General features: G+C 60.6%; 104 protein-coding genes and 1 pseudogene (1 of these 105 only partly in view). 39 read left to right on the forward strand and 66 right to left on the reverse strand.

What is annotated here, in order from left to right; all coding sequences use genetic code 11:
* The 3 genes in view from BLR13_RS09835 to BLR13_RS09845 are tightly spaced (at most 49 nt apart) and all read right to left on the reverse strand, a layout consistent with a single transcriptional unit that may run on beyond the window.
* Positions 1 to 852, reverse strand: partial view of a Bug family tripartite tricarboxylate transporter substrate binding protein gene (locus BLR13_RS09835; RefSeq protein ID WP_074825026.1) — the 5' portion only. 120 nt of this gene lie to the left of the window's left edge; only the first 852 of its 972 coding nucleotides appear in the window; the start codon lies at positions 850 to 852; the stop codon falls past the left edge of the window.
* 49 nt (positions 853 to 901) lie between these two features.
* A complete protein-coding gene (locus BLR13_RS09840) occupies positions 902 to 1372 on the reverse strand; it encodes a MaoC/PaaZ C-terminal domain-containing protein (RefSeq protein WP_074825023.1) in 471 nt (156 codons plus the stop codon).
* Between the two features lie 26 nt (positions 1373 to 1398).
* Positions 1399 to 2556 (reverse strand): acyl-CoA dehydrogenase family protein, encoded by a 1158-nt coding sequence (locus BLR13_RS09845; RefSeq protein WP_074825020.1) that lies wholly within the window; start codon positions 2554 to 2556, stop codon positions 1399 to 1401.
* Between the two features lie 202 nt (positions 2557 to 2758).
* On the opposite strand from BLR13_RS09845, the gene BLR13_RS09850 reads away from it, so the two are divergent.
* Positions 2759 to 3184 carry a hypothetical protein gene (locus BLR13_RS09850; protein ID WP_143039766.1) on the forward strand — a complete coding sequence of 142 codons (426 nt, stop codon included), beginning with the start codon at positions 2759 to 2761 and terminating at the stop codon, positions 3182 to 3184.
* A gap of 29 nt (positions 3185 to 3213) precedes the next feature.
* On the forward strand, positions 3214 to 3582 hold the full coding sequence (locus BLR13_RS09855) for a MaoC family dehydratase (RefSeq protein ID WP_157793690.1): 369 nt from the start codon (positions 3214 to 3216) through the stop codon (positions 3580 to 3582).
* Between the two features lie 58 nt (positions 3583 to 3640).
* Here BLR13_RS09855 and BLR13_RS09860 read toward each other — a convergent pair whose 3' ends face one another.
* From BLR13_RS09860 to BLR13_RS09890, 7 genes are all read right to left on the reverse strand, one after another.
* Positions 3641 to 5155, reverse strand: a complete 1515-nt coding sequence (locus BLR13_RS09860) for an MmgE/PrpD family protein (protein ID WP_074825011.1) — start codon at positions 5153 to 5155, stop codon at positions 3641 to 3643.
* Positions 5156 to 5178: 23 nt separating this feature from the next.
* Positions 5179 to 6663, reverse strand: a complete 1485-nt coding sequence (gene tcuA / locus BLR13_RS09865) for an FAD-dependent tricarballylate dehydrogenase TcuA (protein WP_074825008.1) — start codon at positions 6661 to 6663, stop codon at positions 5179 to 5181.
* Between the two features lie 22 nt (positions 6664 to 6685).
* Positions 6686 to 8095, reverse strand: a complete 1410-nt coding sequence (locus BLR13_RS09870) for an MmgE/PrpD family protein (RefSeq protein ID WP_074825006.1) — start codon at positions 8093 to 8095, stop codon at positions 6686 to 6688.
* Entirely contained in the window at positions 8085 to 9179 is a 1095-nt protein-coding gene (locus BLR13_RS09875; RefSeq protein ID WP_074825002.1) for an ABC transporter ATP-binding protein, read from the reverse strand. The genes BLR13_RS09870 and BLR13_RS09875 overlap by 11 nt, the downstream gene beginning before the upstream one ends.
* Before the next feature lie 19 nt (positions 9180 to 9198).
* A complete protein-coding gene (locus tag BLR13_RS09880; RefSeq protein WP_074824995.1) occupies positions 9199 to 10941 on the reverse strand; it encodes an ABC transporter permease in 1743 nt (580 codons plus the stop codon).
* 39 nt (positions 10942 to 10980) lie between these two features.
* Positions 10981 to 12048 carry an ABC transporter substrate-binding protein gene (locus BLR13_RS09885; protein WP_074824990.1) on the reverse strand — a complete coding sequence of 356 codons (1068 nt, stop codon included), beginning with the start codon at positions 12046 to 12048 and terminating at the stop codon, positions 10981 to 10983.
* A gap of 63 nt (positions 12049 to 12111) precedes the next feature.
* A complete protein-coding gene (locus BLR13_RS09890; RefSeq protein ID WP_171944980.1) occupies positions 12112 to 12789 on the reverse strand; it encodes a GntR family transcriptional regulator in 678 nt (225 codons plus the stop codon).
* 161 nt (positions 12790 to 12950) lie between these two features.
* On the opposite strand from BLR13_RS09890, the gene BLR13_RS09895 reads away from it, so the two are divergent.
* Positions 12951 to 14369: an MmgE/PrpD family protein gene (locus tag BLR13_RS09895; protein WP_074824988.1), complete on the forward strand. Its 1419-nt coding sequence runs from the start codon at positions 12951 to 12953 to the stop codon at positions 14367 to 14369.
* Between the two features lie 147 nt (positions 14370 to 14516).
* Entirely contained in the window at positions 14517 to 14864 is a 348-nt protein-coding gene (locus BLR13_RS09900; protein WP_079586464.1) for a hypothetical protein, read from the forward strand.
* 139 nt (positions 14865 to 15003) lie between these two features.
* Here the strand turns inward: BLR13_RS09900 and BLR13_RS09905 are convergent, their stop codons facing one another.
* The 5 genes from BLR13_RS09905 to BLR13_RS09925 all read right to left on the reverse strand — a co-directional run bounded on the left by BLR13_RS09905 (position 15004) and on the right by BLR13_RS09925 (position 19781).
* On the reverse strand, positions 15004 to 15195 hold the full coding sequence (locus BLR13_RS09905) for a hypothetical protein (protein WP_074824985.1): 192 nt from the start codon (positions 15193 to 15195) through the stop codon (positions 15004 to 15006).
* 442 nt (positions 15196 to 15637) lie between these two features.
* Positions 15638 to 15859 carry a biotin/lipoyl-binding carrier protein gene (locus tag BLR13_RS09910; protein ID WP_074824984.1) on the reverse strand — a complete coding sequence of 74 codons (222 nt, stop codon included), beginning with the start codon at positions 15857 to 15859 and terminating at the stop codon, positions 15638 to 15640.
* Between the two features lie 109 nt (positions 15860 to 15968).
* Positions 15969 to 17486: an acyl-CoA carboxylase subunit beta gene (locus tag BLR13_RS09915; RefSeq protein ID WP_074824978.1), complete on the reverse strand. Its 1518-nt coding sequence runs from the start codon at positions 17484 to 17486 to the stop codon at positions 15969 to 15971.
* Entirely contained in the window at positions 17483 to 19114 is a 1632-nt protein-coding gene (locus BLR13_RS09920) for an AMP-binding protein (RefSeq protein WP_074831700.1), read from the reverse strand. The genes BLR13_RS09915 and BLR13_RS09920 overlap by 4 nt, the downstream gene beginning before the upstream one ends.
* 58 nt (positions 19115 to 19172) lie before the next feature.
* Entirely contained in the window at positions 19173 to 19781 is a 609-nt protein-coding gene (locus BLR13_RS09925) for a TetR/AcrR family transcriptional regulator (protein ID WP_171944979.1), read from the reverse strand.
* Positions 19782 to 19955: 174 nt separating this feature from the next.
* Between BLR13_RS09925 and BLR13_RS09930 the strand changes: the two genes are divergently transcribed.
* From BLR13_RS09930 to BLR13_RS09965, 8 genes are all read left to right on the forward strand, one after another.
* Positions 19956 to 21194, forward strand: a complete 1239-nt coding sequence (locus tag BLR13_RS09930) for an ABC transporter substrate-binding protein (RefSeq protein WP_074824971.1) — start codon at positions 19956 to 19958, stop codon at positions 21192 to 21194.
* A 10-nt stretch (positions 21195 to 21204) separates the two neighbouring features.
* Positions 21205 to 22083 (forward strand): branched-chain amino acid ABC transporter permease, encoded by an 879-nt coding sequence (locus BLR13_RS09935; RefSeq protein ID WP_074824969.1) that lies wholly within the window; start codon positions 21205 to 21207, stop codon positions 22081 to 22083.
* A gap of 2 nt (positions 22084 to 22085) precedes the next feature.
* On the forward strand, positions 22086 to 23876 hold the full coding sequence (locus BLR13_RS09940) for a branched-chain amino acid ABC transporter ATP-binding protein/permease (RefSeq protein ID WP_079586461.1): 1791 nt from the start codon (positions 22086 to 22088) through the stop codon (positions 23874 to 23876).
* A complete protein-coding gene (locus tag BLR13_RS09945) occupies positions 23873 to 24646 on the forward strand; it encodes an ABC transporter ATP-binding protein (RefSeq protein ID WP_074824963.1) in 774 nt (257 codons plus the stop codon). The genes BLR13_RS09940 and BLR13_RS09945 overlap by 4 nt, the downstream gene beginning before the upstream one ends.
* Entirely contained in the window at positions 24643 to 26223 is a 1581-nt protein-coding gene (locus BLR13_RS09950; protein WP_074824959.1) for an acyl-CoA carboxylase subunit beta, read from the forward strand. The genes BLR13_RS09945 and BLR13_RS09950 overlap by 4 nt, the downstream gene beginning before the upstream one ends.
* A gap of 68 nt (positions 26224 to 26291) precedes the next feature.
* Positions 26292 to 27494 (forward strand): ABC transporter substrate-binding protein, encoded by a 1203-nt coding sequence (locus BLR13_RS09955; protein ID WP_157793691.1) that lies wholly within the window; start codon positions 26292 to 26294, stop codon positions 27492 to 27494.
* A gap of 27 nt (positions 27495 to 27521) precedes the next feature.
* Entirely contained in the window at positions 27522 to 29186 is a 1665-nt protein-coding gene (locus tag BLR13_RS09960) for an AMP-binding protein (protein WP_074824954.1), read from the forward strand.
* Positions 29183 to 30307: a CaiB/BaiF CoA transferase family protein gene (locus tag BLR13_RS09965; RefSeq protein ID WP_074824952.1), complete on the forward strand. Its 1125-nt coding sequence runs from the start codon at positions 29183 to 29185 to the stop codon at positions 30305 to 30307. Before BLR13_RS09960 ends, BLR13_RS09965 begins: the two co-directional genes overlap by 4 nt.
* 134 nt (positions 30308 to 30441) lie before the next feature.
* Here the strand turns inward: BLR13_RS09965 and BLR13_RS09970 are convergent, their stop codons facing one another.
* From BLR13_RS09970 to BLR13_RS09990, 5 genes are read right to left on the reverse strand one after another with little or no spacing between them, the layout of a single operon-like run.
* Entirely contained in the window at positions 30442 to 31227 is a 786-nt protein-coding gene (locus BLR13_RS09970) for an ABC transporter permease (protein ID WP_074831699.1), read from the reverse strand.
* Positions 31224 to 31985, reverse strand: coding sequence for an ABC transporter permease (locus tag BLR13_RS09975; protein WP_074824949.1), 762 nt, complete (start codon positions 31983 to 31985; stop codon positions 31224 to 31226). Before BLR13_RS09975 ends, BLR13_RS09970 begins: the two co-directional genes overlap by 4 nt.
* Positions 31982 to 32788, reverse strand: coding sequence for an ABC transporter ATP-binding protein (locus tag BLR13_RS09980; protein ID WP_074824947.1), 807 nt, complete (start codon positions 32786 to 32788; stop codon positions 31982 to 31984). The genes BLR13_RS09975 and BLR13_RS09980 overlap by 4 nt, the downstream gene beginning before the upstream one ends.
* On the reverse strand, positions 32785 to 33780 hold the full coding sequence (locus BLR13_RS09985; RefSeq protein ID WP_074824945.1) for an ABC transporter substrate-binding protein: 996 nt from the start codon (positions 33778 to 33780) through the stop codon (positions 32785 to 32787). The genes BLR13_RS09980 and BLR13_RS09985 overlap by 4 nt, the downstream gene beginning before the upstream one ends.
* A gap of 53 nt (positions 33781 to 33833) precedes the next feature.
* Complete coding sequence (locus BLR13_RS09990; RefSeq protein ID WP_074831697.1) at positions 33834 to 34718, reverse strand: isocitrate lyase/PEP mutase family protein; 885 nt, start codon at positions 34716 to 34718, stop codon at positions 33834 to 33836.
* 791 nt (positions 34719 to 35509) lie between these two features.
* Between BLR13_RS09990 and BLR13_RS40030 the strand changes: the two genes are divergently transcribed.
* A complete protein-coding gene (locus BLR13_RS40030) occupies positions 35510 to 35680 on the forward strand; it encodes a hypothetical protein (protein WP_154070846.1) in 171 nt (56 codons plus the stop codon).
* Positions 35681 to 35883: 203 nt separating this feature from the next.
* Here BLR13_RS40030 and BLR13_RS10000 read toward each other — a convergent pair whose 3' ends face one another.
* The 9 genes from BLR13_RS10000 to BLR13_RS10040 form a co-directional block, all read right to left on the reverse strand.
* Complete coding sequence (locus tag BLR13_RS10000; RefSeq protein ID WP_074824940.1) at positions 35884 to 36837, reverse strand: carbohydrate kinase family protein; 954 nt, start codon at positions 36835 to 36837, stop codon at positions 35884 to 35886.
* Between the two features lie 4 nt (positions 36838 to 36841).
* On the reverse strand, positions 36842 to 38506 hold the full coding sequence (locus tag BLR13_RS10005; RefSeq protein WP_074824937.1) for an FGGY-family carbohydrate kinase: 1665 nt from the start codon (positions 38504 to 38506) through the stop codon (positions 36842 to 36844).
* A 28-nt stretch (positions 38507 to 38534) separates the two neighbouring features.
* Positions 38535 to 39308 (reverse strand): SDR family NAD(P)-dependent oxidoreductase, encoded by a 774-nt coding sequence (locus tag BLR13_RS10010; RefSeq protein ID WP_074824935.1) that lies wholly within the window; start codon positions 39306 to 39308, stop codon positions 38535 to 38537.
* Positions 39309 to 39356: 48 nt separating this feature from the next.
* Complete coding sequence (locus BLR13_RS10015; RefSeq protein WP_074824933.1) at positions 39357 to 40361, reverse strand: ABC transporter ATP-binding protein; 1005 nt, start codon at positions 40359 to 40361, stop codon at positions 39357 to 39359.
* Between the two features lie 15 nt (positions 40362 to 40376).
* Positions 40377 to 41207, reverse strand: a complete 831-nt coding sequence (locus BLR13_RS10020) for a carbohydrate ABC transporter permease (RefSeq protein ID WP_074824931.1) — start codon at positions 41205 to 41207, stop codon at positions 40377 to 40379.
* Between the two features lie 3 nt (positions 41208 to 41210).
* Complete coding sequence (locus BLR13_RS10025; RefSeq protein ID WP_074824927.1) at positions 41211 to 42083, reverse strand: carbohydrate ABC transporter permease; 873 nt, start codon at positions 42081 to 42083, stop codon at positions 41211 to 41213.
* Positions 42084 to 42161: 78 nt separating this feature from the next.
* On the reverse strand, positions 42162 to 43475 hold the full coding sequence (locus tag BLR13_RS10030) for an ABC transporter substrate-binding protein (RefSeq protein ID WP_074824924.1): 1314 nt from the start codon (positions 43473 to 43475) through the stop codon (positions 42162 to 42164).
* Between the two features lie 177 nt (positions 43476 to 43652).
* Positions 43653 to 44606, reverse strand: a complete 954-nt coding sequence (locus BLR13_RS10035; protein ID WP_074824922.1) for a sugar-binding transcriptional regulator — start codon at positions 44604 to 44606, stop codon at positions 43653 to 43655.
* The gene (locus BLR13_RS10040; protein WP_074824919.1) at positions 44606 to 45274 is read right to left on the reverse strand and encodes an HAD family hydrolase; all 669 of its coding nucleotides are present in this window, start codon (positions 45272 to 45274) and stop codon (positions 44606 to 44608) included. Before BLR13_RS10040 ends, BLR13_RS10035 begins: the two co-directional genes overlap by 1 nt.
* A gap of 256 nt (positions 45275 to 45530) precedes the next feature.
* On the opposite strand from BLR13_RS10040, the gene BLR13_RS10045 reads away from it, so the two are divergent.
* Entirely contained in the window at positions 45531 to 45692 is a 162-nt protein-coding gene (locus tag BLR13_RS10045) for a hypothetical protein (RefSeq protein WP_433994261.1), read from the forward strand.
* A 413-nt stretch (positions 45693 to 46105) separates the two neighbouring features.
* Here BLR13_RS10045 and BLR13_RS10050 read toward each other — a convergent pair whose 3' ends face one another.
* Positions 46106 to 47317 carry a CaiB/BaiF CoA transferase family protein gene (locus BLR13_RS10050; protein ID WP_074824917.1) on the reverse strand — a complete coding sequence of 404 codons (1212 nt, stop codon included), beginning with the start codon at positions 47315 to 47317 and terminating at the stop codon, positions 46106 to 46108.
* A 2-nt stretch (positions 47318 to 47319) separates the two neighbouring features.
* Complete coding sequence (locus BLR13_RS10055) at positions 47320 to 48087, reverse strand: enoyl-CoA hydratase/isomerase family protein (protein ID WP_074824914.1); 768 nt, start codon at positions 48085 to 48087, stop codon at positions 47320 to 47322.
* Between the two features lie 233 nt (positions 48088 to 48320).
* Between BLR13_RS10055 and BLR13_RS10060 the strand changes: the two genes are divergently transcribed.
* Complete coding sequence (locus BLR13_RS10060; protein ID WP_074831696.1) at positions 48321 to 49373, forward strand: AraC family transcriptional regulator; 1053 nt, start codon at positions 48321 to 48323, stop codon at positions 49371 to 49373.
* Here the strand turns inward: BLR13_RS10060 and BLR13_RS40035 are convergent.
* The 5 genes from BLR13_RS40035 to BLR13_RS10080 all read right to left on the reverse strand — a co-directional run bounded on the left by BLR13_RS40035 (position 49370) and on the right by BLR13_RS10080 (position 53502).
* Entirely contained in the window at positions 49370 to 49522 is a 153-nt protein-coding gene (locus BLR13_RS40035) for a hypothetical protein (RefSeq protein WP_154070844.1), read from the reverse strand. The genes BLR13_RS10060 and BLR13_RS40035 overlap by 4 nt on opposite strands.
* A gap of 39 nt (positions 49523 to 49561) precedes the next feature.
* Positions 49562 to 50887, reverse strand: coding sequence for a fumarylacetoacetase (gene fahA, locus BLR13_RS10065; RefSeq protein ID WP_074824911.1), 1326 nt, complete (start codon positions 50885 to 50887; stop codon positions 49562 to 49564).
* 4 nt (positions 50888 to 50891) lie between these two features.
* Positions 50892 to 51431, reverse strand: a complete 540-nt coding sequence (locus BLR13_RS10070; RefSeq protein ID WP_074824907.1) for a DUF302 domain-containing protein — start codon at positions 51429 to 51431, stop codon at positions 50892 to 50894.
* A gap of 68 nt (positions 51432 to 51499) precedes the next feature.
* On the reverse strand, positions 51500 to 53188 hold the full coding sequence (actP, locus tag BLR13_RS10075) for a cation/acetate symporter ActP (protein WP_074824905.1): 1689 nt from the start codon (positions 53186 to 53188) through the stop codon (positions 51500 to 51502).
* Entirely contained in the window at positions 53185 to 53502 is a 318-nt protein-coding gene (locus BLR13_RS10080) for a DUF485 domain-containing protein (RefSeq protein ID WP_074824902.1), read from the reverse strand. The genes actP and BLR13_RS10080 overlap by 4 nt, the downstream gene beginning before the upstream one ends.
* A gap of 335 nt (positions 53503 to 53837) precedes the next feature.
* On the opposite strand from BLR13_RS10080, the gene BLR13_RS10085 reads away from it, so the two are divergent.
* From BLR13_RS10085 to BLR13_RS10120, 7 genes are all read left to right on the forward strand, one after another.
* On the forward strand, positions 53838 to 54158 hold the full coding sequence (locus BLR13_RS10085; protein WP_074824900.1) for a hypothetical protein: 321 nt from the start codon (positions 53838 to 53840) through the stop codon (positions 54156 to 54158).
* Between the two features lie 1044 nt (positions 54159 to 55202).
* The gene (locus BLR13_RS10090; protein WP_074824897.1) at positions 55203 to 56186 is read left to right on the forward strand and encodes a zinc-dependent alcohol dehydrogenase family protein; all 984 of its coding nucleotides are present in this window, start codon (positions 55203 to 55205) and stop codon (positions 56184 to 56186) included.
* A gap of 69 nt (positions 56187 to 56255) precedes the next feature.
* Complete coding sequence (locus BLR13_RS10095; RefSeq protein WP_074831694.1) at positions 56256 to 56534, forward strand: DUF1330 domain-containing protein; 279 nt, start codon at positions 56256 to 56258, stop codon at positions 56532 to 56534.
* Positions 56534 to 57466 carry an SMP-30/gluconolactonase/LRE family protein gene (locus tag BLR13_RS10100; RefSeq protein ID WP_083387619.1) on the forward strand — a complete coding sequence of 311 codons (933 nt, stop codon included), beginning with the start codon at positions 56534 to 56536 and terminating at the stop codon, positions 57464 to 57466. The genes BLR13_RS10095 and BLR13_RS10100 overlap by 1 nt, the downstream gene beginning before the upstream one ends.
* Positions 57467 to 57515: 49 nt before the next feature.
* On the forward strand, positions 57516 to 58274 hold the full coding sequence (locus tag BLR13_RS10105; RefSeq protein ID WP_074824893.1) for an SDR family NAD(P)-dependent oxidoreductase: 759 nt from the start codon (positions 57516 to 57518) through the stop codon (positions 58272 to 58274).
* A 95-nt stretch (positions 58275 to 58369) separates the two neighbouring features.
* A complete protein-coding gene (locus BLR13_RS10110) occupies positions 58370 to 59134 on the forward strand; it encodes an SDR family NAD(P)-dependent oxidoreductase (protein ID WP_074831693.1) in 765 nt (254 codons plus the stop codon).
* 635 nt (positions 59135 to 59769) lie between these two features.
* On the forward strand, positions 59770 to 60420 hold the full coding sequence (locus BLR13_RS10120; protein WP_074824890.1) for a TetR/AcrR family transcriptional regulator: 651 nt from the start codon (positions 59770 to 59772) through the stop codon (positions 60418 to 60420).
* Positions 60421 to 60754: 334 nt separating this feature from the next.
* Here BLR13_RS10120 and BLR13_RS10125 read toward each other — a convergent pair whose 3' ends face one another.
* On the reverse strand, positions 60755 to 61549 hold the full coding sequence (locus tag BLR13_RS10125) for an enoyl-CoA hydratase-related protein (protein ID WP_074824887.1): 795 nt from the start codon (positions 61547 to 61549) through the stop codon (positions 60755 to 60757).
* Entirely contained in the window at positions 61546 to 61785 is a 240-nt protein-coding gene (locus BLR13_RS40040) for a hypothetical protein (protein ID WP_143039764.1), read from the reverse strand. The genes BLR13_RS10125 and BLR13_RS40040 overlap by 4 nt, the downstream gene beginning before the upstream one ends.
* A gap of 41 nt (positions 61786 to 61826) precedes the next feature.
* On the opposite strand from BLR13_RS40040, the gene BLR13_RS10130 reads away from it, so the two are divergent.
* Positions 61827 to 63041 (forward strand): acyl-CoA dehydrogenase, encoded by a 1215-nt coding sequence (locus tag BLR13_RS10130; RefSeq protein WP_074824886.1) that lies wholly within the window; start codon positions 61827 to 61829, stop codon positions 63039 to 63041.
* A 370-nt stretch (positions 63042 to 63411) separates the two neighbouring features.
* Here BLR13_RS10130 and BLR13_RS10140 read toward each other — a convergent pair whose 3' ends face one another.
* The 7 genes from BLR13_RS10140 to BLR13_RS10170 form a co-directional block, all read right to left on the reverse strand.
* Entirely contained in the window at positions 63412 to 64284 is an 873-nt protein-coding gene (locus BLR13_RS10140; RefSeq protein WP_074824880.1) for an SDR family oxidoreductase, read from the reverse strand.
* A 149-nt stretch (positions 64285 to 64433) separates the two neighbouring features.
* The gene (locus tag BLR13_RS10145; RefSeq protein WP_074824877.1) at positions 64434 to 65225 is read right to left on the reverse strand and encodes an SDR family oxidoreductase; all 792 of its coding nucleotides are present in this window, start codon (positions 65223 to 65225) and stop codon (positions 64434 to 64436) included.
* 497 nt (positions 65226 to 65722) lie between these two features.
* Positions 65723 to 67072: a CaiB/BaiF CoA transferase family protein gene (locus tag BLR13_RS10150; protein ID WP_349532615.1), complete on the reverse strand. Its 1350-nt coding sequence runs from the start codon at positions 67070 to 67072 to the stop codon at positions 65723 to 65725.
* 312 nt (positions 67073 to 67384) lie between these two features.
* On the reverse strand, positions 67385 to 68464 hold the full coding sequence (locus BLR13_RS10155) for an ABC transporter ATP-binding protein (protein ID WP_079587924.1): 1080 nt from the start codon (positions 68462 to 68464) through the stop codon (positions 67385 to 67387).
* A 17-nt stretch (positions 68465 to 68481) separates the two neighbouring features.
* Positions 68482 to 70260 carry an ABC transporter permease gene (locus BLR13_RS10160; protein ID WP_074824869.1) on the reverse strand — a complete coding sequence of 593 codons (1779 nt, stop codon included), beginning with the start codon at positions 70258 to 70260 and terminating at the stop codon, positions 68482 to 68484.
* Entirely contained in the window at positions 70260 to 71318 is a 1059-nt protein-coding gene (locus BLR13_RS10165) for an ABC transporter substrate-binding protein (protein WP_074824864.1), read from the reverse strand. The genes BLR13_RS10160 and BLR13_RS10165 overlap by 1 nt, the downstream gene beginning before the upstream one ends.
* Before the next feature lies 1 nt (position 71319).
* Entirely contained in the window at positions 71320 to 72258 is a 939-nt protein-coding gene (locus BLR13_RS10170; RefSeq protein WP_074824860.1) for an alpha/beta hydrolase, read from the reverse strand.
* A 480-nt stretch (positions 72259 to 72738) separates the two neighbouring features.
* Between BLR13_RS10170 and BLR13_RS10175 the strand changes: the two genes are divergently transcribed.
* Together BLR13_RS10175 and BLR13_RS10180 are read left to right on the forward strand one after the other, a co-directional pair.
* Complete coding sequence (locus BLR13_RS10175) at positions 72739 to 74577, forward strand: acyclic terpene utilization AtuA family protein (RefSeq protein ID WP_074824856.1); 1839 nt, start codon at positions 72739 to 72741, stop codon at positions 74575 to 74577.
* Positions 74578 to 74584: 7 nt separating this feature from the next.
* Entirely contained in the window at positions 74585 to 75250 is a 666-nt protein-coding gene (locus tag BLR13_RS10180; RefSeq protein WP_244525135.1) for a TetR/AcrR family transcriptional regulator, read from the forward strand.
* A gap of 125 nt (positions 75251 to 75375) precedes the next feature.
* Here the strand turns inward: BLR13_RS10180 and BLR13_RS10185 are convergent, their stop codons facing one another.
* Complete coding sequence (locus BLR13_RS10185) at positions 75376 to 76095, reverse strand: hypothetical protein (RefSeq protein WP_074824851.1); 720 nt, start codon at positions 76093 to 76095, stop codon at positions 75376 to 75378.
* A gap of 236 nt (positions 76096 to 76331) precedes the next feature.
* Here BLR13_RS10185 and BLR13_RS40045 point away from each other — a divergent pair, with 236 nt between their 5' ends.
* The gene (locus BLR13_RS40045) at positions 76332 to 76478 is read left to right on the forward strand and encodes a hypothetical protein (protein ID WP_154070843.1); all 147 of its coding nucleotides are present in this window, start codon (positions 76332 to 76334) and stop codon (positions 76476 to 76478) included.
* Between the two features lie 174 nt (positions 76479 to 76652).
* On the opposite strand, the gene BLR13_RS10190 is transcribed toward BLR13_RS40045, so the two are convergent.
* The 7 genes from BLR13_RS10190 to BLR13_RS10220 form a co-directional block, all read right to left on the reverse strand.
* Complete coding sequence (locus BLR13_RS10190) at positions 76653 to 77657, reverse strand: alpha/beta fold hydrolase (RefSeq protein ID WP_197679532.1); 1005 nt, start codon at positions 77655 to 77657, stop codon at positions 76653 to 76655.
* A 337-nt stretch (positions 77658 to 77994) separates the two neighbouring features.
* Positions 77995 to 78276, reverse strand: coding sequence for a DUF1330 domain-containing protein (locus BLR13_RS10195; protein WP_074831690.1), 282 nt, complete (start codon positions 78274 to 78276; stop codon positions 77995 to 77997).
* Positions 78277 to 78348: 72 nt separating this feature from the next.
* Positions 78349 to 79332 (reverse strand): zinc-dependent alcohol dehydrogenase family protein, encoded by a 984-nt coding sequence (locus BLR13_RS10200; protein WP_074824846.1) that lies wholly within the window; start codon positions 79330 to 79332, stop codon positions 78349 to 78351.
* A 69-nt stretch (positions 79333 to 79401) separates the two neighbouring features.
* Positions 79402 to 80211, reverse strand: coding sequence for an SDR family oxidoreductase (locus tag BLR13_RS10205; protein WP_079586451.1), 810 nt, complete (start codon positions 80209 to 80211; stop codon positions 79402 to 79404).
* Between the two features lie 46 nt (positions 80212 to 80257).
* Positions 80258 to 80659, reverse strand: a complete 402-nt coding sequence (locus tag BLR13_RS10210; RefSeq protein ID WP_074824843.1) for a nuclear transport factor 2 family protein — start codon at positions 80657 to 80659, stop codon at positions 80258 to 80260.
* Between the two features lie 29 nt (positions 80660 to 80688).
* The gene (locus tag BLR13_RS10215) at positions 80689 to 81798 is read right to left on the reverse strand and encodes an alkene reductase (RefSeq protein WP_074824841.1); all 1110 of its coding nucleotides are present in this window, start codon (positions 81796 to 81798) and stop codon (positions 80689 to 80691) included.
* A 140-nt stretch (positions 81799 to 81938) separates the two neighbouring features.
* Positions 81939 to 82844, reverse strand: coding sequence for a LysR family transcriptional regulator (locus tag BLR13_RS10220; protein WP_197679533.1), 906 nt, complete (start codon positions 82842 to 82844; stop codon positions 81939 to 81941).
* A gap of 722 nt (positions 82845 to 83566) precedes the next feature.
* On the opposite strand from BLR13_RS10220, the gene BLR13_RS10225 reads away from it, so the two are divergent.
* The 3 genes from BLR13_RS10225 (at position 83567) to BLR13_RS10235 (ending at position 85427) form a co-directional block, all read left to right on the forward strand.
* Positions 83567 to 84352 (forward strand): hypothetical protein, encoded by a 786-nt coding sequence (locus tag BLR13_RS10225; protein ID WP_083387618.1) that lies wholly within the window; start codon positions 83567 to 83569, stop codon positions 84350 to 84352.
* A gap of 246 nt (positions 84353 to 84598) precedes the next feature.
* Positions 84599 to 84718 carry an SDR family oxidoreductase gene (locus tag BLR13_RS10230; RefSeq protein ID WP_197679534.1) on the forward strand — a complete coding sequence of 40 codons (120 nt, stop codon included), beginning with the start codon at positions 84599 to 84601 and terminating at the stop codon, positions 84716 to 84718.
* Between the two features lie 67 nt (positions 84719 to 84785).
* A complete protein-coding gene (locus tag BLR13_RS10235; RefSeq protein ID WP_074824837.1) occupies positions 84786 to 85427 on the forward strand; it encodes a glutathione S-transferase family protein in 642 nt (213 codons plus the stop codon).
* Between the two features lie 470 nt (positions 85428 to 85897).
* Here the strand turns inward: BLR13_RS10235 and BLR13_RS10240 are convergent, their stop codons facing one another.
* A complete protein-coding gene (locus BLR13_RS10240; RefSeq protein WP_074824834.1) occupies positions 85898 to 87220 on the reverse strand; it encodes an MATE family efflux transporter in 1323 nt (440 codons plus the stop codon).
* Positions 87221 to 87461: 241 nt separating this feature from the next.
* Between BLR13_RS10240 and gcvA the strand changes: the two genes are divergently transcribed.
* Positions 87462 to 88370 (forward strand): transcriptional regulator GcvA, encoded by a 909-nt coding sequence (gene gcvA / locus BLR13_RS10245; RefSeq protein ID WP_074824831.1) that lies wholly within the window; start codon positions 87462 to 87464, stop codon positions 88368 to 88370.
* Positions 88371 to 88815: 445 nt separating this feature from the next.
* Here the strand turns inward: gcvA and BLR13_RS10250 are convergent, their stop codons facing one another.
* A complete protein-coding gene (locus BLR13_RS10250) occupies positions 88816 to 89835 on the reverse strand; it encodes an MBL fold metallo-hydrolase (protein ID WP_083387617.1) in 1020 nt (339 codons plus the stop codon).
* Positions 89836 to 90028: 193 nt separating this feature from the next.
* Between BLR13_RS10250 and BLR13_RS10255 the strand changes: the two genes are divergently transcribed.
* Positions 90029 to 90688, forward strand: a complete 660-nt coding sequence (locus tag BLR13_RS10255; RefSeq protein ID WP_074824825.1) for a TetR/AcrR family transcriptional regulator — start codon at positions 90029 to 90031, stop codon at positions 90686 to 90688.
* Between the two features lie 650 nt (positions 90689 to 91338).
* On the opposite strand, the gene BLR13_RS10260 is transcribed toward BLR13_RS10255, so the two are convergent.
* The gene (locus tag BLR13_RS10260; protein WP_244525136.1) at positions 91339 to 91608 is read right to left on the reverse strand and encodes a DUF6356 family protein; all 270 of its coding nucleotides are present in this window, start codon (positions 91606 to 91608) and stop codon (positions 91339 to 91341) included.
* Between the two features lie 374 nt (positions 91609 to 91982).
* Between BLR13_RS10260 and BLR13_RS10265 the strand changes: the two genes are divergently transcribed.
* The 3 genes from BLR13_RS10265 (at position 91983) to BLR13_RS10275 (ending at position 95937) form a co-directional block, all read left to right on the forward strand.
* On the forward strand, positions 91983 to 92975 hold the full coding sequence (locus BLR13_RS10265; protein ID WP_074824822.1) for a zinc-dependent alcohol dehydrogenase family protein: 993 nt from the start codon (positions 91983 to 91985) through the stop codon (positions 92973 to 92975).
* 281 nt (positions 92976 to 93256) lie between these two features.
* Positions 93257 to 93736 (forward strand): (2Fe-2S)-binding protein, encoded by a 480-nt coding sequence (locus BLR13_RS10270; RefSeq protein ID WP_074831685.1) that lies wholly within the window; start codon positions 93257 to 93259, stop codon positions 93734 to 93736.
* Between the two features lie 77 nt (positions 93737 to 93813).
* Positions 93814 to 95937, forward strand: coding sequence for a xanthine dehydrogenase family protein molybdopterin-binding subunit (locus tag BLR13_RS10275; RefSeq protein ID WP_197679535.1), 2124 nt, complete (start codon positions 93814 to 93816; stop codon positions 95935 to 95937).
* A gap of 384 nt (positions 95938 to 96321) precedes the next feature.
* On the opposite strand, the pseudogene BLR13_RS10280 reads toward BLR13_RS10275, so the two are convergent.
* Positions 96322 to 97254: pseudogene (locus BLR13_RS10280) on the reverse strand (GlxA family transcriptional regulator); the annotation flags it as partial.
* A gap of 203 nt (positions 97255 to 97457) precedes the next feature.
* Between BLR13_RS10280 and BLR13_RS10285 the strand changes: the two are divergent.
* Positions 97458 to 98033 (forward strand): TetR/AcrR family transcriptional regulator, encoded by a 576-nt coding sequence (locus BLR13_RS10285; protein WP_074824816.1) that lies wholly within the window; start codon positions 97458 to 97460, stop codon positions 98031 to 98033.
* A gap of 86 nt (positions 98034 to 98119) precedes the next feature.
* On the opposite strand, the gene BLR13_RS10290 is transcribed toward BLR13_RS10285, so the two are convergent.
* From BLR13_RS10290 to BLR13_RS10315, 5 genes are all read right to left on the reverse strand, one after another.
* Entirely contained in the window at positions 98120 to 99307 is a 1188-nt protein-coding gene (locus BLR13_RS10290) for an MFS transporter (protein WP_157793692.1), read from the reverse strand.
* 498 nt (positions 99308 to 99805) lie between these two features.
* Positions 99806 to 100822, reverse strand: coding sequence for an NADP-dependent oxidoreductase (locus BLR13_RS10300; protein ID WP_074824808.1), 1017 nt, complete (start codon positions 100820 to 100822; stop codon positions 99806 to 99808).
* Positions 100823 to 101126: 304 nt separating this feature from the next.
* The gene (locus BLR13_RS10305; protein ID WP_074824805.1) at positions 101127 to 101453 is read right to left on the reverse strand and encodes a hypothetical protein; all 327 of its coding nucleotides are present in this window, start codon (positions 101451 to 101453) and stop codon (positions 101127 to 101129) included.
* Between the two features lie 445 nt (positions 101454 to 101898).
* Complete coding sequence (locus BLR13_RS10310; RefSeq protein WP_074824804.1) at positions 101899 to 103137, reverse strand: hypothetical protein; 1239 nt, start codon at positions 103135 to 103137, stop codon at positions 101899 to 101901.
* Between the two features lie 534 nt (positions 103138 to 103671).
* Positions 103672 to 104550 carry an alpha/beta fold hydrolase gene (locus BLR13_RS10315; protein ID WP_074824800.1) on the reverse strand — a complete coding sequence of 293 codons (879 nt, stop codon included), beginning with the start codon at positions 104548 to 104550 and terminating at the stop codon, positions 103672 to 103674.
* 684 nt (positions 104551 to 105234) lie between these two features.
* Here BLR13_RS10315 and BLR13_RS10320 point away from each other — a divergent pair.
* On the forward strand, positions 105235 to 105984 hold the full coding sequence (locus BLR13_RS10320; protein WP_143039763.1) for a hypothetical protein: 750 nt from the start codon (positions 105235 to 105237) through the stop codon (positions 105982 to 105984).
* Positions 105985 to 106195: 211 nt separating this feature from the next.
* On the opposite strand, the gene BLR13_RS10325 is transcribed toward BLR13_RS10320, so the two are convergent.
* Positions 106196 to 107362 carry an acyl-CoA dehydrogenase family protein gene (locus BLR13_RS10325; protein ID WP_074824794.1) on the reverse strand — a complete coding sequence of 389 codons (1167 nt, stop codon included), beginning with the start codon at positions 107360 to 107362 and terminating at the stop codon, positions 106196 to 106198.
* A gap of 221 nt (positions 107363 to 107583) precedes the next feature.
* Between BLR13_RS10325 and BLR13_RS10330 the strand changes: the two genes are divergently transcribed.
* The 3 genes from BLR13_RS10330 (at position 107584) to BLR13_RS10340 (ending at position 110486) form a co-directional block, all read left to right on the forward strand.
* Positions 107584 to 108642 carry a MaoC family dehydratase gene (locus tag BLR13_RS10330; RefSeq protein WP_074824791.1) on the forward strand — a complete coding sequence of 353 codons (1059 nt, stop codon included), beginning with the start codon at positions 107584 to 107586 and terminating at the stop codon, positions 108640 to 108642.
* Positions 108643 to 108657: 15 nt separating this feature from the next.
* The gene (locus BLR13_RS10335; protein WP_197679536.1) at positions 108658 to 109653 is read left to right on the forward strand and encodes an HpcH/HpaI aldolase/citrate lyase family protein; all 996 of its coding nucleotides are present in this window, start codon (positions 108658 to 108660) and stop codon (positions 109651 to 109653) included.
* A 65-nt stretch (positions 109654 to 109718) separates the two neighbouring features.
* Complete coding sequence (locus tag BLR13_RS10340) at positions 109719 to 110486, forward strand: GntR family transcriptional regulator (RefSeq protein ID WP_074824790.1); 768 nt, start codon at positions 109719 to 109721, stop codon at positions 110484 to 110486.
* 137 nt (positions 110487 to 110623) lie between these two features.
* On the opposite strand, the gene odhB is transcribed toward BLR13_RS10340, so the two are convergent.
* The 3 genes from odhB to BLR13_RS10355 all read right to left on the reverse strand — a co-directional run bounded on the left by odhB (position 110624) and on the right by BLR13_RS10355 (position 115107).
* Positions 110624 to 111844, reverse strand: a complete 1221-nt coding sequence (odhB, locus tag BLR13_RS10345; RefSeq protein WP_074831682.1) for a 2-oxoglutarate dehydrogenase complex dihydrolipoyllysine-residue succinyltransferase — start codon at positions 111842 to 111844, stop codon at positions 110624 to 110626.
* A 661-nt stretch (positions 111845 to 112505) separates the two neighbouring features.
* Complete coding sequence (locus BLR13_RS10350) at positions 112506 to 114095, reverse strand: porin (RefSeq protein WP_074824787.1); 1590 nt, start codon at positions 114093 to 114095, stop codon at positions 112506 to 112508.
* 613 nt (positions 114096 to 114708) lie between these two features.
* Positions 114709 to 115107, reverse strand: a complete 399-nt coding sequence (locus BLR13_RS10355) for a VOC family protein (RefSeq protein WP_074831681.1) — start codon at positions 115105 to 115107, stop codon at positions 114709 to 114711.
* Positions 115108 to 115343: the final 236 nt, after the last annotated feature.

A 115343-nucleotide genomic window follows, 5' to 3' on the forward strand; every position in this document is an offset into this window, starting at 1 on the left:
GGCGCGGACGTCAGGATCTTTCCCTGCGGCCACGATCTCCTTGTTCAGGAGCTCGACGATCGCAGGTGGCGTAGCTTTCGGCAAGAACACCCCGACCCAGAACGTGACGTCGAAACCGGGATAGCCGAGTTCGGCGATCGTGGGCACATCCGGCAGCGCCGGCAGCCGCTCCGCCGACGACACGGCCAGCGCACGGAACTTGCCAGAGTTCACCATTTGAACGGCGGACAGGGTGTCGAACACCACCATCACCTCATGACCGAGCAAACCGACCTGCGCCGCCGCCGCGCCGCGATAGGGAATGTGCTGCATCTGGATGCCAGCCCGCTGGCTTAGCAATTCGAAGGCCAGATGAGTAATGTTACCGTTGCCGGCCGAGCCGTAACTCACCGTGCCGGGATTGGCCTTGGCCATTGTCACCAGATCGGCGAGCGTTTTAATCCCTGCCGTTTTGGGATCGCTGGTATCGACCGCGAGAATCAGCGGCACCGAGACCACCGTCGTGACCGGCGCAAAGTCGCGCTCGGGCAGATATTTGATGTCCTTGAACAGCGTCGGATTGAGCGTGATGGTCGAGCTGTTGCTGACAAATATCGTATAGCCGTCCGGCTCCGACTGGGCCACCGCCGTCGCCGCCAGCATGCCGTTGGCGCCGCTACGGTTCTCGATCACAAAGGGTTTGCCGAGTTTACTGCCGAGCTTGTCGCCGATGATGCGCGCCACGACGTCGATGGTGCCGCCGGGAGCGAAGCCGACGATCATCTTGGCGGCCTTGTTCGGATAATCCTGCGCGCCTGCACCGGTGACAACAGATATCAACAGTAACGCCGCGAGTAACCCACTCTTCCCCATCTCGTTCTTCCCTTTTCCTTGCTTGTGGTGGAGGTGACGACGATGAGGATCAGCCCTTGGGCCGTCGCCGGTACATGATCGTTACCTCCATCTCCTGCACCTCTTCGCCGTGCTGGTTGACGAAGGCCCGGGCAAAGGTGACCACGCCGCGGTCGGCCTGGCTGGTCTCGCGTTTGCCCATGACGGTGGTGCGCACGTAAATGGTATCGCCGTGCTTGACCGGCTTCTTCATCCGCCACTTGTCGATGCCGAGCAGCGCGACCAGCGTGCCGTCGTTGATCCCGGAGGCGTAGTTCAGCCCGGCAGCCACGGCGAATACCAGCGGTCCGTGCGCGATCGGCTCGCCGAACGGCGTGGTCTTGCAGTATTCGTGGTTGGTGTGGACGTCGTTGAAGTCGCCGGACAGGCAGGCAAAGTTGACGATGTCGGTCGATGTAATGGTGCGGCGGCCGGTGCGCAGCACCTGGTTGATTTCGAAATCCTCGAAATACATGCCGCGCGGAGCGGGAACGTCAGTCATGGCAGCGGTCTCCGTTGCGTCCAGGCCTAGAGCCCCATCAGCTTGGCGATGATGTTGCGCTGAATTTCATTGCTGCCGCCGCCGATCGGACCGAGGCGCGAGTCCCTGAACAGGCGCTGCATGTCGTGCTCCATCGAGAAGCCCGCGCCGCCCATCACCTGCATGCCGATATGGGCGCATTCGAAATCATTGTCGGTGGCGACAACTTTGGCGATCGCGGTTTCCATCCGCGTGTCATAGCCGGCGTCCATCATCTCCGCGGTCCGGTAGGTGACGAGCCGGGCAATCTCGGCCTTGATCCGCATGTCCGCCAGCTTGTGCGAGATCACCTGGAACTTGCTGATCGGCCGGTCGAACTGAATGCGCTGCGTCGCATAATCCCGCGCGATATCGATCGCCTTCTGCGCATTGCCGGCGCCGCAGGCGGCAATCGCCATCCGTTCCAGATTGAGGCCGCGCATCAGAATTTTCCAGCCGCGGTTCTGCTCGCCGATCAGGTTGCGCGCGGGCACCCTCACCTCGTCGAAGAATATCTGGTTGGTATGGGTGGTGTGCCGCCCCATGGTTTCGATCGGGCGGATCGAGACGCCCTTTGCCTTGGCGTCGACCAGGAACATGCTGAAGCCGTCATGCGCCGGCTTCGCCGACGGATCGGTCTTGACCACCAGCACAATGTAATCGGCGACATGGGCCGAAGTGATGAACCATTTCTGGCCGCGAATGACGTAGTCGTCGCCGTCGCGCACGGCATTGGTCTTGATCGACGCGGCATCCGATCCGGTCTGCGGCTCGGTCAGCGCAAAGGCGATGTAGATGTCGCCCTTGATCATCGGCACCATGTAGGTCTGCTTGAGATGTTCGCTGCCGTTGTAGAGCAGTTGCAGGCCGGCGTAGATCGCGCTCGTCATGTAGGTCGTGCCAAGGCACGCATAGTGATAGGACAGCGTCTCGAGCAGGATCGCCATGTCCTTGTAGCTGCCGCCCAGTCCGCCGTATTCTTCCGGATACGGCAGACCCAGCCACCCGCCCTTGGCAAGCGCCTGATACGCCTCGGTCGGCCAGCCGGCGTCGCGGTCGAGCTGTCGGATTTTTTCCACCGGCAGATGCTGCTCGGCCAAAGCGAGCAGGCTCTGGCGCATCAGTTTTTGTTCGTCGGTGAAGCCAAAAGCGTTGAACAGCGGCATTTCGTTTCCTTCTCGGCACTTTTTTGTCCGGCCGTCAGCCGGATCGTTTCATGGCTTGTTACCCGGCCCATCTGGCTGTGTCATCTGAAAACTGTTGACATATTGGCCGCGACCCATACGTTGCGGCCTTCGGACGCGGGATAGAGGAAAAAATGCGCCGGTCGACGACGATCAAGACCAAGACCGGCCGCGGCGCATGAGCATGCCCGAACCCGACCGCCGCATGGGCGGATGGACCGGCGTCGGCTACGACGACATCGAGGTGGGACGGACCTATCCGCCGCAGCCGCTCCCGGTCTTAGCCGACGATGTGGCCCGCTTCTACCGCAGCATCGGAGAAATGCGGCCGGCGCCCGAGATCGGCACCCGCATACCGGCGTTCCTGCTCAATGAAATACGCGCGCTGAAGAAGCAGATGAAGTTTCCACCGGGCGTGCTGCACGCGCAGGAGGAAATCGAGATGCACAGCGCCGCCCGCCTCGGCGAGCCGCTGATGGTTTCGATCACGATTACCAACAAGTACATCCGCAACGACAAGCGCTTCATCGTGTTCGATCAGCACGTGCGCTGCGCGACCGACCAGCGATCCATCATGACGATCAAACACATACTGTACTGGCCATGCTGACCGATCACTGCTTCAAAGTAGGACAGCGGTTGACGCGCCCGGGTCCGCCCCTCACCCTTCAGGCCTTTACGGATTTCGGCGCCCTGCTCGGCACCGACGCGCCCATTCACAACGACGCTGCGTATGCGGCGAAAACCCAATACGGCACCGTCATCTCGCAAGGCCCGCTGCTGCTGGCCTGCTACGAAACCTGGCTCTGCGAGCTGTTCGGCGAAGCTACATGGAGCCGAACCGGCCGACTGACCGCCAAATTTCTCGATCCCGCCAGGATTGGCGAGACGGTAACCCTCGAAATGGTGGTCGGCGAGACGGTCGAAGGCCGCGCGCATTTCGAAGTGCGCGTCGTATGTGGCGAGCGCCTGCTGGCGCTGGGTAGCGCCGCGATCGACCTGCAGTAATCCTGCTTTGAATTGCCGCGTCACGGATACATTCCGGGCGCGGCAATTCGTTGTCCCGTCAGGGCACCCAGGTCGTCTCGGGAGCCTCCTGCGCGCCGCGGGGTGCAAAGACAACCTTCTTGGCCGGCGCCTTGTGCAATTCACTGACTTCCAGTAGCCGCGTGACCTGGGCGACCTCGGTGATCTTTTCGAACGTCTCGAGCCGTTCGAACAACGGCGCGATCTGCTCGCGCGGCAGGCTGCGGGCCGCGCAATCGCTGAACTTGTCCCACAATTCGCTGCTGCTCATCGGGTTATCGCCGCCGCGGCCGACGAGATTGTCGATCCGCCGCGCCAGGCGCCTGCCGTCCTTCAATGCCACGATGACCTCCGCGCCCCATTGCTCTTCGGCATCGTCGGCCATGTCGGGATGCGGACTGGCCGTTGTCAGGTTCAGCAGCCGCACGATCTCGGGATCGAAATGCGCGTCGCCTTCAAAATCCTTCAAGCGCAGGACTCCATAGCGAAGCGCGCGTGCGACGACATATTGAACGCTGAACTTGGCCTCCAGCGAGGTCTGCGGATGCGGCGTGTTGGTATGGCGCAGCCGCCGGCCATGCGGCATCACTTCGATGCGTGCAATATCGGCGGCGTCGATCTTCTCCTCGCGACGTAAATTCAGCGCCATGTTGATGGCGGGGTGCGTACTGCCGCAGCAGGGAAACTGCTTGAGCCCGATCGACTTGGCCTCGATCTCCCAGGGCTGGCCCCAGTTCTCGAACAGCTTTGCGGTGTCGAACGTCCCGGGACCGTTGAACACGTTGAGGAAGCCCTGCGCATGCTCGAAGGCGTCGGTGGCGGCATCGAAACCGCCCTCGGCCAGCAGCGCCGCCAGCAGGCCGTTGCGGCAGCACTGGCCGATATGCAGCGGCTTGGTCATGGTGCCGAAATTTGCTTTCAGGCCGCTGGCGAGCGACGCTGCGATACACAGCGCCATCGTGGTCTTTGAATGATCGAGCTTCATCAGATGGCAGGCGGCAGCCGCGGCGCCGAATACGCCGAGCGTCGCGGTCGGGTGCCAGCCCTTGTCGTAATGGTGAAAATTGACGGCGCGCGCGAGCCTGATCTCGACTTCGACGCCGATCACATAGGCGGCCACGATATCTAGGCCGGTGCCGCCGCGTTCCTCGGCGAGCGCCAGCAGCGTCGAAACCAGCGGCACCGAATGATGGCCGCCCATGATGCCGCTGAAATCGTCGAAATCGAGCGCGTGCGACGCGGTGCCGTTGATCAGCGCGGCATCGAGCGCACTGGTACGCCGCGCCGAGCCGAACACCAGCGAGGGTCCGGGCGCGGTCGCGACGCCCGGGGTCTTGAGCAGGATCTGCGTGCAGGGTTCCGGATACCCGGCCAGCGTTACGCCGATCGCATCGAGGATACAGGTTCTCGCTTGCGCGATCGCTCCCTTGGTGAGCTGACGCTTATCAAAGGCAAGGACATGCTGCGCCAGAGCCTGGAGCAGCGTGATCCCGGGAGAATCGCCCAGCGTAGTCGCCGGATTTGCTTTCGCCGTCGCCAAAGATGCGTCACTCATGTTGCCTCTCCCGTTCCTTCGCTTCAGTCCGCCGCCGCCGCACTACGCCCGGCGATCCGCCCGAACGTCGCGCCCGAGACCAGACCGGTGCCTGCCGGATAATTGTCGTAGAACAGGCCGCCGACCATTTCGCCGCAGCAGAACAACCCCTTGATCGGACGCCAGTCGGTGCCGATCACCTGCGCGATTTCGTTCACCTTCAGCCCGCCGAAGGTGAAGGTGATGCCGCCGGTGGCGCTGTAGGCGTAGAACGGCGGCTTGGCGACCTTCAGTGCCCAGTTGGTTTTCTCCAGATCGAGCCCTTTGCTGGACAGGCCGTCCTTCCTGGTCGGATCGAAGCCGTCGTCCATCTCGCGGGCGTGGGCGTTGTATTCGTCGACCGTCCTCAGCGCCTGCGCCTTGTCGTCGAAGTCGAGCTGGTCGATCAGGTCTTCCAGCGTATTGGCCGTGATCGGCTTGCTGGTCTGGTAGCGCGGCTCGAGCAGATGGATCACCCGCGAGTCGAAAATCTGCCAGGCCTTGGCGCCGGGTTCGGCCAGGATCGCGCGGCCGAACTTGGCATAGGTGAACAGCGCACCATCCTCGCCCTCGTCGACAAACCGTTTCCCCTTCCGGTTGAGCATGATGCCGTAGACATAGCTCAGCCGGTTGCTGCGATCGGTGAGTTCGCGCGGCGCAAACTCGCCCCAGTCCGCGCTGATCGGCGTGGCGTGGCAACCGCTCCATTGTCCCCACGGCATGGCCCCGACATTCATCGCCATCCGCAGGCCGTCGCCCTGGTTGTGTGGCGTTCCCCGCACCTTCGCTGCGCCGACCAGCGGGCCGATGTGCTGGGTGCGCATCTGCACGTTGGCTTCGAAGCCGCCGCAGCCGAGAACGACCGACCGGGCGTTCAGGACCGACATGCCGTCGTCGTCGCGCACCTTGACGCCGTTGACCCTGCCGTCGTCACCGATCAGCAGTTCGGTCGCCGCCGTGCCATAGCGAATTTCGATGCCGAGTCGCTCGGCGGTCGCGAACCAGCTCCGCGACAGGCCGACGCCTTCATGCTCGGCACGCACGACCAGGCCGCGCGCCCACACCATGACGTTATCCTTCTTGACCGCGGACAGCGTAATCGCCGGCTCCATCTTGATGCCGCCGACCTTCTTCATCCACTTCACGGTGTCGAACGAATTGTGCACCAGCAACTTCGACAGCACCGGATCGGTGCGCCCGCTGGTGACGCGCATCAGGTCGCCGTGGAAGTCCTCCTTCGGGTATGGCGATATGCCGTCGTAAAAGTTCTCGAACTCCTCTTCGACGTCAGGCAACAACTCACCGATCTCGCGGGGATCGTCGAAGGCAAAGCGCAGCACGCCACCGCTCCAATGGGTATTGCCGCCGCGCATCTCCCGCGGCGCCTTCTCGATCACAACGACGCGCTCGGCGCCGTTTTCCTTGGCGGAAACCGCGGCGGCCAGCGCGGCGTTGCCGGCGCCGACGACGATGACATCATACGTACTCATGACTTCTCTCTCCTAATTCAACTCAGGTTCTCTGGGATCGCAGCAACGCGGCGATCTCGGTGGCGGAATGGGCTTCCAGTTTCAGCACGGCCTCGCGAATGCGCGCGGCATGAGCCAGCGGAATCGACAGGACGGCAGAGGCGAGAAATTTCCTGGAGACGGCGGCCTCATCGAGCGCGCGCTCGCCCGCACCGCTGTTGACGCGGATATGCTTGAACAAGCTGCGTCCGTCCTTGAGCGTCACGCGGACCCCGCCCGAGAAGTAGGCCGGGAAAGCCGTGTCGGGATCGATGGCGCAGGTGACGCGCCGCGTCAGATCCAGCACCGCCGGATCGGCCAACGCGGCCGGCATCAGATCGGCGAGACCGAATGCGCCCTTGATGAGGCAGGTGGCGATGACGAACTGCGCGCTGAACTTCGCCTCATATTCATTGGTCGGATGGGTCTTGGCAGCGGCCGGCTCGGCGACGATCGGCATGGTATCGCGCGGCAGGTACGCCTCGACGTGGGCGATGTCGGCGGGATTGATCCCGGCATGCAGTTCGATCGCGGCATCGGCGCAGCCATGAATGAAATGGCAGACCGGATAGGGCTTGATCGCGGTCTCGGCCAATTCCCAGACCTCGCCGAGATTGGTGAGTTCGGCGTTAAGATCGATCGGCGCCGGCGGATGCTGAATGTGCGTAGCGAAGAATCCGAAGCGGCCTTCATAGGGACGCGTCGGGGCCTTGAAGCCTTTCTCTGCTAGAACGGCAGCGGTGATGCCGGCGACCGCAGCCCAGCCGGGATGCATGCGCTTGGTCCACGCGCCTTCCTCGAGGAAGACCTGGACGCCCGAGGCGGTGCTGGCGGCGATGCCTTGCGCGGCCACGATGCCGTCAGCCGGCAGGCCGAGGATGCGCGCGGCGACCACGGCCGAACTGAAATGCGCGACGAGACCGGTGGCATGAAAGCCCGCATGGTGGAAGCCGCCCTTGACCGCGGCGCCGACGCGGATCGCGGTCTCCATGCCGGCGGCGTAGGCGACCAGCAGCGCCTTGCCGTCGATGCCGCGGGATTCGCCGAAGGTCAGCGCGCAGGGAAGACAGGCCGCCGTGGCGTGAATGATGCTGTTGAGATGGGTATCGTCGAAGTCGAGGCCGTGGATCAGCATGCCGTTGGCAAGGGCCGCGTCGCGCACCGGCAGGCGAACATCGCGGCCGATCACGCTGCAGGTCCCCTCACCGCCCAGCGCCGTAGCGCCGGCAACGGCGACGTCGGCGAAATCATAGGCGTTCGACGCAAGTCCGCAGCCCAGCGCATCGAGGATCAAGAGCTTGGCGCGATGCAGCACCGGCGCCGGAATATTTTCGAACGTCAAGCCAGCGGCAAACTCGGCCAGCATTCGCGCCGGCTTGGTCGCCGCGGCTGAGACGGATGTCTTATCCAGCATGCTGCAATCTCGCTTCGGTTTGAGCCATGTCGTCCACGAGCCGGCAGTCGCGGGCATCAAATGAAAGAATGGCGGGGCTGCCGGGCGCGAGCGCGCTGCGCGAATAGGCCCGCAGGCGGTCGGCGCCGACCTCGACGATGTATTCGACATGCGGACCGAGATACATGCCGCCGACGACGCGACCGGTCAGCCGGTTTTGCCCGGCGACGTTCGGCGACGAAGTTTCGTCGAGCCGGATCGCCTCGGGACGAAGCAGCGCGATCTTGGAACGGCCGTCGTCCCGGTCGGTGGCCGGATCAACACTGATCGGCGAGCCGTTTTCCAATTGCCACTCGCGTCCGACGCGCTGCACATGCAGGAAATTGGCGTTGCCGATGAAATCGGCGACGAAGCGATTGACCGGCTGCTGGTACAGATCGCGCGGCGTGCCTTCCTGCACGATCCGGCCCGTCTCCATCACGATGATACGGTCGGACATCGACAGCGCTTCGGTCTGATCGTGCGTCACGTAAAGCGCGGGCACTTTCAGTTCGCGCTGGATCCGGCTGATCTCCAGCCGGGTGCGATCGCGCAGGCGGGCGTCGAGGTTTGACAGCGGCTCATCGAACAGCAGCAATCGCGGGCGCGCGGCGATCGCCCGCGCCAGCGCCACGCGCTGCTGTTGTCCGCCCGACAATTCGGACGGGCGGCGCTTGGCGAGCTTGCCCATGCCGACGATGTCGAGCGCCCAATTGACGCCGGCCGCGACGTCGCGCTCGCCTTTCACGGTGAGCGGAAACGCGACGTTCTCGGCAACCGTCAAATGCGGCCAGACCGCATAGGACTGGAACACCATGCCGAGATCGCGCTCATGCGGGGGGACGAACAGATTGGTGGCGGGATCGGAAACCGTCTCGCCGTTGATGGCAATGCTGCCACCGGTCGGGGTTTCCAGGCCCGCAATGCATCGCAACGTCGTAGTCTTGCCGCAGCCGGAAGGGCCGAGCAGCGTGACGAACTCGCCGTCGGCGACATCGAACGATATCGCGTGGATCACGGTGAGGGCGCCATAGGATTTGACGAGGTTACGGACGGCGATACCCATCGCTGATGGTTCCTTTCCTCTATCGCCTGCGGGCGCCGGGCATGGCCCAGAGCAGCAAGGACATCATGGCGACAATCAAGATCATGGCGAGGATCGAGAGCGCGCTCGCCAGACCCCAATTGGCCTGCTCGAACGACGACCAGATCGAAACCGACAGCACCGAGGTCGAAGCGGTGAAGATCAGGATCGTGGCGGAGATTTCGCGGAAGAACGCCATGAACAGCAGGAAGTAGCTGCTCTGCAGCGACGGCAGGCTGAGCGGCATCAGGATGCGCCAGACGCCGGAAAGCCGGCTTGCGCCCGCGGTCCAGGCCGCTTCCTCCAGGCTGCGGTCGAGCTGTACGAAACGGGCGCCGGACGTCTCCGTCGCGTACGGCAGGAAGCGCGTGACATAGGCCAGCACGATCAGGGTCAGCGTGCCATAGAGCGGCAGCGGCAGATAGGCGTAGGCCCACAACAGGCCGAGGCCGAGCACGATGCCGGGCACGCCGAACGGAAGCATCACCAGCGCATCGAGCACGCGGTATCCGGTCGGGCGCAGCCGCACGGTGAAATAGCTGCAGGCGATGCCGAGCACGACGCCGACCAGGGCGCCACCGCCGGAGACGATCACGGTATTGACGATCGCCTGCTGGGTCTCTTCGGAATTCCAGACATAAAGATAGTTGCGGAAGGTGAAGGCGGCGTCGAACGGATTGGCGGTGAAGAACTTGATCAGCGAGGTGTAGAGCAGGATCAGGCCGGGCAGCACCAGGCTGACCGCGATGTAGAAACCGCAGATCAGATTCACCGGCCAGCGCCAGGCGCCGAGCGGGATCGGCGTGATCTTGCCGGCCTTGCCCGTCGTCACCACCGACCGTCCGCCGCGCGCCAGCCGCCGCTGCAGCAGGATGGCAATGCCGGTAATGGCCGCGAGCGTCAGGCCGATGGCGGCCGCGAGCCCATAGGCGGTCGGCGGAAACCGGCATAGCAGATAGATTTGGGTGGCCAGAACGGTGACGTGGCCGGGAACGCCGATCAGCACGGGGATGCCGAACTGCTCCAGCGTCAGGACCAGACACAGCAACGCGCTGGAGGCCAGCGCGTAGGACAGCATCGGCAGCGTGATGCTGCGAAGCATCCGCCACGGCGATGCGCCCGCGGTGCGGGCGGCCTCCTCATAGCTCGGATCCATGCCCATGATCGGCCCGCGGATCGTCAGGTAGACGAACGGTACCTGATGCAGAACCATGACGAAGATAATGCCGCCGGCGCTGTAGATATCGACCGAGACGGATTCGATGTTCAAGAGGCGCAACAGATCGTTGATGACGCCGCCGGGCGAGCCGATCACGATCCAGGCCATCGCCAGGATGAAGGAGGGGAAATAGAAGCTGAGCCCCAGCAGGCCCGTCATCGTGTTCGGCCAGCGGAAATCCGTGCGATGGATCACCAGCGCCAGCGCGGTGCCCATGACCATCGCGAACAAGGTGCTCAAGCCCGCAACTTCGAGCGTCGTCAGCAAGGTCTCGACGACCCCGGGCGAGGCAAGGTTGGCCCAGTTCGCCAGTGTCCACTGCCCCGGCATGCCCGGCGAGGTATCGCGCAGACTGCCGATCACCAGCGCCGCGAGCGGAACCAGCGCGAGAAACGCCACGATCGCAAAGACGACAATATAGAGTCCGGTCAGTACGCCGTCATGCGCTGCCACGCGCTTGACGGCGGAAGTGCGGACGCGAACCGCCGGTGCTTCCACCCCGATGCGGTTCTCGCCCTGATCCAACCCTGAACTCTGCAATATCGACATAGGTCTCAACTGGTCTCAACGAATGCCGAAGGTTTCACGCCACACGTCGATGGTCTTGTTCTGCTCGGGCCCGGAGACGATCGTCAGCGAGTCGACCGCATTCGACAGCGCCGAAGTCGGCGGAATGAACTTGGTCGGCGTCACGCCCGGTCTGGTCACGGGCAAACCGCCCTGCTCCTGCAGCACCAGTTGTCCCGGCGCGCTCAAGAGCCAGTTGACGAAGACCTTGCCGGCGTTGGGGTGCGGGGCGCGACCGCTCACCATGACGTAGCCGCTGTTGGTGGCGGTGCCCGATTTCGGATAGACGAAGCCGATCGGCGCGCCGTCCTCGAGGCCGGGCTCAAGCGGCAGATCGGCCAGCGTCGCCACCATCACGTCGCCGCGTAGCACGGCCTGAAACACACCGGCCGATCCCTCGAAGAACCGAACATCGTTGGCCTTCAGCTTTTGCGCCGCGTCCGGAATACCGTTCTTGACCCAGAAAGCGACGAGACCCTGCACGGCAATCGAGCGCCAGGGCGGGTCCATGGCGACCTTACCCTTCCACTTCGGATCCCAGAGATCGGCCCATTCCTTCGGCGCATCCGAAGGTTTCACCCGCTGCTTGTTGTAGATGATGACGTTGCGGGAGGTGTGGACGGCGAAAACCTTGTTGCCGTGATTGACATCCTTGTTGAAGGCGGCGAGCTCCGGCGGGGTCCATTCGGCCGCCCAGCCGGCCTTGTCGACGCCGGCGAACATGGCGTCGTCCGGGAAGGTCAGCATCGCGTCGGCGAGATTGCGCCCGGCGTTGAATTCGGTAGAAAATCGCTCGATCAGCGGCGCGCTGCCGAGCCGGATCTGTTCGGTCTGGATGCCGGGATTGGCTTTTCGGAATTCGACGAGCAGCTGCTCGACGCCTTGCGGGCGAAGGTTGTGATAGAAGCTGAGCTTGCCTTCCTTCAGAGCCGCGGCCTGCACCGCGGGCCAGTCTTCGGCGGCGGCCATCGCGCGTGACGGCGCCGATGCTCCGAGCGCCAACGCGGCGCCGAGGGTTGTAAGGGCAGTGCGGCGCGTGATGTCGCGATCGCCGGTTCTCGTCATGGGTCGTTTCCCTGTTTTTGCGCGGCTGGGCCGCGTCTTGTTTTGATGACGGGGTTTTCTGTTTTATCGGCGCGGCAGGTCCTTCAGACCATCGATCCGATTTTGCGAGCCGGCGCGCGCGGCCTCGGCCATGGCCGCGAGCCGCAGTTCGTAGCCGCGGCGAACGTGACGGCGGGCGAGTTGCTCGGCTTCAACCTCGTCGCGCCGTGCGATGGCAGCCACGATGGCCTGATGTTCGCCCAGCGCTTCGGCGATGCGGCCGGGCGCGGCGAAGGTGGTGCGTCCAAGCAGCACCACGGAGTCGTGCAGGTCCTGCAGGCTCTTCAGCAGAAAGCGATTGTGGGCGGCGCGGTAGATCTGCTCGTGGAAGAGCGTATTTTCCCGCGCGTGGACCTTGGGATCGTCGGGCAACTGACGATGCGTATCCACCATCGCCTGCAGCATGTGGATTTCGGTCGCATCGGCAAAGCGCGCCGACATCCCGGCCGCGGCACCTTCGAGGCGTTCGCGCACATCATAAAGTTCGGCGACCGCGCGCAGGTCGTGTTGCGCGACCGAAAGCCCGCCACCCGGCGCATGGACCAGCATGCCGTCGGATTGCAGACGGCGCATCGCTTCTCTGATCGGGGTGCGGCTGACCTTGAGCCAGGAGCAGAGCTCGAGTTCGAGAACGCGTTGACCGGCTTCGAGCCGGCCTTCCTGGATCGCGTTGCGGAGGGCACGATAGGCCTGCTCGGCCAACCCTCCGGCAGCCCGCGATGAGGCGACGCCCGGCCAGGCCAGAAGCGTGTCGTCCTCAATCGTGTTGGATCCCGAAATAGCCGCCTCCCAGGGAGAAACTTCGACCTTGCTCAGTGTATAACCTTGTATACATTCATATGCAAAGTGGAAATAGGAAGAAAATGCCGAAACTGGATCTCGATCATGGAACCCCGCGAACCGATGGCGTGACCGCCGATGCACCGGCGGTCTCGCTGACCCGCGCTTTCACCGACCTGCTATCGGCATGGCAGCCGGACCATCCGGCGTTGCTGGATCGCTGCAGGCTATTGTTGCTGGACGGCCTTGCCGTCGCGGTGGCAGGCGCCGGCGAGCGCGGGCCCAGCCTGATGGCGGCGCAGACGAGGACCGAATGTCCGGATGGCCCGGCGACCGTGATCGGCCATGGGCTTGCGACCAGCGTCGTGCAGGCGGCACGCGTCAACGGCATGGCGATGCATGTGTTGGATTTCGAGCCGATGTGGAATCCGCCGAACCACGCGCTGTCGACGCTGTTGCCGGCCCTGCTCGCGCTCGCCGAACTGCGCGAGCGGGACGGCGCCGGCCCGCAAGGACACGTCGTGTTGCGTGCCATCGCCAAGGGCGTCGAGGCGCAGGGGCGGCTCCGCCTCGCGTCAGGTCAGATCGAACCGGCAAAACTCTCGATCCATCCGCCGGGCGCTGTCGGCGCGCTCGCGGCAGCACTCGCATGCGCAGACATGCTTGGCCTCGAAGGCGAGCGACTGGCTGCGGCGGTCGCGATCGCCAGTTCGCGCACCGGCGGACTGCTCGCCAATGTCGGCTCGATGACCAAGGCGCTGCACTGTGGCGACGCCGCCGCGAACGGCGTCCAGGCCGCAATGCTGGCGGCGGCAGGCTTTAGTGCCGACGAAGACGCACTCGGCAGCCCGCGCGGCTGGGGCGCTTCGCTGTTCGGCGCGACGTTCGACCGCGCGCATTTGCTGGCGCCGATCGGCAACGGCCGCGCATTGAACCCTGGTCCGGCCTGGAAGCTTTTCCCGTCGCAATTCGCGACGCATTTCGCCATCACCGCAGCACTCGAAGCGCGCGACGCTATCGGCGCCGATGCGTTGAACCGGATTTCACGGATCGAACTGCGAACGCCGGCGATGCCTTACATCGACCGGCCGCGCCCGCATTCGGGCCTCGACGGAAAATTCTCATGGCAATATACGGCTGCTATCGCCCTGCTGGACGGCAAGGTGGAGCCCGCAAGCTTCAAGGACGAACGACGGTTCAAGGACGATGTCGTGGCCCTGCTGGATCGCACCGTCCTGATCGGCGATGGCGCGATCTCCGGCCGCTTCGACCAGATGTATGTCGAGATATCAGTTGAATTGAACGATGGCCAGGTCATCCGGCGGCGTTGCGATGCCCCGATGGGAAGCTGGAGCAGGCCCGTGCCCGACGAACGGGTAACGGCGAAGGCAACCGCGCTATTGGCCGACGCCATTGGTCCCGAAAAGACGACAGCGGTCGAACGCGCCATTGCGGCCACCGGCGGATTTCGCGTTGGTCCGCTGATGGCGCTGCTCGCATAGCCTTTCACAGGGTCTGCGCGGCGCGGGCGCGGCCCGCGGATGATTCGCGCCAAGGAGATATTTGCGCTGAACAGCTATTGACGCACGCCGCGGTTCCCACTTCGATACCACCCGACGGGAAGGTGGGGGGAAGCCATGAGACACCCGATGGACACGGCCGTCATGTCAGGCGCGCTTTGGCTGTTGGCGGCGATGCTGATCGACGCGCTGACGCCGAAGGAACTATCCGTCTTCGTGATCGGCGCATTGCTGGCGCCGGCAATGATCATCGGCGCCCTGTTCTATCATCTGAAGCTGCCGGGACTGGATCTGGCGATCTCGCTCGCGGCGCTGTGGCTGGTGTCGGTGATGGCGATCGAATGGATCACGCCGAAGCCGCTGTCGCCCTATTTCATGGCCGCCGCCGTGGCGCCGTCAATTCTGGTCGGCGCATGGTTTCATGGCACCGCAAAATGGCGCCGCGGAGTGGGCGCCAGCCAAAGAAAAAGTGCTTGATATCTTGTTGCGCGTCGGCCGCTGCGGGGCATTCCCGGTTAGCACTGCCGAAGGCAATTGGTAGCGAGAGAGCATATCGGTCAGCGCAGCCGAGACGGAATCCCGAAAGCCGACCAGGACCGGCCTGATCGGCCGCCGATCAAACCCCGATCCGCTCCTTCAACTGCTCAAATTCGCTGCGGCGATAGGTTGCCCCGTCCGGCATGACGATTTCCACGTTCAAGCATCCGTCAGAAATGAGCTCGGAAGCTTTCTTGATTGCGGCGGGTACGGAGTCACGATGCAACGTGACCGTTCCAGATGTATCGAGCGCGGTTATGTAGAATTTCATGAACGCTCCCGGTTATGTACGGCGTTCATTCTGACGCGAAGGTCAGGCGCGTCAAGGGCGCTGAGACTGGGAGTTTTCGGTAATTGGTTGGGCATATGGGCTGTTCGGCCAGCCCTATGGGTACCCAATTGTCGGCTGAATTGATGGTCCCGAGAGGGCGCTACATTCAGTCCTCGCTCGCGATGGTCTTTTGTTTTCAAAGACTTATCGGACGGCATGGCGCGGCTGCGCTCTCGTTCCGCTATAAGTTCCATTACTGAACGATGATAAGGCCGCTAGCGGCAATGTAAGAGTCCCGAACGCCGGGCCTGCCCATACGGAGATCGGTATTGTCTGATTGGGATCGTCGACCTTGCGCAACACGCGCTTGGCGCCGAAATCTGCCATTTGAGGGGATCCATCGACTGGAGGTCGCCACACGAGAACCCGGATGAAAGCTCAATCAAACTTCCAGAATGGCAACCGTGCTGCCCTCGTTGACCGCTCCGCCCTCCTCCACTTTGATAGCTACGACGACGCCGTCAGCTTCCGCGATGATCGGAATTTCCATCTTCATGGACTCAATCAAGACAAGTGTGTCGCCTTTGGCGACCCGCTGGCCCGGCGCAGTTTCGATCTTCCACACAAATCCGCTGACTTCAGAGCGGGCCTCGAGTTTCGACATTTAGGTCTCCGTGGTTCTTGTCCCATCAATCCAATTTACGGCGGCTACGCACGCACGTCCCGGCGCCCGCAGGCTGTGCGAGATGCACTTCGTTGCGCGTCAGTTCCTGTCAAAACGGCTCAATCACGCGCTTGCGCGCCGCGCGTGGTGCGGGGTTCGGCAGGGTATCGAGCGTCCGGATAAGAATTTCGCGCGTATCGGCGGGGTCGATCACATCGTCGTAGAGGAATTTTGCCGCGCTCTCCACCGCCGTATTTGAGCGTTTGAGTTCTGCGGTCAGGCCCGCATGCAGTTCGGCACGCTCCGCCGGAGTGGCCGTGGCGTCGAGTTCCTTGGCATGGATGATGTTGACCGCCCCCTCAAGACCCATGCCGCCAAACTCGGCGGTCGGCCAGGCGAGCAGAACCGCCGGCTCGAGCGGCCGCGAGCCCATGATGTAATAGCCAAGACCGTAGGCCTTGCGCAGCACCACCGTCAGCACGGGGATGGTGGCATTGGCGAGCGCAGAGAGCACGCGCGCGCTGTGACGCATCAGGCCGGTCTTCTCGACCTCCGGCCCGACCATTAGGCCCGGTGTATCGCAAAGCACGACCAGGGGAATGTCGAAGGCGTCGCAAATCTGGATGAAACGGGCCATCTTCAGGCATGCCGGCGTGTCCATCGCGCCGGCGAGATACATTGGCTGGTTGGCGATCACGCCCACGGTGCGGCCGGCGATGCGACCGAACGCCGTGACCGCCGCCTTGCCATAGCCGGCCTTGACCTCCATCACGCTGTCGCGGTCGCACAGCGTCTGGACCACGGTGCGCACATTGTAGGCGCGACGTGGATTTTCCGGCACTATGTCGCGCAGCAGCATCTGGTCCGGCGCTTCTCCCGGAGCCTGCTGCATCTCGAAATAGCCGAGATATTTTTTTGCCGCGGCGATCGCCTCGGCCTCATCCTTGACCAGCACGTCAATGACGCCGGAGGCCCAGTGCACCGATGACGGGCCGATTTCCTCCGGCGTGTATTTCTTGCCGAGTGCCGCCTCGACCAGCGGCGGCCCGGCCATGCCCATCGCCGAATCCTCGGTCGCGATCAGCACATCACACAGGCCTGCGAGATTGGCGTGACCGGCAAAGGCGCGGCCCGGCGAGATGCCGACGGTCGGCACCAGGCCCGACAGCCGCGCGAACACCACAAACGTTTCGGTCGAGGGTCGCGCCGGAACGTGCATATCGTGCGGACGTGCGCCACCGCCGTCGAGCCAGCAGATTACCGGCAGCTTGTGCTTCTCGGCGTGCAGGAACATGCGCGATATCTTGGCATGGTTCATCGCACTCTGGGTACCGGCGTAGACGGAGTAATCATACAGTACAAGATCCGCGGCACGGCCGCCGACCTTGGCAAAGCCCATCACCAGGCCATCGGCGGCGCCCGCCATGCCCTTGGTCGCCGGACGCACCAGCCCGCCAAATTCGACAAAGCTGTCTTCGTCGACGATCGCCTCGAGCGCCTGCCGCGCCGTCCACCGGCCGCGCTTCTTTTGCCGCGCCACCGCGTCCGGCCGCGCCGTGTCGAGGCGCTGGGCCTGGGCCTCCAGCACGAGGCCCAGATCGGCGCGCAGCTTGGTCTCGTCCTTCATTGCCCCACCCTCAGATCGCCCGCCACGAGTTTCTCGCGTTTGAGGCGGATGCCGGCCCGCTCGCGGTCCCAGGTGTCTTGCGTAATACCTTCCGACCGCAGCACATGCTTTTCGATCTTCTGCGTCGGCGTCTTCGGCAGCTCCGACATGAAGCGGATGTAGCGCGGCACCATGAAATGCGGCAGCCGCGGCGTCAGGAACGAGATGATGTCCACCGGATCGATCTCGGCGCCGGGCATCGCGGCGACGATCGCCATCACTTCGTCCTCGCCAAATTCGCTGGGAACGCCGACGACGGCGGTTTCGCGCACCTTCGGATGGGCGCCGATTTCGACCTCGACCTCGAACGACGAAATATTCTCGCCGCGGCGGCGAATGGCATCTTTCATGCGGTCGACGAAGAAGAAATTGCCCGCCTCGTCGCGCCGGAACGCATCGCCGGTATGGAACCAGCCGTTGCGCCAGGCGCGCGCGGTCGCCTCGGGATTGGCGTTGTAGCCGTGATTCATCGTCCAGGGCTCATCGGCCCGTACCATCAATTCGCCGACGGTGCCGTGCGGTACCTCGATGTCGTGATCATCGACCACGCGGGCCTCGAAACCGGCGCGGACGCGGCCGCAGGTCTTGGCGATGCCGGGGTTTCTTTCCGACAGGATCGGGCAAGAAATCTCCGTCATGTTGAAGACGGTGTAGATGTCGACGCCGAACCGCGCGGTGAATTCCGCCGCATCCTCGGCTAGCGGCACCATGATGGCCTGCCGCAAGCCATGATCGCGATCGCGCGGCGTGGGCTTCGCTTTCATGAGGAACGGGATCATCGCGCCGAGCAGCGTCATGGTGGTGGTGCCGGTCTTGCGCACCGTGTCCCAGAAGGTGTCGGTGTCGAAGGCTTCGACCAGCGCGATCGATCCACCCCGCACCAGCATGCGATAGACGCCGCTGGTGCCGCCGACGTGGAAGATCGGCAGGTTGACCAGCGCGCGATCCTCGGACGTAACCGTATCGAGCGCCTCTGTCGTCGCGGCGAGATGCCGGTACGACGACAATACGCCCTTCGACGGCCCAGTCGTGCCCGACGTGTAGATAATCGCATGCGTATCCCAGGGCATGATCGCGCGCGGCGGATCGCTGGGTTCGCCGGCCGCGGCCGACAGTGCATCCTCATTGAGACAACGAATTCCCTTCAGCGCCGGCGGCGGATCGCCGGAAATCGTCACCAGCGTATCGAGGCCGCTGGTCTCGACCTCCGCCAGCCGGTCGGCCAGCCGCGCATCGGCCACCATCAGCCGTGCGCCGGAATTCTGGATCACATGCGCCAGCAGCCGCCCGCGATACGAGGTGTTGACGGGGACATACACCGCGCCGATGTAGTTCAGCGCGAACCAGACCGCGATCGCATGCGGACCGTTCGGCAGCCACGACAGCACGAAATCGTCCTGCTTCACCCCGAGCGCCTGCAGGCTGGCCGCGACCTTGCGCACGTTGCCGCGCAGGCGCGCGTAACTCCATTGGTCGCCGGTGGAAAACAGCGCAAAGACGCTCTCGCCGCGTTCGCGCGCATGGCGATCGACCAGATTGCGCAGCACAAACCTGTCCGCCGGGGACAGGGCTTTATTGTCACCACTCATCAGCGCCTCCCATTGCGCCGCCTTCAGGCGGTCGTTTTGCGGCGGCGCCGAGGCGCCGTCAGGCCGTCTTTCGCCGCGGAGCAACGGCGCGAACTGTCGCGCCTTCCCCGTGCTTGCGCAAACCCATGTCGATGAACGCGTGAATCTGCGCACGGTTCGCCGCGAGCCGCGTCGCATCGCCTTCAAGCAGCGACTGGATGATCAGGCCGCGCAGCATGCCCACCAGGATATTCGCCATCTTGGCACCGTCGACGCCGGCACGCAGTTCGCCGCGACGCTTGGCTTGTGCGAGATGGCCGGAAAACCCGTCGTGAAAGCCAGCGCTCAGCGCGCGGGTGCGCGGCTGCAACTCCGGTATCGCGCACAGCGACTCGACGAACAGGGAATAGAGTGCCGCGGTGGCGACCGGGCTCGCGCAGGCGCTGTCGATGTGCGCGTCGATGCGAGCCCGCACCGCATCGAGACCCACTCTGTCTCCCATTGCCTTGCGCAGGCGTTCGGCAAACCAGCCCTCCATGAAATCCATCAGCGTCTGCAACAGCGCGAGCTTGGTGCCGAAGCGTTCGGCCGGCAGCCCACGACTGAAACCGGCGGCGACGCCGATTTCGGCCAGCGTGGCACCCGCCGCGCCCTTCTGCGCGATGATCGTCATCGCCGCCCGCAGCATGCGTTCATCGGACGCGCGCCGCCGCTCGTCCTGCCGCGACGCCGGCTTTGGCCTGGTATCGGAACCCGTGAAATTCATGGCTTCGGTTATTATTCCACTTGCTGGTCCACTAGCAAGCATTATGATGAGCGGCGAGCGGCCGGAATACAAGAGCCGCCCATGGGAGAGAGACGCATGCGCCCGACGCCAGCAGTCCCGCTGCTTTGCCGTGATGTCATCGACCGGCGCGCGCTATTGCGCCTCGCCGCGCAAGCCGGTGTCGCCGCGCTCGGCGCCGGCCCCGGATTCGCGCAGCAACAACAACCGTTCAAGATCGGCTGGATCAGGCCGACCACCGGTCGCCTTGCCTCCTCGTTCGCCCCGCTGTATTTCGGCGGCCTGATCGCGATCGACGAGATCAATGCGGCGGGCGGCATTCTCGGACGTCAGATCGCGCGCATCGAGGAGGATGATGAGGGTTCGCCGGCCAAGGAGCCCGGCATCGTCAGAAAACTGCGCGAGCAGGAGATCGGTTGCTTCGTCGGGCCGACCGGCAGCTCGCAATCGCTGGCGTCGATCGCGGCGACGACGTCCGCCAAAATCGTCCAGTCGGCCTATGCGGCGGCGGCGGAAGCGGGCGACGGCCGGAAATATCCGTATCACTATCAGATCATGTTCAACACCGACCAGCAGGCCGACGTCTGCGTCGACTACATGGTGCGGGTGCTGGGCTTGAAGAAGATCGGCGTCCTGCAGGAAAATACCGCGTTCGGAGAACAGGCGGCGGCGGCCACCAAGTCGGTGCTGCAGAGGAAATTCGGGCTCACGCCGGTCAGCGAACAGGTCTATCCGATCGCCGCTCCTGATCTTTCGGCCTATGTCGCCAATCTGCAGAAGGCCGGTGCCGACGGCGTCATCGGCTGGATCGCCAATGTCCCCAATGCGGCGATGATTTTCAATGCCATGAAGACGCTGAAATGGTTCCCGCCGGTGGCCGGTCATAGCGGGCTGATGCTGCCCGCCTTGTTCGATCTGGTGCCGGCCGAAGCCGTGAAGAACGTCTTTGCGACCTATTACCGCAATTTCACCTGGAGCGATACCGAACAGCCCGGCGCACCTCAGGTCGAATTCGCCAAGAAGTTGTCGCAATATCCGGAAGCCAGGGGCTTTGAAGTCAACGTCGCCGCCGCTCCCTACTACGACTTTCTCTATTGCCTCAAGGCGGCGATCGAGTCGGAAAAGAGTTTTGAGCCCGAGGCGATCAAGCGCGGGCTCGACAATCTCAGGAACCACAAGGGTCTGCTCGGTAACATTTCCTTCACGCCCGAAACCCATTCGGGCATCGGCGTGAAGGACGTCGTCCTGGTGTCGGTGGCGTCGGGGCAGGATCCGCGCGCAATGGGATGCCTGCGCGCCCGTGCACGCGATCAGTGAAGGCAGGCATATGGACCTCGATGTAGTGTCGCATGGAATAGTCGCCGGCAGTCTCTATGCGCTGGTCGCCGTCAGCTTCAATATTCTTTACAGGCCGACCAACGTCTTCAATTTCGCGCAAGGCGAACTGGTGATGCTCGGCGCGATGATCTTTGCCAGCATCACGTCGCTGGCCGGAATGCCATGGTTCGTCGCCTTCGCGGCAACGCTGGTCGCGGTCGGCCTGATCGGGATCGTCGAGGAACGGGTCGCCGTCGCGCCGATCCTGGCAAGATCGCAGACCGGAACGGGGTGGGTCATTACCACGCTGGCCATGTCGCTGATCATTTCCAATCTGGTCGGGCGGGTCTGGGGACCGGATCCGATCCTGGTCAAGCCGCCGGCCCCCCTGAGCATGGAAGCGCTCGACCTAGGACCGACCCATGTCAGTTCCTACGAGATCGCCCTCGTGCTCGTGACTATCGTCCTGGTCGCGATTGTCGAACGCGCGTACCGAACGCTGAGAGGCAAGGCGGTGATGGCGGTGGCGGAGGACCGCGAGGCCGCACTGCTGCGCGGCATCGATCCCAATCGCCTCAGCCGCTGGTCGTTCTTTCTTGGCGCCGCCTTCGCCGCCATGACCGGCATTCTCGCAGCACCCATCCTCTACGCTTCGACCGCGCTCGGACCCGATCTGCTGTTGAAAGGGTTTGCCGCCGCGGCCGTCGGCTCGATCGGCAACAACCGCGGCGCCCTGATCGCAGGATACATCATCGGAGTTACGGAAGCGGTCGGCGCGTCACTGTTGTCGCCGGGATATCAGGAGGCGGTGATCTTTGTCGTCGTCCTGACCGTCCTGCTGCTGCGACCTGAGGGCCTGTTCGGCCGTCCGAATGCGCGGACGGTCTGACGATGTCGTTGCGTACCGCTCTTCCCTTTGCTCTCCAGGTCGCCGTGCTTGCCGTCGCGCTGGCATTGCCCGCCTTCGTCGGCGCCAATTCCTACGCCCTGTTCGTCGCAACGCAGCTCGGCATTTACGTCATCGCTGCAATCGGCCTCAATCTTCTGGCCGGCTATGCCGGGCAGGTCTCGCTCGGCCACGCCGCTTTCTTCGCCATCGGCGCCTATTCGGTCGCGCTTCTTACCGTCGACCATCACTGGTCGTTCTGGGCAGCGGCTGCGGTCGGGATGGTGCTCGCTGCCGGGCTCGGCGTGCTGGCCGCGCTGCCGGCGTTTCGGCTCAATACCTGGTATTTCGCGTTCATCACGCTCGCTTTCGCGCTGGTGTTCGAGAAGATGATCGTCGAATGGCGCTGGCTGACCAAGGGTTTTGCCGGCGTCGTCGGCGTGCCGGCACCTTCGGCCTTCGGCTTCGAATTCGGCCCCAGGCCGCTTTACTACACCGTCGTGACGGTGACGATCGTCGTCTTCATTCTGGTGCGCAACATCGTCCATTCGCGCTTCGGCCGTGCCTTCGTCGCGGTGCGTGACGTGGAACCGGCGGCGTTGGCGGTCGGCGCCTCGCCGCAGCGCACGAAGCTCGTCGCGTTCGTGATATCGGCCGCGCTGGCGGGCATCGCCGGCGCTTTCTTCGCCGTGCAGAAGACGGTCGTCACACCGGATGACTTCACTGCCGACTTCTCGATCTTTTTCCTGCTCACCGTCGTGCTCGGCGGACTCGGCACCCTCTGGGGCCCGATCATCGGCGCGCTGGTTTTCTTTCTGATCCCCGAACTGCTGGCCGGCATGCAGAGCTGGCGCATGCTGATCTATGGCTTCATGCTGCTCGGCCTCATGCTTTTCGCGCCACACGGGCTCTATGGCGCGCTGCGGCAGACCTGGCGACGCTTCGCGCCACCGGCGCCGAGGCCGCTTGCATCGGCAGAGGCCATCCAACAGATCGAACACCCGCCTATTGCCGGTCTTCCACTCGAAATATCCGGCCTGTCCAAGCGATTTGGCGGCGTGCTGGCGCTCGACGGCGTGGATTTTTCTGCACCAGCCGGAAGCTGCTGTGCCATCGTCGGGCCCAACGGCTCGGGCAAGACGACGCTGCTCAATCTCGCCAGCGGCTACTACACGTCCGACGCCGGCAGCGTGAGGATCGGCGGCGTCGAAACCCTGGGCTCAAGCGCGCAGAAAATCGCCGCGCGCGGCATCGGCCGTACCTTTCAGACACCCCGCCTGGTGGCCGACCTGACCGCACTCGACAATGTCATGCTCGGCGCCTTCACGCGCGAACGCGCGAACCTGCTGTCGACCGCGCTGCGGCTACCTCACGCGCGCGAAGAAGTACGCCGTCTGCGCAAGGAAGCACTCGGCTTTCTTGATTTCGTCGGCGTGGCCGATCGCGCCGACACCGACGCTGGTGAAACACCTCACGGCCAGCAGCGCCTGATCGAGATCGCGCGGGCAATGATGGGCGGCGCGCGGCTTATCCTGCTCGACGAGCCCGCGGCAGGACTTTCGATGGCAGAGCTCGAACGTCTCGAACAGTTGATCACGCGAATTCGCGAACTCGGCGCCACCATCGTCATCGTCGAGCATCATCTCGACCTGGTCGCCAATATCGCAACCCACGTCACGGTTCTGGACCGCGGCACGGTGCTCGCCGCAGGCAAGCCTGCCACGGTGTTCAATGACGCAGGCGTCATGCGCGCCTATATGGGTGAGCGCGCACTGAAGACGGGGGTGCCAGCATGACCACTCCAGGCGCTCAACCCCTGCTTTCGGCGCGCAACATCTACGCCGGCTATGGCCACGTCCGCGTGCTTGAAAACGTCTCGGTCGCTGCCGCTGCAGGCCACATTGTCGCGCTGGTCGGCCGCAACGGCGCCGGCAAGTCGACGCTGCTCCGCACGCTTTCCGGCCTCAACCGGCCGACCGCCGGCGAGATCGTGTTCGATGGCCGCAGCATTGCCGGCGCACGGACGCACGCCATTGTCGAAGCCGGCCTGCTGCACGTCGCGGAAGGTCGCCGGTTGTTTCGCCGGCAGAGCGTGGCCGACAACATCGAGCTTGGCCGCTACGGCCTGCGATTGAGCGTTGAGCAGCGCCGGCAACGCCTTGATCGCATCCACGAACTCTTTCCGGTGCTGCGCGAGAAGCAGGACCTGATCGCCGGCGGCCTGTCAGGTGGACAGCAGCAGATGCTGGCGATCGCGCAAGCGATGATGCGCGAGCCGAAATTGCTGATGCTGGACGAACCTTCGCTCGGCCTCGCACCCGTGCTCGTCGACCAGGTGCTGGACGCGATTCTCTCGCTGCGCGCTCAAGGCGTCGCCATTCTGCTGGTCGAGCAGATGGTCGAGCGCGCGCTCGAAATCGCCGACTACGCTTACGTCTTGCAGAACGGTCGCGTGATCGCGAGCGGACCGGCGCACGAGATCGCCAGCGGCGATGCGCTGCACAAGGCCTTTATGGGTGAGCATGGAGCGCCGGTCGGGGCCGAACCTGGAGTGAGAGGATCATGAAGCACCATCCCGACGCCGGACAGCGGCAAATCCTGGCCGCAATCGAATCCGAGCGCGCCCTGTTGATGGACGCGGCCCGCCCCGAAGCGATGAAGCGCCTCGCCGAGCGCGGCCGGCTTTCAGCGCGCGCCAGGATCGCACGCCTGGTCGATCCCGGCTCGTTCGACGAGATCGGCGCGCTCGCGGCGAGCGAGCCGGAAGCCGGCAAGCTGCCTCCCCGGCAGACTTCACCGGCCGATGGCGTCGTGACCGGCACGGCGCGCATCGACGGGCGCCCTGTCGTAATCCTCTCGCAGGATTTCAGCGTTTTCGGCGGCAGCATTGGCAAGCTCGGCAGTGCCAAGACCCAGCGCATGGTCAAGATTGCCATTCGACGCGGAATTCCCATGGTCCTGATGCTCGATGGCGGCGGCCACCGCATCCAGGGTGGACAAAATTCGCGCCATTTCGCTCATGCTAACGGCATGTTCCACGATCTGGCGCGGGCCTCGGGTTGGGTACCGATGGTGGCGCTGATGCTCGGTGCCGGTTTCGCCGGACCGACCAATTATGCCGGCCTCGCCGATTTCGTCGTCATGGTACGCGGCCAGTCGGTCATGGGCCTCGCGGGCCCGGCACTGGTCAAGGCAGGCACCGGCGAAGACGCCGACCAGGAAACCCTCGGTGGCGCGGAAGTGCAGGTCGACAAGCAGGGGCTGGCCGATCTCGGCGTCGCCAACGAGGACGAGGCGTTCGCCGCCGCTAGGCAATTCCTGTCCTATCTGCCGGGCAATGCGCGGAAGTCGCTCCCCTTCGTTCCGACCGATGATCCCTCCGATCGCGGCGACGATGCGCTGCTCGACATCCTGCCGGACTCGACGCGCCGCGCCTACGACATGCGCCGGGTGATCGCCGGCATCGCCGATGTCGACAGCCTGTTCGAACTCAAGCCCACCTTTGCCGGCAACATCATCACGACTTTTGCGCGGCTCGGCGGACGCCCCGTCGGGTTCATCGCCAACCAGCCAATGCGCGCGGGCGGAATCCTCGACGCCAACGCCTGCGAGAAGGGCGCTCACTTCATCGCGCTGTGCGATGCGTTCGGCCTGCCTCTCGTCTCGATGATCGACGTGCCCGGCTTCTATATCGGCTCAACCGCGGAGCGCACCACGCTTGGACGCCGAAGCGCCAAGCTGATCTTCGAATGGGGCCATGCCAGCGTACCGCGGGTATCGGTGGTGATCCGCAAGGGTTTCGGCCTCGGCTATTTCGCGATGAATGGCGGCCGCGCCTTCGACGCCGACGCCTGCTTCGCCTGGCCGTCGGCGCAGATCTGCGCCATGTCGATCGAGGGCGCGATCGATGTCGCTTTCCGCAAGGATTACATGGCAGCGCCCGATCCGCAGGCCCGCAGGCAACAAATGATCGAGGAGACGCGCGCGCAAACGGCCTCGATCCATGCCGCCGAAGGTTTTGGCGTCGATGACGTAATCGACCCGCGCACCACGCGCCGGCGCATTATCGAAATATTCGATCAGGTGCCGCCAAGGCGCGAAAACGACCATCCGCCAAAATTTCGGTCGATCGCACCGATCTAGCGTCGGCGTACCGCCGGGTGAACCCAGCAAGAACAATCAGATCAAGCCCGATGCATGGAGGAAGTATCATGACGCAACGAAGAATTTTGCTCGATCGCCGGGCTTTTCTCGGCGGCGCAGCGGCGCTCGGTGCGGGCGCGCTGAGCGGCAGGGCTTTTGCGGCGGACGGAGCCTTCAATATCGGCTGGATCCGGCCGACGACGGGGCGGCTCGCCTCTTCCTACGCCCCGCTCTATATCGGCGGCCTGATTGCCATCGACGACATCAATGCCTCCGGCGGCGTGATGAGCCGCAAGATCGCGCGGCAAGAAGAGGACGACGAGGCCTCGCCTGCTCGCGAGCCGGCCGTGATCAAGAAGCTACAGGAATCCGGCGTTCGCTACATTTGCGGCCCGACCGGATCGAGCCAGTCGCTGGCGGCACTGGCCGTCACGACGCCAGCGAAGACCATCACCACCATGTACGCCATCGCCTCGGAAGCCGGCGATGGTACGCGTTACCCTTGGCACTATCAGTGTACTTTCAATTCGGATCTCCAGGCCGAGATGGCCTCGCGCTATCTGGTCGAAACATTGAAGCTGAAGAAGATCGGAATTTTGCAGGAAAACACCGCCTATGGCGAACAGGTGGTCGCCGCCTGCCAGGCCGTGCTGAAAAAGCTCGGCGTGACGCCGGTCGGCGTCGAGGTGTTTCCGATCACCGCTCCCGACCTGAACGGCTATGTCGGCAATTTGCGCAAGGCCGGCGCCGACGGCGTGCTGTTCTGGACCGGCTCGACGCCGATCACGGCCAAGGGATTCAATTCCATGCACGCCCAAAAATATTATCCGGCGATCGCTGGCCACAGCGCGCTGTTTGCCGACTCGCTGCTCGACCTCGTGCCGGCAGAGGCACTGCAGAACGCGGCTGGAACCTACTACAAGACGCTGACCTGGACCGACAAGGAGGCGATCGGCGCCCGGCAGCTGGAGTTCGCGAAGAAGGCCAACGCCTTCCCCGAGACCAAGGAGACCGGCGTCAACGTGGCGGCATCTCCGTTCTACGATTTTCTGCACATGCTGCGCGCGGCGATCGAATCGGAAAAATCCTTCGACCCCGAAAAGGTCAAGCGCGCCATGGACGCGACCAAAAATTACAACGGCCTGCTCGGCACGCTGAACTTTACGGCGACAAACCATGCAGCGATCTCGATCGAGGATATGACCATGGCAACGCTGCTGTCCGGGCGCGATCCCACGGCGATGGCGGTGTTCCGAAAGCGCGCGGTGTAAGCGGCCGAGCGACGAAGGAATACGACGATGGAAAGTGACCTTGCAACGGCAGGCACCGCGTGGAACGACACGCGGGTATTTTCGCCTGATGTCTGCGTGTTGCGCAACATTCTCGACCGCAACGCGGCCGAAGCGCCCGACAAGGTCTTCGTCCGCTTCGACGACGGCAATGAATGGACCTACGCGCAAACCCGCGCGACGGTGCGGCGTACCGCCGCGGCGTTGCAGCGCATGGGCGTAGCCCAGGACGATCACGTGCTCACTTGGCTGCCCAACAGCCCGGACGCGCTGCGTATCTGGTTTGCGATCAATTACATCGGCGCCGTCTACGTGCCGATGAACATCGCCTGGCGCGGACAGGTTCTGGAAAACGCGGTGCGGGTTTCCGCCGCGCGATTTCTGATCTCGCACGCCGATCTAGCCGACCGCATCCTCGACATCGACCGCTGCGCGCTGACCGAGCTGCTCTTGATCGGACCCCGCGCGAGCGACAAGCGCCTGCCCGGATTTACCCATCACGACGTCGCCGAGCTCGCGCTACAGGCCGAGCCGGCGCCGCCGCCGCGGCCGATCATGCCCTGGGACAACCAGATGATCATCTACACGTCCGGTACCACCGGGCCGTCCAAGGGCGTGCTCTGCTCGTATATGCATTGCGGGTCCTGCGCGCTGGCGTTTCCGCCGCTGACCGGCGAGGACCGTAATCTCGTCAACCTTCCGCTGTTCCACATGAGCGGCACCGGCGCGGTCTATCGCATGCTGGCCAAAGGCGGCTCGATTGCGCTGGTCGAGGCGTTCGAAACCCGCACGTTCTGGGACACGGTACGGCGCACCCAAGCGACCTACCTCACTCTGCTCGGCGCCATGGTGCCGTTCCTGCTGAAGGAGCCGCCGGGACCGCGCGACCGCGACCACACGCTGCGCAATGTCGCGATCGTGCCACTGGCCGATGGTTTTGAGGAATTCGGAGAGCGGTTCGGCGTCGACGTCTACACCGTCTTCAACATGACCGAAACGTCATGGCCGATCCTGTCCGAACGCAATCCAGCGACACTCGGAACCTGCGGCCGGCCGCGCCCCGGCGTCTCCGCCCGCGTCGTCGACGACAACGACATTGAGGTCGAACCGGGCAAGGTCGGCGAACTCGTATTGCGCACCGACGCGCCCTGGGCGATGAGCCACGGCTATTACGGCAATCCCGAAGCCACCGCGCGGGCCTGGCGTAACGGGTGGTTCCACACCGGCGACGCGTTTCGCCGCAACGAGCAGGGAGAACTCTTCTTCGTCGATCGCATCAAGGATGCGATCCGGCGGCGCGGCGAAAACATCTCGTCGTTCGAGGTCGAGGCGGCGATCAACGGCCATCCGGACGTGCGCGAAGTCGCTGTGGTCGGCGTTCCCAGTGAATTTGGCGAGGACGACGTCCTGGCCGTGGTCGCGCCTGTTGAGGGCCGGACGATCGACTGCACCGCCTTGCTCGACTGGCTACAGCCGCGGCTCGCGCATTTCATGATCCCGCGCTACATCCGCGTGCTGCCTGAACTGCCGAAGACGCCGACCCAGAAAGTCCAGAAGCACCTGCTGCGCGCGGACGGAATTGGCGCAGGCACGTGGGACCGCGAAGCGGCGGGGCTACGGATTCGCCGCGAGAAACTCGCCAGTCTCGGCGCCATCGAAGATGAAGCGCGATGAGTGGGCCGCTCGCCGGACTACGCGTGGTTGAGATGGCCGGCATCGGCCCGGGTCCGTTCTGCGCGATGCTGTTTGCCGACCTCGGCGCGGAAGTGATCCGCATACGCCGGCCGGGCGGCACGATCTTCGACACCGAGCCGCGCTTTGACGTTACCGGGCGCGGTTGCCGTATCGTCGAACTCGATTTGCGCGAGACTGACGCGGTCGAGACCGCGCTGGCGCTGGTTGAAAAGGCCGAGGTCCTGACCGAAGGCTATCGCCCCGGCGTGATGGAGCGCCTTGGCCTCGGGCCCGACGTCTGCCTGACGCGCAACCCGCGGCTGGTCTACGGCCGCATGACCGGCTGGGGCCAGGACGGGCCGCTGGCCGCACGGGCCGGACACGACATCAATTACATCGCATTGACCGGGGCGCTGCACGCGATCGGGCGCCCCGATACGCCGCCGCCGCCACCGCTGAACCTGGTCGGCGATTTCGGAGGCGGCGCGATGTTTCTCGCCTTCGGTGTGCTCGCCGCGGTGCTGGAGGCGCGCGCCTCCGGCAAAGGGCAGATCGTGGATGCAGCGATGACCGACGGCGTGGCGTTGCTCTCGGCCGGGCGTTTTGCGGGGCGGGCTTCCGGGCGCCAGACGAACGAGCGCGGCAACAATATGCTCGATGGCGGCGCCCCCTTCTACGATACATACGCCTGCGCCGACGGCAATTTCATCGCACTCGGCGCGATCGAGCCGCAATTCTTCACCCGTTTCCGCGAGATCTGCGGGCTGCACGATCCCCTGTTCGATGAGCAAATGAACAAGGAGAAATGGCCGGCGCAGAAGCGGGCGCTCGCCGCGATGTTCCGCACGCGCGGCCGCGACGAATGGGTAACGCTGCTTGGCGGTGACGACACCTGCGCGACGCCGGTGCTTGACTGGGACGAAGCCATCGGCGATCCACACAACACCGCGCGCAACACGTTCATCACGATCGACGGCGTCAAGCAGCCGGCTCCGGCACCACGCTTCAGCCGCACGCCGACGGCAGTCCCGCGATCCGCTCGCGTCTCTGGCGACGACACGCATGAGATCTTGGGGAAATGGGGCTTAGCGAAGCCCCACATCGATCGGTTACTTGCCTGAAGATGAGAATTGTTGCCTCGCGCCGGCTGAAAATCGTCTTGAGGTTCGTCAACGGTCTCGGCGTCATACCATTCTCCCCGGTACGACCGATCTGGCCGACCGGTTGGCAGCTTGCGGAACGCTTTAGTACATTCTCAGTTGGCGCGATGCGCAGCCCGCCGACCTAGTCGGAGCATCAACGTATTGGCCGCAATGGCAACCACGACGACGACAAGAACGACGGCTGTCGACAGCGGAACGTTATGCTGCGCCATGCCGTTGACCAGCAGGAATCCAAGGCCGTGTTGCGAGGAAAACATCTCGCCGATCAGCACACCCAGCATTGTCAGCGAAAAGCTGATTCGCAGGCCGTTGATGACATCCGGCAGACAAGCCGGCAACAGTACCCAGAGCATGGTGCGCCCGGGCGAAAGCCGCAGCACCTTGGCCGTCCGGATCAATACGGGCGGCAGGCCGCGCACCGCCCCCAGCGTAAACAGCGTCATCGGCACGAGGCCATGCATTACGCCAAATGCCACCTTGGCCGACATGCCAAGGCCGAAGATTAGCAGCACGACCGGATAAAGCGTTACCTTGGGAATCGTATAGAAGCCTACCAGCATCGGCTCGGCGACTTCTCCCGTGAAGCGGTGCACCCCGAATATCAGTCCGAGCGCCAAGCCTATCATCGACGAAAGCGCGAAAGCCAACAGAAACGCATACAGTGTCGCTGCCGCGTGGTCCCAGAACATCGGGGTACGAAACAAATCAAACAGATAGGCCAGCGTCTGAAGCGGCGGCGAAACGGCAACGCCTTTCGTCCAAATGCTAATCGCCTGCCAAAGCGCCAGTATCGCCAGGGTCAGCAACGTAGCATCGAATGCGTGGATGCGCCTGCGCGCACTTTTCGACGGTGAGACCTCAAGTGAAAACTCGCTCATCCTGTTGAACGGCGGCGCGCCAGACGCCCCTCCCATACATAGAGAATTCCATTGGCGACGATCGCGACCAGCAATACGAACAGCATCAGGCCGTACATCGCGCGGTTGTCGAAGCTCTGGTACGCGTAGGAAATCGAGTAACCGAGCCCGGTGCCGGAGAGGATGAATTCACCCGCAATGACGCCGATCAGCGCATAGCTCAGCGCCAGCTTGAAACCGCTGAACAGGCGGGGCAGCGCATCGGGGAGTACGATCCACCACAGGGTTCGTGCCGGGCCAAGCCGCTGGACGCGGGCCAGCTTCAACAGCACGGGTGAAACGCCATCCAGCCCCGAAAGCGTGGCGATCATCACGGCAGGCGCGGCAGAAAGCACACCCAGCACCACCAGCGGCGCCTTGCCCAGGCCAAGCAGCGCCACTAGCAGCGGATAGAAGATGAAGGTCGGCACCGAGTAATACGAGGCCAGCAACGGATCGAAGATATCGCGCAACCGTGACCAGCGGTGAAGCAGGACGCCGCCCAATGTGCCCAATCCGAGCGCCAGCACGAATGCAAGCGCGATGGTCGAGAACGTCTGCATGATGCTCTCGTCAAGCTCTCCGGAAAAAACATGGTCGATCATCGAGGTGACCATGGCACTGGGTGGAATGACGGTCAGCGGATCGATGATACCGGTACGGCAGCAGACTTCGAGCAGCAGAACCAGTCCTGCCAAAACGGCGGTGCGGACCAGGAGAGCCGCGCGCCGCCGCGTCAAGCCACCCTCCCCATCGTCTTGAGGGACTCCTCGCGAAGCGAAGACCACAGCCGCGCCGTCAGTGTACCGAAACTCGGATGCGAGACGATGCGGCTGTCACGCTCGCGAGGCCAACCGGTCTCCACCATGTCGATGAAGCAGCCCGGCCTGGCGCTCATCACGCCGACGCGATCGGACAGCATGGCGGCTTCATCCAGCGCATGGGTAATCAACAGCACCGTGGCGCCGGTCTCGCGCCAGAGCCGCAGCAACTCGTCGCCCATCAAAAGCCGGGTCTGCTGGTCGAGCGCGCCGAAGGGTTCGTCGAGCAGGATCAGCCTTGGCCGAAGCACCAGCGTGCGCGCAATGCAGACCCGTTGCCGCATGCCGCCGGAGAGTTGCGCCGGATAATGATCGGCGAATTGCACCAGCCCCATGAAACGGATGGCGTGCTCGACCCGTTCGGCTTTTTCCGTTTCCGGCAGATTCGAGGTGCGCAAGCCAAACGCAACGTTCTGCCGGACAGTGAGCCAGCGCATGCTCGAATCTTCCTGAAAGACGACGCCGACGCCTTCCGGAACCTGGCCGTGCAGTTCCTTGCCTTCAAAATGCACGCTGCCGCTGGTCGGACGTACCAGGCCGCAGAGCACATCGAGCAAAGTCGACTTGCCGCAACCCGAAGGCCCGACGACGGAGAAAAATTCACCGCGGCGGATTTCCAGGTCGATCGGGCCGAGTGCATATACGACCGGGGGCCCTTCATAATTCCGGACCACTCCGCTCAGGGTTACGTGCGAGGGCTCGCCCCCGTAGGCTCCGCTCATTTCGAGGCACGCAGATCCGCCGGCAGATAGGACGTATCGACGTATTTCGACCAGTCCACTTCGCCGGTCATCTGGCCGGTGATCTGCAGACCTTCGACCATGTGGTTCATGGCCGTATAGTCGAGCCGGCCGTCGCTCCAGTATTTCTCTTTGATCAACGCCTGTAGATGGGCCCGGAACAGATTGGCGTTCGGATTATTATAGGCCTTGGCAGTAATGTCGGCGGATTCGTCCGGATGCTCCAGGGCGTAAGCCAGCCCTTCGCGGCGAGCAGCGATCAGGCCCTTGATGACCTCGGGATGTGTCTTGGCGTACTCTGCCGTCGTAATCATCACCGTCTGCATCATGCGCGAGTCCATCGCATCGCGCACCATGAACAGCGGCTTCACCAGTTCCTTGTTTTGCGCGAACACCAGCTCGTCGGAGAAGCCGGCATCGACGGCACCGCTGCTGACGGCGGCGAGGTTGGCGCCGAGATCGCCGGCCGGCACCAGCTTGACCTGTTGTTGGGTAATGCCGTTGGCCTTCAGAGCCATCAGGATCACCATGTTGCTCACGGAGCCCGGCGCGGTAAAGGCGATCTTCTTGCCGACGAGATCCTTGATACCGGTGAGACTCGAATCCTTCTTCACCACCCACATCTGGTCGGATACGCTTTGTGCACCGGCGCCGATGATGATGAGCTTCTGGCCGGAATTGATGGCCTGCACCGCTGCGGCCAGCGAGACTTCACCGAAGGGAATGCCGCCGGCCAACGTATTGCGAACCGCGGTGCCACCACCCGCTGCGGTCAGGATGCCCGTGACATCGACGCCGTTCTTCTTGAAGAACCCTTTGTCCATGGCGACCGCATAGGGCACGCCATAGAATTGTCCGCCCCAATGCGTGACGGTAATGGTCTCAGCCCGCGCGGCCGGCGCTTTCCAGCCCACGGTCGAAGCGACCAGGCCCAGGATCAGGCCGGCTCGCACCAGTGATTTTCCCTTTGTCATGACGTTTCCCTGTTGCGGTTGTTATCTTTCAGATCTTGTCGATCGGGATGCCGTTACTTCTTGTGGCTATCCGCCAGGCCGTACCGCTTTTCGAAGGCATGCACAGCGGGAAAGCCCATCAGCGTGTTCATATCCGTAAACGGCAACATCGGTGCTTCGCTGCCGGTGGCCGATCCGGTCGTCTTGAGATGGCGATAAACCAATCGCAGCGCGCCCGCCGCCGTCAGGAAGCCAGAGGCCGGATAGAGTCCGATTTTGAATCCCATCGAGGCCAGCTCGCTCGTCGATAGATAGGGCGTGCGACCGCCCTCGACCATGTTCGCCAGCAAAATTGCTCCCTTGAACGTCTCGGCGACACGGCGCAATTCTTCCAGGCTTTCCGGACTTTCGATAAACAGTACGTCGGCGCCGGCCTGAAGAAAGCGCTCGGCCCGCCGTAGGGCAGCGTCCATGCCCTCGGCGTAACGCGCGTCGGTCCGCGCAACGATGAGAAAGTTGCGATCCGGCCGCGCATCCACGGCGACACGGATCTTGGCGACCGCGTCCTCAAGCGGAATCACGCGACGGAATTCGGTGTGCCCGCATTTCTTCGGGAATTCCTGATCCTCGAGCTGAATACCTGACGCCCCTGCACTGGCATAGCCACGAACGGTGCGATCGACGTTCAGCAATCCACCGTAGCCAGTGTCGCCATCGGCGATGAACGGCTTGTTGCAGGCGCCGGCGATGACACGGACACGGTCAAGCATCTCGGTGAACGTTGCGGTACCTGCGTCGGCTACGCCAAGCGCGGACGCCACCACACCATATCCGGTCATGTAAAGCGCGTCGAAACCGATGCTCGTCGCCACTCTCGCCGAAATGCCGTCGAAGACACCAGGAAGTGTCAGACACCCCTGCCTGCTCAACAGCGAACGCAACGTCGTTGCTTCAGCCAAACTATCCCCTCCCTTGACTTTCGAAATCTGCGCACCGGTGGGTTCCACCCGCACGCATTTGCTTTGTTGTTCAGCAGGCAACGATGCGCCGCGCTTAGCCTATTCCGGCCGCAAGCCCGTTTCCCGGATTAACTTGGTATACAATAGCGTGTCCTGCTCGATCAGGCTCCTGAATTCGTCGCGCGTGGTGACCGTCGGATCGCAACCCGAATTCGAGATAAGTGCGGCTACCTTTGGGTAATGCAATCGTAGGCGCCGGGCGCCACAACCATATCCTGCCGCGGCATCTCGCGTAGTCGACCTGAAGCCGTCATGAGCTACTCCGCAGTTCACCAGGTAAGATCTCGCGAAACGCAATCTGGACCAATGAGGCACAACCGTTTTCGTCCCCATGCTAGTTATCGGAGAAGCCCTTGGCAAACAGGGATGCCCGACTAAACGTCGGGGTTCACCCGGCGTGAACCGGATTCCGCACCCTCATTTCGGCGGAACCACCGGCGGATGGGCGCCTCGTTCCGGCCTTGCGCAGCTGGGAAACCGCCGGACAGCAAATTAGTCTTCCGTCCACCGCGGATACCGACTGGGCATGTCGCTGCAGACCTTGCCGGGAAAAGCCGGCGGGCGATCTTCGAGAAACGACGCGATGCCTTCGCGGACGCCGGCATGACTGCCGCGTTCTCTCGATATCGCACCGTCGATCGCAGGCCAAACGGATCGGGCGCCAGCGAAGCGCCACAGCATTTGCCGCGTGAGCGCGACCGAGACGGCGGATGTCTCCGAGGTCAGCTCGCGTGCGATCTCTCTGGCGCGGGCGAGAATATCCGCAGGCTCTGTCAGCTCACCCGGCAGCGGTCCAGCATTATCCGCGCGTGGTGGAGAACCTGGCCGAAGCCATCAAGGCCCGCGCGCCGGACGGGGAAATGGCGCGGGCCATCCGAGAGCTGGTCGAAAGCGTCAACTAAAGCACACTGGTGCATGCATCAAAGCGTCGCTCGACCGATTTGACTTGGAAGAGTAAGCCGGATGAGTATTGGTGCGTGTCATGTCGTAGGTTTCCAGGCGCCCGAGCACACTCCCGGATGAGATTATGCTCGGCGTAAAACGCGAGCGCCTTGGCGGCGTCCCCTTTTGCAAAAGCTCGGGCGGCGCTGCGATTCATTCGAGCCTATTCGGCAAACAGGCGAGACAATGCCGCTCCGACATCAGATTGCCGCGGAGGATCTGCCCCAGCGCGCCCGCATGTAAAGGCTGCGCAAGTCGACGCAAAAGACAGCACCCGATGAAGTTCGGCGGCATCTAACTGCGCCAGCGCTTCGGTTTTGATCCGTCCGATGGCGCGCAAGGCGAACAACAGTGCAGCCTGAAAGCTGTCGCCCGCCCCGATCGTGTCGACGACATCTATCGCGGGCGCCTTGACCTCAGCCGAACCCGCCTCTCGATGCCACGCCTGAGCACCCCGGATTCCACGCGTGACGACGACAAGGCTCGTACCCGCAGCGATAAGTGATTTCGCCCACTCGCCATAGTCGCTGCCGCCATAAAGAAACTCGAAGTCGACATCCGACATCCGCACGATATTGGCAGAGGCGGCAAACGCATTCATCTGGTCGACATAGGTGGTCTTGTGTCTGACGAGATTTGGCCGGCAGTTCGGATCGAAGGAAATGGTTGTAGACCCGCCTGCATCTTCGATGATCGCCTGCGCCTGGGCTGCGCCCTTGTCATTGGCGAGTGTGGTCGATCCGATATGGATTGCTTCGATCTCGGCGAAGGGGATGGAGCCGCGCCGATGGGTCCAGTTTCGGGACGCCGTCGCCTCGTCATAGAAAGCATATTGCGGCTCGCCCTCGACGTGGCGGACGAAGGCAAGCGTCGTCTGATGCTCGCTGCGCGTCGCGTAGCGAAGTTCAACATGCGACGTGCGCGCGTGGTCTGCGATCATGCGTCCGAAAAGATCGGTCGAGATGCCGCCCACAAACCCCGCCAGCGCTCCCAACCTCGCCATGCCGACAGCGATGTTGAGGCAGGATCCTCCCACGACCGGTACGGCCGCGGAGCGCCCGTCAACGGATTTGACCGGCAGGAAATCAACTAGCGCATCTCCGCAACTCAGCAGCATGGCTCTAGCTTTTCGTCTCAACTACGGCAATCGATTCGATGTTCCGCATGGCATCGCGGCTTTCCCGGTCGAGCTTTCGCATCAGCGCGTGAACTTGCCGCTTTGTCCGGTGGAAATCGGTCAATCCCGGCGGTGTCGACTCGCTCAGCCGGCCGATCGCCGACATTGAGGCCATCGCTTCGCCGATAGACCCGCAAGACTTCGCCGCAACCGCACCCAGCATGGCGGCACCGAGCAGGACAGGCTCCTGCGTTTCGGGCACCGCAACTGTCAGGCCCGTCGTATCCGCCATGATCTGGCGAACCAGCGGACTTCGTCCTGCGCCACCACTGATCACCATCATGTCGCTATCCACGCCGTGCGATCGAAAAGCTTCGACGACATCGGCAAGACCATAGGCAAGCCCGCACAGCCCGGCCACGAACAGACGCTCCATCGAGCCGATGTCGACGTCGAGATCCATGCCTGCAACCACCGCGCGGGAATATGGATCGGCGAAGGGTGAGCGGTTGCCGAGAAACTCGGGCAGAACGTGGATGTCGCGGGCCAGAAACGCCGCCCCACCCAGGCTTGGCGCGTGCGAGACGATGCGCCGTTCGAGAAATTCCAGGACTTCCATGCCGGCAGCATGGGCGATCGCGACAGCCTCGTCATAGGCGGGATGAGACCTGATGAGGTGATCGATGGCCGCACCGGCGGCGGACTGTCCGCCCTCGTTGAGCCAAAACCCCTGCACCATCCCCGAATAATAGGGACCCCAGACGCCCGGGACGAAGCAAGGTTTCGATGTTGTCGCCATGATGCAAGCCGAGGTTCCCATGATGTAGGCAAGACGACGGCGCACATCGACCGACTCACCCGACTTCCCGCGCCCGCCGATCGTGCCCACCCCTCCGGCGTGAGCGTCAATCAGCGACGCAGCGACCGGCGTACCTTCGTGAAGGCCGAAATCCCGTGCCGCCGACTGCGTCAGACCGGCACCGAGCGCCGTGCCAGACGCGACGATCTCTGTTCCGATCTTCGCGTATTTGTCGGCGACGAGGTCGCCGAGACCAACGCGTTCGAAATAGCCGCGGCTCCAGCGCTGATCGTGGGCGAGATAATTCCATTTGCAGACAACCGTGCATATCGATCGCGCCGTCGAACCGGTGGCGCGAAACGAAAGATAGTCGGCGAGGTCGAAGAAATGACCGGCCGATTGATAGGTCGATGGCAGGTGCCGCTTCAGCCACAGCAGTTTTGGAATTTCCATTTCCGGCGAGATCGAGCCGCCGACATAGCGGAGCACATCGTCCTGCGTCTCGTTGACTCGTCGGGCCTCGGCCATCGCGCGATGGTCCATCCAGACGATGACGTTTCGCCGCGGGTCGCCGGAGCTACTTACCGTCAGCGGATTGCCTGAGGCATCGATGACCACAAGCGAACAGGTCGCATCGAAACCCACGCCCTTTATGGCGGAAGCTGGAAGTGCGGCCTCCGCCATCGCCGTGCGGACCGAGGTGGCGCAGGCCGCCCAGATCTCGGCGGAGGACTGCTCCGCCACGCTGCCAGCCTCGTGCCACACCGTGATCGGATGCCGGGCGGTCGCCAGCAGGATTCCGTTCTCGTCGAACACTCCAGCGCGCGCGCTCGATGTTCCAACATCGATGCCGATGAAGGCCTGCTGCATCACAACCCCGCTTCAGTTCAGCACCAGCTCACCAGCACGTATAGCCTCCATCAACGAGGACAACGCTGCCGGTCATCAAGCTGGCGGCATCGGACGCCAGGAACAGGACGACGGAGGCAATTTCGTCGACCTCCCCCATCCGCGCCATCGGCGTGCCACCGATCCAGGCATCGTACATCTGCGGGCTGTTTTTGACGAATGCGTTGAGTGGGGTTGCGATATAAGTCGGCGCCACGGCGTTGACGCGGACGCCGCGCGCGCCCCACTCGGCCGCGAGCGACTTGGTGAGATGGTGCACTGCGGCCTTGGAGGCATTGTAGTAGCTCTGCTCCTGCGGTTTGTTGACGATGAAGCCTGACATCGAGCCGATGTTCACAATGGAACCGGACTTCGCGTCCAGCATGTGCTTGCCGAAAGCGCGGCAGCACCAGAACGTGCCGTTGAGATTGACGTCGATGACGTTCAGCCAATGTTCGTCGGTAACCTTTTCGGCCGGCGTCTCGCTTCGCGCGATGCCGGCATTGTTGACAAGGATATCGATGCCGCCGTAGCGGGATGCCAATTGGTCGGCGACCTCGGTAACACGCTTCGAGTCCGTTACGTCCATGATGACGATCTCGACATCCAGGCCTTTCGCCTTCAGACTCGCGCACCCGGTATCGGCAAGTTGGTGGTCGCGATCGGCGATCAGGACCTTCGCTCCCGCCTCCGCCAGGGCCTCGGCGCAGGCAAGTCCGATTCCCTGACCGGCGCCGGTCACCAGGGCCGTCTTTCGGTCAAGTTTGAATTTTTCCAGATACATCTTCTTGTTATTCCTGTTTGTCTATCGCGGCGACGCGCGCGATTTCGCTCATGTCCTGATCACCGCACCATCCTTGTCGAAACGGTGCAGCCGGACCGGATCGGGCGAAAGCCACACGCGATCGCCGGCTTTCAGGTTGAATTCTCCGATGCAGCGCGCCGTCAGAAGGCCGAGCTTGCCGGCATCGACATAGAGAAAGGTATCGCTGCCCAGATGCTCGGCGACCGACACGGTCCCGGGCCAGCCTTCCCCCTCCTTGCCGATTTTCAGATGCTCGGGCCTGACGCCGAGCGTGGCGACGGCCGGTTCGCCGACAGCTTCGCCGGAGACGAAATTCATCTTCGGCGAACCAATGAAGCCGGCGACAAACAGGTTTGCTGGCCGCTCGTACAATTCCAGCGGCGAGCCGTATTGTTCGATGTTGCCTGCGTTGAGTACGACGATCTTGTCGGCCATGGTCATGGCCTCGACCTGGTCGTGGGTGACGTAGACGGCGGTGGTCCCGAGTTGCTTCTGCAGTTTTGTCACCTCCATGCGCATCTGGACGCGGAGTGCGGCGTCGAGATTCGACAAGGGCTCGTCGAACAGAAATGCCTTCGGCTCGCGCACGATGGCGCGTCCGATCGCGACGCGCTGGCGCTGACCGCCGGAGAGGTCGCGCGGTTTGCGCTCCAGATAGGGTGTCAGATTGAGCGTGGCGGCGGCGGCCTCCACCTTGCGGTCGATCTCGGGTCGCGGCAGCCCCGCCATCTTCAGGCCGAACGCGATATTGCCGCGGACGCTCATATGCGGGTAGAGCGCATAGGACTGGAACACCATCGACAGGCCGCGCTTGGCCGGCGGCACATCGACCACGTTCTTGCCGTCGATCAGGATCTGTCCGCCGGTGACGTCCTCAAGTCCGGCGATCAGACGCAGCAGCGTCGTCTTGCCGCAGCCGGACGGGCCGACGAAGACCACAAAGGAGCCGTTCTCGATATCCAGGTTGGCATCCTTGATGATGTTGACCGGCCCGAACGACTTGCGGACTCCCTGGAGCGTGATCTGGCCCATGATCTCTGTCCTTTGCTATTTGACCGCGCCGAAGGTCAGTCCGCGAACGAGTTGCCGCTGAGTGAACCATCCGAGAACGATGATCGGCGCAATGGCGAGCGTCGACGCCGCCGACAGCTTCGCCCAGAACAGGCCCTCTGGACTTGAATAAGACGCGATGAATACCGTGAGCGGCGCTGCGTCCAGGGTCGAAAGGTTCAACGTCCAGAACGCCTCGTTCCACGCCAGAATGAAATTCAGGAGGAGCGTCGAGGCGAGACCTGGAATCGCCATCGGCGTCAGCACGTAAATGAGTTCGCGTCCGATCGTCGCGCCATCCATCCGCGCGGCCTCAAGGATATCCTTGGGAATTTCCTTGAAATAGGTGAAGAGCATCCAGATCACGATTGGCAGATTGCCGAGGCACAGGATCATGACGAGACCGCCGCGGGTATCGAGCAGCCCGAAATCCCGGAAGATCAGATAGATCGGCACCAGCACGCCGACCGACGGCATCATCTTGGTCGAAAGCATCCAGAGCAGGACATCCTTGGTGCGCTTGGTCGGTGCGAAAGCCATCGACCACGCCGCCGGAACGGCGATAAGCATCGCGATCAGCGTCGACCCACCGGCGACAATGATCGAATTGAGCGCATGATGAACGTAGTCACTGCGCTCCTGCACTGTCGTGTAGTTCTCCGTGGTCCAGTGAAAGAACAGGAATTTTGGCGGCATTGAGAATGCCTCCAGTTCGGTCTTGAAGCTCGTCAGCACCATCCACAGGATGGGCAGGAAAATCAGAAATCCGAACAACCACGCGAGAGCCGTGGACACCCATACGCGTCTCGCTGTCACCTTGCGTGCCATCGCTTACGCCTCCAGATTCCGCCCGACGATCCGCACCAGGAAGAAGGCCACGATATTGGCGATCACGACCGCGACCAGTCCGCCGGCCGAGGCGTTGCCGACATCGTACTGGACCAGCGCCTGCGAGTAGATCAGGAATGCGATATTGGTGGTCGCCAGGCCGGGGCCGCCGCCGGTCGTGACGAAGATCTCGGCGAACACCGTCAGCAGGAATATGGTTTCGATCAGGATGACTACGGTGATCGGCCGCGCGAGATGCGGCAAGGTGAGATAGATGAAGGTCGACAGGGCGCTGGCCCCGTCCATCTCGGCCGCTTCCTTTTGCTCCTCGTCCTGCGACTGCAGCGCAGTCAACAGGATGAGGGTCGCAAACGGCAGCCATTGCCAGGCCACGATCAGGATCACCGCGAGCAACGGCGCATCGTTGAACCAGTCGATCGGGGTTGCGCCCACAATCGTCGCGATCCACGCGAACAGCCCCGACACCGGATGCATCAACAGGTTCTTCCAGACCAGCGCGCTGACGGTCGGCATCACGAAGAACGGCGCGATCACCATCAGGCGGACGATGCTGCGCCCGACCACCTGCTGATCGAGCAGCAGCGCCAGCGGCGTGCCGAGCAGGATGGTGATCGCGAGCACGGAACCGACCAGCACCAGGGTGTTCTGCAGCGCGGTCAGAAAAGCGGGGTCGGTGAGAAAGTATCGAAAATTCTCCAGCCCGACGAAGCTCCAGGTTTCCGAATCGAGCAGGCTGTAGTGCAGCGTCGAAAAATAGATCGTCATCGCCAGCGGGACGATCATCCAGATGAACAGCAATGCGACGGCCGGCGTCAGCAGGGCCCTTCCGAGGATCTGGGTTTGCTGCGTCGCCATCACGCCTCCTGCTGTCTCTTGAAGGGAGATGTGGCTGCCGTCCGTGTCCGGCCGGCAGCCCAGATTGGCGCGGGCGCGCTATTTGATATAGCCGGCGCGTTTCATTTCGCGTTCGGTGGCCGTTTGCGCGGCGGCGAGCGCCGCATCCACCGTCGACGAACCGGCCAACGCCGCCGAGAATTGCTGGCCGACGGTGGTGCCGATGCCCTGGAATTCCGGAATCGCCGCGTATTGCACGCCGACATACGGTACCGGCTGCACACTCGGCTTGTTCGGATCGGCGGCGTCGATCGATGCCAGCGTCAGCTTGGCGAACGGCGCGACCTTCAGATACTCCGGATTCTGGTAGAGCGAGGTTCGCGTGCCGGGCGGGACGTTGGCCCATCCCTCCTTCGAGGCGACGAGCTTGGTGTAGTCCTTGCTAGTCGCCCAGGCGATGAACTTCTCCGCAGCGGCGGTCTTCTTCGAGCCCGCCGGGATAGCGAGATTCCATGCCCACAGCCAGTTGGCGTTCTTGCCGAGCCCCGCATTCGGCGCGAGCGCGAAGCCGACCTTGTCGGCCACCCTGGAATCCCTCGGGTTGGTGACGAAGGAGGCCGCCACCGTGGCGTCGATCCACATCGCGCATTTGCCGGAATTGAACAGCGCCAGGTTTTCATTGAAGCCATTCGAGCTTGCGCCGGGAGGACCTGCAGCCTTCATGAGGTCGACATAGGTCGAGAGCGTCTTTTTCCATTCCGGCTTGTCGAATTGCGGCTGCCATTTCTCGTCGAACCAGCGCGCGCCGAACGAATTGGACATCGCGGTCAGGAGCGCCATGTTCTCGCCCCAGCCCGCCTTGCCTCGCAGGCAGATACCGTAGACGCCGCCGGACTTGTCGGTAAGCTTGTTCGCCGCATCGATCACGAAATCCCAGGTCGGTTTTTCCGGCATGGTCAGGCCGGCCTTCTGGAACAGGTCGGTGCGATACATGACCATCGAACTCTCGCCGTAGAACGGCGCGGCAAATAGCTTGCCCGATACCGACACGGCATCGCGAATCTTCGGAAGGAGGTCCGCGGCGTCGTAGTCAGGTCCGAGATTGTCGAGCGGAATGAGCCAGTTCTTCTTGGCCCAGATCGGAACTTCATAGGTACCGATGGTCAGCACGTCGAACTGTCCACCTTTGGTCGCGATGTCGGTGGTGACGCGCTGGCGCAGGACGTTCTCTTCGAACGTCACCCATTTCACGGTGATGTCGGGGTTTTTGGCAGTGAAGTCGCTGGTCAACGCCTGCATCCGGATCATGTCGGGGTTGTTCACGGTGGCGATGGTCAGGGTTGTCTGTGCGACGGAAGGGGCTGCGCCTAACAAGGTAGCCGCGCCCAGGAGGGCGCTGAGGACGTGTTTCACGATGACCTCCCTTATCTGACGTTGAGCATATGCCCACGCCTTGCATTTATGTTCACACTGAGTCCATGGGTTGTCAAGGATCGGAATCGCAATTCCGCGGGCACACCCGCTGGCTTAGGGGGATGGTTCGAAGGGTTTTGCGCGCACCCGATCGGGCTAGCGCGGCCGATCCGTTCGCTACGCCTTGAGAATCGCGCCTGCGGTCGCCTCGTCGGTGATCAGCCCGTTCAGCAACCGCCCCTTGAGCGCCGCCCTGATGGCCGAAACCTTGGCACGACCGACCGCCGCCCCAATGGTGAGGGCCTCGGCAGGTACCCGCGGTGGAATACTGGTGAGGCGAAGGTTGGTCCCGCCTTTGATGAGGTGCCCTGCCTCGTCGAATGCCCAGCCGGTCAGTTCGCCAACGGCGCCCAGCCGCATCATCTCGAGCAGCTCTTCGCGCGAGACAAAACCGTCAACATGGACTTGCGCCTGCCGATCCATCTGCCCGACCCCGACAAGCCGCAGGTCGGCCTTGGCGGCGACCGCTCTCACTTTGGCGATCGGATCTATCTTGAGCATCTGGTCGCGCTCGCGCTCGGACGACATCAGAAACGGCAACGGCATCGGATAGTGGCGCGCCCTGGTCCGATCGGCGAGACGACCGACGGTATCGAAGAAGCTGGCCGAGCCGTCGGCCGAAATGTTTCCGACCAGCGACACGATCTGGTGGTTCGGACAATCGATCGGGGACACGCGCTCGACGGCAGCCCGCACCGCTCTCCCGGTGCCAAGCGCCACGATCGTCGGCTTCTCGGTCCGCAACGTCGATTCCAGGATGTTGGCGGCCCGCTCGGCAATTCCAGCGGCCGACAGCGGCGCGGCGGGATCGGTCGGGACGACCTCGCAATAGGCCAGATGAAACAGGTCTTTCAGACGCGCCGCCAACTCCATGCATGCCGCGATCGGATGCTCGAGGCGAAAGGTGATCAAGCGCTCGGCAAGGCACAGCGAAACGAGGCGCTGCGCCGAGGCGCGCGAAACCTGCAGCATCTTGGCAATTTCATCCTGGGTGTGACCGGCAATGAAATAGAGCCAGCCGGCCCGCGCGGCTTCGTCCAGGCGTGACTTCTCGTTATCGGATGTTGCCATCATTCCCCTTGCCGATCCGTCCGCCAGAAATCCGCCATGCGTTCGAACACGCGATCGGCTCCCGCTTCGCGCAGAATGGCCTTGCCGTCACGCGATTGATAGTGGCTGCCGCCGACGAACCCCCAAACGGTCATGCCGGCCGCCTTGCCCGCCTTTACGCCGCTAACGCTGTCCTCGATCACGAGGGTGCGATGCGGATCTACCTGCATCCTCTCGGCCGCGTAAAGGAAGAGATCGGGCGCGGGCTTGCCGCGCTTCACCATCTGCGAGGTATAGAGCCGCGTGCCGAAATGCGGCGCCAGACCAGTCAGGGAAAGCGAGAAGGACACCCGATCAAGATCGCTGGACGAGGCGATACAGTGCGGGATTCGCAAATCCTCCAGTACCGAACTCACGCCTGCAATCGGGCAAAGCGACGAAAGAAATGCCGCGCGAACCCCTGCCCTCAGTTCGGCCGCGAACCGCTCCGGGATCGAGTGTCCCAACGCCTCATAATGTTCGAAAACCGCTGTCACGCTTCGTCCAAGAAACAGATCGAGGGCCTGATCCACGCCAAGCTGGACGCCGTACCCCGCCAAGACTTCCGAAAGGCAGCGACAGCTCAGTACCTCGCTGTCGATTAGCACGCCATCGCAGTCGAAAATGATGAGATCGGGATCGGTCATCATAAGTCTTTCCCGGCTTCTTTCGGAGCATATACTCATAGTATGAGCAATAACTCAATTTGTGCAGCTAAATTGTGCCGGCCGAGGGATCGGGAAGGTCCCGGCGGAGCACACTTGAGCACCCCTCGCATCAATTGCGACGACACCACCCAGGCCCAGCCCCCTGCCGTGCTTTTAATGCGATGGCGCAATCGCTGGACGATCACAGGCCACCTCTTCTCCGCTCCTTGCGGGACCTCTCCGCGACGATCACCCACAGATGACAGGCCTATCCATGGGCATGACGGACGATTTCGATATCGCGGTTGAGGAAGGTGCGACCGTGGTGAGCGTCGGACGGGCGATCTTCGGTCCAAGACCAGTCGGCACACCCGGCCTGCTGGACGCCAACGATACAAAGAGCACAGGCCCGTTATCGTGACTGTTTCTTCAGTCGATTTGCGGGCGCGGCTATTGCTATTGCGACAAAGAGTTGAAGCTCGTGATGGGACCTGCGGTCAACGGATTCGTCATCGAGCTCAAAACGAGGCGCTACCATTGGGCGCGAGGGATCGCAGAAGATCGACGGAATACGGGCAAAATCGCAGAAATTTGGTAGCGAGAGACCGCTACCGCTTTTCCCCACACGACGCAAATCTGCGATATTTCCTCCGATCGTCCGCCTAAAGCCGCGGAAGCTTGTCGAATGGTAGGTTCAAATCGGGAACTCGCAACCACCGATACCGACATTCGCTGATTCTGGCCGTTTGAGATGGCGGGCCTGGTGTATTGAACGCCTGCGCCAAGGGTTTTGGGCAAGCGGATTTCGAACCTGCGCCCGACGAACACCCTTATCTACCGCCGGCTCAAGGTGATGCTTCGCTTTTCCAGATCCCGGATCTTGTCCTCAGAGACCTGTAGCTCCTTCAGGATATCCCCATTGTGTTCGCCCTGGTAAGCTGGCGAGCCGGGACAGGGCAGCTCCGACCGGCTGAATATCCAGGGGTTGCCCGGCATCCGCACCGAGCCCCCGCCCCGATCGTCGACTTCGACGATCGCGTTCCACTCCCTGACCCAATCGGACTTGGCGAATTCACCGAGGGTTCGAATGCGGCCAACCGCGAGCCCTGCTTCGCTGACTTGAGCCTGCAACTGCTCAAACGTGTTGAACGTCGCCAGCCATGCGCGGACTTCGGCCAGCAGTGAGGCCAGATTTTCCCGGCGCAGCCGGGCCGTCGCATAGCGTGGATCGGAAAGCAGGTCACTCCGCCGCATCATCGCGCAGTAGCGCGTGAACATCGGCGAATAGATCGGGCTTGAGGCGATCGTCAGCCGGGTGCCGTCCGCCATCTCGAAAATATGGGATTCGTTGGCCGACAGCGCGATCGGCTCGCCGTCGGTGTCGATTTCGGACAGCATTGCGCCAGCGCGCTCGTTCACCGACAGCATCGTGGCAGCCATCGAGACGTCGACGTGCTGGCCCTCGCCGGTGCGATTGCGGTGGTGCAGGGCTGCGAGCACGGCAATGATGCCCTGCAATCCGGTGTAGACGTCCGCATGGCTGCTGGAGTCACCGCGCGGCTCCGATAACGCCTCGCCGAAATGATCCTGCACGATGGCGGTCAGTCCGGTTTCGGCCTGCACGGTCGGCGCAAAGGCCGGACGATTCCGCCAGGAGGTCGATTGTCCAAATCCACTCAGGGAAACATAGATGATCCCCGGATTAAACGCCTTGACGTCTTCATAGCCAAAGCCGAAGCGCGCCAGCGTTCCCGGCCTAAAATTTTCGACGATGATATCGGCTGAGCTGCAAAGCTGCCGGACGATCTCGCGCGCTTCCGCAAAGTTCAGATTGAGACTGAGATTCCTCTTTCCGGCGTTCTGCTGCACGTAATAAAGGCCCATGCCGTTGACGTAAGGCAAGCCGAAACGCCCGAGATCGCCGGCCGGCGGCTCGATCTTGGTCACCTGGGCGCCAAGATCGCGCAACGCCTTCGTACAATGGGGGCCTGCCAGAACGCGGGTGAAATCGACCACGCGAAGTCCTTCAAGGGGAGCGCCGGACATGATCAATCTCCCTGGAAGATCGCGGTCGCGGGACCGGACGTAAAGAAGGCGTCAGCCCCGCGCTGCCGGTCCTTTGCTTGCCAGATCATGTCGTTGATCTCGACTTGCCGCGCATCCGCGTTCGCGATGCCGCCACGGGCCTCGAGATTGGCCTGCAGCTTGATGCCCTTGATAACCTGCGTGGGGCCCGCGGCGAGTTGCCGTGCCCAGGTCATCGACACCGAGCCGAGTTCGGATTCCGGCACCACCTGATTGATGATGCCCCAGCGTTCGAACGCCTCGGGCGTATGACGGCGCCCGAGCATCGCGATTTCCTTGGCCCGCGCGACGCCTGCCCGCTGCGCGAGGCGCTGTGTGCCGCCGAGCAGCGGCAGAAGGCCGACCGCCACCTCAACCTGCCCCAGGAACGCGGTGTCGGCAGCGACGATCATATCGCAGGTGAGCGCGATCTCGAGACCGCCGCCCAGTGCCCCGCCGTTGATGGCGGCCAACGTCGGCACCGGCACGTCCTCGAGGCTCTTCAGCATCGCTTCGAACTGCTGCTGGCTGGTGTGAATTTTTGTGCCAGTCCCCCATGACGCCATCTCGGCGCCAGCGCAAAAGTGTCGCATTCCGCTCCGCAGCAGGATCGCGCGGCAACCACCCGCGACCACCGCCTGATAGGCGTCGATGAGCTCGTTGATCAACTGGTCATCCAGCAGATTGTGCGGGGGCTTTGCGAGCGTGACGACGCCGACCTTGCCGTCGATTTCATGCGTAACGGTTGTCATCCTATCACTCCCTTCGTCGATAGCCGCCGGTCCGCCTCTATCGGCTTCCTTCCGGGCCACAAACGCTTTGCCGTCGCCTTATCGGCTTTCAGTCAATTCGACATTTGGAATGTCTATCGTCATATGACGCGTGACAACGTCAGGCCATGCCAATTATAATGTCAAAAGCTGCCAAACCGGCGAAAACAGCCGATCGGGGCACGTCAATTTGTGCCATGCAGCAGGGAGGAGCCATGAAGCCGATCAAGCTGGTCACGCCCATCTCAGGCGACCCCGACGCGCCGACGCAGAACCTCGTCGGCCTCGGCGCGCTCGCTGCCGAGCTTGCGGCGGAAGGAATTTCAGTCCGCGACCTCTTCGCGCGGACCGGTGTCGATGCGGCGCAGCTCGAAGACGCCCGCGCACGCATCTCGCATCGGCAGCGGCTCGCGATCTATCGCAACGCCAAGCGGCTCGCCAAGCGATCAGATATCGCGCTCTTGGCCGGCGCTCGGCAACGCATCAGCGACTACGGTATTTATGGGTACGCGCTGATTTCCAGCCGGACGTTCGGCGATTCGCTTTTATTCTCGCTCGATCATGTCACCATGGCGGGCCCCGCGGTCCGCCAGATCAGTTTTAGAATTGAGGGAAAGACTGCCATCCTGCGCAGCCATGGCCTCGACACCCTTGGCGACCTCCTGCCGTTCGCGGCTGAATTCTGGCGCAGCTCGATGACCGCGCTGTTCAGCCGTGTGCTGGAATCACCTTTCCCGAGCAAGCGGATGGTGTTTCCCTTCCCGGCACCGCCGCATTGGCGCAATTACGAGCGGATGTTCAACTGCCCCATCGACTTCGGCGCCGATCGCATGGAGTGGCACTTCGATGCCAAGGTGCTCGACATGCCCTGCCCGAACGCCAATCCGATCACAGCAGAAATTTGCCAACAGGTCTGCGATGTGGTGTTGACGGAAGGTCCCGGCGAATCCGAGCTGGTCCGCAGGGTTCGTGCCGCATGTCTCAACAGCCCGAACCGGTTTCCGGCTGCGGTCAGAATCGCATCTGAACTCGGCCTTTCCTTGCGCACCTTCCACAGACGATTGGCGCAGGAGGGACTTTCCTATCAAACCATCGTCGACGGCATGCGCCGATCGCTGGCGACCGAACTTCTTGAGAATACTCATATGGGGATAGATATGATCGCCGAACGCATCGGTTTCGCCGACGCGACCAGCTTTCGAAAGGCATTCAAGAAATGGACGAGCCGCTCACCTTCCGATTTCCGTCACCCGGAGCGCAGCGGCTAGAGCAACATCGTTGCCCACAGCAGCAGCCGCGTCACCAGCAAAGCTGACAGTGCGACCAAAAGCGTCACAATCTGTCCATCGCGAATCTCATCCGGATCGAGCTCTGGAAGCGCGAGATGCGCGTAGATAAGCGAACCTTGGCAGCTCATCGGCAGCTCCTCAACAACGATTGAACCATCTTCACCTGTTTAGATCTCGGCAGCCGCGATCCTGCCGACGCATGATCCAAAGCCAATGGGGACAAAACCCCGCCGGCTGCATCGGCCGCGGAATGTCACTTCGTCGTCATCCCGCAGAAAGCTGCGCTGCTCCCGGTTCGGAAGGACGACCGGCCTCTCCCCGGCGGTAGTCAACTCCAGCATGCTGCTGAATTCGGCGCGCGTGGGTCCGGAAATGGTGCCGGTGCCGATCAGATCGCCCGGCTGCAGGTTGCAGCCGTTGATGGTGTGATGGGCGACCATCTGCGCGGGTGTCCAATAGAGATATTTTGCGTTCGACGTCAGAATTTCGACGGCGGGTTCGTGCGCGCTGCGCATCTGCGCGGTCGACAAATCGACCTGAAGATGGACATCGATCCCCCCTTCTGCCTGGTCCGCTTCATCGAACAGATAGGGAAGCGGGCGCGGATCACCCCCAGGCCGTTGCAAGACCGGAACGCGGAAAGGCGCCAGCGCATCCGCGGCAACCACCCAGGGCGAGACCGATGTCGCAAAACTTTTGCTCAGAAAAGGACCGAGCGGAAACATTTCCCAGCGCTGGAAGTCGCGCGCCGACCAATCGTTCAACAGCGAGAAGCCGACGATTTCCTGCGACGCTTGCGCGATGGGGATCGGCTTGCCAAGCCGGTTGCCGCCGCCGAGGTAAAAACCCATTTCAAGTTCGAAATCGAGACGTTCACACGGTCCGAAACTCGGGTCTTCCCCGGCCGCGGCCGGCGGACGCTGGCCGAGCGGCCGTCGCACCGGACCCCGTCCGACCTGCACCGACGATGCCCGCCCGTGATAGGCAATGGGTACCCATTTATAATTTTGCGGCAGCGGATTTTCTGGCGTCAGCAGCGCGCCGGCCGCGCGCGCATGATAAATGCCGGCATAAAAGTCCGTGTAATTCGCCACCCCGGTGGGAAGATGAAACGTGCACTCGTCGATGGGGAGGAGGAGTCCTGACGCGTGCCGCCGGACCTGATTGCCGCTGCTTCCCTGATCGAGCATGTCGGCGGCCGTCCGGCGCAGATCGCGTAACGCGACTTGCCCGAGAGAAAACAGACGATTGAGAGATGCTTCCCGCAGGGCTTCCGTGACGGGTCGCGTGAAACTCGCGTCTGCGCCGCTTGCCCTTTTCAGATCGAACACCAGATCGCCGATCGCCATGCCGATGCGTGGGTTCGGATCGGCTTTGGTGCTGAATACGCCGAGCGGCAGGTTCTGGATCGGAAAATCCGTATCCGGATCGTTGGCGGTTTCAACAAAGCTGCGGCGCGCCGCATTGTGAGTTTCGTTAAGCATATGGGTCATGGTCTTACGTGCCGGCTTTCTTCAGGAAGGTGAGAAGCCGGTCATCGAGCGATTGCGCCACTGCATCGATGTCAGCGCTTTTGAACTGCCCGAACATCGAGGTCGGCCGGTCATATTCCATGGTTGTGCCGCCCTTTTCGTTGGCATAAACCACCACCCGCAGCGGCGCATAGAGGCCCGCAGCCGGATTGACCTTGGTCATCTCGGACGCCGACAAAATGTTGCCGATGTAATAGGCGATCAGCGGACGCCGCTCGCCCCTGAGTGCGAGGAGATCGCCATGCAGCGCCACGTAGTGGATCGCCAGGCCATCCGATCCCGCAATGCGCTCCGCGGCTGCACGTAGCCCTTCGATGTCATTCTTTGTCAGCATGGCGCGCATCGCTTCATCGAAGCGGCCGAGCTTCTCAATCCGCGCCTTGACCTCCGGATACGGCTTCATGGTTTTGATGACGATATGTTCGACGGCGAGCGGCGCGGAAGTTACCTCGATGCCTTCATTTGCCGAAACGCCCGAAGAGCCATTGGTTGAAGCAAGCGCCATGAGAATTCCTCCAAGCACCAAATACCGAAGCCATTGAATCTGTCTTGTCATCGTCTTCCTTTCGTTACTCATGGCGTCGCCTCCGCCAATGTCCTGCCCTCCGCCGCGAGCGTTATTCCGATCTCGGACTGGACGAACTGCGCGTCGAACGCCTGGCGTTCGCGGGCGGCGCGCGCGCTGCGATCCGTGACCGAGAACAGCCAGATGAAAAGGAACGCGAGCGGCATCGAGAACAGCGCGGGATTTTCATAGGGGAATAGCGCTGACTTGAAACCGAAGACCGCGACCCACACCGTCTTGCTGATTACGACAAGGATGACAGAGCAAAACAGCCCGGCCAGCGCACCGGTCACGGCGCCGCGCGTGGTGGTGCCGCGCCAGAAAATGGCCATTGCGAGCACCGGAAAGTTACAACTGGCAGCCACCGACAGCGCCAGCCCCGCCATGAACGCCACGTTCTGGTTTTCGAAGGAATAGGCCAGCAGTACCGCGACGATACCGATGCAGACGGCAGCTACCTTCGAGACCCAGACCTCGCGTGCGTCCGATCCCCGCCCCTTGGCGATCACCTGGCCGTAGATGTCGTGGCCGATCGCGGAGCAACCGGCGAGCGTCAACCCGGCGACGACCGCCAGGATTGTCGCAAAGGCGACAGCCGAAATGAAGCCGAGCAGGACCGGCCCGCCGACCGCATGCGCAAGATGGATCGACGCCATGTTCGGCCCGCCAATCAGATCGGTGATTTTGTTGAACTGCCCCGAAGCATCGACATGGAAATAGCTTGGGTCGGACATCAAGATCGGCACGGCGCCGAATCCCAGTATCGGAATGATCAGACAGAAGTAGGCAACGCAGCTCGTCGCATAGAAAACCGATTTGCGCGCAGCCGCGGCATCCTTCACGGTAAAGAAGCGCATCAGGATGTGCGGAAGGCCCGCCGTTCCGAACACCAGTGCAAGGCCGAGCGAGATGGCCGAGATCGGCTCAGCGAAGAGTCCTCCGGGCGAGAGGATCGCCGCACCCTTTGGGTGAATGCGGCTGGCCGCAGAAAACAGCTCCGCGAAGCGGAAATCGAAGCGCCAGAGCACAACGAAGGCCAATAGTGTTCCACCGCACAACAGCAACGCCGCCTTGGTGATCTGCACCCACGTCGTCGCCTGCATGCCGCCGACCGTGACGTAAAGAATCATCAGGACGCCAACGCTGGTCACAGCGATCAGATAGTTGACCCCGAACAAGAGCTCGATGACCTTGCCTGCGCCAATCATCTGCGCGACCAGATAGAACAGCACGACGACGAGGCTTCCGATCGCGGCGACCAGCCTGATCGGCGTCCGGTCGAGCCGGAAGGCCGCGGCATCGGCGAATGTGTAACTGCCCAAATTGCGCAGGCGCTCCGACATCAGGAATAGAACGATCGGCCAGCCAGTGAGAAAGCCGAGCGCATAGAGAAACCCGTCAAAGCCGTTGGCATAGACCAGCGCCGAAATCCCGAGAAACGCAGCTGCCGAAAGAAAATCTCCGGCGATCGCGAGGCCGTTCTGCAGCGGCGTGATCGCGTGTCCAGCGGTATAGAAATCCGCTCTCGATTTCGTGCTGCCTGCCGAGCGATAGGTAATGATGAGAGTGGCGACGACAATCGCCATGAACATGCCGATGGCGATCCAATCCGAACCGCGACCGGACGTCGCAGAAGCCGCCTCCGCGGACGCCACCATTGGAAACGCCACGAACTGTGCAACCAATAAAAGTCTCATTGGCCGAACTCCCGGTTGAGGACGCGCGCAAGCTCATCGAAGCGTGAATTGGACCGGTATACGTAAAATCCCGTCAGGAGGACGACCGCAACGATCATGGACACCGCCAAAAGAAGCCCGAGCGGGATGGCGCTCCCGGCAACGGCCGCACCAAGCGCACTCTTCGCGGTCGAGATCAGCGCGATGAAGCCGAAGAACATGATCAGCGTCACGATCGAAAGGCTCCAGCGGAGTTTGGCCCGCGCCGAAGCGAGATTCCGGAACCTCGGATCTGTGATGATTTCGTGTGCGCGGTTCGGCGTGAGCTGCAGCATGTGGTCCTCCTGCGGGTACCGGGTCTTGCCCCTACCTCGCTCCTCTACGTCAGCCCTGCCGCGGTAGATGATGCCAATGCAGAACTTGAGGGAGGCTTTGCCGGCCCCTCAGACGCTCGTTTCACCAAGGTCGAACATCAGATGTTCAGGCACGGCTCACAAGGTTCTTTGGTGCCAAAGTACAGGTCATTTCATGCCACAGGGCGCGCCGATTCGTTGAAAACTGAAACGACGGACGAGGCCGATGTTGTGCATCGGTTTGCTTAAGGAAACCTGATTGCCTAAAGGTGTGTAATTTACACCGGCTAGACTCGCGCAATATTCCGCATTTCAGCATGCACACCATCCGCACGGTCATGGGAGACTTCCTCCTCAACCACACCGAACTTCCCGCCGGCACCGCCTCGCTTATGATCAACCACGCCTTCCCGGGCGACAGGCTGGACGACCTCCAGAGGCTCGCGCCCACCACCAAACAGTACTACGTCCTTGCGCAGCGGATTCCGCAGAAGACACAAGCGATGGCGGCCTGGTCCGAAGCGTTGCTGGATGCGTTTAAGGCGGTGCGGAATCTATCCGGCCTGATCTTCCATTCGCCTTTTTCGACGGACCCAACCTTCAGCCGCAGGCGGGCTCTATCGGAAGGGCTTTCCTAGGCCTTTCCGCAATCCGTGAGGCCGCGTCAGTTGCGTGGGAAGAGGTTCTCATGCGGTCGGAGACGAGACCTGTAACAGTGAAACCAACCCATACCTGGGTTCGTCGACGATCGCGCTCGACGTGGCTCAACTGCTTGCATTTGTCCTCGATCCAGCAAAGCCGCGGAGTATCCACGCGAGAGCTCCGTCCGATCGCAAGTCGCGACGGCGTAACGGTCGTTTACGCTTTTCCAAGCACACAGTACAAATTTTGAAATTATAGTATACCTTGAAGCAATGCATATCGATTGGCGATTTGCATGGGATCACGGAGGGCAACATGGCCAAGAAAGCGAAGAAGGCAGCCAAGAAGAAAAAGAAGTAGTCGTTCGAACCTCACAGTGCTCGGGTAGGTCCGTTGCGCCCTTCGAAGCACAGATGGGTGGCAGCCTTCGACGGAGAATATCCGCACAACAAACAGTCAGGCCGGACCCTTATGCAGACGGCTGCTGCATAAGGGTCCGGCTTTTCGCGGGGACTTGATCAAGAATCGACGACGGACAGCCTACGGCGTAGGCCCCAGCGAGGATTCACGCTTGCTGGAAGCTGCCTTTTGCGATCGACAGCACCTCGCTCGACACACCGAGCTCGATGAACGAGCGAGATCGCCACGCTGTTTTATGAAGAGATCAAGAAGGACCCGAACCAAACGATCTCGGAATATTCAAGAAGGCGCGGGCAAAGGGTTACACCCCCGCCTCAGGTTGGGACACCTATGTGGCCTTTGCTTCTACGGCGATCCGAGCGCTAGGCCTCGCGCTCGGAGCACGGCTGCGACATCCACCTGAATTTGGCGACCGACTTTGGCCGACGTTCAGGCACCTGCTCGTGGTCTCGACCGGAGCTCGTGTAAAAGGTCGCCGGGCTCAAACGACCCGAATAACTTCAATAATTTCAACTGCATTAAAATGGCGTCCGCTCCTCTGTCCTAGAAGGTGGCAAAAATGGCGTTTCCCGCTACCGGGAGGAGCGATCTACTTGGTTGTCAATCGAGGGAGAGCACCCGTGTCACGCAGCGTTCGATTTCACGAGTTCGGCGGTCCGGAGGTCCTCAAGATCGAAGATGTGGTCGTGCCCGATCCCAGCCCAAAGGAAGTCCGCTTGCGGATAAAAGCTATCGGCCTGAATCGGAGCGAGGTTCTGACCCGGTCCGGCAGAGCCGCAACCAAGGCAACTCTACCCGCGCAACTTGGCTTAGAGGCGGCGGGCGCAATCGAAGCATTGGGATCGGATGTGGACGGTCTTGCGGTCGGCGACAGGGTGGCAGTCATCCCAGGTGAGATCGCTCGTGGCTACTATGGTGAGGTTGCCCTGGCTCCGGCCAGGACGCTTGTCAAAATACCGCACAATCAGAGTTGGCAGGACGCGGCGGCGACTTGGATGGCGTTCGCTACTGCCTGGACCGGGCTGATCGACATCGCCCGCCTCTCAGCGGGTCGGACGGTATTGATAACGGCGGCATCGAGCAGCACCGGTCTTGCCGCGATCCAAATCGCACGCAAGGTGGGCGCGACCCCGGTTGCCCTGACCCGGACCTCCGCGAAGGCGGCGGCACTATTCGAGGCGGGAGCCGCCCAAATAATTGCCACCGAGGAGCAGGACCTCGTTGCGGAAGTGGCCCGCTTGACCGTTGGCAAGGGCGCAAATGTGGTGTTCGACGCAGTGGGTGGGCCAACCTTCGAGAAACTTACCGAGGCGACGGCGATCGGGGGTTTGCTGATCGTGTACGGTCGACTCAGTCCCGAGGCTACCCCGCTGCCGCTCGCACAGGTCTTGTGGAAGGATTTGACGGTCCGAGGATTCGGTCTCCCGACCACGGTCGCCCGCGACGAAAAGCTTGCGGCGCCCAAAAAGTTCATCGGCGAAGGGTTCGCGTCTGGCGAGTTGCGGCCGATCATCGCAAAACCTTTTCCGCTCGATGAGATCGTTGCCGCCCATCGCTATATCGAAGCCGGAGCCCAGTTCGGAAAAGTGGTCGTTACCGTTTGACAAATGATGTCCGCCAGGTCCGGGCTCACCAATCGAGGTTCGCGAACCTACCCCTATCAAGGAATGAAGATGAGCGCCTACGTGATCGTCGAAGCAAGCGTCCGCGACAAGGCGGCGCGCGACCGCTACAGTTCTCTGGCCGTACCGACCTTGCACAAATTCAATGGCGAAGTCCTCACCGTCGGGCCTTGGCAAGTGCTTTCCGGCGAACCGGCATTCGAGAATGGCATGGTCATTCGTTTTCCGGACAAAGCGATGGCGCTCGATTGGTATCGTTCTCCCGATTATCAAGCTCTCCTCGAGCTTCGCGACGCGGCGCTCGACTGTCGTTTTAGAGTCGTCGGCTAATGACTGGCGTCGAAGCACCGGGAACTTGTGGCCATCACGACGGCGGCGAATTCTCGCCGGTGAAGGTTCGAACGGTGGCAACCTGGCCCGCCTCCACGTTCGTGGAGAATCTCGCGATCGATTCGACGGGAGCGGTTTTCGTCAGTCTTTATTCCCACAACCGCATAGACCGCTACGATCCGGCGACGGAACGGATCGCCCCGTTCGCTGACCTGCCCGCCCCGCCGATGGGCCTCGCCTTCGGCATGGATGGCTTACTGTGGGTGACGGGCGGGCCCTTTCCGAAAGGCCCGGGTTACATCTTGAGGATCGCGCCGGACGGCACGGTTGAACATTGGGTCGATCTCCCCGACGCGATCTTTATGAATGGCTGTACCTTTCACCCTGACGGTCGAACGCTGTTGGCCTGCGAAAGCGTGACGGGACGAATTTTGGCCATTGACACGCGCGCCCCCGGCCGTTGGTCGGCTTGGCTCGTTGATGAACGTCTCAAACCAGAGGAGCCGAATTTCCCCGGCGCGAACGGCATCAAGTTTCGAGATGGCTCGGCCTGGATCAGCGTATCCGGCCGCTGGCTAATGCTGCGAACGACGTTGCAGCCCGACGGGCGGCCCGGGCCTGTCGAGTCGGCGTTCACCAGCGTGCTAGGCGACGACTTTGCCTTCTGTGCTTCTGGCTCGCTCTACATAGCCACGCATCTCGCGCAGACGGTGGTTCGCATCGACGCGGCTGGAAATCGCGCGACGGTGGCGGGGCCGATGGAGGGTGCGGTCGGAACAACTGCCTGCGCTTTCGGACGCGCGCCCGACGACAAGCATGCGCTTTACGTCACGACCGACGGCGGCTTCATTGTCCCTTTCGAAGGCAGCATCCAGGACGCGAAACTTCTGCGTCTCGACGTCGGCGAGGGGGGGGGGTGGGCGCAACGATAAGTTCGACAACGAGACGGGTACGCTTGAACACCAGCCGCGAGAGGAAACGATGCTTCCCCAACTTCCGAATTTTCTGCTCGAAAGCGAGATTGCGGTCGTAACCGGCGGCGGCAGCGGCATCGGTCGAGCGGTCGCTCTTGCCTTCGCTGCAGCCGGCGCACAGGTAGTGGTTCTCGACGCCCATGAGGCAGCCGCATCTCAAGTCGCAGAAGAACTCGGGGTCTACGGGGAAGCGGTCGTCGCAGACGTGAGGGAGGCGGAGGCGATCGAACGGGCTTTCGCTGACGTAGCGCTTCGATACGGTCATATCGACGTCCTGTTCAACAATGCCGGCATAAACCGTCGTCATCCGTCCCTCGAATTGCCCCTGGACGACTGGAATGCCGTGGTAGCCGTCAACATGACGGGCATGTTCATCTGTGCCCGGACGGCGGTTCGGCACATGGTGCCCGGGGGTCGGATCGTCAACACGGCCTCGATGCTGGGATTGTCAGGTGGTTGGTACCCTAACATCGCTTACCAAGCTACCAAGGGCGCCGTGGTGAACATGACCCGATCATGGGCGATCGAGTGGGCCCCTCTCCAGATCCGCGTCAATGCCGTGGCTCCCGGTCTTGTGCGGACGCCGTTCATCGCCGCGCTCACCGATCAACGGGATCTCGTCGCCAAGTTCGAGAAACTGACGCCCCTCGGCCGGCTCGCGGAAGTGGACGACATTACGGGGCCGGTTCTCTTCCTGGCGAGCCCGGCCTCCGCAATGGTCACGGGCCACATTCTAGTGGTCGACGGAGGGATGCTTGCTCAATAACCCGCGAAGTATCGGGACAATGATCTGGATCTCGTATTTCGCCTTGGTCCAGGCATTGGATGGTGATTTCCGTTAGCAACTCGCGAGTGAAAGACATGTACAAAGGGTTCGATCTGTCCGACAAAGTTGCCGCCCTCACCGGCTCGACCGCGGGAATGGGCTTCGCAATTGCGCGAGGTCTCGCTCAGTGTGGCGCCAAAATCGTGGTGTCAAGCAACGCGCAGGAAGACACTGATCAAGCCGCGCATGCGCTGTCTAAGGAGGGCTTCGACGTCGCGGGCGTGCGGTGCGATATCACCGATAGACGGGATATCGGGCAGTTCGGCGCGGAAGCGAAACGAGCGTTCGGCAAGGTGGACATCCTGTTCTGCGTTGCGGTCGGCCCCGTGCCCGTCGGGCCTGTACAGGAAATCGATCAGGATGCGCTGGATAGGCTGCTGATCTCTACGGTCAGCAACAATCTCGCACTTGCCCGACAGTTCCTGCCGGAGATGGCGCAACGCCGCGACGGGAGCATCGTAATGATGTCGAGCATCGCATCGCGACATCCGAGCCCGATCTTGGGTGGATACGGCGCCGCGAAGGCCGCCTTGAACGGGATCGTTCGCAGCATCGCAGTCGAGTGGGGGGCCTCGAACGTCAGGGCGAACGCGATCGCGCCATCGTTCGTTCGAACCGCCTTCTCCAAGGATTTTTGGGGCGATCCGGAGCGGGAGAAAGCACTAATCGCTAGAACGCCGGCGGGTCGCATCGCCGAGGCCGAGGAAGTCGTGGGCGCCGCGATCCTGCTTGCTTCTCCCGCGGGCGCATACATCTCGGGCCAGGTCTTGCTCATTGACGGAGCCCGCTCCGTCACCTGAAGACCGAACGACGGCCTGTGTCTCCGCTACCTGCAAAACCACCTTGCCGAGATGACCGCCAGACTCGAGATAGGCGTGAGCGGCCGCAGATTCTGGGCAACCGAGCATGGTTGACGTGACCGATACCAGACGGCGTTCGTATTGGCATAGGCGGGTTCGGTGGGCTGGCGTCCCCGAGGATCTGATCAATGCGCTGATCGAGCACAGGCCACGCCGGTTGACCTTGGTCAGCAACAATGCCGGTCAGGGCGAGACGGGCATCGCTGGTTTGCTCAAGACAGGTCGATCAACAACGTTCCAAGCCACACGGAAGGCTTCCGCGCCAAGTTCTAGGGCGTAATCTCGGGCCTGTCGACGTCCCGACCCTTCGCCACTCGGGATTCTCCCTCCGGCGAGCGGTGATCATGGAAATAGTGCCGGGTTTCTTCGTGACCTGAGAGAAACCTTTTTGTTTCCAACGAAGACGCCGGACTTACCCTTGTTAAGGCGAAAATCGCACACAAATAGGCGATTAGGTCCCCCGAGGGCTTTCAAGCCGCTGGGAAAACTCCTGAAAATTACCTTGATCGACTCGAAGTTATCCATCAAATTGCAGTCCGGTTGCATTGCAACAACGAGAAACAGGCTCGTATCCGATGGCAATAAAGCAGGACGAAGACGTTGCCCGCGCTAAAATCGTGGAGACGATCGATCGCCTATTCTATCGGCAGGGTATCCGTGCCGTCGGCGTCGACACGATCGTGGCTGAACTCGGCATCAGCAAAAAGACCCTGTATCGGCTTTTCCGTTCGAAGAGCGAAATGATCGAGGTCTATCTCCGTGGCCGGTTTCATCCCTTTCCAGAGAATTTGGACAAACCGCCAGCCGAGCAAATCCTTTCCAATTTCGCATGGCTTGAAAGGTCGCTTTCTTCAAAGAAGGATTATAGGGGCTGCGCCTTTCTCAACGCCCTCGCCGAACTCGGGGAAGACGAGCGCGATTCGAGGGACCTTGCCGCTCATTACAAGGACAGCCGCCGCTTGTGGTTTCGAAATCTGCTGTCCAAACTCGATGTTGACGATCCGGACACGCTCGCAACCCAACTTTGCTTACTCGTCGACGGTGCATATTCGGCCATGCTGACCCGACGCAACCCTTCTGCAACGCGAGCCGCGATAGCTGCCGCGCGAGTCCTTCTGAAGAATGCGGGTGTGAATCTCGCTTACGCGCCCGCTCAAGATGGCGCAGGCGAACCGGCTGCCGAACTCGTCGCACCCAGAAGTTCAAAGCGTCGCCAAGTCACATAGTCTAGAAGCACGGTCAATCCGGCAACAGCGCGTTTGCATACCACTTGAGGAAGGATTCGGAACCGGGCTGTCGTCTCCGACTGCCGCTTAACAGGGGGTTTCTGCACCCGACCCGGCCGACATTTTCGTTCTGAAGTATCCTAGATCGGTACGGATGCCTGCGCAGCGAGGGTCAGAAACGCCAACCAACCCAGGACAATCGCGAGCGACAAGATTGCGAATAGGTAATAGCCACTATCGCGCAGCATGACTTCACAGTCCGGTCGACAGGCCGCAGGTCTCGCCGGTAATGATGCCACGCATGGAACCTCGATTGATTCCCATCAATCACACGTCATTTGTTCTGCCAGAGTGGCTTTCGCTTTTCAGCGAACGCCCGCGGCCCCTCGACATAGTCCTTGCTCTCTTCGTTTTTGTGTTGGGCGGGATAGACCTTGCGCATCGCAATCTCCAAACCTGGCTCCATCAGACCTTTGAAGAGGGATTGCTTCGAAGCTCTGACTGCCATCGGAGAGCACTCCAGGATCAAATTCGCCCAACGCTTGGCTCCTGCCAGCGCTTCACCCGCCGGAACCACCTCGTTAACGAAACCCAATTCCTTACCCTCGGCCGCCGAAACACGACGGCCCGTGAGGATCATCCCCAAAGCCAGCTTCTGCGGGATAACGCGCGGCAGACGGTGAACACCTCCCGCCCTGGCAATACGGCCAACCCGCGGTTCACTAAGAGCAAAGATGGCATTCTCGGCAGCGACGATGATGTCGCAAGCCAATGCGATCTCAAATCCGCCCCCCATCGCGATCCCATTCACTGCAGCAATCAGGGGTTTGTCGAGATCGAACCGATGCGTGATTCCTGCGAAGCCGGAGTGCCCATAATCCGTGCGCTTTCCGGAGGCCACCGCCTTTAGATCGTTACCCGCCGAAAATGCGCTGCCGGCGCCCGTGATAATGGCTATCCAAAGCTCATCATTGGCCGCGAATTCATCCCACATTGTTTCCAGCTCTTCATGCGCTTCGCTATGAAGAGCGTTCATAGCCTCGGGACGGTTGAGGGTCACGATCCGGATCCTGCCTTCATCCTGGACCCTGAAGAATTTGTAGTCAGTCGTCGTATTCGGCGATGTCATGGTTCACGCCTCCCCTGATTTTCGCCGTTGGAACAACGGCCGAAAAGCACACCGTCCGAATGGTCGCTGCAGTCGCCCGCAAATTGCCCATACGCTCCGCAACGCCAGCCTGCTTTGAAGTTCGCTTTTGGAAACAGTACTGTTTCCTTATTACTCTCGGGTTTGACCAACGTCAAGGCCGGCGGCGCTTTGCTTTTCGCTTGATCCGTATCACGCTGCGAGGTAATCGAAAACAATTCTGTTTCCTTATGGTCTTAACGTGGATAGAGGAGCTGTCATGAGCACGCGTCCCGAAACCGCAATCTTGCGGTCACTAGCGAATTTCCCGTGGGACGATCCACTGCTGCTCGACGAACAGTTGACCGAGGACGAGCGCATGATCCGCGATACCGCGCGCGCCTACGCGCAGGACAAGCTGCTGCCGCGCATCAGTGCCGCTTACCTCGAGGAGAAGACGGACCGTGAGATATTCAACGAGATGGGCGAGCTCGGCCTGATCGGTATCACGCTGCCGGAAGACTACGGCTGCGCCAGTGCGAGCTACGTCGCCTATGGCCTGGTGGCACGCGAGATCGAGCGCGTCGATTCCGGCTATCGCTCGATGAATTCGGTGCAGTCCTCGCTGGTGATGTATCCGATCTACGCCTATGGCGACGACGGCCAGCGCAAGAAATATCTGCCGAAGCTGGCGACCGGCGAATGGGTCGGCTGCTTCGGCCTGACCGAGCCCGACGCTGGCTCCGATCCCGGTGGTATGAAGACCCGCGCCGAGAAGGTGTCGGATGGCTACAAATTGACCGGCAGCAAGATGTGGATTTCGAACGCGCCGATCGCCGATGTGTTCGTGGTCTGGGCGAAGTCCGCCGCGCATGACAACCAGATCCGCGGCTTCATTCTGGAAAAGGGCTTGAAGGGCCTGTCGGCGCCGAAGATCGGCGGCAAGCTTTCGCTGCGTTCCTCGATCACCGGCGAGATCGTGATGGATGGGGTGGTGGTACCGGAGAGCGCGCTGTTACCCAACGTGTCCGGTTTGAAGGGGCCGTTCGGCTGCCTCAACCGCGCCCGCTACGGCATCTCCTGGGGCGTGATGGGCGCCGCCGAGGATTGCATGCATCGCGCGCGGCGATACACGCTGGACCGCAAGCAGTTCAACCGGCCACTGGCGGCGACGCAACTGGTGCAGAAGAAACTCGCCGACATGCAGACCGAAATCGCGCTCGGCCTGCAAGCTTCCCTACGCGTCGGTCGCCTGTTGGACGAGGGCAAGATGACCCCGGAAATGATCTCGATCGTCAAACGCAACAATTGCGGCAAGGCTCTCGACATCGCCCGCATGGCGCGCGACATGCACGGCGGCAACGGCATCCAGATCGAGTATCATGTAATGCGCCACACCGCGAACCTGGAGACCGTCAACACTTACGAAGGCACGCACGACGTTCACGCCCTGATTCTCGGACGATCCATCACAGGCATTCAAGCGTTCGCCTAATTGACATGCGACAAGGTCATCTCAGGAAGCCTGCCGGAGCCTTATTCGAGTCACACCGCTTGCGCTGCGCTCTCGCATTAAATAGTTCGGTGACAATCTGCGTATCGAAAAAGTCGTCCGCAGGATAACTCTTACGAGAAATCGGGCCAAGTCACGATTTGACAGTCTCAAAGAAAGCCGCACATATCAGCGATCTTGCTCGCGCCGCACCCGATAAGGGGCACGCGTCCGGAAAAATGCGTGATCTTCCTGACTGGCTCACTCGCCCGATCACCAAAGCTGAACGCAAGCACCACCGAGAGCGCACTCGTCTGAGTATCGCTCTCCGATAGCGCACACAGGCGGCTCACTTGCGAGCCACCGTCCGTCTTCAAGCGGTCGGCGTTGTTCGCTCGCGGCTCGGCTGCAAAGACTGAGTACGAAGCCGCTTCCAATCTTCATCGTTGAGATTGCTGTAACGAGCATACGTGCCAGGATTGTTCAGCCACTGCCCCCCATCGATCGCAATGACCGCGCCATTGATATAGGCACATCGATCGGAGAGTAGAAATACCGCCAAGTCAGCAAGTTCAGTGCGATCGCCGTTCCGGCGCATCGGAATCTTGTCCGTCGCCAACGTGCCGCCCGCCATACTCCACGACCCCCGGGCTACGCTGTTCTCGACCCGAAAGGGTCCCGGCGCTATGGCATTGAGCCGGATTCCCCTCGGCCCCCACTCCACCGCAAGACCCTTCGTCATGGCGGCAATTCCTGCTTTGGACATCGAAGACGGCGTCACAAAGGGAGAGCCCGTCCAGACCCATGTGGCAAGAATCGAGAGGACCGTTCCCTCGTGACCGCTCGCAATCCAGCGCTTGCCAATGGCATTGGTCACGTAAAACGTACCGTGCAGTACGATGTTGGCAACTGCATCGAAACCGCGAGGGCTGAGATCTTCGGTTCGCGAGATGAAGTTGCCGGCCGCATTGTTGACAAGCCCATCCAGCGGGCCGTCGCGCCAAAGCTGCTCGACCACCGCCTCAATCTGATCCGGTACGCGGATGTCCAGCTCGTACGCCTTTACTTTGCCACCGGTGTCCTTGATCAACTCTTCAGCCGCCTCGTCGAGCACCGCCTTTCGGCGGCCGGCGATCGCAACTTCGGCGCCCAGTTCGAGAACGCGGCGGGCCATCGACTTGCCGAGCCCGGTGCCGCCACCCGTTACAAGAATGCGCTTACCCTCTAAGAGATTTGCCTCAAACATCACAATTTCTCCCGTCACTGACTTCGGCGCAAACTAAATGGGCGCAACTACGGACCTCACACTGACCTTGCGCCTGCGTGCAATCATACATGCGGCAACTTCGCATCAAGTGATGCGCGAAAGCGCCTTCTCGAATCGAAATGCCTCGCTCATCGCTTGCGCAACGCCTTCCAATCTTCGTCCGGCATGTTCGCGTGCCGCGTGAACGTGCCCGCCCCGTTGAGCCACTGGCCGCCATCGATGGCGATGATCTCACCGGTAAGGTAGGCGCACCGATCCGAAAGCAGGAACACGGCCAGGTTGGCGAGTTCTCCCGGTTCGCTATTCCGACGCATCGGAATCGCATCGGTGTCGATTGATCCGCCGCCCGTGCCTAGCGCCATTGCATTGACACGGATACCCTTGGGTCCCCACTCGACCGCCAATCCCTGTGTCATGGCGGCGATGCCCGCTTTCGACATGGAAGTTGGCGTGACAAATGCTGATCCAGTCCAGACGTACGTTGCAACGACTGATACGATCGAACCCTGGCGTCCGCTGGCGATCCAGCGCTTTCCGACAGCACTCGTCACGTAGAACGCGCCATGCATCACCGTATCAGCGATTGTGTCGAACTCGTCGGGATTGATATCTTCCGTGCGCGACACGAACATGTCGTCTGCATAGCTGACAAGCCCGTCGAGCGGACCGTCAGCCCATATTTTGCCGATGACGTTATCGACGGCAGCGCCCACGCTGACATCAAGCTCGTGGCTCGCTATCCTACCACCACCCACGCTTGACAGTTCGCGCACCGCGTCGTCCAACTCTGACTTTTCACGTCCGACAAGCGTCACAACTGCCCCGAGCTCAAGGAGGCGCCGGCTTATCGTCTTTGCGAGCCCGGTTCCACCACCGGTTACCAGGATCCGCTTACCCTGCAGAAGGTCATTTTGAAACATCGCCTGATCTCCGAGACGCGAATGAAGCGTTTGCCCTGTTTCCAACTGAGTTCTAATGAACACGGACGCAACCGCGCCTGAGTCAGCTCAGATCGGAAACAGGTCTGTTTCTTCTACTATCCGATCTCAGGCAGGTCAAGCCTAAGTGAGCCTTTCAGGCGCGAGCGGGTTGAAAATCTACAATCGCTCGACGACCACCCATGGCCCTTGACCGATATGGCTTCGCTGCCTTGACTGGATGCGGTTCGGTACGGGAGCGTGGCCCGCCCGAGTGCGTAGCGCATCTGACGCGACGCGGACGATCGCAATCTCCGACTGAATGGGGTCACATGCACCATCATGTCATTGACAGTCCGCGCATCCATTGCGGCCATCGTGCGGACTGGACTACCAAGCGCTTGTTCAACTTTCGAGGCGCCGCGATCGCACTTACTCCGTCTCGACTGACGCGCATAGTCGATAACATCGTCAATTCGTCGTGCGCTTTCCAGCGCTGTCTAACCCTGTTCTCCACTGCCGCTAGAAGTCTCCGCCAGCTCGATCACTCGAGACCTAGCGAAGCTGTCGATTTCACCCTGGCTGTATCCAAGGAAGGTCAGCACCTCCTGCGTGGACTGCCCATGACGCGGAGGCGGTGAACCAGGTGTTCGCTTTGCACCGTTGAACACTATCGGTTGCGCTATGGTCTTCAACGCCCCCAACTCTGGATGTTGATAATCGAGCACAATGCCGCGCGCCACGGTATGCTCATGGTTCAACATATCAGCAATGGAATTGATTGCAGCGCAGGGGACGCCGTTCTCAGTAAGCAAAGGCACCCAATCCTCGGAGGAGCGCTGGCGGATGAGTTCTTGAACAGCGCTAATGGTAGCTGCCCGGTTCTTCACGCGGTCAGGATTCGTTCGGAACCGAGGATCATCGATCCATGCCTCTCTCTCGACGGCCTTGCAGAAACGTCGCCAAAGATTGTCGTTCGCGATGCCCAACAGAACCGGCTTATCCGAGGCGTCGAACGCTTGGTACGGACAGAGCGATTCATGTCCAGACCCGCACTTCTCGGGGAGCATACCCTTCTCCCAAAATATCTGCAGATTGTATCCAAGGAACGCAACGGCTGTTTCGAATAGAGAGACTTCAAGGCACGCGCCCTCGCCAGTCTTCGTGCGGTTCATCAGCGCGGCGAGAATTCCCGAAGCGGCATGAGTGCCTGTTGTCTGGTCCACAGGCGAGAATGGACTGCGGACCGGCCCCCCTCCCGGCTCGCCGGTCATACTCATGATGCCGCTGAAGGCTTGCGCGATGACATCATAGCCAAGAGCGTTTGCCAGCGGCCCGGTACGACCAAATCCCGATATGCTGCAGTAGATCAACTTGTCATTGATCGCACGCAGCGTCTCGTAATCGACGCCGAGTCTGCCACTCACACCGGTACCGAAACTCTCCACGACGACATCGGAGTCTCTTGCCAATCGGTGAACGATTTCGCGACCGCGAGCCGTCTTCAAATCGACCGCGACGCTCTTCTTATTCCAGTTGCAGCTCAGAAAAACCGAGCCGGTTGCAGCGCGGAACGGAGGCCACTGCCTTGTTTCGTCACCAACTCCGAGCGGCTCGATCTTGATAATCTCCGCACCAAGATCGCCCAAGTACTGCGTACACATGGGACCTGCCAAAACTTTGGTCAGATCCAACACGCGAATTCCTGAGAGTGGCTTCATCTCGAATGACCTCTCCGCGCAGACGCCACCGACCGCGGTGCCTGCTGTGACACGTTTTTTGGAAACCGAGCTGTTTCTATTATGAGCCAACCTCGTAGCTGTCAAGCAAGAAACGCGCGGATCGCGCATTGGTCAGAAGCAGGGACGGAACACGAAAGCTTGCGGGCGACGCTGGTCGTTCAGCGGACGATCCGAGGCTGCGGACGATGGCTGGAAAATTCGCAGCGATGACAGCGAGAGTCTCGTCAGCACGACTGTGGTTGCCGTGCATGCAATAGGTTTCGATCCCACGGCGGCGCGCCGCCTCGATCGCTTTCGCTTTTCGCTACGAATGGGCGCGCGAAGGATACACACCGACATCGGTCAACGCGCTACGATTGCGATGACAGGAACGCGCGTCATAATGTACAAACTCTAGTGGCATCTTGCACTTCAGGCGCGCTATTCGTCTTCATCCATCTCAAGAAATAGAACGCGCTCTGGCGGCATGCGCACGCCCACTTCCTGGCCAACCTCGTGAAGAGTAGCGGTGAGAACGACCGCGCGAATTTCCTGCCCGGCAATATCGACAACGTACTCCACGAACCGCCCAGTGAAAGTCGCACTACGTATGGTGCCAGTCAAACAGTTCGATCCTTCAAATCCGTCGCTCGCGATTTCCACGTGCTCCGGCCGTACCATCATCCAGCGCGCTTGGGCAGGCTCTTCTATCGGATTAACACTGATGATGAAACCGAACGCGGTCATCGCCCGATAGCTGTCTCCATTCCGTTCGCACGCATGGCAACGCACTAGATTTGCTTGGCCGAGAAATCGGGCGGTGAACACGTTCTTGGGCGTCAGGTAAAGCTCCTTCGGCGTACCCAGCTCGATGATCTCGCCATTTCGCATCAGCGCGATACGGTCTGACATCGTCAACGCCTCTTCCTGATCATGCGTGACGTAGATTGCAGTCGTATCGATACGCCCCTGAAGATCCCTCAACTCGAAGCGCATCTGCTCGCGCAGCTTGGCGTCGAGATTCGATAGTGGCTCATCCAGCAAGAGCAGCTTCGATTCCTTCACAATGGCCCGCGCCAGCGCTACACGCTGTTGCTGCCCGCCCGAAAGCTGCGTCGCCGGACGGTCCGCGAATTTTCCCAAGCCGACGACCTCAAGCGCGCTTTGCACCTTACTCCGCGTTTCTGCCCGCTTAAGGCCCCTTGTCTCCAGCGGGAACGACACGTTCTCGAACACGGTCATATGAGGCCAGATGGCATAGGATTGGAACACCATGGAGATGTTGCGGCGATGGGTCGGAACCACAATCTGACGCCCGGAATTGAATACATCATCGCCATCAATGCGGATGACCCCTCCGGTAGGGGTCTCAAGTCCCGCGATCGTGCGTAGCGTCGTGGTTTTTCCGCAGCCAGAGGGGCCAAGAAGGGTGAAGAATTCTCCTTGTTCGACGTGGAAGTTCACATCGCGCACCGCGCTGTAGCCGCCATAAGCAACGCGCAGGTCATCAACCGTTAACATAGCTGTCCCTTCCTTCATCAACTCTGCGTCCGGACGCGGGATCGTTCGGCGATGATCTGCCAGCCTGCCACCACGATGAACAATGCGGCCACCAACCACACGCCGACTGCCGCGGTCTTGGTTGGCTCACCTCCGGCCCAGTAGCCCCACAACAGTACGGGGAGAGTTTGATTATCCAGGCCTTGAAGCATGAGGGCCGCTGTCAATTCACGCATGGCGTGGGCCAGAACCCAAATCCACACCGCGATCAGCGCTGGTCCCAACAACGGCACCACAATTCGATAGCCGACGCGTAACCAACCGGCGCCTGCCGTCCTCGCTGCGTCCTCGAGATCAGGGTGCAACTGCATCATGACACTGTTGGTGCTTCTACTCCCAAAGGACAGGAACGTCGTTGCATAGGCGATGGCAATTATCCAAATCGTGCCGTAGGCACGAAACCATGTCATGGTCGAATAGAGCTGGATCAACGCGACGCTCAGCATCACCCCGGGGATAGCGACGGGAATGAAGGTCGCTAAGTCGACGATTTTGCGGCCCGGCGCCTTGCTACGCACGACGACCCACGACACCAGCATCGAGAGCACCGTGACTGCCGTCGCGGATACGAGCGCGATGACAACGGAATTAAGCGCAGCATGGAATGCAAACTCATTTGCGAAGAATGCACGATGGTTCGCCAGTGACGCGAGGGAGAGCGCCTCGAGGGAAATTTTTATTTGATAAGGCATCAGGCTGGTCCACAGAAGGACTCCGAGTGGGGCCAAAACGGCAAGGGAGAAGTACAGGAAGACCATGCCGATGGCCAACCAGCGCAACCGCTTCAGCTTGAATCGACGCGGGCGAAAGCCTTTCCCAGTCAATGTCACAAATCGGCCCGCGTTTTTCACCGCGCGCTGGTACCCGAAGGCCATAATGAGCAATAACACGAGAAAGAGCACGGCCATCGCCGACACCATCCCGTAATCTGGCAGTCCAGTCGTGTTTAGATGAAGCAGCCGGTAGATGCGGCTTGACAAGACGTAAATGCCGACCGGCATGCCGAGCGTTCCAGGCACGTCGAAAACAACGAAAGATATGATGGCAAGAAACATGCATGATGCGAGCAGCGCGGGAGTGAGCAGCGGAAGAACAATGCGCCGCATCGTGTACCAGGCACTCGCGCCGGATGCTGCCGCTGCGTCTTCCAGAGTCGGGTCGATGTTACGAAACGACGGTGCCATCAGCAGGAACGCCGAAGGGACCATTGCGAGGCCCTCGACAAAAATCATGCCGGCCATCGAGTAGATGTTGAACGGCGACGATTCGAGTCCGAACGCCTCCTGTAAGATCTGATTGAAGAAGCCGGTGCGCGGACCGATAAGCATGGTCCAGCTGATCGCCAGCAACACCGGTGGGGTAGCGATGGGCAGAATCACGACGGTGCGGATGAGCGGACGGAACGGAATGTCGGTACGCTCGACCAACCAAGCGATTAGCGTTCCGAACGACATAGCAATGAGAATGGAGCCAGCGGCGAAAATAAGGGTATTTAGTGTGAGCGAATAGAAGCTTGGATCAAGATAGACGCGCGCGTAGTGGCCGATCGACCATCCTGTGCTCAGCGGAAAGCCGGTCGGCTTTAGGCTGCTCGTCAAGAGCATGATGAGAGGTAGTCCGACCATCCAGAAGAGCAGAACTCCAAGTATGATCGTCGGCCATGCTACAGAGTACCGTCCGCGCTGCCGCAAACGGGTCGAGAAAATGGAGCGCGCTTTCCGACCGCCGTCGTGAGACGTCAAAACGGAATCGTTCATCAGCGGGCCGCTCCTGCGCGTCCGAGTATCTCGGTGAATTCCGCGGTCAACCTTACGACCTCTGGCACCTCCTCCGGCGAGAAGTCGGCAATCTGTCGCTTCGCGAGGAGATCGGCCGTCCGCGTGCCAGGGATCAGGCGGTTGCCGCGGTCCGTCGCGTCCTCGTATGTGCGGGCCCCTTCGAGCGAACTGAGCCACACGGCAAGCAACTTTCCGCCGGCCGGGTTCTGGCTGTTTTTGGGAATGAAGCTGTACAAGGTGCTGATCGGCGTGGGATTGAGAACCTTCAAGCCAAGGGGGGCGCCGGCTTTTATGGCGGGCTGCGCGCTGTTATACACACCGATGCAAATGTCGTACTCCCCGGCGACGACCTGCTGCGCCATCGTGACGGTTGCCGGAGAAAGATATGGCTTCTGCTGGGTGAATTTGACGAGATAGTCCCTGGCCTTTTCTTCTCCCCATACCTTCGCAAGCTGAACAAAGGCGGCGGGCCGAACCCAAGTGCCGACGCGGCCGCGCCATTTGGGATCAAGCACCTCCTCCCATGAATTCGGTACCTTGTCGTCGGCTACATTTCTTTTGTTCCACAACAGGACATGGAAGGGAGCAACATTGATGAGATACTCCGAGTTCGCGTTTGGAGAGAGACTGACACTAACCCCCAATGCTCCCCAGTTCACGCCGAGCAGAACTTTCTGCTGCGAAAGCGTCCAGACTTGGTCGCTGGTCGAAATGCCGATGTCAGCTGTGGGGGCGTTTGCCTGCGTTTCCTGTATGATGCGTGCCCCAATCGCATTTGAGTCTATGCGCACGTGACGCACCTGGACGTCCGGGTAGGCTCGATTGAAGACAGCGATAATCCCAGCAATATGCTCAGTCGGCGAACTATCGTACCAGATGACTCGGCCCGCTTTGCTCGCTTCTTTCGCAAGAGAGGCGAGATCGGCAGATTGAGCATGAGCGTTGCGTGCACCGACGCTCGCAAGGGCCGGCATGCTGGATGTCAGCAGAGCGCGGAAGGTCGTCGTTATGAACTTTCTTCGATCAAGCGATTTCACGTCATTTTCCTCTCAGTTCGATGCCGGTCGTTGGCATCGTTGGCCGCTCTTGGGCCATTATTCGTTCACTGATCCAAGCACCCGCTTGCGCGAGCGCCTCTCGTCCAGCACTGAGCTGCGCGAAATACCATGGAAAAATATGGATCATCTCTGCCCATACCTTCAGGCTGACTTCGCCGCCCGCGATTGCAGTTCGCTCGGCCACGGCCAATGCATCGCTCAGCAAGACCTCATCGCTACCAACATGGATGAGGATCGGCGGCATACCCAGATGAGAGCCGAACAGTGGCGACGCCCTCGGGTCGGTCGGCTCTTGCGAGCCCAGATAAATCGACGCGAGGTGCCGCAAAATCTCGCGACTAAGAACCGGATCGGCACGCCTTCGGAGTTCGTAGGAGCGGCCCGATAACGTCAAGTCTACCCAAGGGCTGATCAGATAAAGACACCCGACTCGCGGCAAGCCGCGCCTCGCAATTTCCTGCGCGAGCGCGAGCGCGAGACCCCCGCCAGCAGAATCCCCTACGAGGGCAACCCCCGTCGGGTCCGTCCCCGTTTCGATCAGTCCAAGGTACGACTCGATCGCATCTTCAAGAGCCGCGGGAAACGGTTGCTCGGGAGCGAGCCGATAATCCACGGCATAACCGACCGCCTCGGCCGACATTGCCAGCGTTGCGAGCATTGCCGCATGGTCCGCGGCGCTACCACTGGAGTAGCCGCCCGAGTGAAACAGCAAAATAGCGCGCTTTGCGCTGCAGTTCTCCGGAACGATTCGAAGCGAGGGCACGCCGTTGAACCGAACGCTTTCACGCTGGCATCCCGCTGGCAGCGGGACAGAACATCCATAAGACATCTGCGACCGTCTTGCCGTCGCAACTGGCCGCACCACGTCGGGGTCGACGACCTTCTTGAGCATTTCCCGAAGTGCTGCGATCTCCGACATCCTTGCCCTCAGTAGAACAGCGCGCGGCGCCGCATCCCGCCCTATCGACGCTTGACTATAGAACAAGCAGTCGGTATTGGAAACAGTATAGTTTCCGTCTTGAGTTTTTTTTTGGTCACGATGGCCGCGGCTAACTCACGTATTGGCTCCATGAGGAGACGGTCGCGGGTTGGTGTTGCTCGTCGCTCAAGCAGAATCGAGTGCGAACAAAGCGTAAGCGCACACGAGGCGGAGCAACTTGGTGGAAACAACAATGGATAGAATCACGACGGGTATTTCGCTATCCCACGCGCGGCCACTGTTGGACCAGGTCGTTGAGACACAACTTCGATGCGCGATCCGAAACGCCGTCCCAATCGGAACTGGTGTCCCATCGCTCCCCTGTGCAGCCACCCATCGTCGCCAGCGGCTCGATGATGGCCGACCGCTTAACGCACAGCGGTTCCTCCCAGCCTCTGCAAACGTCGCCGCGGATCAGCCATGAAGAAGACCATTCGCATTGGCTGCGGCGGCGGCTTTTGGGGTGATACCGAGGATGGCGCGTCCCAACTCGTCGAGAGGGGCAATATCGACGTCCTCATCATGGACTATCTCGCAGAGATCACGATGTCCCTGTTAGCACGCGCACGCGAGGGCCAATCGAGCGCTGGGTTCGTTCAGGACTTTGCCTTGCTGATGGGCCGCCTGGCTCCGCGCATCGCGCAAAAGAGAATACGCGTCGTTGTCAACGCCGGCGGCGTCAACCCGACCGGCTGCCGCACGGCAATCGAAGCCATTCTGGCGGAAGCCGGGGTCGAGCTCCGGGTGGCGTCCGTCGAAGGCGACGATTTGCTGCCCCTCGCCAACGAGCTACGCCGGGAAAACGCCGTCGAAATGTTTAGCGGAGCTCCGTTGCCAAACGAGCTGCTAAGCATGAATGCTTATCTTGGTGCGCGCCCGATCGCGGCGGCCCTCGCCGCGGGCGCCGACATCGTCGTTACCGGCCGCTGTACGGATAGCGCTTTGGCGCTTGGGCCGTTGATCCACGAATTCGGCTGGGAGGCGAACGACTACGATCAACTCGCCATGGGAAGCCTGGTCGGGCATATCCTCGAATGCGGCACCCAAGCGACCGGCGGCATCAGCACCGATTGGCAGGCAGTTCCCGGTTGGGATGACATGGGTTTTCCTATCGCCGAATGCAGCAGCGACGGCTCTTTCGTGTTGTCCAAGCCGGACAACACGGGCGGACTTATCAATCCGCAAACGGTTGCGGAACAGATCATCTACGAAGTTGGGGATCCGCGTCGCTACATTCTGCCGGACGTTATCTGTGATTTCAGCAATGTGCGTGTCGAACAGGTAGGCCCCGATCAGGTGCGGATCACCGGCGCACGAGGTCGGTCACCGACCTCGACCTATAAGGTTTGTGCGACATATGCGGACGGGTTCAAGGCCAGTGGAATGCTCATGATCGGCGGGCGTGACGCCGCCGCAAAAGCCCGCCGCACCGCAGATGCTATCCTGAAACGCTGCCGCAGACTCATGGCAGCCAAACAGCTCGGTGATTTCCGCCGCACTTCGGTCGAGATTCTTGGAGCAGAGCATACGTATGGCCCTCACGCTCACGCGGTCTCCGCCCGCGAGGTGATCCTGAAGATGGCCGTTCATCACGACATCAAGAATGCTTGCCACATCTTCTCGCGCGAATTTCTTCCAAGTTCGACTTCAATGTCGCAAGGGATCACCGGCTTCGGGGCGGGCCGACCCAAGGTCGGCCCATTGGTGCGCGTCTATTCGCTCCTCGTTGAAAAAACGCGGGTGACCCCGCGCGTGTTGATCGACGACCGTATCTTTGTTGCGCGGGACGCGAGCGGAACGCAAGGCGAGGACGTGAGCGAACGGGAGCCGGATTCGGCGGCACTTCGTGGATCCCTATCTGGACCCGTGGCAACGGTGCCGCTGATTGCTCTCGCCTACGGACGCAGTGGGGACAAAGGGGATGCCTCCATCATTGCCATACTCGCACGACATCCCGAGTTCGTTGCGATCATCGAACATGCACTCACCTCCGGTGCCGTAAAGGATTACTTCGCGCATATCGTAAAGGGTGGTGTAGAGCGCTTTGCCGTGCCGGGCCTGAATGGCTTCAATTTCGTCATGCACCAGGCCTTGGACGGTGGCGGCACCTCCTCCCTCCGTCACGATTCACAGGGCAAAGCACTCGCCCAGATGCTTCTCGATGCGCCGATCGAGGTACCCGCAGAGTGGCTTGCGGCAGGTGGATACCTTGCAGATTTCGCGGGGATTGAGGCGCGCGCACCATCCCCCGCTGGTTGATGCTGGAATGAGCTGCACCAACATGGCAATGAAGAAAGACGAAGAGGTCACTCGCGTCAAGATTCTGGAAACGATCGACCGTCTCTTCTATCGTAAGGGCATCCGCGCTGTCGGCGTCGATACGATCGCCGCTGAACTCGGCATCAGCAAAAGGACCCTGTATCGTCATTTCCGCTCGAAAAGCGAAATGATTGAGGCCTATCTTCGTGGCCGGTTTCAGCCCTTTCCGGAAGATTCGGACAAGCCGCCGGCCGAGCAGATCCTTTCCAATTTCGCATGGTTGGAAAAGTCGCTTTCGCCAGAGAAGGAGTACAGGGGCTGCGCCTTCCTCAACGCCCTCGCCGAATTCGGAGAGGACGAGCGTGACTCAAGAGAGCTTGCCGCCTTTTTTAAGGAAGGCCGCCGGCTCTGGTTTCGCGATTTGCTTTCGAAACTCGACGTCGACGATCCGGACACGCTCGCGACGCAGCTCTCGATGCTCGTCGACGGCGCCTACTCCGCCATGCTTGTCCGAAAAGATCCATCCTACACACGGGCCGCGATTGCGGCCGCTCGCCTCCTGCTGAAGAATGCGGGCGTGAGCCTCGTTTACGCACGCCCAAACGCCCCAAAGACCGGCAGCGCCACTCCCTCGCCCGGCAAATCCAGCAGCGCCGTATTCAGTAAGATGTGAACCGAGCACTCGTTTTGCTCGTAGGAGCGGTCGTGCCAACTTCGAAACCCAATGTAAACTGATGATGGGATCGCCTTGGGGCTGACCCCCGCGGGTCGCGGCTGTGCCGCCACGTCCGTCTCGGCCTATCGCCGCACCTCCACATCAACGTAGTCGAGCAAGAATCCAGTTCGGCCGGAGACCTTGGCGCCGTCGTCCGTACGGCTGACGACGCGCCTGAGCGTGCAGATCATGATCCCGTGGTAGGACCGGTGATCGAGACAGTAATGTGCTGCGACGCCGCGAGCGACGTCGGTGACGTAGTCCATTCGACGCAGCAGAAAATCGAGACCGAAGTAGAATTTCTGCTTCTTGGTATGAGCCGGCACTTTGTCAGGATAAATCACCTCAAGCACGCGCCATTGCTCGTCATTCTCCTGATGTACGCCGAGTTCCCGCGTTACAAACCCCGGCTTGGCGAGGAGAAACGGTATCGAGACGTAATTCCACATGGCATAGCCAATGAAGTACGTTAGATGGAGCGCATCCCACTTCGACTCCCAAACATGGCCGGCGAACGCATCGCGAGGATTGCGACGTTCCTCAACCACGCTCCCATCGCGGCGTTCGATCCAGACGCGGTCAGCAGTAAAGATCCATCGGTCGTCGGGGTCACCACCCAGCCGCTGGAACACCACGCGACATTCGCGGACGTCAATCGAGCAACTCGGCTGAAGATGGCGAGGAAAGCCCTTCACCACGAGGGCCGCGCCTGAAAAATTGAAGCGGACATCAACTGACCGTACTCCTCGCCAGCGCTCCATCCCGCCATAAGCCTCGATAGCAGCCTGAAGTAAGTCGGTCATCGGATCATTTCCTCACGCCGCAAACTAGAATTCTCGCTGCAGGTTTCAACGTCGTAAGTGCCACCTTTTCGGACATTGCGTGTCGACGTGCGCCAGCGGAAACCGGCAGCTGGAGTGTTTCGCAAACGACTCGAAGGTGATTGTCCCTGACATGACTGATCTAATGGATGATGATCGAAGGGGTCCCAATGTCACGCAGTGTTCGCGTTTTGCGAGTTCGGAGGCCCGGAGGACGTATGAAGATCGAAGATGTGGTCGTGCCCGATCCCGGCCTCCACGATGTTCGCTTACGCATCAAGACTTTCGGCTTCAATCGAAGTGAAGTTCTGACGCGTTCCGGCAAGTCCGCAACCAAGCCGGCGCTCCCCGCGTATCTCGGCTAGGAAGCCGTGGGGGTGATTGAAGCGTTGGGATCGGGTGTCGAAGGTCTCGCCGTGGTACCTAGTATCCTGGCTTTTAAGTGATTTTTTGCGGGAGATTGCTTCACGATGACAGGCAGTTGGCAAGCAAAAGCCTAGTTTCCGCGACCCGATGGGGCATCCGTCAGCACGTCAGCTTCACGTGGGAACTCCCCGCCCATCAAGGAATAGCAAACAATGCTTCACGAACAGTTCCGGAAACTGAAACAGCGAGCCGTGTCCGGAATCAGGATAGATGATTAATTGGGCGTCGGGAATGTGCTGCGAAAGCGTGAATGAGTTGACGGTTGGCACCATGATGTCTTCACGTCCATTCACCACCAGGGTTGGTTGTCGAATGAGCTTGAGTTCTGCGAAGCGTTCGCCGCGCGGTTTACGCCATTCAGTGATCGCCGCGCGCTGCGCAGCCGCTGTTTGAGGCGATGAGGGAGGATCGACGTTCTCTGTACGAACGTGGCGCCTTGCCCAAAAGGCGCTGCATGCCGCCTGGCTCGTATCTGATGGACTAAAGAACAGGTTCTGAAAGGCTTCCAAGGGCGCTTCACCCGTCTTCGGGTCGGTTATGCCGCCGTACTTCGCATATTTCGGATCGGTCGGAGGCTCGCCGGCACGCGGGCCAGTGCCTACCAAAATGAGACGCCGCACGTGCTCGCCGTATTGAAGGCAGAAGGACTGCGCAATGTACCCGCCAATCGAGAAACCAAGTAGGTCAAACCGCTGAATCCCGAGGGCCCTGATGAAGTCTGCGGCATGACGGGCCATCGCATCGATGGTATCAGGGGTCTCACCGCTCGAACCCGCGACGCCCGCATTGTCGAACAGAATGATAGGCCGGGTTGCTGCAAAGCCATCGATAACGGTTGGATCCCAATGATCCAATCCGCCACGAAAGTGCTGCATGAAGAGAAGTGGAGTTCCGCTTTCCCGACCAAATCTGCGGTAGGCGTAGCGAATCCCGTTCGCTTCTACGAATTGCGTGGGAGCTGTAACGTGTTCTGGCATGATCCCTGCTCCGTTGTCGGCTTTTGCGGCCGCGATATCCCGCTTAACTTCTGACAGGCCGTCGGGCGGCTGGGCGGCGACGGAGGTCGTGGCACCGACTGCTGCCAGACCGACCACCTTAAGGAAGTCTCGCCGTTTCATAGTATTCGACTCCTCGTTCGGAAAGACGCGTGAGTCCGCCAAAGGACAGTCTCAATCGACACAGCGTCCAGCTTGCTTCATTTGGAATACTAGGAGCCGGGTTCCGCGGCGTAAACGTCATTTGCGCCACCCTCTGCGACATACGTCCTCGACAGAATCCGATCTCGTCCGGACGGGCAACACGTGATCGTTCGTTCGGACTGCCTTCTCCAAGGATTTTTGGGGCGACCGGATATGCTTCTCGATTTTCACCGGCTAGGCGCTCTTTCTCGTCCGCTGAACGAATACGGTGCGTTGCCATCCTGATGACCGTAAGCTCCCGGTCCTTCCGGGCTAGTCATGCGCCAACGATCCTAAAACGACAGTCGAGGGCCGCGTCGCGAAGCTCGAGGAGAGCTTGATAGTCGGGAGAATGATACCAGGCGAAAGCCATCGCCTTGTCCGGAAACCGAACGACCATGCCGTTCTCGAATGCGGGTTCGCCACAGAGCGATAGCCAGGGTCCGGCCGCAAGAATTTCGCCATCGAACTTGCGCAAGATCGGTCCGACCTGCGAGCTGTAACGTTCGCGCGCTTCCTTGTCGCGGACGGTCGCTTCGACGATCACGTAGGCGCTCATCTTCATTCCTTAGTAGAGGATAGGTTCGCGAGCCTCGATTAGTGAACCCGGACGTAGCAGACATCATTCACGTCAAACGGTAACGACCACTTTTCCGAATTGGGCTCCGGTTTCGATATAGCGATGGGCCGCAACAATCTCATCGAACGGAAATGTTTTCGCTATGATCGGCCGCAACTCGCCAGACGCGAGTCCTTCGCCGATGAATTGTTTGAGCGCCGCAAGCTTGTCGTCCCGGGCGACCGTGGTCGGGAGACCGAATCCTCGGACCGTCAAATCCTTCCACAACACCTGTCCGAGCGGCAGCGGGGTAGCCTCGGGACTGAGTCGACCGTACACGATCAGCAAACCCCCGGTCGCCGTCACCTCGGTAAGTTTCTCGAAGGTTGGCCCACCCACTGCGTCGAACACCACATTGGCGCCCTTACCGCCGGTCAAGCGGGCCACTTCCGCAACGAGGTCCTGCTCCTCGGTGGCAATTACCTGGGCGGCTCCCGCCTCGAGCAGTGCCGCCGCCTTCGCGGAGGTCCGGGTCAGGGCAATGGGGGTCGCGCCCACCTTGCGTGCGATTTGGATCGCGGCAAGACCGGTGCTGCTCGATGCCGCCGTTATCAATACCGTCCGACCCGCTGAGAGGCGGGCGATCTCGATCAGCCCGGTCCAAGCGGTGCCGAACGCCATCCAAGTCGCCGCCGCGTCCTGCCAACTCTGATTATGCGGTACTTTGACAAGCGTCCTGGCCGGAGCCAGAGCAAGCTCGCCATAGTAGCCGCGGCCCAGTTCACCGGGGATAACCGCCACCCGGTCACCGACCGCAAGACCATCCACATCCGATCCAAATGCTTCGATTACGCCCGCCGCCTCCAAGCCAAGTTGCGCGGGTAGAATTGCCTTGGTTGCGGATTTGCCGGACCGGGTGAGAACTTCGCTTCGATTCAGGCCGATAGCCTTGATCCGCAGGTGGACTTCGTTGGGGCCGGGATCGGGCACGACCACATCTTCTATCCTCAGGACCTCCGGACCGCCGAACTCGTGAAATCGAACGCTACGCGACATGGGTTCTCCCTTGATCTGCAATCAAGTAGATCGCTCCTCGGCGGGGCGAAACGCCTTTTTTGCCACCTTCTAGGACACGCCGGCCGAATTGGCTGCGGCTTGTGGCGGTGATGTCCCGGACTGTTCGCCGGTAAAGATCGCCATCATCTGGGCGTTGAACCCGTTCACCAGACCGTGTTCGTTCGGGCCGGGGTTCGCCCGAAGCGGCTTGGCCGCCTCCACCAAGATTTCGTCGGTGTCGGTGCCGAGCGCGGCAATGGTCTGTTCGATGAACTCTTGAAGCGGCATGGCTTGCTCGGCCTCCTGGCTGTTCATGAGCTCCGTGCGGACCCAGGGGGGCGCAATTTCGAGAACTCGAACCTTCGTACTCCGCAGCATGAATCGCTGCGAGAGGACATACGAATGCAACGCCGCCTTGGTCGACGAATAGACCGCGGTAGCCGCCAGCGGAACGAAGCCGAGCACCGAGCTGGTATAGGCAACGACGGCGTTCTCCTTAGCCTTGAGATGCTCGATGAGCGCGGACGTCATCCGGATCGGTCCCATCAGGTTCGTCGTGATGGTGGAAACCATGGCCGCGTCATCGACCTTGCCAGCGGCCACGTCCGGTTGCATGACGCCAGCGTTGTTGATTAGAACATTAAGGTCCGGATGATCAGCGATCAACTTCGCCGCGACTCGATCGATGCTCGTCGGATCAGTAACGTCGAGCTCAACGGCCACCATTCCGGGATTTGCCGCGATCACGGAGTCGAGGTGACCACGCCGGCGTCCCGCGATGATGACTTTATTGCCGAGCTTGTGAAGGGCCTCGGCGAGCCCGCGGCCGATACCTGATCCGCCGCCGGTGATGAAGATGGTATTGCCTGTGAGTTTCATGGGAGTGACCTAGACTTAGACTAGTGCCTCGGTATGAGGGCTGGGATCAGGAGGGAAAGCGGTTGCCGAACATCGGCAACCCACTGACGGAATCGGCTTTCGTCACCTCGTCCTGGAGGACGTCCCAGTGTTCCGCGAGCTTGCCGTCTTCGATTCGCACGATGTCGGCTGCAATCCAGGCAGCCGGACGGCCGTTACCGGAGAAACGGCCGTGGGTGATAACGTAGTCACCCTCAGCCACGGCCAACTGATTCTCGTAACGCAGCGTCTCCGGCACCGCGCGGATCAGCGCGAACAGTCCCTCGCGGCCAGGCGCGATGTGCGCGCTGTGCTGGATGTAACGATCGGACCAGAAGCGCTCAGCAGCGGCGTAGTCGCGCTTGTTGAACAATGTATCGAATGCCTTGAGGACGAGAGCTTTGTTCTCGGCAGGGGTCGTCTTTGACACGATAGTTCTCCTTATTCGGTGAATTGGGATCAAGCATTTTCCGGCTGCAGAGCCGGATAGTCGGAATAACCCTCAGGCCCGGCGCCATAGACGGTCGTCCAGTCGATCTCGGCGAGCGGCGCGCCGGTCTTGAGGCGTTGAACCAGGTCGGGATTGGCAATGAAGGGGCGGCCGAACGCCACGAGATCGGCGAGACCATCAGCGATCAGGCGATTGCCGCGCTCCGCGTCCATGTCGGTGTTGGCGATCAGCGTGCCACGGAAGATCGGCCGGAAGTGGCGGAACATGCCGTCTCCCATGAGCGGCTCCAGCGGCGTACCGGTGAAGTCGGTCGTGTTTCCCATGATAAGCAGATGCGAGATTCCATATCCGCCCAACTCGCGAATGGCATATTCGGCCATCGGCAAGGTCTCGTCGTTCGCCGCGAAGGGACCGGTTTCATGCATCGGGCCGATCTTCACGCCGACCTTCGACGGGTCGACTTCGCCGAAGATCGCCTCGACGACCTCGAACAGCAGGCGGGCACGGCCCTCGATGTCACCGCCATATTCGTCGGTCCGTCGGTTGGTCGCCTTGTTGAGGAATTGCGCCAGCAGATAGAGGTAGTTCGCCTGGATCTGCACACCGTCGAACCCGGCATCCATCGCGTTGCGCGCGGCGCGGGCGTAGTCGGCTGAGGTCTGACGGATTTCATCGTTGGTCATCGGACGCGGCGCAACGGTGGGGACACGGCCGGCGGCGGTGACGGATATCTGCTTGGGATCAACCTCCGAGGCCGAAAGCGGTCGCGCGCCGCCGCGCAGGTCCGGGTGCGAAATGGCTCCGGTGTGCCAGAGCTGCGCAACGATGCGCCCGCCCGCGGCGTGAACGGAATTGGTTACGCGGCCCCACCCTCGAACCTGCTCAGCGGTCCACAAGCCGGGGGTATCTGCCCAGCCGAATCCCTCGGGGCTGATCGCAACACCTTCGGTCACGATCAGACCCGCGGCAGCGCGCTGTGCGTAGTACTCGGCCTGCAGCGCGGTCGGCACGTGGTCGTCCGACCCTGCCCGCATGCGAGTGAGCGGCGCCATCACGATCCGGTTGGGCAGATCGAGAGTTCCCATCCGGTAGGGCCTAAGCAGAGGCTGGGTCGACATGGGCGTTTTCCCTCATCGCGTCAGTTGCGTGAGGTACACATCGTCCGTCGCGGCTCCGTCCGGTAGCCGCTGCCCTTCACTAACTTCTATGTACGCGATGCATCAATCGGAACGACCGCTTATCGGCGCGGAATGACCGGTCAGATCGGCTCTGCAGGTGGTTCCCGCTCGAAATTGGCGACCAGGTGATCGATGATTGCGCGGGCAGCGGCGCGGGTGGCACGCCCCATCGGGAAATAGGCATGCACGGGAATGCCTTCCAACGTCCACTTTGTAAGCACGCGCACCAGGGCGCCATTTTCGAGTTCGCGACGGCATGCCCAGCCGCTCGTCGAGGTGATGCCCAGACCTGCCACTGCCGCCGCGATGGCGCCTTCGTTCTCGTCGGTCGAGAAATGCGGCTCCAGCTTGATCGCGGATTGCTGGCCGTCGCGTTCGAACCGCCAGGCAGACGGCACAGCAGCGGACGTCCCTCCGACGATGCGGTGCCGGCCAAGGTCCTCGGGAGTATTGGGCGCGCCATGGCGCGCCAGATAGTCAGGAGATGCCACGATGACGCGCGGGATCGTGGCGATGCACTTTGCGGTCCCGACCGCATCGGCAAGGCTGCCAAGCCGTATGGCGACATCCACGGCGTCCCGGACCACGTCATGACGCCTGTCCCCCATCTGAAGTTGTATATGCAAAGCCGGGTGCCGCTCGGCGAAAGAAGCGAGGCGAGGAATGACATCGCGGATGCCGAAGCTGGTCGGCATGCTCATCCGGACCAGTCCGCGCAGTTCACCGCCCTCGCGGACACTGTGCTCGGCCTCGTCCAGAGCAGCCAGGATAGGCTCGACCCGCGCCAGAAATTCTCCCCCGGCCTCGGTCGGCACGACGGCGCGCGTGGTGCGGGACAGAAGCCTGGTCCCAAGCTCGGCCTCGAGTTCGGCGACGATCCGCGAGGCCTGAGACTGCGAGAGACCGCACTCGCGGGCGGCGGCCGAGAAGCTGCCGAGCCGAGCGACGCGCGTATACAAGCGAAGGGCGAAGTTGTCCTTGATCAAGTTGGGAAGCTCCAGTCGGAAACGCTCCGGCCATGATAGGACATCTGATTGATGTATTCTATGCATGGAGCTCGTGGCATCGAGGTTAGCCCCGACTCGTGCTGCCGGACTCGCCATTTGAAAAGCGGCCGTGGTGAACGACCGCTTTCGAATCTCCTAGCCCGGATGCCTTGTCCTCGGCCCGCCACCTCCTCTGCGCGGCCGGCAAGTCGGGCACGAGCTCTTCGGCGGCGGCCCGATACAGCGCGAAGGTCGTGTCAAGTCCGCCTTGGTCGCCTTCATCTTCACGGCGCTGGCGTCATCGAGACGTAGCTCGACGATCCGTCGTCGCCTGGATGTCCTAATGTTATTTCAGTAAAGGCTCGAGTTCGGTTCCGCCCTAAAGCGAGTCCACGACTATGCCCCCGTTTGCGGGTCAACATGAATGCCCTGCGGGCAAACTATGCCCGGATCTAAAGCCGCAGTAAATTCGGCCGCCGTGTCCTAGAAGGTGGCAAAAAAGGCGTTTCGTCTCCCCGGGGAGCGATCTACTTGATTGCAGATCAAGGGAGAACCCGTGTCGAAGGTGAGACGGGATCGTTTCATGCTGGTGGAGACAACTCCTTCTGGCGACCGATTAGGCCGATGACTGCCAAAACGTCGCGCCCAGCAGGCGAACTGGTGCGGCCCGCTTTCGACCGCTTCGCAAGTCGACCCAAGCGCCACCGCCGGAAGGAGTTTCGATGACCCAGCAAAACTATCCGAACGCGCCGACGCAGTTCGTAGACACTGATAACTTTGCAGTGCGCGATGAGAATGTCCGTTGCCTTTCCTATGGCGTCCTGCGCAAGCATGCCGGGCTTCCGCGGGATCTGTTCGCAGACTATTGGCGCGATGTACTCGGGCCGCTCTGCGCGCGACTTCCCGGCATCAGCTATTACGTGCAGCACCACTTTTCACAGGACCACTGGGCGAATCTCTGGCCTCTGCCGGAGGGCGTTCACCGTATGGAGGTCGTGCTCGACGGCGCGGCGGAAATCGGTTTTGCCGACATCGACGGCCTAAACCGCTACGCTGAAGCAAGCCCCGTGTTGTTCGGAGAGGTGTTCCATCTGTTTGAGCACATCGTCGCCTACAATCTGCCGCGGGGGTCACATACCCTGGTTGATCGCGAGCCCGACGGCATTCCAAACGGGCCGGACCGGTTGTACCGCCTGCATTTGCATCTGAATGGCGGGTCTGGCGAGGCATTCCGGCCCTGGCTGTCGGAATGGGCACAACATCTGGCATCGGCGCCGGCGGTGCGGAAGTTGCGGCTGCATCTGCCGGAGCCATACGACAATGCACGCCCATCGCCGCCATCGCCCCACGGCGATCATCAGGTCAGTGACGAACGCAAGGATATAGGCGTCATCGAGATCGGTTTCGCAAGCGCGGTCAAGGCACGAGAGTTCTGCGAAAGCGATACCTATGCGCAACCATCGAGGACCAGCGCAGGCATCTCCGCTCGGTCGGCGCATTCCTGGTGACCGGCGTCTACACGTATGTCCGCGATGGCGTGATCACCACGGCCGGTTTGAGAGGCAGCCGGACTGCGGAGCTCATCGCGCGAATCGGTGCCGTCAACCAGACGCAGGACGCGGTAGCACGACGCTTCGTGCAGGACCCCACGTCAGTGACGTCGCCCTAAGAGGAGCATTTCACGTGATCGGGGACTGGCGCATCCGCTCAAACGTTCTTAGCCCCCGGCTTGTCGTTACGCCGCAGGTGGCGCAATGGGCCGCATGGCGGAGCCCGAAGAGATCGCCAAGGTCGCACTCTTTCTGGGCTCGGATGACTCGAGCTTCGTCACCAGGATCGAATTGTTCGCCGATGGCGGCAGAGCGCAAGTCTGACGCGAGGACGAGCGACACGCGATTGCTCACGGTGAGCCAGCTTAGTAGAACATAAAGGAGTCATGCCATGTCAGACACATTGAAGCTATACCACGCCATCAACTCGCCCAATTCGCGGCGCGTCCGAATTTTCCTAGCCGAGAAAGCTCTCAAACTGACGCTGATTTCTGTCGATCTCGGCGGAGGCGAGCAACACTCGGAAGCCTACAGGGCAATCAATCCCCGCCGCATGGTGCCGGTCCTTGTGCTCGAAGATGGCACCACCATCGGCGAGGTGCCGGCCATCATGCGCTATCTCGACGAAGCCTTTCCCGAAACGCCCCTGCTGGGCGCCACGTCCAAGGAAAAAGGCTTGGTCGTCATGTGGGAACGGTTCGCTGAAATGGAAGGCTTTGCGGCGGTGATGGAAGGCGTGCGCAATAAGGTTGAGAGACTCAAGGGCCGCGCGATCGCCGGACCGCACGACTTCGAGCAAATCACGGCGTTGGTCGACCGTAGCATGTTGCGCGTGAAGAACTTTCTCGCCGACCTGAACGAGCGGCTCGAAGGTACGTCCTTCGTCGCCGGGGAGCGGTTTTCGGCAGCAGACATAACTGCGCTGGTTACCATCGATTTCGCAAAGGCGCTCGACATATCGATTCCGCAGCAGCACCGAGCGCTGACGCGCTGGAGGGATACGGTTTCGGCACGGCCAAGTATGAGCGCATGACGTGAATGCCGTTCGACCCGCAACGCATCGACGATTGTTTCACGAAAGGCAGCCTCGCGACTGCAGGCTGCTAATACAGGAGTTAGACGATGCCCAAAGGGTATTTCTTTGTTGAAGTCGGGCGGCCTATGAGGCTTACAGCACGAGCGTTCCGGATATCATCTCAGTTCATGGAGGCAAAATTCTCGCGCTTGGCGAGATGGAACTGCTCGCTCCCGGCCAACATGAAGTTCGCATCGAGGTGAAAGCAATCGGATCAACCGTGCCGAACCAATGTGGCGCAATGATAAGTCTAGGATATGATTGCGCGGGTGTCGCCGATGCCGTGGGCAAAAATGCCACCTACTTTGCCGTGCCGTAGTTGGATTCCAGCCTTCTGCCTGAGTCGCGACTGAATGGCTGCGCCGCCCGTGTTCACGATGCGGTGAAGCATTTGAGCTCGGACGAACAAGGTGGAAGTCCGTTGAGCGTCACTCATAGCCAGCGCGATTGATCAGCGGTGGCAACGCGAATAAGCCGAAAACAACCATTCCCAATGCCACAGCAACGAAATTCCACGTAACGTCGGCCTTCAACCAAACCACCACAAAGCCTCCGAGCACCGCGATGGCAGCCCTGAGAAGAGCGGCGAGGACCGAGGCCTCCATTCGTCTGGTCGCCTGTCCAGCGCAATAAAGAACATAGCCAAGCCCAAAGAATCCAAAAAACGGCCCGACCCGCTGCAGATACTCTGCTCCGACTTTCAGCACGGACGGATCCTGGCTGAATATTCCGATCCATTGGTGCGGAAAGACAGCCACGGCGAGTCCGACCAATTCAGCCAAGATGAAAGCCATAAATGCACCAACCCAAGCCGTCCTTACGGCTCGCTCTATCTGACCGGCGCCGAGGTTTGCGCTGATCACGATTCCGACCGGACCGCCGATGCCGTAGCAAAGCGGGACCAAAAGAAACTCGAGCCGCGACCCTGCGGCATAGCCGGCCAAAGCCTCGATCCCACTCATTCCGACATAGACCGTCACGATCGCGAGCGTCAGGTTGGTGCTGGCCGAGACGATCGCCGACATTCCGCCGATACGTAGGATCGCCAGCGTTGGGGCGAGTGAAAGTTTTGGCACATGAAATGATGGCTTGAGGACGCCGAACCGGCCCCAAAGATAGGCTGCGTAGGCCAGCGTTCCCAGGGCGTAATACGCGAGCATCGCGACGGCGCCGCCCGAGGGCCCAAGCCCCGGACAACCAAAGGCGCCGAAGATCAATGCCCCCGAAAGCGGGACAAAAATCAAGGCTCCGCCACAGACCACGATCACCGGAACTCGCAGATTGCCGGTGCCGCGAACCACCGCCATCAGGAAATTGAACATCCAGATCAGCGTGGCGCCCGCGAAAATAATCGATGAATAGGAGACGGCGATCGCGAGAGCGTTTCCAGTGGTACCCATGTAACCATAGAGGCTTGGGCCCAACGCAAACATGGCGGCGGTCGTCACGACGCCCAACGGAATACTCAGGGCAACGGCGTACCACGCGTATTCACTCGCATCGCTGGTCCGGCCGGTCCCAAGGGCGCGTGCGACTGTCGTGACGATGCCGCCGCCGATCGCGCCCTGGGCGATCGAGGCCACCAGCGAAACCAGCGGAAAAACCGGCGCGACGCCGGCAAGAGCATCTACGCCCAGTCGCGATACGAAATAGACTTCGAGCAATGCCATCAGGACATAAACGGCCATGACGGTGGCATTGGGCAACGCAAGCCGCAGGATCGTGGGCGCAATCGGCTTCTCCAGCAGCATGCGGGTGCGGGAGTCAAAATCTGCGGCTCGACCGCGAGGCTGCCGGTCCGCGTCCCCGTGCCGGCGGCTTTCGACGCCCGGCGCACCGCGAGCATCGCGCGATTCCCGACTGCACTTTTCGGATCGTGAAAGTTCGTCGGTTTGGCATGACATGACGCGGGAGGCTTGCATGGCAGATGCTCCATCTCGGATCAGTCAACTACCTCCGACAGGGCCGCAGATCGAACGATAAGATTTGACAATGCTTGTTAGCACTTCTAACAACTTGCGAATGGCACGATTACCGCCGCTGGAGAGCTTGCGGATATTCGAGGTGGCCTGCCGCCATGGCAGCTACTCCGAAGCAGCGCGCGAATTGCATGTGACGCATAGCGCCGTCGGCCAGCGCATAAGGCAGTTGGAAGAAGAGCTGGGCCTCACACTTTTCGAGCGACAGGGAAACCGAATGGCGCTCACGGCCAGCGGACTTAGACTGCAGGCAGGCGTCAAAAACGCTTTCTCGGAATTAATCGCCGCGCTCGACAGCATCAAGACACACCGGACCGACGCAGAAATTACTGTGAGTCTGCTGCCGGTCATGGCGGCCCGTTGGCTGGTTCCGCGCCTTCCCCGTTTCAAGGCACGGTTTCCAAGCATCAATCTGCATATCAAGACCGCTCAGTTTCTGGCTAATTTCAAATCAGACGGTGTTGACATCGCAATCCGGTTCGGGATGGGCGATTGGAAAGGACTTCGAGCGATCAAGCTTCTCGATGAAGAGTTTTTCCCGGTATGTAGCCCGAGCCTCAACGGCGGCCGTCTGCCGAAAGATCCCGTCTCTATGTTGTCAGAGCCGCTGCTGATTGATCGCAACTTGTCGTGGCGCGCCTGGTTTAAGTCTGCTGGTTTGAAGCTTGATCGCGAGATCGTCGGGACTTCCTATACCGATACAAACGCACTGATGGAGGCCGCGGGGACCGGTCAGGGCATTGCGCTTGGACGCTTATCGATCACGCGATCGGATATCCTCTCCGGCAAGTTGGTTCGTCTGTCCGAACACAGCTTGGTCGTTGCTTACTGCCACTATGCGGTTTACCCAATCTCTTCGGAATCCAATCCAGCCCTGGTGGCGTTTCGGGACTGGCTGGTTGAGGAGGCCCGTCGTATCTAGGAAGGCGCCACAACTAGTTTGCCGACTTTGGAAAGAAGCAGCTTCAAGATCGGGGAATTGTTCGCCTTTTGCTAAGGGATGACCAAGTCAAGCGTGGGCACATCTCCCTTCACCGGTCGGGTGGTTATTGAACCGGGCAGATACTGCTTTGTGTAGGCCGGGAACAGCATAACCCCGCGCGTCGGCCGGCTGGAACCTGATCAGCAATGCGGCCCATCCGGGATTTGCCCGAACCGGCCTGTTCGCGGGCGGGCCGGGCGGTCTTGTTTCGCTTGCGACCGATTCGGTTCTGGCAACAGGATGCCGGTCTTCCCTTCGATCATGCCCGCGGGTAACAGGCTTCCAGTGTCCGGCTTCAATCGGTCAGGAAGCGGCTCTGCATGCCGCATAGGCCTGCCGCTTCCCTCGGTTTACCTTCCCTCTGGAACCTGCGTTGGCAGTGCCGCTACCACGTCCAGTCGGCGGGATTCCAGCGATAAGCACCCTTGAACCTCTCGACATGTCCAACGGCGGGGAACGGAAAGTGGTAGCCCATGACCAAGGTGCGATCGGTGGCGACCCTGTCTAACACGGACTTGCGTGTCTTAATTGCCTGCGCGCTGTCGTAGTCGAAAATAATTGACCAGTCCGGATATTGCAGACCCGTTACGAGGTTGGCCACGTCACCCATGTGCACAAGCTGATCGCTACCAGAGGCGAAGAGAACCGCCGAGTGGGCGTAGGAATGCCCCGGCGCTGCGATCAAATGTACGCCATGCACGACCTCGCCATCAGCCTTCACTAACTGGACCTTGCCCTTGATGGGGGGGAGGTTCGTTTTTGCGGCCCAAATGGTCCCCTGCTTCATGGCATCCGGCATCGGGCCACCATTCACGTCAGATTCGAAGCGACTTCCGGTCCAGTAGGCCCACTCTTTATCTGCAAATGCGTAGCGCGCATTCGGGAATGCGAGCGAGCCGTCCTTGCTCACGATGCCCGCGATGTGATCAATATGACCATGGGTGGTCAGGACAATATCGATGCTTTCGGGAGGGATGCCGGCACGACGAAGATTGGCCTTCAGATCGCTGAAATGCCCGAAGTTCGGTCCGAGAACCTCGCCAAAGCCAGTGTCCACGAGAATTTTTTCGCGGCCCGTGTCGACCACAAGCATGTTGCACGTGAACTGATTGACAGGCTTCAAATAGTTTGCCCCGAGCACGGGCAATACGGCAGCCTCGGGCTGGTTGGATGCGAAGGTTGGCCAGAAGGGAATCATTCCGTGGCCATCGGAGATAACAGTTGCCTTGAAGTCGCCAACCTTGAAACGATAAAAGCCGGCGCCTTGCAGGTCCGGCGCGCTTGCATTCTCCGCGGCCACCGCTGGGGTCGCGAATGAATGCGGCGCAGAAAACGCTGCTGCCGCTACTATTGCACCGGAACGAAACAGGTTTCGTCGACTAAGCGCAAGTCCGTCTGTGTTCATAGTGTTCTCCTACCGATGGGTTAAGCCCACAACTGTTGACGCTTCGGGTGCGATCACCCCAAAAAGTCAAACACAATGTCAATCACCATTGTAAATGTGATGCCTGTCCCGCGACTTGTCAATGGCGATCACCATTGTGTCTTTCTCGGTGGCTGCTTACAATTGTTTCCAGTGTTTTTGCGGAGCGCAGTGAATGGGCGTATCGAAACAACAGGCAGAAGAAAATCGACGCTCAATTGTCGACGCGGCGACAAAACTTTTTCGGGAACGGGGCGTCGACGGTGTTGGTCTAGCCGAGCTGATGAAGCACGCCGGATTTACGCAGGGCGGCTTCTACAACCATTTCAAATCCAAGAACGCCCTCGTCACGAAGGTGATCGAGACCGCGATGGCAGAGACCGCCGCTGAATTTCGAGAGATTCTCAGTCGACCTGCCCCAGTAGACACAACCTGTTTCGAACGCCAAGTCGATTACTACTTATCGGAAGGGCATCGGGACGACATCGAGTGTGGGTGCGCCGTCGCAGGATTTGTTTGCGACGTCGCTCGTCTTGGTGAGGAGGCTCAATCCCGCTTCACCATCGGGCTGAACGCTGCTTTCACTTTTTTGACGGAACTCGTCGCAGTCGGCGCTCCGCCAGCAAAACTGAAGGAGCGTCGCCGCCTTCGCGAGCAGGCCATAAGTCTTTATTGTCAAATGATGGGGGCGTTATTGTTGTCGCGGTCGGTGAGGATAGCCGATGGAGCACTGGCGAACGAGATCTTGGTCGTTGGACGCAAAGCCTTAATTGGCTCATCGAAGCTGAAGCCTCCAAAAGATCCAGAAAGGAAACGGAAGCACCAACGACGCTGACAGATTCTCAAAGCCGGATGGGTCCATGGCACAAAACTCCGCTGTCGTGTCGTGTGCCACTGCCGCAGGCCGATTTGAACGAAACGAGGAGCGGCTCAGCTGGCATATTTTCAGCAATATCCTGAGTCGACCACCACAGCGTTTCGACCGCCGGCGGCTGCGCAACCGGAAACCCACTCGATGCTAATCGACTACGGTCTCCCCTTAGCAATCCAGCGCATCGCGAACGCGGGGGAAACCGACAGAGACAATCGAATATCAGCCGGTCCATGGCATTGCTCCGTGGCGCGATCCTCCGCAGAACGTTTATCTGGTGACGCAGCGTCGATTATCGGCTCGGGTAGATCGAGGGAGTGTCCGCCGTCGTGCGGCCGCTCGACGACCGTGGAGGTCCTTTTTAAGGAGCCGCTCGGCTTGACTTTGCTCTTTGGTCTCACTGCAGGTCTTGCGTTGCAGCACAAACATCCAGAACCACCATAACAATTCGATTTAGATTCGAAAGCATTTTGCACACCGAGCTGCGGCGACCGCCAATACGGCGACGAGATCGTCCGCCTCGTCCCGCTCTCATAGGGAGATCGTTCGATGAAGGCAACGAAGCCGTGGAGTGGGTCACTCTTGAAGGCTTCTACGCGGACCGAATAGCTTTTTCAGGTCTTTGGATCGGGAGAGCCGTTCGGTTCAGCGGCGGTGACACTCACGCTGTGCCGGTTGGTGATCATCCGATCATGCAACCGGATCACGGTGCGTGATCCGGTGGTAGTGTGAAGGAACGGTAGCACGCCGTGCACCAGGCAGGCAGTACCGCCTCGGATCATGGCAACCCCGAACCCGAAAGCCGATCGCAGATGCCCAACATAGCTTTCTCCAACCGAAGCGGGGTGTTCAGTGAAGGACCAGCGCATCATGTACAGCTCCATTTCAACTTCTCTCGATGGTACCGGACTTCATTTGGACAGGAATTGCGTATTTTGCGGTTTTCAGCCGGTGATTGGAAAACAATTCCAATATTTCGCTCGCCAGAGGCGTTGAGTTTCTAACAGCGAATTTGCTACGTCCGGGCCCGGGCGAGGCGATTGGCCGAGTACCAATGTGAAACTTGGTTGGGGGCGTAGCGCCGTCTCTTTGGTGCATTAATGTCCGAAAGAGTGGCTTTTACGACGTTTGGCGCAATCTTACACGACGGTACGGTGATCCGAAGTGGCTCAACCTGGAATCCGTCCGAAAAACACGCCGAAAGTTGGCCGTCAGGACTCGAGACTAGTCGCTGCCCCCGCCAACCGAAGAGGTACTCATGTCACGCAGCATTATCTTCACTAAGGCCGGTGGACCGGAAGTCCTGGAATACGTTGAAACCCAAGTATCGGATCCCGGCCCGCATGAGGTTCGAATCAAAGTCAAAGCGATCGGCCTGAACCGCGCCGAGTCGATGTGGCGGAAAGATAAGTACGTCGAGCCCGTGACATTCCCTGCAGGTCTTGGATATGAAGCTGCTGGGTTTGTAGACGCCGTGGGCAAAGACGTCGCCGGCATCGCGGTGGGTGACGTCGTCAGCACGATCCCGTTCTTCTCGATGAAAAAATATCCCATCTATGGCGAAGTCGTCATCGTGCCGGACCACGTAGTCGTAAAGCATCCGAAATCGCTTTCGTTCGCGGAGGCCGCGTCGATTTGGATGATGTTCATAACGGCATACGGTGCGCTAGTCGTGGATGCCAAGGTGACCAAGGGCGACTTCGTCATTATTCCCGCAGCTTCCAGCAGCGTAGGGTTGGCCGCAGTTCAGATTGCGAATTATGCCGGTGCGACCAGCATTGCGCTGACGCGAACCTCCGAAAAGAAGAAGCGATTGCTCGAAGCTGGATCAGCGCACGTCATAGCGACTGAGGAACAGGATATGATCGCCGAAGTGATGCGCATTACAGATGGGAAAGGCGCGCGCGTTGCCTTCGACCCGGTGGGCGGCCCGAACTTTTCCAAACTGATTTCGGCGCTGGCCTTCGAGGGCGTTGTGTACATCTATGGCGCACTCGATGAGGAGGCCGCCACACCGATACCCGTACTGGAGATGATCGCCAAAATGCCCACCCTGAAGGGATACAGTATTCGGAGTATAAGCGGCACCGAAGCCAGTCGCAAAGCCTCAGTGGACTATGTTCTAAAGGGACTGGAGACCGGTGCGCTCAAGCCCATCATCGATCGGAAGTTCAAGTTCGACGACATGGTCGAAGCACACCGTTATCTGGAGAGCAGCGGCCAATTCGGAAAGATCGTCGTCACTGTTTGAGACGTGGCGAAGGGTGCGAACGTCGCTCGGCCTCCACTCGCTCCAGAAGATGGCGCGACGTTCGCGTCCGCCTCGACAACAGTTTCGTCTCGGCCCGGCCAACCAACTCGCTCGCTTTTTGAAGAATTGAGGGTACACCGCGTTGGCTAATCCTTCGACTGTTCTATTGGATTGGTCGCTCAACTCGTCGCTGGGTCGATGCATATCCAAGAAGTCGATTGCCAAGCAGTGAATGCCAGCGACACGGTTCGAAATATCTCGTGATGCTCATGGAGATGCAAATGGCCTACACGCTCAAAATCAACGGAGGCAGCCATGTCATAGATGCAGATGGCCACACTCCGCTGCTCTGGGTGCTGCGCGACTTACTCGGCATGACCGGCACCAAGTTTGGGTGCGGCGTGGCGCTGTGTGGCGCATGCACAGTGCACCAGGACGGCCAGCCGATTCGTTCCTGCAGCACGACCATCGACAGCATCGGCGAAGCCGAAATCGTCACCATCGAGGCGATCGGAGGGATTCCTGCTGGCGCTAACATTCAAAAGGCTTGGCTCGAAGTTGAGGTCGTGCAGTGTGGCTATTGCCAATCCGGCCAAATCATGTCTGCAACGGCGCTCCTAGCAACCAACCCGAAACCGAATGACAATGATATCGACGAGGCCATGTCTGGCAACATCTGCCGGTGCGGCACTTATTCACGAATCCGCGAAGCCATCAAACATGCGTCAGTCGCACTCGCAACAAATGCGCAGAAGGGTTGATTGAGATGTTCGATCCGCTAGTTGGCCACGAAGTCGACACTAAAGGTAACCCATCGCGGGGCATTTCGCGTAGGACCATGTTGACCGTCGTCACTGCTGCGAGCGGCGGGCTTCTACTCGGCGTCAGCCTACCGTACTTGACCGGCACCGCCGGTGCGGTCGACGAGGACAGTTTCGCTCCGAATGCTTTCATCCGCATTGCGCGCGACGGCCAAGTCACCCTGGTCATGAACCAGGTCGAGATGGGACAGGGTACATATACGTCGATGCCGATGCTCCTCGCTGAAGAGCTCGAAGTTGATTTGGCGCAGATCAAGCTTGAGCATGCGCCGCCGGACGATAAACTCTACCGAAATCCGCGCCTCGGATTTCAGGTTACCGGCGGCTCGACTTCGGTTCGCGCTTTTTGGAAGCCGCTGCGAACTGCAGGCGCCGCGGCGCGGAGTATGCTGATTTCTGCGGCCGCCGCGACGTGGAAGGTGGAGACCGCGTCGTGTCACGCTGTAAAAGGCGAGGTAATCCACGCCCCCTCAGGTCGCAGGCTGGCTTATGGCAGATTGGTTGATCAGGCGGCGAAACTGGCGGTTCCCGATGATGTCGTTCTACAAGATCCCAAGGATTTTACCCTGATCGGCTCGTCGGCGAAGCGTACCGATGCGACAGCAAAGGTGAACGGTACCGCCGAATTCGGAATCGACGCAAAGGTCCCGGGCATGAAGATCGCGACGGTCGCTGCGTGCCCGGTCATCGGCGGCAAGCTCGTAAGCGTTGATGATAGTATGGCCACGACCGTTAAGGGAGTGATCAAGGTCGTGCGGCTAGACGCCGCCGTCGCCGTGATCGCCGACCATATGGGCGCGGCGAGAAAGGGCCTTGAAGCGCTCGTCATTACGTGGGATCAGGGACCCAATGCCGCATTCTCCACCGCCGACATGGTGCAGCAGCTCAAGGACGCCTCAAGCCGGCTCGCGGCTGTAGCCATCAATCAGGGCGATGCCATTAAGGCAATATCCGCTTCGCCGCGTAGGATTGACGCCGTCTACCAGATGCCGCTGCTGGCGCATGCCGCTATGGAGCCAATGAACTGCACTGTGCATGTCCGCAAAGATCGTTGCGACGTGTGGGTGGGTACGCAGGTGATTACCCGCGCCCAAGCCACTGCCGCAGCAGTCACGGGATTTCCGCTCGACAAGGTTAAAGTGCACAACCATCTGCTCGGCGGCGGCTTCGGCCGTCGCCTTGACGTGGATGGCATCACTCAGGCGGTCCAGATCGCCAAACAGGTCGATTATCCGGTCAAAGTGATCTGGACGCGCGAGGAAGACATAAGGCACGATGTCTACCGACCATATTACTACGCTAAGCTTAGCGCCGGCCTCGATGACAAGGGCTCTCCTATCGCATTCAGCCATCGTGTCACCGGTTCGTCGGTTCTCGCACGATGGCTGCCGCCGGCCTTTAAGGATGGCCTCGATCGGGACGCGGTCGAAGGCGCCACCGGTCCCTACAGCTTCGACAACGTGCTTGTCGATTACGTCAGGCAAGAGCCTCCGGCGGGATTGACCACCGGCTGGTGGCGTGGTGTGGGCGTCACACACAATGCCTTCATGGTCGAAGGCTTTGTGGACGAGTTGGCAGCGGCGGCAAAGCAAGATCCCGTGTCCTATCGCCGCGCATTGTTGACTAAGTCTCCACGAGCGAAAGCGGTACTCGACCTCGCCGCGGAAAAAGCTGGCTGGGACAAACCGCTGCCGGCAGGCATCGGCCGCGGAGTCTCAGTCGTATTCGGCTTCGGTAGTTATGTCGCGCAGGTGGCCGAAGTCTCTGTCTCCAAGGATGGCCGGGTCAGGGTCAAACGCGTGGTCTGCGCCGTCGATTGCGGGCAGATGATCAACCCCGACACAATCAAGGCGCAGATGGAGGGCGGCATTATCTTTGGGCTGACCGCCGCCTTGTACGGCGAGATCACCCTCAAGGATGGGCGCGTCGAGCAGGGAAATTTCGACAGCTATCAAGTCTTGCGGATCAATGAGGCACCGACCATCGAAGTGCATATGATCGTTTCGAACGAGGAGCCAGGCGGCATCGGTGAGCCTGGCACCGCGACGATCGCTCCTGCGGTCGTCAATGCGATTTTTTCGCTTACCGGCAAGCGCCTGCGGCAACTTCCAATTGATTCCGCGCAACTCAAATCTGCTTAGGTACGTCAAAAAAACGCCTACGGTCGTAAAGCCGACAACCGGATTAGAGATAGCGGCAACCTCTCGTGGCGCTGACGCAATCCAAGCTCAGCGCTGTAACCGATGGCGATCGTTCGCAACTTAAAAAGATCCGGTGCTTTGCCAGCCACGCTCGGCCTAGCGAAAAACTGGATCGCAGCGGACACCGCTCGCATCGCAAACAGCGTCCTCGCCGGAATTGGGAATGTGATGTTGGACGAAGCGACCATGGCCGAAGCGCAGAGTCGACGGGCCAAGTTCTTCAATTTCCCGGAACGACCGCGTATTGCCCCGAGTGATGGGCTCCCGGCCGATATCGGCATCACGAAGCGCGGGCAGCGAACCGGACGGAACATCGCTGTCTGGTTGCCGAGCCTGTCGTCGCATCGCTTGCGGCGGCAGCCCGAATGCACGTACGAACGCCCGTCGCATTCTTTCGCGATCCGCAAAGCCCGTGTGCTGCGCAATGCTCTCAATTGGATGCCGGCTGTTTTCCAGCATCAATCGCGCGGCCTCAAGACGAAGTTTCTCGATGGCTTTTGCCGGCGAATCGCCGGTTTCGGCCGCAAAAGCGCGCGTAAATTGGCGGGGACTCAGACGAGCTGCATCCGCAAGCTTTTCAACGGTAAGCTCGGTGTGAAGGTTTTGCCTAGCAAATGCGAGAGCCGTTTGGATTCGGTCAGACTTCGGCTCAAGTTCGAGAAGGGCCGAGAGCTGTGATTGCCCACCAGCACGCCGATGGTGAACAACCATTTTCCTCGCAACCTTCCGAGCGAGATCCGGACCGATGTCGTCCTCGACCATCGCAAGTGCTAGATCCAACGTCGCGGTCATGCCCGCCGATGTCCACACCGAGCCGTCGATGACGAATATCCGATCCTCCTGCACCCTTACTTTCGGATAACGCCGCTGAAGTTCGCGCGCGTAGTCCCAGTGCGTGGTCACCCGCTTTCCGTCCAGAAGACCCGCTTCGGCCAGGGTAAATGCACCGACGCAAGTCGCCGCCAACCTGCGGGAGATCTGGGAAGCCCTTCGCAGGAATGCGAGCATTCCCTCGGATGGTCTTAACGACTCTTCGGCGCTGCCGCCGACAATAATCGTATCCAAGGGGGAATCATCGAACGGCCTAGTCTCGACCGTTAGTCCGGCCGAGGTCCGTATTGATCCCCCGCTCTCCGAAAGAAACTGAAAGTCGTAGCGCCGCTCACCAAGCTCAAGGTTCGCGACCTCGAACACGGAGACCGCAGCGAGACTCATCACGTGAAAGCCAGGAAAGGTAACCAGACCGATTGGCTGCATTATTCGATCCTTGAGCTGTCGCCGCCCTCGCCAGTCCAACGCTCTCGTCAGCATTACCTTCGGCCAATTTATCTGTAAGTCATTGTTTTTGCTATAGTTCCTGAAACCATCTTGACCCAAGACCGACGGAGCGATAATCGTAGAAGGTTACTGACCGGTAACACACAAGTCAAGATGCAACTCGAGATCTAAAGGGAGTGTTTATGCAGCGCGCTCGGACTTTCCCGCGTCCTCGAGAGAGGATAGTCACCACGGCGCGTGGCCTGTTCCACGAGCTTGGGATCCGTGGGGTCGGGATAGACACGATCGCTGAAGTGGCAGGCACCAACAAGACGACGCTGTATCGCCACTTCACCTCGAAGGACGACTTGATCACGGAGTGCCTGCGTTCCAGAGCGCAGGAAGCCCGACAATGGTGGGCCGTGATCGAGGCACGCAGCCCAGGCGACGGTCTTTCCCAACTGAGAAATTGGGTGGCAGGAGTAGCAAAGCGCCTAGGAGATGACTCCCGTGGCTGTGCGTTCGCGAACGCTGCGGTCGAGCTGACCGAGGAAGAACATCCCGCACGCAAATTCATTGCGGACTTCAAGACCGAATATCGTGACTGGCTTGCCAAGCTCTGTCGCGGGGCCGGGGTCAAGAAAGCCGAGTTATTGGCTGACACCTTGATGATTCTCCTCGATGGAGTCCTCACCAATCGGCAGAGCGTTGGACCGCTAGGGCCGAGCTCGCAGTTTCAAGCAATGGCGGAAGCGATTATCGATTCGTTCCGACGCTAAGAAAATCGAAGCTCTGTCCCCGGCTGGCATCCTGGCCGTCGCGCCATCTCGGGCAATATTTCGGCCGGCGCGATAGGTCCGATCCCTCACCGGTCACCATCGTTAGTTGGTTCGTCCAATCTGGTGCCTTCCTCGCGCATACCGATTGCGAAACCGAGGGTCGCGATGCTTATCAGGGCGATGACCGCGGCGCCCAGATCGACCGCAAGCCCAAGCCCCCAGGCCGTAGCAACGATACCCAGCACAAGTGCAAGGGCTCCCATCGAAAGATATGCCACAAGATAGAGAGCCGAAAATACCGCCCCCCGATGTTCCGACCCGCCCGCTGCGTTGACGAGTCCCAAACTGCCGACGAAGAGCAGGCTGTACGCTACTCCGGTGGCTCCCGTCCCGACGAGATACAAGAGCAGATCGTGTCGGCGGACTGCCAAGTCCAGCAGGGCCATACCCAAAATCGGGGCTAACGATCCGATACTCAGTGCGAGTCGCGAAGAAAGAGCCTTCGCGACGATTCCGACCGGCCCCAAGACTAGCGGAAACAGGGTCAGTGCGGCGCCGTTCACTAGAGCGTTAGACGAACCGATGAGATCGTGTTCGACCTGACCGCCCAGCGACAGCATCAGCACACTGAACGTGTAAGCCGTTATCATGGCGGCTGAGGCCGTCGCAAAGGCTCGACGAGATTCTTTTGGGACGAATGCCATGCGCGGCCGCCAAGCGCCTTTCCCACAACCGACCATACGACGCGGAAGGAACCACGCGGCGATCGTAAGGGCCGTCAACAAGACGGCAAATACCCAAAAACAAAGGCGCATCGGCCAGGGACCGTACTCCGTCAGCGCTCCCCCCACGAGCAAAGCGGATGCAAAGCCTCCCGCTTGCGCCGTCATCGTGATAATTGCCGCCCGCTTGGCGTCCTGATGACCACTAAACTCCAAAATGGCCGCAGTTGAAGGACCTGACGCTAGGCCGACTCCGATTCCCATAAAGGCACGGCCCACAAAAAGCCAACAGACATCTGCTGCGAGGGCGAACAGCAATGTGCCGATCAAGGAAGCGCTGAGACTCAGCAACATCGCCGCGCGGCGGCCGATTTGGTCTGAGATGCCGCCAAAGCCGACCAACATGGCGACTACTGCAACTGGATATACGGCGAAAATCCCCGTCGTTGCTGTATGGGTGAGATGCCATTCTTGAGCATAGAGGCGGTATGTGAGGGTCGGAGCGGCGCTCGACCAAAAGGTATGAGCCGCCACACCTATCGAAACAGCCAAGCTCGCGCGTTGTCCAAGGACGACGCCAGCGCGTTTCGGCGCGACTGGGAGCGGCACAGGGGTCATGTCGCGGCCTCTTGGCAGGTGAGATAATCGACGTAACCTTTGTCCCGGCCGAAACAGACGGGGCTAAGGTAGTAGGGATTGAGCGGCAGATTAAGACGCAGCCTTTTCATGAAGATTTGGATGCGCGAGCAAAAGGCGACTGCGTGCGACGAACCGCCGTCGCCTTCTTTCAACATTGCCCTGGGACCTGCCGCATTTAAGCCGCCAGCCGCAGCATTTACTGATCCCTGAAATAGTGGACGAAGCGACCCGGCCGCGACGAGTGGTTTGTTGTCACCCGATGCGTTACTTTGATGCGGCGCTCGATCAAATGCAGGTGAGCAAGACTGAAACGAACGAGCCCTCGCGCCAAAAACGAATAGGTGACGCCGGGGCATACTAAGTGGCCGAGCCGTTAGGAGCGAGCGTGTGGATCGTCACGGTCGCTCCGGACTAGTTCGCCGCATCGGCGACTTTCACAAGCTGCTTTCCGAAATTTTCGCCAGCAAACAGGCGGAGCAGAGCCTTCGGTGCATTCTCGAGGCCAACCGCGACATCCTCCTTGTGCACGAGACTGCCATCCCGCTGCCAGCCCCCCAGCGCCTCGAGGGCCTCGGGAAATCGCGAAGGATAGTCAAGCCCGGTGAAACCCTCCATGCGCGCACGCTTTGCCACAAGGTTGGAGTAGTTCGCCGGGCCCGGTTCGGATGCGTCGGATTTCGATATCGAGCCACACAGAACGATGCGCGCGTTGAGATTGATGCGCGCAAGCACCTCGTTGAGGACAATGCCGCCGACGTTGTCGAAGAAGACGTCGATACCGTTGGAGCAGAGCTGTGAAAGCCGCGCGCCGATGTCCTCGCTCTTGTAATCGATGGCGGCATCGAAACGCGCCTGATTGACGAGCCAGTCGCATTTTTCCCTGCCGCCCGCCGTGCCGATGACGCGGCAACCTTTGATTCTAGCAATTTGACCGGCGACCGAACCCGTAGCGCCGGCGGCACCCGATACGACGACGGTTTCACCGGACTTCACCCGACCGGTCTCAATCATCCCGAAATACGACGTCAGGCCGTTGAGACCGAAGAGACTCAACGAGAGGTTCGGGGGCGTACCAGGAGGCACCTTGTGCATTCCGCCGAAGCCCTTGCCATCGGTGACAACATAATCCTGCCAGCTGAAGTCGCCTCGTACGACGTCGCCCGGCTTGAAGTCGGGATGGCACGACTTGACCACTTGTCCGACAGAGAAGGAGTGCATGACGTCACCGAGCGGAACCGCGGGCTTGTAGGAGTCGCGCGCCATCCAGATGCGCTGCGCGGGATCGATCGACAACCACAGCGTCCGCAAGAGCACCTGACCGTCTGACGGCTGTGGAATGGCCGTCTCGTTCCAACGAAACTCTTCCCCCGTCAACTTACCCGCAGGGCGAGCGTTCAAAATCCATTGGCGGTTCCTGATATCGGTCATCGTGTGTCCTGTTCTTCGCAAAGAGTTTAGGGTAGTTTGATCCCGTCCCCACGACCGATATCCAACTTTTTGAGACAATACGGCTCCGGGTTGGCGACCGAACGAGGCTGAGGTCCTGACCTCAACGGAGTTCAGCTCGCGTATGATATTTTCGTTGTAGTCCCTCCGATCAAGCACTAATGCCACGCGCATTCGTTCGGCTTTGCCGATTGATCGCGCCCCTGTTGCAAATCGGAATAGGGATGTCATTCGCTAACAATGGCCCGAAAACACTTCCTCGGGCTTACCCCCCGACCGGATTCCCTCAGTTCGACGATACGACCGCAGTACGATCGCGGCCAAATCGATCTTCCGAAGGATCCGCCAATGGCTTCGATGCGACTCGGCCTGACTCTATATCCCCGGCGGCAAGGGCGTTCTTCCCGCGAGTTTCGCGGCGCTCCGCGAATTCCGCGAAACTGAGTGTGGTCTCGTCGTAGCGTCGAACTTGCTTGGAGATCGCGGCCCAATCTCCCATTCCTTCGAATCCGGCCGGAGCGACCCGTCGTAGCCATCCGTCCCAGTCCAGGCCGACCGCGGCGATCACGGCGTCAATGAGCCATTTCTGTTCGAGAAAGCAGCGCGCTCCCATGTAGATCTCCTTTTCGCGAGTTACTAACGTCTCTGCCGCTTTTCCCGTACACGTCGGGGTGGGGCCTGCGTAAGAGCCAGAACCATCCGCACACTTGGTAGGAATATTCCGCAATCCGCTGCCGGTCTTTTGAGGACACATATGAACGCTTCACGAGGCGGTAGTTCCGAACGTCGTGGGAGAGCCATCTGCGGTTACTTTCAACAGAGAGCGCGGCGCCGGTATGTTTCGGTCCGTCGACGGCGTGCCGGTCTCCGCCGCAGCGCTTCGCAATCCAGTCTCCTGGATTATCGCGGAACTGGAGACGAGTCTGGGGACCCGGCTTCTCTCACGGACCACGCGTGCGGTTGTACTAAGCGAACGCGAAGTGCTTCGATCGAGCTATTTGAATTGCGGATGACTTTTGTGACGATCCGCGCAAACTTCTGCTGTGCTGTCTAGCATGCTAGTTTAGGAGCCCTCGAGCGGTTGGCTCCGGCTCCGCGATCCATGCACGGCGAAAGGCGACCGCGATTTTCCCGTGGGAGATTTCTTTGCCAAAGTGACCCGGATATTTCGGAAAATATTCGTCGTGGGGGGTGTCGGTTACGAATTGTAACATTGAGAATCCGAGGTATTCGCCGGATGCGGAACGCGCTGTCGGATCGCCGATCAGGGCAGCGCGCGTTGCCATGCCTTTGGCGCTGTCCGCACGCCAGTGCAACTCCCGAAATTCGCGTTGTCCGGCTTGGGACCTGGACAAGACGCGAACCGCGCTTTCCAAGCCGATAAGATAGACGCTATGATCCCGGTTAAGTGCGAGATTACCATCCCGCAGCTTGCGAAGCTCGGCCAAGATGGCGGCCTTCGACGACGGATTGCCCAAAGCTATCGCCGACAATCCAAAGAGCGCATCGAAGACCATCATAGGATGCTTGGCCCGTGCCAACCCTTTCAGATATCCCTCAACCACGGATTCACCGAACGCGGCCGCTGATCTCGCTGCGATCGCGGCGAGCCAAAACGTTCGCTCTCGTAGAAGAACGAAGCTTGGAGTCCACTTCTCCCATACGAAGCTGTTGGCCATATGCGAAAGCCAGGGACGGGCCTCGTCGCTTGAGGCGACCAGAGTAAGTTGGCCCAGTGCATGAATGAGCTGCCAGTAGAGTTGCAGGCTCGCGCTGCCACCCCCTCCGCTCAACTCGATCCGGACAACGGATCGAAGCACATCCATGATCTGAAGAACTTGCATCGCGGATTTATAGGCCAGCTGCTCCAACAGGGGAGCCCACTCGAGTATTTCGAGGAAATTCGATCGCGACTGAATGGGCGACGGTTGGAAGAGAGATTCTAGGATGTTGTACGCGTCCCTCATGGCATGCGTTCGCTGCATCGAATCCTGCATCATATGTTCGAATTCAGGCATCGTGCTGAGAACTTCGTCTAAGTTAATGGTCAACAATCCCGGTTGCCTCTTGCGATCCAGGGAGTACCCGGTTCGTCCGACCTTGAGCCAACTCTGATCGTTGAGCTGACCGACCAAAAACTCCTGACCCACATCGACCGCGGCAATCTCACGCAACCGCCCCCGCAGTCCGGCGTCTCGCGTGATGGTCATCGAAGCAGCCAGTTGCCCAACCATTTCGGACCTAGCCGCTCCGAGCAGCTTGACCATCTGTTCGATACTGTCATCGAACTCAAACATCTTGTCAGGTGCTCTCGCCGACTCCAAAGAACCTCGGCACGGTGTGTAGGTGCGCGGTGTGGAAACTAGGTCATCGAAGCTGTATGCTAAACGACGTTTTGTCCACGTTTTGGGACATGCCTCGACGGGGCAGATCACGCGGGAAAGCAACTCGCGAACCGCCTGACTCGTTGCGTTGGAGACGCGTTGCCAAGCCCCCGCCAAAAAAAGCCTTGGCCGGGGAAGACAGGACTACGCGTGAGCCGCCCGGAAACGGCCGCAGCGTCTTGGTTTCATCCCATGGGGTCCACAGCCAGACATCGTGTTTTTGGTCAACGTCAGATCGATTGGTGTTCGATGGCATTCGAGAGATGCGTCTCAGTCCCCGTTTTCCGTCGACCAGGACGGTGTTGCACGGCTTGGCGTACCGGTCCATCTGTGCCTCGTCGATCAGGAAGCAGTGGCACTCGACCAGGTCTTTCGCCAGCTGCACCGGACGAAGCCCGCATGCCTCTCGGCGGTCTCTTGAGCAGTTCGTCGCCGAGCTCGGATATCTCAGGCCGAACGACGTTCGACCGTCAGGCCTTCGCCGCACAGGAACGTCGAGACATGTCGGACAAAGAGCTCGGGATACTGATATTGCGAACCATGATTGGCGTCGGGATAGAGAATGAGCTGCGCATTCGGTAGATGCTGCTGCAGGATGAAAGAATTGATCGGATAGACGATCACGTCCCTGCTACCGTTCACGACCAGCGCGGGCTGATGGATCGTCTTGAGGTAGTCGTATGACCTGTTGAAGCGAATACCCCACTTGCTCAACGCTTCCAGTTGCGCAGGCGCCACCTCCTTGTTGACCTCGGGATCCCTGTTCTCCTCACGTAGACGGAACCGCTTCAGGAATTCGCGACCCGCCGCCTGGCTTGCTTCCGACTTGGTAAAGTGGACGGCCAGCCAGAGGTGATCAGGTTCATCGTAGGTTGCGCGGAAAATCTGCTGTGCTTCAGGCGTTAACGTCGCCATACCTTCGCCCCCACGTGGGCCGGTGCCGACAAGAATCAACTTGCGAACAAGGTTCGGCGCCTGACCCGCGATCTCCTGGGCGACAAAGCCTCCGATCGAGAAACCGAGTGCATCCACGGCCGACAGACCGAGCGCTTTAAGAAAGGTGACGGCATTCGCGGCCATGCCGTCGATGGAAGTTGGCACTTCCCCCGAACTGCTGGATACTCCGGCATTATTGAACAGAATGACTTCGCGCTGCTTCGCGAGACCATCAGTAACGGCGGGATCCCAATGATCCATGGTGCCCGTAAAGTGCTGATTGAAAACGAGCGGCACGCCGCCGCTCTTCCCGAAGCGACGGTATGCGAATCTGATGCCGTTAGCTTCGACGAATTGAGTCGGAGCAGTTTGATGGATGTCCGCGGTCATGTTGCTCTCCGATTAAACGACAAGCGACTTGGGCGGCAGACGCCGATGGGTTCGCCTGAAGCGGCCATGGACTTACCGTAAGGCCGGAGTGAGCCAAGCCGAACGAACTTCTCAACTTTGGCAGCGAGTTCAAGCAGGTCGCTCATTGCAGCGCTCGCGGATGCGTTGGGTTGCAGGGCAGAGGTACGCGTCTGATAGCCTCTGGCGGCGGCATTTTCGGCTTCGTTGCACTCGATGCCGGCGATTATGCACAAGGCTCATCGCATGGTGAGGACAAATATCGCACTTTTTCGGACGGATACGAGCAATTGCGGGCAGCATTGCGACTGACGCGCTCGTTTGCGAGCCGCCGCCTTAATTCAAGATCAGTCAGCTTTAACTTGGCCAACCCAAGTCGTGAGGACAAAAACCATCCAAAATCGGACGCAACGAACTAGGAACGGACATGCGGGGCGGGTCTTGTTCGAGTGAGGTGGTCATCAAACGCTCATGACCTGAAAGCCCCCGGGGAGCACCAGGCAGATCCGAATTACGACCCGCCTTCATACCGAACGCGCCGTAATCATCTGGGCGGCGCTTGATCGCCATCGCGTGTCCGGAAAGGTGGCGAATATGACGTATCTTGAATACTGGCCGGAGTTACCCTTGGTGCAGCACTCTTGGCCCTTGGTTAGAGGTTTCCCCATGCAAGCAGTCGACGTATCGACTTCTATCGCCCTCCGCCACGTTGAAAGCGATTTCGAACGGCGCGTTCAAATCGCTTTCTCGGTCGCTCCCAGCAAAGTTCGGAAATTCTTGCCCCGTTCGTGGATCGCAGCATCCATGCCTCCTGGCCCTTCCGAGGGAGCCAATCTCCTGGTCGTGTTTCGAAACCGCCTCCATACCGTCTATCACGACGGTGTCGGGAAGGCAGAGCTTGGCGAGCAGGACCGCGGCATCGTCGTGCTCGTCCAGGGCAAGCATGCCGATGGCGGGGAAGTCGGCTTGTGGGTGGTGCGCTCCCTCGCCGCCAGCGCTCGCAGCATTCCAGGCCCCTATCGAAACTCCAAGCCAGCCACGGTTCACATGGAGCAACGGATCGCTTCCGGCGAGGCTGGCGACGGCTTGGGAATCGAGAGCTGGCGCATCCACGACGAGGCGGGTCACGGGCTCACAATGTATCTGCACTACCGGGCAGGGATGCCGGTCCAAAGCACATCTCACATGACGATGCGAGGCGGGCCCGATCCGGCCTTCAGACGGATCTATCACACGGACAAGGGAGCGGACGTTGTCAGAAGTCTCCCCATGGCGGTCAATAGCGTCCAGGAGTTTCGCTTTAGGAGCACGCTGGAGGAGTTTGCCGAGGTCTTCGACGGAAACGAGAACCTAGTCAGCATCGCAGTCGAGCCCTGGTATATGCGGCGGGTGCTGGTCCCGGCGAGCGAAGAGTAGATACTCGCACGAGGGCCGCCCGCTGAGGGACGGCGACCCGCGTATTCCAGGATTTGGTCTCGACCGCCCCTGTGGTGTTCCCGGAGAGCTCACTGGTTACCCAGGAATACTCTTCCTTGGCCCAGCGTCCCCGTCGGAAGCTCGGGAATGGCATGATTAGGTCTTCGTGGACCTGAGACAGCGAAATCAAGCGCCACAATCCATATTCCAACTACGCCGAAACCTTTCCGAGGAGAGCGTCGGAGATTATTCGCCTCTGGATTTCTGACGTTCCCTCAAATATCTTGGTGAGGCGCGCATCTCGCCAGTAGCGCTCGGCTGCGAAATGAGTTGTGTAGCCCGCGCCACCGTGGATTTGCAGACCCTCGCTTGTTACGCGTTCCGACATCTCGCTTGCGAACAGCTTCACCATCGCTGCCTCGGTGTCGCAGCGGTGGCCTTCGTCGATCTTTTCGCAGACCGAATAGAGCAACGCGCGCGCAGCTTCGATCTGCGTGGCCATGTCAGCGAGCTTGAAGCGGATCGCCTGGAAGTTTCCGATGGGGGAGCCGAACTGCGCGCGCTCGCGCGCATATTGAATCGAATCATCCAGGCTACCTCGCGCGAGGCCAATCGAACGCGCTGCCGTATGGGCACGTGCAGTTTCGAGCCCGGCGGTGGCGAGATAGAAAGCCTTCCCTTCTTCGCCCACCATCTTTGCAGCGGGAACGCGGCAACCGTCGAAGGCAAGTTCCCAAGTGGTCCAGCCGTGGTAGCCGATCTTGGGAATCACGTTGCCCTTAACGCCATCGGGCAACCGGCCGCGTGGCTTCTCGATCATGAACGCGCTCAAGCCGCGGTGGCGAGCCTTGGCGTCGATCTCGCGACCGGTGCGCGCGATCACGAGAATGAAGTCAGCTTCGTCCGCGAAGGTACACCAGTATTTGTTGCCGGTGATTTCCCATTCGTCACCGACGCGCACTGCCCGGCACGAGATATTAGAGATGTCCGAACCGGCGTTTGACTCCGATAGCGAGAAGGCGCCGAGGAACTCGCCGCGCGCCATGCGCGGCAGGTACTCGGCCTTCTTCTCTGGCGGCAATGCCTTCAACGCGCCGATCAGGCCATTGCCGCGCGCGATCAGACTGCCTACGCTCATCCAGCCGCGCGACAGCTCCTCCGCCACCAGGCAATACTCGTAGGCGCCGAGACCAAGCCCCCCGTATTCCTCAGGGATCAGGAGGCCGAAATAGCCCAGCGCCGCCATTTCATCGATCAGCCCCCGGGGGATGCTGCCTTTTTCAGGGTCCAGCCTGTTGGCGACGGGCAACACGCGCTCCATCGTGAACCGGCGCGCCGTTTCCTGGATCAAGCGCCGTTCTTCGGTCAGCTTTTGCACTCTTCCCTCGACGAATTGTTATGATCGTACATATCAATATAATATTTCGAAACTCGTAACAAGGTAACAAGGTAGACTTCCTTTCTATTTTCATATCATACTGACTTTACGTAATAATTCTAACTTTGTGATCGTTCGTTGGTTGCTAGAAGCACCAATCTTGCCAAGAATTGTGTACGTACATATAACTTGATTTGGAAGATGCGATTTTGGGGGTAGGGATGAAAAAAGGCAGGGCGGGAAACCACTTCGAAGACTTTCGCTGCGGCATGAAGATTCAGCATGCGACGCCTCGCACGCTGACCGAAGGCGACCGCAGCCTTTATATTGGCCTTACTGGCAGCCGGGCGGTGCTCGGCACCGCCGAGACAAACGCGCAGCAACTCGGCTTCGAGCGCCGACCGCTGGAGGATCTGCTGGTCTTCAATACCGCGTTCGGCAAGACAGTCCCGGACATTTCACTGAATGCGGTTGCGAATCTTGGCTATGCGGACGTTCGTTTTCTCGCCGACGTTTATCCAGGCGACACGCTTGTGGTGGAGTCGGAGATCATCGGCCTAAAGGAAAATTCGAATCGCAAGAGCGGCGTGGTCTACGTTCGTTCCACGGCAGCGAATCAGCATGGGCTCGAGGTATTGAGTTGGATTCGATGGGTCATGGTGCACAAACGCGACCACGGCGCAGCCAGCGCCGAGCCGGTCGTTCCGGCGATGAATGCAGTTGTGTCGCCCGGGCGACTGCCGCGCAGGAAGTACGCGATGGATGTGCGGGAGATCGTCACAATGACGGGCACGGCCGATCTTTGGGATGACTACGCGATCGGCGAACGCATCGATCATCCGGGCGCGATGACCATCAACGACAGCGATCACAGCATCGCAACACGGCTCTATCAGAACACCGCGAGGGCGCATTTCGACGGCTTTGCAATGGCCGCCGCCGGAGGACAGCGGCTGGTCTTTGGCGGTCACATCATTTCGCTGTGCAAGGCGCTTTCCTATGACGGGCTCGAAAACGGCCTTTCAATCGTCGCGATCAACGGCGGCACTCACGTCAATCCGACCTTCACCGGCGACACGATCGCGTGTGCGACGATGGTGCTGGACAAGATTATCCTAGGCGTTTCGAATGTCGGCGCGCTGCGCCTGCGCATGATCGGTATCAAGGACTCCTCTGCGTCGTCGATCGTCTTTCCCCATCCTGGGCAGGCCAGGCAAGACTACCCTTCGAATGTCGTACTGGATCTCGACTACACGATCGTCATCCCGAAGAAATCCTAGTCACTGGAGAAACCGATGAACATGCTAGTCCACCCGAAGGATGCCCTTTTCGCCGGCGAAAGAGTGTTTCCCGCGCTCGCTGCATGCGAACACTTTGCAGGCAGCGAGAAACTAATCGGCAAGGCCATGGACCTGCAGGTTGAGTATGGTTCAGTTTTCGATATCACCTGTGACTGCGAGGATGGTGCTGCGTCGGGGCAGGAGCGCGAACACGCGGTTATGGTTGCGCGCATGATAAACTCCGATCAAAACAAGGCCGGCAAAGCTGGAGCGCGCATTCATGATCCGGCGCATCCAGCGTGGCGGGAGGACGTCGACATCATCGTCGGCCATGCCGGCAACCGTCTGGCCTATATCACGATACCCAAGGCGACGAACGCCGGCCAGGTGGCGGAAGTGATCGCTTACATCGGCGAGACGGAGCGCAAAGCGGGCATAGCCCGCAAGGTCCCGGTGCATGTCTTGATCGAAACGCACGGCGCTTTACGCGATGTATTCGCGATTGCCGCTTTGCCGCACATCGAAGTGCTCGATTTCGGATTGATGGATTTCGTCAGCGGCCATCACGGCGCGATTCCGGCGGTCGCAATGCGCAGCCCTGGCCAATTCGAGCACGTGTTGCTTGCGCGCGCGAAGGCCGAAGTGGTCGCCGCCGCGCTTGCAAACGGCATCGTGCCGGCCCATAACGTTTGTCTGAGTCTCAAGGACCCTGCGGTGGTCGCCTCCGACGCTCGCCGCGCGCGTCGGGAATTCGGCTTCTTGCGCATGTGGAGCATCTATCCGGCGCAGATCCAGCCGATCGTCGACGCCATGCGCCCGGATTTTGGCGAGGTGACCGACGCAGCGACGATTTTGCTCGCGGCCCAAGACGCAAACTGGGGTCCGATACAGTACAAGGGAGAACTGCACGACCGTGCAACTTACCGTTACTTCTGGGCCGTGCTTGAAAAGGCAAGAGTTACCGGAATGGCGCTACCAGACGAGGCTGAACGGCGGTTCTTTGCAGGCTAACCAGATGTTCACCGTATGCGCAGTGCAGGCTGTATCTGTAACGTCAGCGTCTGGCAGGATTGCCTATGACTGCTGTATCGATTGATCGTAGCCCGCAGGCTTCCGGCACTCGCTACGCCGAGCTCGCCAACGCATTGGTGAAGGAGATCGCGGCCGGCCGCTATGTGGTGGGTAGCCTATTGCCGACCGAGCATGAGCTGGCGGATTACCACGGAGTAAGCCGCCACACCGTGCGAGCGGCGCTTAGGCTGCTGCAAGACCTCGGCTATGTCTCGCGCAGGAAGTCTGTCGGCACGATCGTCGAGAACGTCCATCCCAATGCATCCTATACGCAGTCGTTCAGTACCGTTGAAGACCTGGTGAGAGTCGCGGCCACCGAAGTCCGTTCGATCGAAGATGTTCGTCCAATAACACTCGATCGCAGCACCGCCAGACGTCTGGAAGCGCCGGTTGGCAGTCAATGGATCTTGGTGTCAGCCACTCGGGTTGATGTGCGCAGGAACCGGGCACCCGTCGCTTGGGCCGACATCTACATTGATGCCCCATTTGCGCGCATTACGGACGACATTCGCAACCATCCCGATGTGCTAATCAGCTCACTCATCGAGCGCGAGTTCGGGATTGCGATTGCCGAGATCCGGCAGGTGGTGAGCGGGATGCTGATCGAAGCGCCGCTTGCCAATGTGCTGCGCGTCGAGCCAGGGTCGGCGGGACTTCGCCTGGTTCGTCAATACAAAAGTGCCGGGGGCCGTATCCTCGAGATAACAGACACACGTTATCCCGCAGATCGAGTTTCGGTGTCCTTCCAGCTAAAGCGGGTCAAGGCGCCGTGACGAAAGGCCTTCCATTTGCGTGGGCGCCGCGACGGGGTCCATTGCGATCCATACCCCTACCTATGCCGGATGAAGCGCTACGCATTGCTTTGATACAGATTTCCGCGCCGGCAACCAGCGCAAAAAGCCGGAGTTGATCAGAGGTCCAGAACCAGCCGAGTCGGATCCTCTAGGCTTTGCTTAACGCGCGTCAGGAACGTCACTGCTTCCTTGCCGTCAATAACTCGGTGATCGTAGGTCAGCGCCAGATACATCATCGGGCGGATCTCGACGTTGCCTCCAATCGCGACCGCACGATGCTGAACGTTGTGCATACCTAGAATGCCGGATTGCGGCGCATTGAGGATCGGCGTTGATGTAAGCGAGCCATAAACACCTCCGTTGGTGATAGTAAAGGAGCCGCCCTGCATTTCTTCGATTCTGAGCTGGCCGTTTCGGGCGCGTTTGCCAACGTCAGCGATGGCCTTTTCAATTTCGCCGATCGACTTTTGGTCGCAGTCACGCACCACAGGTACTACCAAGCCCCTGTCCGTGCCGACGGCGACGCCGATGTGATAGTAATTCTTGTAGATGATATGGGTCCCGTCGACCTCGGTATTGACAGCCGGAATGTCCTTCAGCGCCTGCACGCAGGCCTTGGTAAAGAAGCCCATGAAACCGAGCTTACTCCCGTGCTTCTTCTCAAACGCATCCTTGTGCTGTGTCCGGACTGCCATGATATAGCTCATGTCGGCCTCGTTGAAGGTCGTTAGCATCGCGGCAGTGTTCTGTACTTCCTTTAGCCGACGCGCGATAGTCTGGCGTAGCCGCGTCAACTTAACGCGCTCTTCGCGTGCGGCATCCTGAGGCGGTGACGGCGTGCGCACCTGCATCGTGGCCACGGGCGGATTAACGGACGTTGACAACCGGGGCGCGTTCCCAATCTCCATCTGCAAATCACTTCTGCTATTGCGGCTGTTTTTAGCGGAACCGGCCCCTGTTTCGGGAACGTAACTGCTTTCACCGGATCTCGGCGGCGCATCGGTCGATCCAAGCTGAGAATGCATGGCATAAGTCTGTGAAGGAGGCGGGGAAGCTGCAGCCTTGGCCGGCGCTTTGGCTGCCTTGGCGTTGGCTCCGACTGGGTTATCAGTGATCTGTCCCAAGAGCGTTCCAACCCCTACGGTTTCGCCATCTTTCGCAAAGATCAGGCCGAGCGTGCCGGCCGAGGGTGCGGGGACTTCGATGGTGATCTTGTCGGTTTCGAGTTCTACGAGTGGTTCATCCTTGGCAACGGCGTCTCCCGCCCTCTTGAACCAGCGGCCGATCGTAGCCTCGGTCACGGATTCGCCGAGCGTCGGAACGCGAACTTCAGTCATTTTTTGTCTCCTCTTCGTCGCGGCTACGCTATCCTGGGCCACGCATCGGTGATTGGAACAGTAAGGAGAAGCCGCGCGTCCATCAGAGATGAATAGCAACTTCGTCCCTCGGAGCTACATTGGGGCCGCGCTCTCATCTGCGCCCGATGTTTAGATTTCATACCGATAGCCGTTGAATCCGGCCGAGCGTCTGCAGAAGCCAGTCGGCCGGCTTGGTTAACGTGCCGGTTTCACCGGTCTTCCTCCATTTCACTCAATGGTGAGTTGTTCTGGCCCAAGCAAGCGCACGCCGATCGATGAAACCGGTCCGGTGAATCGATTTTATGAGACTTCAGGTGGCCTTGGCTGACTAATGAATTGAGCCTACGGCAGTGAAATCGACGCCATTCTGTTCTTACCGCCTCTGGTCCATGCACCCGAACGTCGGGCCACGCGCAGTTGTTACACTGCGCGTTTGTCGTTTGTGCGCACCAGTTTTTTCGTGGTTCGGCCGTGATCGAGAAGACTTCCAGGTCGGGTTTGGCGGGCGCGGCTCAACGAAAGCCGCGGAAGCGATTGTAAGGACGGGCCGTCTTCATTTAGTCGGAACGATCCGTTCACAATCGACCTCCGCGGATTTTACCATCACTATGTCCAGATTTGATCTTGCTACGCTCAGACCTCAGAAGTCGCGATGAACGCGAACGTTTAAGTACGTCGTGCTCTGATTCTTAAACTCATACAGAGCCGTCGGTCTTGGAGCAGTCGCAGTGAACATCGAGCTGCCCGACATCTTCTGGCCAAGGAAGAACGTGCCCACTTCAGCGGAGAACGCTAGGCCCTTGACGGGCGTCCAACGGGTTACCACACCGACCTGCGTGATACTGTAGTCAGGGTTACAGGTGTAGCTACCAACAGAGTTTCCAGCGGCGGCCTGCCCCGCGAAAGTTGCCGCGAAGGCCGCACAGTATGCTCCCTTAGCGGTGGTCGTTCCCAGGCCACGGATGTTATCGTTGGTGCCACCATCATAACGGACAGAGGAGTAGCCTGCCCAGAATCCGCTCGACCAGTATGGATCCCAGTTGTGGTTGAAAGCGCCGCGAATACCCCAAGCATTGGTCAGGACGATTCCACCCGTACCAAACGCACCAGGAAGGTAGACCCCGTCGCTAGTATTACCGAAGCCAACACTGCGGTAGCCAAAACCACTACCGCCGAACATCGCAAAACTTGGCGAACCTCCGCTCGTAGAGATAATATTCTTCGTGTCACCTTTTGCGTAGCTCGCGTCGATCTTGATGTCATCGCCGGCACCAGTTGGTAGGTTTTTGATCTGCAGGGCAGCCATCACCGAGCCGCCCCATTTGTCGTCGGGATGACCACTGATTTCAGACAAGACGGTCGGGACACCACCGGCACCCAGCGTGTTGTAGGAGCCATTCACGAGATGCGCCGCGGCTGAAATCTGGAACATGCCCCAGGCCTGATCGATGCGAATGTTACCGACAATATCGGGGACATGCGTGCCGCCGTAGGCGTTCGTGCCTGCACCAGTAGAACCGACGCCGAGACTGAGATTCCAGAGCGCCGTGCGGTTGAACACGGTGGGGTCGTCGAGACCGATGGTGGCAGACACGCCTTTGTCAAACTGAGCCGTGTACTGAATATTGTTCACGCCGGTGACGGTGTCATGGCCCCCCATCAGAAACGACGAGTTATTGCCCGGATAACCGTGCCAAGGCGTCGCATAGGCCGAGGCAGACTTTCCGAAGGTGAAGCCGGCGAACTGGATGAACACCATTTCAACACCGACATAGCCGCCACCTACCGTATAAAGCTGGGCAGCTGAAGTTCCCGGGGCGGCGAGAACTGCTGGGTTCGTTGTCGGACCACCGAACATGTCGAATTGGAAGTCGCCCTGACCAAAGGTACGAACCACGCCGTATTCTGTCGCGGTACGGGTATCAACCGTCAACGCCATGCGAGAACGGCCGACGTAGTAATCGCGATAGCGATTGCCTTGGCCCAAATCGCCATTGTAAGCAGGTTGGCCGAGCGTACTGCCGTTGAAGTTGTTATCGATGCGTAGATATCCACCCAACTTGATGCAAGTGTCGGTGCCGGGCATATAGTAGAAGCCGGCACCATACAGCGAGCAGACCCTCACGTACTCGACTGCTTTGGCCTTGACCGGAAGATCAGCTGCACTTGCTCCGACTACCCCCGTAAGTATCGCCCCCGAGCTGAGGACAAGGCTCTTAATCATATTCATTTCAACCTCCGAGTTTGCGCTATCGCGAGAGGCCCGGTCCAACGGTTGCAGACTCGGAATAAACATTCTCTCGCCCCCAAAAACTCACCCTTGGACAGTTCAGCAATTCGAACATCGACAGATCGAATTTGAACCAACAAGAGCGGCGAAGGCGGGAATCCCTCAATCGCTTTCGCGACACTGGTCCATTTCACGCGGGAGCAGGGAGGAGACACTGTACACTAGCGCACCGAGAATCAGTTCGGCTGGCTAACGTGTGCTTTTGGAGCATCATATTTGTACGTTCTCGTGCATCTTTGGAGCGGCGATCTACGTCGTGATAAGCCGACTCCGAACGCTCGACCGAAACATGCCCATTGAATTGCCCGCCCGTACGCGTGCAGTTCATAAGCCCGTCCCGAGACTTCAAGATTCCGGCAGACACGCTTCGACTTCTTCGGAAATTTCGCCGGGACTATCTCTCGAGAGCTCTATTAGCGAACACACCCTGCGAGGCCACAGGCAAGGCTCAAGCGGCGTTTGAGCGACTCCCGCAAGAGAAGCGCACGGTGGTTTGCGTCAACACCCCTGGACTTCTCGAACCATTGGTTAACCGGCGAAGAAACGGGGCGCTTCATAATTTGTACTTCGTATCGCGCTCGATTAGTTCGATGGAAATGCCTTGCGGACCCTCGATGAAACACATGCGAACGCCGGGTCGGGCTGTTTGCGGCTCTTTTGTGAATTTGACACCTTTCGCTTTCAACTGGGAGGCGACGAAATCTATATCTTTCACCAATAAGCCAAAATGATCCAACCCGCGACGCGACGGGACCGCTGGAGGATTGGTCACGTTACCTTCTAACGACTCATCCACGAAAATTCTGAGGGCCCCAAACCTCACCTCTATCCGCACAGGCGATCTCACTATTTCCGCTCCGAGAACGCCGGCAAACCAGCGAGCAGTTTCCTCCGCATCTGACGTGAAGATGTGAAGGTGGTCCCAGACGAATTGTGGCGCGGATTCCGGCATGCTTAATCTCGGCTTCTGGTTGTGGCTATCGAACACCGCGAACATTTGACCAATGCTCGCCTTTAAGACGCAGCTTGTTTCATTTCCCCTTTTCAATCCGTTATCAAACGCTGGTCCTTCGACGCTGCACACATCAGATCTATCCAACTGTAGCGAGAACCGCCCCCGGGATATTTTCCGAAAGTGAGACTTTTCATCAGATAACCTGATATCGCGACAGATCGTGGTGTAGCGCG

The sequence above is a fragment of the Bradyrhizobium ottawaense genome, from assembly GCF_900099825.1.
Lineage (GTDB): Bacteria > Pseudomonadota > Alphaproteobacteria > Rhizobiales > Xanthobacteraceae > Bradyrhizobium > Bradyrhizobium ottawaense_A.

Excerpts from the sequence above, each read along its gene's own strand:
- BLR13_RS09840 (WP_074825023.1), bottom strand. The coding sequence starts at position 1,372 with ATGACTGACGTTCCCGCTCCGCGCGGCATGTATTTCGAGGATTTCGAA.
- BLR13_RS09845 (WP_074825020.1), bottom strand. The coding sequence starts at position 2,556 with ATGCCGCTGTTCAACGCTTTTGGCTTCACCGACGAACAAAAACTGATG.
- BLR13_RS09850 (WP_143039766.1), top strand. The coding sequence starts at position 2,759 with ATGCCCGAACCCGACCGCCGCATGGGCGGATGGACCGGCGTCGGCTAC.
- BLR13_RS09860 (WP_074825011.1), bottom strand. The coding sequence starts at position 5,155 with ATGAGTGACGCATCTTTGGCGACGGCGAAAGCAAATCCGGCGACTACG.
- tcuA (WP_074825008.1), bottom strand. The coding sequence starts at position 6,663 with ATGAGTACGTATGATGTCATCGTCGTCGGCGCCGGCAACGCCGCGCTG.
- BLR13_RS09870 (WP_074825006.1), bottom strand. The coding sequence starts at position 8,095 with ATGCTGGATAAGACATCCGTCTCAGCCGCGGCGACCAAGCCGGCGCGA.
- BLR13_RS09875 (WP_074825002.1), bottom strand. The coding sequence starts at position 9,179 with ATGGGTATCGCCGTCCGTAACCTCGTCAAATCCTATGGCGCCCTCACC.
- BLR13_RS09885 (WP_074824990.1), bottom strand. The coding sequence starts at position 12,048 with ATGACGAGAACCGGCGATCGCGACATCACGCGCCGCACTGCCCTTACA.
- BLR13_RS09895 (WP_074824988.1), top strand. The coding sequence starts at position 12,951 with ATGCCGAAACTGGATCTCGATCATGGAACCCCGCGAACCGATGGCGTG.
- BLR13_RS09900 (WP_079586464.1), top strand. The coding sequence starts at position 14,517 with ATGGACACGGCCGTCATGTCAGGCGCGCTTTGGCTGTTGGCGGCGATG.
- BLR13_RS09905 (WP_074824985.1), bottom strand. The coding sequence starts at position 15,195 with ATGAAATTCTACATAACCGCGCTCGATACATCTGGAACGGTCACGTTG.
- BLR13_RS09910 (WP_074824984.1), bottom strand. The coding sequence starts at position 15,859 with ATGTCGAAACTCGAGGCCCGCTCTGAAGTCAGCGGATTTGTGTGGAAG.
- BLR13_RS09915 (WP_074824978.1), bottom strand. The coding sequence starts at position 17,486 with ATGAAGGACGAGACCAAGCTGCGCGCCGATCTGGGCCTCGTGCTGGAG.
- BLR13_RS09920 (WP_074831700.1), bottom strand. The coding sequence starts at position 19,114 with ATGAGTGGTGACAATAAAGCCCTGTCCCCGGCGGACAGGTTTGTGCTG.
- BLR13_RS09925 (WP_171944979.1), bottom strand. The coding sequence starts at position 19,781 with ATGCTGCGGGCGGCGATGACGATCATCGCGCAGAAGGGCGCGGCGGGT.
- BLR13_RS09930 (WP_074824971.1), top strand. The coding sequence starts at position 19,956 with ATGCGCCCGACGCCAGCAGTCCCGCTGCTTTGCCGTGATGTCATCGAC.
- BLR13_RS09935 (WP_074824969.1), top strand. The coding sequence starts at position 21,205 with ATGGACCTCGATGTAGTGTCGCATGGAATAGTCGCCGGCAGTCTCTAT.
- BLR13_RS09940 (WP_079586461.1), top strand. The coding sequence starts at position 22,086 with ATGTCGTTGCGTACCGCTCTTCCCTTTGCTCTCCAGGTCGCCGTGCTT.
- BLR13_RS09945 (WP_074824963.1), top strand. The coding sequence starts at position 23,873 with ATGACCACTCCAGGCGCTCAACCCCTGCTTTCGGCGCGCAACATCTAC.
- BLR13_RS09950 (WP_074824959.1), top strand. The coding sequence starts at position 24,643 with ATGAAGCACCATCCCGACGCCGGACAGCGGCAAATCCTGGCCGCAATC.
- BLR13_RS09955 (WP_157793691.1), top strand. The coding sequence starts at position 26,292 with ATGACGCAACGAAGAATTTTGCTCGATCGCCGGGCTTTTCTCGGCGGC.
- BLR13_RS09960 (WP_074824954.1), top strand. The coding sequence starts at position 27,522 with ATGGAAAGTGACCTTGCAACGGCAGGCACCGCGTGGAACGACACGCGG.
- BLR13_RS09965 (WP_074824952.1), top strand. The coding sequence starts at position 29,183 with ATGAGTGGGCCGCTCGCCGGACTACGCGTGGTTGAGATGGCCGGCATC.
- BLR13_RS09970 (WP_074831699.1), bottom strand. The coding sequence starts at position 31,227 with ATGAGCGAGTTTTCACTTGAGGTCTCACCGTCGAAAAGTGCGCGCAGG.
- BLR13_RS09980 (WP_074824947.1), bottom strand. The coding sequence starts at position 32,788 with ATGAGCGGAGCCTACGGGGGCGAGCCCTCGCACGTAACCCTGAGCGGA.
- BLR13_RS09985 (WP_074824945.1), bottom strand. The coding sequence starts at position 33,780 with ATGACAAAGGGAAAATCACTGGTGCGAGCCGGCCTGATCCTGGGCCTG.
- BLR13_RS10000 (WP_074824940.1), bottom strand. The coding sequence starts at position 36,837 with ATGCTGCTGAGTTGCGGAGATGCGCTAGTTGATTTCCTGCCGGTCAAA.
- BLR13_RS10005 (WP_074824937.1), bottom strand. The coding sequence starts at position 38,506 with ATGCAGCAGGCCTTCATCGGCATCGATGTTGGAACATCGAGCGCGCGC.
- BLR13_RS10010 (WP_074824935.1), bottom strand. The coding sequence starts at position 39,308 with ATGTATCTGGAAAAATTCAAACTTGACCGAAAGACGGCCCTGGTGACC.
- BLR13_RS10015 (WP_074824933.1), bottom strand. The coding sequence starts at position 40,361 with ATGGGCCAGATCACGCTCCAGGGAGTCCGCAAGTCGTTCGGGCCGGTC.
- BLR13_RS10020 (WP_074824931.1), bottom strand. The coding sequence starts at position 41,207 with ATGGCACGCAAGGTGACAGCGAGACGCGTATGGGTGTCCACGGCTCTC.
- BLR13_RS10025 (WP_074824927.1), bottom strand. The coding sequence starts at position 42,083 with ATGGCGACGCAGCAAACCCAGATCCTCGGAAGGGCCCTGCTGACGCCG.
- BLR13_RS10035 (WP_074824922.1), bottom strand. The coding sequence starts at position 44,606 with ATGGCAACATCCGATAACGAGAAGTCACGCCTGGACGAAGCCGCGCGG.
- BLR13_RS10040 (WP_074824919.1), bottom strand. The coding sequence starts at position 45,274 with ATGATGACCGATCCCGATCTCATCATTTTCGACTGCGATGGCGTGCTA.
- BLR13_RS10045 (WP_433994261.1), top strand. The coding sequence starts at position 45,531 with ATGACAGGCCTATCCATGGGCATGACGGACGATTTCGATATCGCGGTT.
- BLR13_RS10050 (WP_074824917.1), bottom strand. The coding sequence starts at position 47,317 with ATGTCCGGCGCTCCCCTTGAAGGACTTCGCGTGGTCGATTTCACCCGC.
- BLR13_RS10055 (WP_074824914.1), bottom strand. The coding sequence starts at position 48,087 with ATGACAACCGTTACGCATGAAATCGACGGCAAGGTCGGCGTCGTCACG.
- BLR13_RS10060 (WP_074831696.1), top strand. The coding sequence starts at position 48,321 with ATGAAGCCGATCAAGCTGGTCACGCCCATCTCAGGCGACCCCGACGCG.
- BLR13_RS40035 (WP_154070844.1), bottom strand. The coding sequence starts at position 49,522 with ATGAGCTGCCAAGGTTCGCTTATCTACGCGCATCTCGCGCTTCCAGAG.
- fahA (WP_074824911.1), bottom strand. The coding sequence starts at position 50,887 with ATGACCCATATGCTTAACGAAACTCACAATGCGGCGCGCCGCAGCTTT.
- BLR13_RS10070 (WP_074824907.1), bottom strand. The coding sequence starts at position 51,431 with ATGGCGCTTGCTTCAACCAATGGCTCTTCGGGCGTTTCGGCAAATGAA.
- actP (WP_074824905.1), bottom strand. The coding sequence starts at position 53,188 with ATGAGACTTTTATTGGTTGCACAGTTCGTGGCGTTTCCAATGGTGGCG.
- BLR13_RS10080 (WP_074824902.1), bottom strand. The coding sequence starts at position 53,502 with ATGCTGCAGCTCACGCCGAACCGCGCACACGAAATCATCACAGATCCG.
- BLR13_RS10085 (WP_074824900.1), top strand. The coding sequence starts at position 53,838 with ATGCACACCATCCGCACGGTCATGGGAGACTTCCTCCTCAACCACACC.
- BLR13_RS10095 (WP_074831694.1), top strand. The coding sequence starts at position 56,256 with ATGAGCGCCTACGTGATCGTCGAAGCAAGCGTCCGCGACAAGGCGGCG.
- BLR13_RS10100 (WP_083387619.1), top strand. The coding sequence starts at position 56,534 with ATGACTGGCGTCGAAGCACCGGGAACTTGTGGCCATCACGACGGCGGC.
- BLR13_RS10105 (WP_074824893.1), top strand. The coding sequence starts at position 57,516 with ATGCTTCCCCAACTTCCGAATTTTCTGCTCGAAAGCGAGATTGCGGTC.
- BLR13_RS10110 (WP_074831693.1), top strand. The coding sequence starts at position 58,370 with ATGTACAAAGGGTTCGATCTGTCCGACAAAGTTGCCGCCCTCACCGGC.
- BLR13_RS10120 (WP_074824890.1), top strand. The coding sequence starts at position 59,770 with ATGGCAATAAAGCAGGACGAAGACGTTGCCCGCGCTAAAATCGTGGAG.
- BLR13_RS10125 (WP_074824887.1), bottom strand. The coding sequence starts at position 61,549 with ATGACATCGCCGAATACGACGACTGACTACAAATTCTTCAGGGTCCAG.
- BLR13_RS10130 (WP_074824886.1), top strand. The coding sequence starts at position 61,827 with ATGAGCACGCGTCCCGAAACCGCAATCTTGCGGTCACTAGCGAATTTC.
- BLR13_RS10140 (WP_074824880.1), bottom strand. The coding sequence starts at position 64,284 with ATGTTTGAGGCAAATCTCTTAGAGGGTAAGCGCATTCTTGTAACGGGT.
- BLR13_RS10145 (WP_074824877.1), bottom strand. The coding sequence starts at position 65,225 with ATGTTTCAAAATGACCTTCTGCAGGGTAAGCGGATCCTGGTAACCGGT.
- BLR13_RS10150 (WP_349532615.1), bottom strand. The coding sequence starts at position 67,072 with ATGCGCGATCCGCGCGTTTCTTGCTTGACAGCTACGAGGTTGGCTCAT.
- BLR13_RS10155 (WP_079587924.1), bottom strand. The coding sequence starts at position 68,464 with ATGTTAACGGTTGATGACCTGCGCGTTGCTTATGGCGGCTACAGCGCG.
- BLR13_RS10160 (WP_074824869.1), bottom strand. The coding sequence starts at position 70,260 with ATGAACGATTCCGTTTTGACGTCTCACGACGGCGGTCGGAAAGCGCGC.
- BLR13_RS10170 (WP_074824860.1), bottom strand. The coding sequence starts at position 72,258 with ATGTCGGAGATCGCAGCACTTCGGGAAATGCTCAAGAAGGTCGTCGAC.
- BLR13_RS10175 (WP_074824856.1), top strand. The coding sequence starts at position 72,739 with ATGAAGAAGACCATTCGCATTGGCTGCGGCGGCGGCTTTTGGGGTGAT.
- BLR13_RS10180 (WP_244525135.1), top strand. The coding sequence starts at position 74,585 with ATGAGCTGCACCAACATGGCAATGAAGAAAGACGAAGAGGTCACTCGC.
- BLR13_RS10185 (WP_074824851.1), bottom strand. The coding sequence starts at position 76,095 with ATGACCGACTTACTTCAGGCTGCTATCGAGGCTTATGGCGGGATGGAG.
- BLR13_RS40045 (WP_154070843.1), top strand. The coding sequence starts at position 76,332 with ATGAAGATCGAAGATGTGGTCGTGCCCGATCCCGGCCTCCACGATGTT.
- BLR13_RS10190 (WP_197679532.1), bottom strand. The coding sequence starts at position 77,657 with ATGAAACGGCGAGACTTCCTTAAGGTGGTCGGTCTGGCAGCAGTCGGT.
- BLR13_RS10195 (WP_074831690.1), bottom strand. The coding sequence starts at position 78,276 with ATGAGCGCCTACGTGATCGTCGAAGCGACCGTCCGCGACAAGGAAGCG.
- BLR13_RS10200 (WP_074824846.1), bottom strand. The coding sequence starts at position 79,332 with ATGTCGCGTAGCGTTCGATTTCACGAGTTCGGCGGTCCGGAGGTCCTG.
- BLR13_RS10205 (WP_079586451.1), bottom strand. The coding sequence starts at position 80,211 with ATGAAACTCACAGGCAATACCATCTTCATCACCGGCGGCGGATCAGGT.
- BLR13_RS10215 (WP_074824841.1), bottom strand. The coding sequence starts at position 81,798 with ATGTCGACCCAGCCTCTGCTTAGGCCCTACCGGATGGGAACTCTCGAT.
- BLR13_RS10225 (WP_083387618.1), top strand. The coding sequence starts at position 83,567 with ATGACCCAGCAAAACTATCCGAACGCGCCGACGCAGTTCGTAGACACT.
- BLR13_RS10230 (WP_197679534.1), top strand. The coding sequence starts at position 84,599 with ATGGGCCGCATGGCGGAGCCCGAAGAGATCGCCAAGGTCGCACTCTTT.
- BLR13_RS10235 (WP_074824837.1), top strand. The coding sequence starts at position 84,786 with ATGTCAGACACATTGAAGCTATACCACGCCATCAACTCGCCCAATTCG.
- BLR13_RS10240 (WP_074824834.1), bottom strand. The coding sequence starts at position 87,220 with ATGCTGCTGGAGAAGCCGATTGCGCCCACGATCCTGCGGCTTGCGTTG.
- gcvA (WP_074824831.1), top strand. The coding sequence starts at position 87,462 with ATGCTTGTTAGCACTTCTAACAACTTGCGAATGGCACGATTACCGCCG.
- BLR13_RS10250 (WP_083387617.1), bottom strand. The coding sequence starts at position 89,835 with ATGAACACAGACGGACTTGCGCTTAGTCGACGAAACCTGTTTCGTTCC.
- BLR13_RS10255 (WP_074824825.1), top strand. The coding sequence starts at position 90,029 with ATGGGCGTATCGAAACAACAGGCAGAAGAAAATCGACGCTCAATTGTC.
- BLR13_RS10260 (WP_244525136.1), bottom strand. The coding sequence starts at position 91,608 with ATGGAGCTGTACATGATGCGCTGGTCCTTCACTGAACACCCCGCTTCG.
- BLR13_RS10265 (WP_074824822.1), top strand. The coding sequence starts at position 91,983 with ATGTCACGCAGCATTATCTTCACTAAGGCCGGTGGACCGGAAGTCCTG.
- BLR13_RS10270 (WP_074831685.1), top strand. The coding sequence starts at position 93,257 with ATGGCCTACACGCTCAAAATCAACGGAGGCAGCCATGTCATAGATGCA.
- BLR13_RS10275 (WP_197679535.1), top strand. The coding sequence starts at position 93,814 with ATGTTGACCGTCGTCACTGCTGCGAGCGGCGGGCTTCTACTCGGCGTC.
- BLR13_RS10285 (WP_074824816.1), top strand. The coding sequence starts at position 97,458 with ATGCAGCGCGCTCGGACTTTCCCGCGTCCTCGAGAGAGGATAGTCACC.
- BLR13_RS10300 (WP_074824808.1), bottom strand. The coding sequence starts at position 100,822 with ATGACCGATATCAGGAACCGCCAATGGATTTTGAACGCTCGCCCTGCG.
- BLR13_RS10305 (WP_074824805.1), bottom strand. The coding sequence starts at position 101,453 with ATGGGAGCGCGCTGCTTTCTCGAACAGAAATGGCTCATTGACGCCGTG.
- BLR13_RS10310 (WP_074824804.1), bottom strand. The coding sequence starts at position 103,137 with ATGTTTGAGTTCGATGACAGTATCGAACAGATGGTCAAGCTGCTCGGA.
- BLR13_RS10315 (WP_074824800.1), bottom strand. The coding sequence starts at position 104,550 with ATGACCGCGGACATCCATCAAACTGCTCCGACTCAATTCGTCGAAGCT.
- BLR13_RS10320 (WP_143039763.1), top strand. The coding sequence starts at position 105,235 with ATGCAAGCAGTCGACGTATCGACTTCTATCGCCCTCCGCCACGTTGAA.
- BLR13_RS10330 (WP_074824791.1), top strand. The coding sequence starts at position 107,584 with ATGAAAAAAGGCAGGGCGGGAAACCACTTCGAAGACTTTCGCTGCGGC.
- BLR13_RS10335 (WP_197679536.1), top strand. The coding sequence starts at position 108,658 with ATGAACATGCTAGTCCACCCGAAGGATGCCCTTTTCGCCGGCGAAAGA.
- BLR13_RS10340 (WP_074824790.1), top strand. The coding sequence starts at position 109,719 with ATGACTGCTGTATCGATTGATCGTAGCCCGCAGGCTTCCGGCACTCGC.
- odhB (WP_074831682.1), bottom strand. The coding sequence starts at position 111,844 with ATGACTGAAGTTCGCGTTCCGACGCTCGGCGAATCCGTGACCGAGGCT.
- BLR13_RS10350 (WP_074824787.1), bottom strand. The coding sequence starts at position 114,095 with ATGAATATGATTAAGAGCCTTGTCCTCAGCTCGGGGGCGATACTTACG.
- BLR13_RS10355 (WP_074831681.1), bottom strand. The coding sequence starts at position 115,107 with ATGCCGGAATCCGCGCCACAATTCGTCTGGGACCACCTTCACATCTTC.